The organism is Aggregatibacter sp. oral taxon 513 (assembly GCF_018128305.1).
Classification (GTDB): domain Bacteria; phylum Pseudomonadota; class Gammaproteobacteria; order Enterobacterales; family Pasteurellaceae; genus Aggregatibacter; species Aggregatibacter segnis_A.
This window is the reverse complement of sequence record NZ_CP072381.1, coordinates 1,726,695-1,839,753: the sequence shown is the minus strand read 5'-3', so window position 1 is coordinate 1,839,753 and position 113,059 is coordinate 1,726,695. Positions and strand designations below refer to the sequence as shown.

At 43.8% G+C, this 113,059-nt stretch carries 121 protein-coding genes, 4 tRNA genes and 1 pseudogene (2 of these 126 only partly in view); 68 read left to right on the top strand and 58 right to left on the bottom strand.

What is annotated here, in order from left to right:
- The 23 genes from J5A60_RS08900 to J5A60_RS08790 all read right to left on the bottom strand — a co-directional run.
- A protein-coding gene (locus J5A60_RS08900) for a DUF3486 family protein (RefSeq protein WP_140537428.1) crosses the window boundary here: on the bottom strand, positions 1-303 show its 5' portion. It extends 267 nt beyond the left edge of the window; 303 of the gene's 570 nt are visible here — the first part of the coding sequence; the start codon lies at positions 301-303; the stop codon falls past the left edge of the window.
- Positions 304-325: 22 nt separating this feature from the next.
- Positions 326-628, bottom strand: a complete 303-nt coding sequence (locus tag J5A60_RS08895) for a hypothetical protein (protein WP_204100870.1) — start codon at positions 626-628, stop codon at positions 326-328.
- Positions 628-957 (bottom strand): DUF2730 family protein, encoded by a 330-nt coding sequence (locus tag J5A60_RS08890; protein WP_050693015.1) that lies wholly within the window; start codon positions 955-957, stop codon positions 628-630. The genes J5A60_RS08895 and J5A60_RS08890 overlap by 1 nt, the downstream gene beginning before the upstream one ends.
- Before the next feature lie 120 nt (positions 958-1,077).
- The gene (locus J5A60_RS08885) at positions 1,078-1,329 is read right to left on the bottom strand and encodes a DUF2681 domain-containing protein (RefSeq protein ID WP_212510126.1); all 252 of its coding nucleotides are present in this window, start codon (positions 1,327-1,329) and stop codon (positions 1,078-1,080) included.
- Complete coding sequence (locus J5A60_RS08880) at positions 1,322-1,558, bottom strand: DUF2644 domain-containing protein (RefSeq protein WP_212510125.1); 237 nt, start codon at positions 1,556-1,558, stop codon at positions 1,322-1,324. The genes J5A60_RS08885 and J5A60_RS08880 overlap by 8 nt, the downstream gene beginning before the upstream one ends.
- A complete protein-coding gene (locus tag J5A60_RS08875; RefSeq protein WP_212510124.1) occupies positions 1,530-1,898 on the bottom strand; it encodes a hypothetical protein in 369 nt (122 codons plus the stop codon). Before J5A60_RS08875 ends, J5A60_RS08880 begins: the two co-directional genes overlap by 29 nt.
- Positions 1,898-2,050, bottom strand: coding sequence for a hypothetical protein (locus J5A60_RS08870; protein ID WP_212510769.1), 153 nt, complete (start codon positions 2,048-2,050; stop codon positions 1,898-1,900). The genes J5A60_RS08875 and J5A60_RS08870 overlap by 1 nt, the downstream gene beginning before the upstream one ends.
- A gap of 223 nt (positions 2,051-2,273) precedes the next feature.
- Positions 2,274-2,825: an N-acetylmuramoyl-L-alanine amidase gene (locus J5A60_RS08865; protein ID WP_212510123.1), complete on the bottom strand. Its 552-nt coding sequence runs from the start codon at positions 2,823-2,825 to the stop codon at positions 2,274-2,276.
- A 78-nt stretch (positions 2,826-2,903) separates the two neighbouring features.
- On the bottom strand, positions 2,904-3,341 hold the full coding sequence (locus J5A60_RS08860; protein WP_212510122.1) for a hypothetical protein: 438 nt from the start codon (positions 3,339-3,341) through the stop codon (positions 2,904-2,906).
- 106 nt (positions 3,342-3,447) lie between these two features.
- Positions 3,448-3,825: a Mor transcription activator family protein gene (locus J5A60_RS08855; protein ID WP_102703870.1), complete on the bottom strand. Its 378-nt coding sequence runs from the start codon at positions 3,823-3,825 to the stop codon at positions 3,448-3,450.
- Complete coding sequence (locus J5A60_RS08850) at positions 3,825-4,364, bottom strand: hypothetical protein (protein ID WP_212510121.1); 540 nt, start codon at positions 4,362-4,364, stop codon at positions 3,825-3,827. The genes J5A60_RS08855 and J5A60_RS08850 overlap by 1 nt, the downstream gene beginning before the upstream one ends.
- The gene (locus J5A60_RS08845; protein WP_212510120.1) at positions 4,361-4,822 is read right to left on the bottom strand and encodes a gp16 family protein; all 462 of its coding nucleotides are present in this window, start codon (positions 4,820-4,822) and stop codon (positions 4,361-4,363) included. The genes J5A60_RS08850 and J5A60_RS08845 overlap by 4 nt, the downstream gene beginning before the upstream one ends.
- A gap of 94 nt (positions 4,823-4,916) precedes the next feature.
- Positions 4,917-5,156, bottom strand: a complete 240-nt coding sequence (locus J5A60_RS08840; RefSeq protein WP_212510119.1) for a hypothetical protein — start codon at positions 5,154-5,156, stop codon at positions 4,917-4,919.
- A complete protein-coding gene (locus J5A60_RS08835) occupies positions 5,153-5,851 on the bottom strand; it encodes a DUF2786 domain-containing protein (RefSeq protein ID WP_212510118.1) in 699 nt (232 codons plus the stop codon). The genes J5A60_RS08840 and J5A60_RS08835 overlap by 4 nt, the downstream gene beginning before the upstream one ends.
- Positions 5,852-5,861: 10 nt before the next feature.
- Positions 5,862-6,023, bottom strand: a complete 162-nt coding sequence (locus J5A60_RS08830) for a hypothetical protein (RefSeq protein ID WP_212510117.1) — start codon at positions 6,021-6,023, stop codon at positions 5,862-5,864.
- A gap of 2 nt (positions 6,024-6,025) precedes the next feature.
- Positions 6,026-6,223: an ANR family transcriptional regulator gene (locus J5A60_RS08825; RefSeq protein ID WP_102703865.1), complete on the bottom strand. Its 198-nt coding sequence runs from the start codon at positions 6,221-6,223 to the stop codon at positions 6,026-6,028.
- Positions 6,224-6,299: 76 nt separating this feature from the next.
- Positions 6,300-6,446: a hypothetical protein gene (locus J5A60_RS08820; protein WP_212510116.1), complete on the bottom strand. Its 147-nt coding sequence runs from the start codon at positions 6,444-6,446 to the stop codon at positions 6,300-6,302.
- Entirely contained in the window at positions 6,446-6,967 is a 522-nt protein-coding gene (locus J5A60_RS08815; protein ID WP_212510115.1) for a host-nuclease inhibitor Gam family protein, read from the bottom strand. The genes J5A60_RS08820 and J5A60_RS08815 overlap by 1 nt, the downstream gene beginning before the upstream one ends.
- Positions 6,960-7,235, bottom strand: coding sequence for a hypothetical protein (locus tag J5A60_RS08810; RefSeq protein WP_109103634.1), 276 nt, complete (start codon positions 7,233-7,235; stop codon positions 6,960-6,962). Before J5A60_RS08810 ends, J5A60_RS08815 begins: the two co-directional genes overlap by 8 nt.
- Positions 7,236-7,245: 10 nt before the next feature.
- Positions 7,246-7,575, bottom strand: a complete 330-nt coding sequence (locus J5A60_RS08805) for a hypothetical protein (protein WP_212510114.1) — start codon at positions 7,573-7,575, stop codon at positions 7,246-7,248.
- A complete protein-coding gene (locus tag J5A60_RS08800) occupies positions 7,575-8,492 on the bottom strand; it encodes an AAA family ATPase (RefSeq protein WP_212510113.1) in 918 nt (305 codons plus the stop codon). Before J5A60_RS08800 ends, J5A60_RS08805 begins: the two co-directional genes overlap by 1 nt.
- Before the next feature lie 23 nt (positions 8,493-8,515).
- The gene (locus J5A60_RS08795) at positions 8,516-10,480 is read right to left on the bottom strand and encodes a transposase domain-containing protein (RefSeq protein WP_212510112.1); all 1,965 of its coding nucleotides are present in this window, start codon (positions 10,478-10,480) and stop codon (positions 8,516-8,518) included.
- A gap of 8 nt (positions 10,481-10,488) precedes the next feature.
- Positions 10,489-10,701 (bottom strand): helix-turn-helix domain-containing protein, encoded by a 213-nt coding sequence (locus tag J5A60_RS08790; RefSeq protein WP_061723340.1) that lies wholly within the window; start codon positions 10,699-10,701, stop codon positions 10,489-10,491.
- Positions 10,702-10,905: 204 nt separating this feature from the next.
- On the opposite strand from J5A60_RS08790, the gene J5A60_RS08785 reads away from it, so the two are divergent.
- The 4 genes and pseudogenes from J5A60_RS08785 to J5A60_RS08770 form a co-directional block, all read left to right on the top strand.
- Positions 10,906-11,604 (top strand): S24 family peptidase, encoded by a 699-nt coding sequence (locus J5A60_RS08785; RefSeq protein ID WP_212510111.1) that lies wholly within the window; start codon positions 10,906-10,908, stop codon positions 11,602-11,604.
- A 502-nt stretch (positions 11,605-12,106) separates the two neighbouring features.
- Positions 12,107-12,925: a DUF4189 domain-containing protein gene (locus tag J5A60_RS08780; protein ID WP_239393114.1), complete on the top strand. Its 819-nt coding sequence runs from the start codon at positions 12,107-12,109 to the stop codon at positions 12,923-12,925.
- An 87-nt stretch (positions 12,926-13,012) separates the two neighbouring features.
- On the top strand, positions 13,013-13,387 hold the full coding sequence (locus J5A60_RS08775; protein WP_212510110.1) for a helix-turn-helix domain-containing protein: 375 nt from the start codon (positions 13,013-13,015) through the stop codon (positions 13,385-13,387).
- A 228-nt stretch (positions 13,388-13,615) separates the two neighbouring features.
- Positions 13,616-14,029: pseudogene (locus J5A60_RS08770) on the top strand (transposase); the annotation flags it as partial.
- Between the two features lie 51 nt (positions 14,030-14,080).
- On the opposite strand, the gene J5A60_RS08765 reads toward J5A60_RS08770, so the two are convergent.
- Entirely contained in the window at positions 14,081-14,698 is a 618-nt protein-coding gene (locus J5A60_RS08765; RefSeq protein ID WP_048749193.1) for a MarC family protein, read from the bottom strand.
- A gap of 78 nt (positions 14,699-14,776) precedes the next feature.
- Between J5A60_RS08765 and J5A60_RS08760 the strand changes: the two genes are divergently transcribed.
- From J5A60_RS08760 to J5A60_RS08745, 4 genes are all read left to right on the top strand, one after another.
- Positions 14,777-16,702 carry an ABC transporter ATP-binding protein gene (locus J5A60_RS08760; RefSeq protein ID WP_212510109.1) on the top strand — a complete coding sequence of 642 codons (1,926 nt, stop codon included), beginning with the start codon at positions 14,777-14,779 and terminating at the stop codon, positions 16,700-16,702.
- Between the two features lie 130 nt (positions 16,703-16,832).
- Positions 16,833-17,885 carry a recombinase RecA gene (gene recA, locus J5A60_RS08755; RefSeq protein WP_212510108.1) on the top strand — a complete coding sequence of 351 codons (1,053 nt, stop codon included), beginning with the start codon at positions 16,833-16,835 and terminating at the stop codon, positions 17,883-17,885.
- Between the two features lie 82 nt (positions 17,886-17,967).
- Positions 17,968-18,426, top strand: coding sequence for a recombination regulator RecX (gene recX, locus J5A60_RS08750; protein ID WP_212510107.1), 459 nt, complete (start codon positions 17,968-17,970; stop codon positions 18,424-18,426).
- Positions 18,427-18,501: 75 nt separating this feature from the next.
- The gene (locus J5A60_RS08745; protein ID WP_212510106.1) at positions 18,502-18,891 is read left to right on the top strand and encodes a RidA family protein; all 390 of its coding nucleotides are present in this window, start codon (positions 18,502-18,504) and stop codon (positions 18,889-18,891) included.
- Positions 18,892-18,962: 71 nt separating this feature from the next.
- Here J5A60_RS08745 and lysA read toward each other — a convergent pair whose 3' ends face one another.
- Together lysA and J5A60_RS09570 are read right to left on the bottom strand one after the other, a co-directional pair.
- Positions 18,963-20,213, bottom strand: a complete 1,251-nt coding sequence (gene lysA / locus J5A60_RS08740) for a diaminopimelate decarboxylase (protein ID WP_212510105.1) — start codon at positions 20,211-20,213, stop codon at positions 18,963-18,965.
- Positions 20,214-20,231: 18 nt separating this feature from the next.
- Positions 20,232-20,351 carry a lipoprotein gene (locus tag J5A60_RS09570; RefSeq protein ID WP_249113874.1) on the bottom strand — a complete coding sequence of 40 codons (120 nt, stop codon included), beginning with the start codon at positions 20,349-20,351 and terminating at the stop codon, positions 20,232-20,234.
- A gap of 121 nt (positions 20,352-20,472) precedes the next feature.
- On the opposite strand from J5A60_RS09570, the gene cyaY reads away from it, so the two are divergent.
- From cyaY to gyrB, 3 genes are all read left to right on the top strand, one after another.
- Positions 20,473-20,781, top strand: a complete 309-nt coding sequence (gene cyaY / locus J5A60_RS08735; protein ID WP_021615942.1) for an iron donor protein CyaY — start codon at positions 20,473-20,475, stop codon at positions 20,779-20,781.
- Complete coding sequence (gene recQ, locus J5A60_RS08730) at positions 20,781-22,670, top strand: DNA helicase RecQ (RefSeq protein WP_212510104.1); 1,890 nt, start codon at positions 20,781-20,783, stop codon at positions 22,668-22,670. Before cyaY ends, recQ begins: the two co-directional genes overlap by 1 nt.
- A gap of 96 nt (positions 22,671-22,766) precedes the next feature.
- Positions 22,767-25,187, top strand: coding sequence for a DNA topoisomerase (ATP-hydrolyzing) subunit B (gene gyrB, locus J5A60_RS08725; protein WP_048749205.1), 2,421 nt, complete (start codon positions 22,767-22,769; stop codon positions 25,185-25,187).
- 55 nt (positions 25,188-25,242) lie between these two features.
- Here the strand turns inward: gyrB and coaA are convergent, their stop codons facing one another.
- On the bottom strand, positions 25,243-26,172 hold the full coding sequence (gene coaA, locus J5A60_RS08720) for a type I pantothenate kinase (RefSeq protein ID WP_048749206.1): 930 nt from the start codon (positions 26,170-26,172) through the stop codon (positions 25,243-25,245).
- Between the two features lie 241 nt (positions 26,173-26,413).
- On the opposite strand from coaA, the gene J5A60_RS08715 reads away from it, so the two are divergent.
- From J5A60_RS08715 to tuf, 5 genes are all read left to right on the top strand, one after another.
- A tRNA-Thr gene (locus tag J5A60_RS08715) sits at positions 26,414-26,489 on the top strand.
- A 29-nt stretch (positions 26,490-26,518) separates the two neighbouring features.
- A tRNA-Tyr gene (locus J5A60_RS08710) sits at positions 26,519-26,603 on the top strand.
- A 37-nt stretch (positions 26,604-26,640) separates the two neighbouring features.
- Positions 26,641-26,715, top strand: a tRNA-Gly gene (locus J5A60_RS08705).
- Positions 26,716-26,718: 3 nt separating this feature from the next.
- Positions 26,719-26,794, top strand: a tRNA-Thr gene (locus J5A60_RS08700).
- A gap of 93 nt (positions 26,795-26,887) precedes the next feature.
- On the top strand, positions 26,888-28,072 hold the full coding sequence (gene tuf / locus J5A60_RS08695) for an elongation factor Tu (RefSeq protein ID WP_109092129.1): 1,185 nt from the start codon (positions 26,888-26,890) through the stop codon (positions 28,070-28,072).
- A gap of 144 nt (positions 28,073-28,216) precedes the next feature.
- On the opposite strand, the gene gpt is transcribed toward tuf, so the two are convergent.
- Positions 28,217-28,681, bottom strand: a complete 465-nt coding sequence (gpt, locus tag J5A60_RS08690) for a xanthine phosphoribosyltransferase (protein ID WP_032998038.1) — start codon at positions 28,679-28,681, stop codon at positions 28,217-28,219.
- Positions 28,682-28,794: 113 nt separating this feature from the next.
- Here gpt and J5A60_RS08685 point away from each other — a divergent pair, with 113 nt between their 5' ends.
- Positions 28,795-30,255, top strand: a complete 1,461-nt coding sequence (locus J5A60_RS08685) for an aminoacyl-histidine dipeptidase (RefSeq protein WP_048750785.1) — start codon at positions 28,795-28,797, stop codon at positions 30,253-30,255.
- 70 nt (positions 30,256-30,325) lie between these two features.
- Here J5A60_RS08685 and rpoH read toward each other — a convergent pair whose 3' ends face one another.
- The 5 genes from rpoH to narQ all read right to left on the bottom strand — a co-directional run bounded on the left by rpoH (position 30,326) and on the right by narQ (position 35,333).
- The gene (gene rpoH / locus J5A60_RS08680) at positions 30,326-31,174 is read right to left on the bottom strand and encodes an RNA polymerase sigma factor RpoH (RefSeq protein ID WP_048750786.1); all 849 of its coding nucleotides are present in this window, start codon (positions 31,172-31,174) and stop codon (positions 30,326-30,328) included.
- A gap of 141 nt (positions 31,175-31,315) precedes the next feature.
- Positions 31,316-32,269: a dicarboxylate transporter/tellurite-resistance protein TehA gene (gene tehA, locus J5A60_RS08675; RefSeq protein ID WP_212510103.1), complete on the bottom strand. Its 954-nt coding sequence runs from the start codon at positions 32,267-32,269 to the stop codon at positions 31,316-31,318.
- A complete protein-coding gene (locus J5A60_RS08670; protein ID WP_212510102.1) occupies positions 32,269-32,577 on the bottom strand; it encodes a DUF2322 family protein in 309 nt (102 codons plus the stop codon). The genes tehA and J5A60_RS08670 overlap by 1 nt, the downstream gene beginning before the upstream one ends.
- A 13-nt stretch (positions 32,578-32,590) precedes the next feature.
- Positions 32,591-33,616 carry a UDP-N-acetylmuramate dehydrogenase gene (gene murB, locus J5A60_RS08665; RefSeq protein ID WP_212510101.1) on the bottom strand — a complete coding sequence of 342 codons (1,026 nt, stop codon included), beginning with the start codon at positions 33,614-33,616 and terminating at the stop codon, positions 32,591-32,593.
- Positions 33,617-33,629: 13 nt separating this feature from the next.
- A complete protein-coding gene (gene narQ / locus J5A60_RS08660; protein WP_212510100.1) occupies positions 33,630-35,333 on the bottom strand; it encodes a nitrate/nitrite two-component system sensor histidine kinase NarQ in 1,704 nt (567 codons plus the stop codon).
- A gap of 219 nt (positions 35,334-35,552) precedes the next feature.
- On the opposite strand from narQ, the gene napF reads away from it, so the two are divergent.
- The 7 genes from napF to J5A60_RS08625 are packed head-to-tail and all read left to right on the top strand — an operon-like array spanning position 35,553 to position 41,771.
- On the top strand, positions 35,553-36,083 hold the full coding sequence (gene napF, locus J5A60_RS08655) for a ferredoxin-type protein NapF (RefSeq protein WP_109104117.1): 531 nt from the start codon (positions 35,553-35,555) through the stop codon (positions 36,081-36,083).
- Positions 36,076-36,360 carry a chaperone NapD gene (locus J5A60_RS08650; protein WP_006719794.1) on the top strand — a complete coding sequence of 95 codons (285 nt, stop codon included), beginning with the start codon at positions 36,076-36,078 and terminating at the stop codon, positions 36,358-36,360. Before napF ends, J5A60_RS08650 begins: the two co-directional genes overlap by 8 nt.
- Before the next feature lie 31 nt (positions 36,361-36,391).
- Positions 36,392-38,872: a nitrate reductase catalytic subunit NapA gene (napA, locus tag J5A60_RS08645; RefSeq protein WP_212510099.1), complete on the top strand. Its 2,481-nt coding sequence runs from the start codon at positions 36,392-36,394 to the stop codon at positions 38,870-38,872.
- 49 nt (positions 38,873-38,921) lie between these two features.
- On the top strand, positions 38,922-39,755 hold the full coding sequence (gene napG, locus J5A60_RS08640; protein WP_109104115.1) for a ferredoxin-type protein NapG: 834 nt from the start codon (positions 38,922-38,924) through the stop codon (positions 39,753-39,755).
- Entirely contained in the window at positions 39,755-40,636 is an 882-nt protein-coding gene (gene napH, locus J5A60_RS08635) for a quinol dehydrogenase ferredoxin subunit NapH (protein ID WP_048750794.1), read from the top strand. Before napG ends, napH begins: the two co-directional genes overlap by 1 nt.
- Before the next feature lie 37 nt (positions 40,637-40,673).
- Positions 40,674-41,123: a nitrate reductase cytochrome c-type subunit gene (locus J5A60_RS08630; protein ID WP_109104114.1), complete on the top strand. Its 450-nt coding sequence runs from the start codon at positions 40,674-40,676 to the stop codon at positions 41,121-41,123.
- A 12-nt stretch (positions 41,124-41,135) separates the two neighbouring features.
- Entirely contained in the window at positions 41,136-41,771 is a 636-nt protein-coding gene (locus J5A60_RS08625) for a NapC/NirT family cytochrome c (protein WP_109104113.1), read from the top strand.
- A gap of 84 nt (positions 41,772-41,855) precedes the next feature.
- Here J5A60_RS08625 and gss read toward each other — a convergent pair whose 3' ends face one another.
- The 6 genes from gss to oxyR form a co-directional block, all read right to left on the bottom strand.
- Positions 41,856-43,751: a bifunctional glutathionylspermidine amidase/synthase gene (gene gss, locus J5A60_RS08620; protein ID WP_212510098.1), complete on the bottom strand. Its 1,896-nt coding sequence runs from the start codon at positions 43,749-43,751 to the stop codon at positions 41,856-41,858.
- A 101-nt stretch (positions 43,752-43,852) separates the two neighbouring features.
- Positions 43,853-44,896: a lipopolysaccharide heptosyltransferase II gene (gene waaF, locus J5A60_RS08615; RefSeq protein ID WP_212510097.1), complete on the bottom strand. Its 1,044-nt coding sequence runs from the start codon at positions 44,894-44,896 to the stop codon at positions 43,853-43,855.
- Positions 44,897-44,980: 84 nt separating this feature from the next.
- Positions 44,981-45,904: an ADP-glyceromanno-heptose 6-epimerase gene (gene rfaD / locus J5A60_RS08610; RefSeq protein ID WP_212510096.1), complete on the bottom strand. Its 924-nt coding sequence runs from the start codon at positions 45,902-45,904 to the stop codon at positions 44,981-44,983.
- A 175-nt stretch (positions 45,905-46,079) separates the two neighbouring features.
- Positions 46,080-46,580, bottom strand: coding sequence for a protein disulfide oxidoreductase (locus J5A60_RS08605; protein WP_212510766.1), 501 nt, complete (start codon positions 46,578-46,580; stop codon positions 46,080-46,082).
- The gene (fabR, locus tag J5A60_RS08600) at positions 46,576-47,196 is read right to left on the bottom strand and encodes an HTH-type transcriptional repressor FabR (protein WP_006719775.1); all 621 of its coding nucleotides are present in this window, start codon (positions 47,194-47,196) and stop codon (positions 46,576-46,578) included. Before fabR ends, J5A60_RS08605 begins: the two co-directional genes overlap by 5 nt.
- Positions 47,197-47,208: 12 nt before the next feature.
- Complete coding sequence (gene oxyR, locus J5A60_RS08595; protein WP_109128741.1) at positions 47,209-48,105, bottom strand: DNA-binding transcriptional regulator OxyR; 897 nt, start codon at positions 48,103-48,105, stop codon at positions 47,209-47,211.
- A gap of 154 nt (positions 48,106-48,259) precedes the next feature.
- Here oxyR and pgdx point away from each other — a divergent pair, with 154 nt between their 5' ends.
- On the top strand, positions 48,260-48,988 hold the full coding sequence (pgdx, locus tag J5A60_RS08590; protein ID WP_212510095.1) for a hybrid peroxiredoxin PGdx: 729 nt from the start codon (positions 48,260-48,262) through the stop codon (positions 48,986-48,988).
- 58 nt (positions 48,989-49,046) lie between these two features.
- On the opposite strand, the gene J5A60_RS08585 is transcribed toward pgdx, so the two are convergent.
- Positions 49,047-49,268 (bottom strand): SlyX family protein, encoded by a 222-nt coding sequence (locus J5A60_RS08585; RefSeq protein WP_212510094.1) that lies wholly within the window; start codon positions 49,266-49,268, stop codon positions 49,047-49,049.
- A gap of 89 nt (positions 49,269-49,357) precedes the next feature.
- Between J5A60_RS08585 and J5A60_RS08580 the strand changes: the two genes are divergently transcribed.
- The 5 genes from J5A60_RS08580 to J5A60_RS08560 all read left to right on the top strand — a co-directional run bounded on the left by J5A60_RS08580 (position 49,358) and on the right by J5A60_RS08560 (position 51,861).
- A complete protein-coding gene (locus J5A60_RS08580; RefSeq protein ID WP_212510093.1) occupies positions 49,358-50,086 on the top strand; it encodes an FKBP-type peptidyl-prolyl cis-trans isomerase in 729 nt (242 codons plus the stop codon).
- Positions 50,087-50,163: 77 nt separating this feature from the next.
- Complete coding sequence (locus tag J5A60_RS08575) at positions 50,164-50,832, top strand: transcriptional regulator (protein ID WP_212510092.1); 669 nt, start codon at positions 50,164-50,166, stop codon at positions 50,830-50,832.
- A gap of 2 nt (positions 50,833-50,834) precedes the next feature.
- Positions 50,835-51,212 carry a sulfurtransferase complex subunit TusD gene (tusD, locus tag J5A60_RS08570; RefSeq protein WP_212510091.1) on the top strand — a complete coding sequence of 126 codons (378 nt, stop codon included), beginning with the start codon at positions 50,835-50,837 and terminating at the stop codon, positions 51,210-51,212.
- A complete protein-coding gene (gene tusC, locus J5A60_RS08565; RefSeq protein WP_212510090.1) occupies positions 51,209-51,571 on the top strand; it encodes a sulfurtransferase complex subunit TusC in 363 nt (120 codons plus the stop codon). The genes tusD and tusC overlap by 4 nt, the downstream gene beginning before the upstream one ends.
- Positions 51,572-51,573: 2 nt before the next feature.
- Positions 51,574-51,861, top strand: coding sequence for a DsrH/TusB family sulfur relay protein (locus J5A60_RS08560; RefSeq protein ID WP_212510089.1), 288 nt, complete (start codon positions 51,574-51,576; stop codon positions 51,859-51,861).
- An 8-nt stretch (positions 51,862-51,869) separates the two neighbouring features.
- Here the strand turns inward: J5A60_RS08560 and J5A60_RS08555 are convergent, their stop codons facing one another.
- From J5A60_RS08555 to J5A60_RS08530, 6 genes are all read right to left on the bottom strand, one after another.
- On the bottom strand, positions 51,870-52,637 hold the full coding sequence (locus tag J5A60_RS08555; protein WP_212510088.1) for an amino acid ABC transporter ATP-binding protein: 768 nt from the start codon (positions 52,635-52,637) through the stop codon (positions 51,870-51,872).
- Positions 52,638-52,646: 9 nt separating this feature from the next.
- A complete protein-coding gene (locus tag J5A60_RS08550; protein ID WP_212510087.1) occupies positions 52,647-53,369 on the bottom strand; it encodes an amino acid ABC transporter permease in 723 nt (240 codons plus the stop codon).
- The gene (locus tag J5A60_RS08545; RefSeq protein ID WP_212510086.1) at positions 53,353-54,132 is read right to left on the bottom strand and encodes an amino acid ABC transporter substrate-binding protein; all 780 of its coding nucleotides are present in this window, start codon (positions 54,130-54,132) and stop codon (positions 53,353-53,355) included. Before J5A60_RS08545 ends, J5A60_RS08550 begins: the two co-directional genes overlap by 17 nt.
- Before the next feature lie 131 nt (positions 54,133-54,263).
- The gene (locus tag J5A60_RS08540) at positions 54,264-55,559 is read right to left on the bottom strand and encodes an FAD-binding oxidoreductase (protein WP_212510085.1); all 1,296 of its coding nucleotides are present in this window, start codon (positions 55,557-55,559) and stop codon (positions 54,264-54,266) included.
- A gap of 87 nt (positions 55,560-55,646) precedes the next feature.
- Complete coding sequence (locus tag J5A60_RS08535; protein ID WP_212510084.1) at positions 55,647-56,042, bottom strand: pyrimidine dimer DNA glycosylase/endonuclease V; 396 nt, start codon at positions 56,040-56,042, stop codon at positions 55,647-55,649.
- A 141-nt stretch (positions 56,043-56,183) separates the two neighbouring features.
- On the bottom strand, positions 56,184-57,548 hold the full coding sequence (locus J5A60_RS08530) for a patatin-like phospholipase family protein (RefSeq protein ID WP_212510083.1): 1,365 nt from the start codon (positions 57,546-57,548) through the stop codon (positions 56,184-56,186).
- Positions 57,549-57,865: 317 nt separating this feature from the next.
- Between J5A60_RS08530 and J5A60_RS08525 the strand changes: the two genes are divergently transcribed.
- The 5 genes from J5A60_RS08525 to lptD all read left to right on the top strand — a co-directional run bounded on the left by J5A60_RS08525 (position 57,866) and on the right by lptD (position 65,429).
- Positions 57,866-58,912, top strand: coding sequence for an extracellular solute-binding protein (locus J5A60_RS08525; RefSeq protein ID WP_212510082.1), 1,047 nt, complete (start codon positions 57,866-57,868; stop codon positions 58,910-58,912).
- A 273-nt stretch (positions 58,913-59,185) separates the two neighbouring features.
- Positions 59,186-60,139, top strand: coding sequence for a transaldolase (tal, locus tag J5A60_RS08520; RefSeq protein ID WP_111306001.1), 954 nt, complete (start codon positions 59,186-59,188; stop codon positions 60,137-60,139).
- 129 nt (positions 60,140-60,268) lie between these two features.
- Positions 60,269-62,266 (top strand): transketolase, encoded by a 1,998-nt coding sequence (gene tkt / locus J5A60_RS08515; protein ID WP_212510081.1) that lies wholly within the window; start codon positions 60,269-60,271, stop codon positions 62,264-62,266.
- Between the two features lie 190 nt (positions 62,267-62,456).
- Positions 62,457-63,017, top strand: a complete 561-nt coding sequence (locus J5A60_RS08510) for a DNA-3-methyladenine glycosylase I (protein WP_212510080.1) — start codon at positions 62,457-62,459, stop codon at positions 63,015-63,017.
- A 66-nt stretch (positions 63,018-63,083) separates the two neighbouring features.
- A complete protein-coding gene (lptD, locus tag J5A60_RS08505) occupies positions 63,084-65,429 on the top strand; it encodes an LPS assembly protein LptD (protein ID WP_212510079.1) in 2,346 nt (781 codons plus the stop codon).
- Positions 65,430-65,520: 91 nt separating this feature from the next.
- On the opposite strand, the gene murQ is transcribed toward lptD, so the two are convergent.
- Together murQ and J5A60_RS08495 are read right to left on the bottom strand one after the other, a co-directional pair.
- Positions 65,521-66,435 (bottom strand): N-acetylmuramic acid 6-phosphate etherase, encoded by a 915-nt coding sequence (gene murQ / locus J5A60_RS08500; protein WP_212510078.1) that lies wholly within the window; start codon positions 66,433-66,435, stop codon positions 65,521-65,523.
- Positions 66,432-67,562 carry an anhydro-N-acetylmuramic acid kinase gene (locus tag J5A60_RS08495; RefSeq protein WP_212510077.1) on the bottom strand — a complete coding sequence of 377 codons (1,131 nt, stop codon included), beginning with the start codon at positions 67,560-67,562 and terminating at the stop codon, positions 66,432-66,434. The genes murQ and J5A60_RS08495 overlap by 4 nt, the downstream gene beginning before the upstream one ends.
- Before the next feature lie 82 nt (positions 67,563-67,644).
- On the opposite strand from J5A60_RS08495, the gene glmU reads away from it, so the two are divergent.
- The 4 genes from glmU to J5A60_RS08475 all read left to right on the top strand — a co-directional run bounded on the left by glmU (position 67,645) and on the right by J5A60_RS08475 (position 72,819).
- Positions 67,645-69,012, top strand: a complete 1,368-nt coding sequence (gene glmU / locus J5A60_RS08490; protein WP_212510076.1) for a bifunctional UDP-N-acetylglucosamine diphosphorylase/glucosamine-1-phosphate N-acetyltransferase GlmU — start codon at positions 67,645-67,647, stop codon at positions 69,010-69,012.
- A gap of 429 nt (positions 69,013-69,441) precedes the next feature.
- Complete coding sequence (gene brnQ, locus J5A60_RS08485) at positions 69,442-70,770, top strand: branched-chain amino acid transport system II carrier protein (RefSeq protein ID WP_212510075.1); 1,329 nt, start codon at positions 69,442-69,444, stop codon at positions 70,768-70,770.
- 319 nt (positions 70,771-71,089) lie between these two features.
- Complete coding sequence (locus J5A60_RS08480) at positions 71,090-71,635, top strand: hypothetical protein (RefSeq protein WP_212510765.1); 546 nt, start codon at positions 71,090-71,092, stop codon at positions 71,633-71,635.
- A 2-nt stretch (positions 71,636-71,637) separates the two neighbouring features.
- Complete coding sequence (locus J5A60_RS08475) at positions 71,638-72,819, top strand: glutathionylspermidine synthase family protein (protein WP_212510074.1); 1,182 nt, start codon at positions 71,638-71,640, stop codon at positions 72,817-72,819.
- A gap of 6 nt (positions 72,820-72,825) precedes the next feature.
- Here J5A60_RS08475 and J5A60_RS08470 read toward each other — a convergent pair whose 3' ends face one another.
- The 5 genes from J5A60_RS08470 to J5A60_RS08450 form a co-directional block, all read right to left on the bottom strand.
- Positions 72,826-73,584, bottom strand: coding sequence for a class I SAM-dependent methyltransferase (locus J5A60_RS08470; protein ID WP_212510073.1), 759 nt, complete (start codon positions 73,582-73,584; stop codon positions 72,826-72,828).
- Positions 73,585-73,586: 2 nt separating this feature from the next.
- Positions 73,587-74,684 carry a tRNA (uridine(54)-C5)-methyltransferase TrmA gene (gene trmA / locus J5A60_RS08465; protein ID WP_371817616.1) on the bottom strand — a complete coding sequence of 366 codons (1,098 nt, stop codon included), beginning with the start codon at positions 74,682-74,684 and terminating at the stop codon, positions 73,587-73,589.
- 73 nt (positions 74,685-74,757) lie between these two features.
- A complete protein-coding gene (locus tag J5A60_RS08460) occupies positions 74,758-75,087 on the bottom strand; it encodes a DUF413 domain-containing protein (RefSeq protein WP_212510072.1) in 330 nt (109 codons plus the stop codon).
- Positions 75,088-75,146: 59 nt separating this feature from the next.
- A complete protein-coding gene (locus J5A60_RS08455) occupies positions 75,147-75,764 on the bottom strand; it encodes a DsbA family protein (protein ID WP_048750825.1) in 618 nt (205 codons plus the stop codon).
- Between the two features lie 21 nt (positions 75,765-75,785).
- Entirely contained in the window at positions 75,786-76,052 is a 267-nt protein-coding gene (locus J5A60_RS08450; protein WP_109128764.1) for a YihD family protein, read from the bottom strand.
- Between the two features lie 74 nt (positions 76,053-76,126).
- On the opposite strand from J5A60_RS08450, the gene mobA reads away from it, so the two are divergent.
- From mobA to glmS, 21 genes are all read left to right on the top strand, one after another.
- On the top strand, positions 76,127-76,708 hold the full coding sequence (gene mobA, locus J5A60_RS08445; protein ID WP_212510071.1) for a molybdenum cofactor guanylyltransferase MobA: 582 nt from the start codon (positions 76,127-76,129) through the stop codon (positions 76,706-76,708).
- A gap of 92 nt (positions 76,709-76,800) precedes the next feature.
- Positions 76,801-77,322 (top strand): hypothetical protein, encoded by a 522-nt coding sequence (locus J5A60_RS08440; protein ID WP_212510070.1) that lies wholly within the window; start codon positions 76,801-76,803, stop codon positions 77,320-77,322.
- Positions 77,323-77,434: 112 nt separating this feature from the next.
- Positions 77,435-78,973, top strand: a complete 1,539-nt coding sequence (fruB, locus tag J5A60_RS08435) for a fused PTS fructose transporter subunit IIA/HPr protein (protein ID WP_212510069.1) — start codon at positions 77,435-77,437, stop codon at positions 78,971-78,973.
- Positions 78,974-78,975: 2 nt separating this feature from the next.
- Positions 78,976-79,917, top strand: a complete 942-nt coding sequence (gene fruK, locus J5A60_RS08430; protein WP_212510068.1) for a 1-phosphofructokinase — start codon at positions 78,976-78,978, stop codon at positions 79,915-79,917.
- A gap of 4 nt (positions 79,918-79,921) precedes the next feature.
- Entirely contained in the window at positions 79,922-81,586 is a 1,665-nt protein-coding gene (locus J5A60_RS08425) for a fructose-specific PTS transporter subunit EIIC (RefSeq protein ID WP_212510067.1), read from the top strand.
- A 56-nt stretch (positions 81,587-81,642) separates the two neighbouring features.
- Entirely contained in the window at positions 81,643-81,885 is a 243-nt protein-coding gene (locus J5A60_RS08420) for a recombinase RecA (protein WP_109859793.1), read from the top strand.
- A 45-nt stretch (positions 81,886-81,930) separates the two neighbouring features.
- A complete protein-coding gene (locus J5A60_RS08415; RefSeq protein WP_212510066.1) occupies positions 81,931-82,860 on the top strand; it encodes an AEC family transporter in 930 nt (309 codons plus the stop codon).
- A 163-nt stretch (positions 82,861-83,023) separates the two neighbouring features.
- Positions 83,024-83,434, top strand: coding sequence for a preprotein translocase subunit SecE (secE, locus tag J5A60_RS08410; protein WP_109128772.1), 411 nt, complete (start codon positions 83,024-83,026; stop codon positions 83,432-83,434).
- A 1-nt stretch (position 83,435) separates the two neighbouring features.
- Positions 83,436-83,987, top strand: coding sequence for a transcription termination/antitermination protein NusG (gene nusG, locus J5A60_RS08405; RefSeq protein WP_048750834.1), 552 nt, complete (start codon positions 83,436-83,438; stop codon positions 83,985-83,987).
- Between the two features lie 151 nt (positions 83,988-84,138).
- On the top strand, positions 84,139-84,567 hold the full coding sequence (gene rplK, locus J5A60_RS08400) for a 50S ribosomal protein L11 (protein ID WP_005627653.1): 429 nt from the start codon (positions 84,139-84,141) through the stop codon (positions 84,565-84,567).
- Between the two features lie 4 nt (positions 84,568-84,571).
- Positions 84,572-85,261 (top strand): 50S ribosomal protein L1, encoded by a 690-nt coding sequence (rplA, locus tag J5A60_RS08395; protein ID WP_005703561.1) that lies wholly within the window; start codon positions 84,572-84,574, stop codon positions 85,259-85,261.
- A gap of 356 nt (positions 85,262-85,617) precedes the next feature.
- The gene (gene rplJ, locus J5A60_RS08390; RefSeq protein ID WP_005703558.1) at positions 85,618-86,109 is read left to right on the top strand and encodes a 50S ribosomal protein L10; all 492 of its coding nucleotides are present in this window, start codon (positions 85,618-85,620) and stop codon (positions 86,107-86,109) included.
- A gap of 51 nt (positions 86,110-86,160) precedes the next feature.
- Entirely contained in the window at positions 86,161-86,532 is a 372-nt protein-coding gene (rplL, locus tag J5A60_RS08385) for a 50S ribosomal protein L7/L12 (RefSeq protein ID WP_005558353.1), read from the top strand.
- 269 nt (positions 86,533-86,801) lie between these two features.
- On the top strand, positions 86,802-90,830 hold the full coding sequence (rpoB, locus tag J5A60_RS08380) for a DNA-directed RNA polymerase subunit beta (protein WP_109859791.1): 4,029 nt from the start codon (positions 86,802-86,804) through the stop codon (positions 90,828-90,830).
- Positions 90,831-90,932: 102 nt separating this feature from the next.
- A complete protein-coding gene (rpoC, locus tag J5A60_RS08375; RefSeq protein WP_212510065.1) occupies positions 90,933-95,201 on the top strand; it encodes a DNA-directed RNA polymerase subunit beta' in 4,269 nt (1,422 codons plus the stop codon).
- Positions 95,202-95,366: 165 nt separating this feature from the next.
- A complete protein-coding gene (nudC, locus tag J5A60_RS08370; protein ID WP_212510064.1) occupies positions 95,367-96,152 on the top strand; it encodes an NAD(+) diphosphatase in 786 nt (261 codons plus the stop codon).
- Between the two features lie 6 nt (positions 96,153-96,158).
- Positions 96,159-97,223: a uroporphyrinogen decarboxylase gene (hemE, locus tag J5A60_RS08365; RefSeq protein WP_212510063.1), complete on the top strand. Its 1,065-nt coding sequence runs from the start codon at positions 96,159-96,161 to the stop codon at positions 97,221-97,223.
- Between the two features lie 17 nt (positions 97,224-97,240).
- Positions 97,241-97,831, top strand: coding sequence for a YjaG family protein (locus J5A60_RS08360; protein ID WP_212510763.1), 591 nt, complete (start codon positions 97,241-97,243; stop codon positions 97,829-97,831).
- Between the two features lie 161 nt (positions 97,832-97,992).
- Positions 97,993-98,265: an HU family DNA-binding protein gene (locus J5A60_RS08355; RefSeq protein WP_006719659.1), complete on the top strand. Its 273-nt coding sequence runs from the start codon at positions 97,993-97,995 to the stop codon at positions 98,263-98,265.
- Between the two features lie 136 nt (positions 98,266-98,401).
- Entirely contained in the window at positions 98,402-99,178 is a 777-nt protein-coding gene (locus tag J5A60_RS08350; RefSeq protein ID WP_109859786.1) for a DeoR/GlpR family DNA-binding transcription regulator, read from the top strand.
- A 56-nt stretch (positions 99,179-99,234) separates the two neighbouring features.
- Positions 99,235-101,067 (top strand): glutamine--fructose-6-phosphate transaminase (isomerizing), encoded by a 1,833-nt coding sequence (glmS, locus tag J5A60_RS08345; RefSeq protein WP_212510062.1) that lies wholly within the window; start codon positions 99,235-99,237, stop codon positions 101,065-101,067.
- 79 nt (positions 101,068-101,146) lie between these two features.
- Here glmS and J5A60_RS08340 read toward each other — a convergent pair whose 3' ends face one another.
- Positions 101,147-102,646: a helicase HerA-like C-terminal domain-containing protein gene (locus J5A60_RS08340; RefSeq protein WP_212510061.1), complete on the bottom strand. Its 1,500-nt coding sequence runs from the start codon at positions 102,644-102,646 to the stop codon at positions 101,147-101,149.
- A gap of 143 nt (positions 102,647-102,789) precedes the next feature.
- Here J5A60_RS08340 and J5A60_RS08335 point away from each other — a divergent pair, with 143 nt between their 5' ends.
- From J5A60_RS08335 to gltS, 5 genes are all read left to right on the top strand, one after another.
- Entirely contained in the window at positions 102,790-103,458 is a 669-nt protein-coding gene (locus tag J5A60_RS08335) for an MOSC domain-containing protein (RefSeq protein ID WP_212510060.1), read from the top strand.
- A 2-nt stretch (positions 103,459-103,460) separates the two neighbouring features.
- Positions 103,461-103,934 carry a YchJ family protein gene (locus J5A60_RS08330; RefSeq protein ID WP_212510059.1) on the top strand — a complete coding sequence of 158 codons (474 nt, stop codon included), beginning with the start codon at positions 103,461-103,463 and terminating at the stop codon, positions 103,932-103,934.
- Complete coding sequence (locus J5A60_RS08325) at positions 103,931-104,767, top strand: virulence factor BrkB family protein (RefSeq protein WP_212510058.1); 837 nt, start codon at positions 103,931-103,933, stop codon at positions 104,765-104,767. Before J5A60_RS08330 ends, J5A60_RS08325 begins: the two co-directional genes overlap by 4 nt.
- The gene (dtd, locus tag J5A60_RS08320; protein ID WP_212510057.1) at positions 104,764-105,198 is read left to right on the top strand and encodes a D-aminoacyl-tRNA deacylase; all 435 of its coding nucleotides are present in this window, start codon (positions 104,764-104,766) and stop codon (positions 105,196-105,198) included. The genes J5A60_RS08325 and dtd overlap by 4 nt, the downstream gene beginning before the upstream one ends.
- A 167-nt stretch (positions 105,199-105,365) precedes the next feature.
- Positions 105,366-106,574, top strand: coding sequence for a sodium/glutamate symporter (gltS, locus tag J5A60_RS08315; RefSeq protein WP_212510056.1), 1,209 nt, complete (start codon positions 105,366-105,368; stop codon positions 106,572-106,574).
- Positions 106,575-106,674: 100 nt separating this feature from the next.
- Here gltS and J5A60_RS08310 read toward each other — a convergent pair whose 3' ends face one another.
- The 3 genes from J5A60_RS08310 to yejK all read right to left on the bottom strand — a co-directional run bounded on the left by J5A60_RS08310 (position 106,675) and on the right by yejK (position 108,919).
- Complete coding sequence (locus tag J5A60_RS08310) at positions 106,675-107,373, bottom strand: response regulator (protein ID WP_212510055.1); 699 nt, start codon at positions 107,371-107,373, stop codon at positions 106,675-106,677.
- Positions 107,374-107,421: 48 nt separating this feature from the next.
- Positions 107,422-107,832 carry an outer membrane protein assembly factor BamE gene (gene bamE, locus J5A60_RS08305; RefSeq protein WP_212510054.1) on the bottom strand — a complete coding sequence of 137 codons (411 nt, stop codon included), beginning with the start codon at positions 107,830-107,832 and terminating at the stop codon, positions 107,422-107,424.
- A gap of 64 nt (positions 107,833-107,896) precedes the next feature.
- Positions 107,897-108,919 (bottom strand): nucleoid-associated protein YejK, encoded by a 1,023-nt coding sequence (yejK, locus tag J5A60_RS08300; protein WP_212510053.1) that lies wholly within the window; start codon positions 108,917-108,919, stop codon positions 107,897-107,899.
- Positions 108,920-109,043: 124 nt separating this feature from the next.
- Between yejK and J5A60_RS08295 the strand changes: the two genes are divergently transcribed.
- The 3 genes from J5A60_RS08295 to J5A60_RS08285 all read left to right on the top strand — a co-directional run bounded on the left by J5A60_RS08295 (position 109,044) and on the right by J5A60_RS08285 (position 112,259).
- Positions 109,044-109,265 (top strand): YejL family protein, encoded by a 222-nt coding sequence (locus J5A60_RS08295; RefSeq protein WP_109128789.1) that lies wholly within the window; start codon positions 109,044-109,046, stop codon positions 109,263-109,265.
- Positions 109,266-109,272: 7 nt separating this feature from the next.
- Entirely contained in the window at positions 109,273-111,012 is a 1,740-nt protein-coding gene (locus J5A60_RS08290; RefSeq protein ID WP_212510052.1) for a DUF3413 domain-containing protein, read from the top strand.
- Positions 111,013-111,269: 257 nt separating this feature from the next.
- On the top strand, positions 111,270-112,259 hold the full coding sequence (locus J5A60_RS08285) for an amidohydrolase family protein (protein WP_006719629.1): 990 nt from the start codon (positions 111,270-111,272) through the stop codon (positions 112,257-112,259).
- Positions 112,260-112,319: 60 nt separating this feature from the next.
- Here J5A60_RS08285 and mazG read toward each other — a convergent pair whose 3' ends face one another.
- On the bottom strand, positions 112,320-113,059 hold the 3' portion of the coding sequence (mazG, locus tag J5A60_RS08280; RefSeq protein WP_212510051.1) for a nucleoside triphosphate pyrophosphohydrolase. The gene runs 61 nt beyond the window's last position; only the last 740 of its 801 coding nucleotides appear in the window; its start codon lies off the right edge, out of view; its stop codon occupies positions 112,320-112,322.

Sequence of the window (113,059 nt, the reverse complement as noted above, 5' to 3'; positions counted from 1 at the left end):
AAGTTTGCCGATGTCGCTTTGTGGGGCTTCGCCGAATTGTTTCGTCCAGATTTCGGCGACTTCGCGCGCATTGCGGATTTTGCTCGCCATTTGTTCCATGCGGCTTGCATAACGATTAAGACCTGTGCGGCTTAATTGATAACTGTCATCTAACCCGCAATCGCGGATCAGGTCGTTGATTTCTTCAAGGATTTGCGCTTGGGAAAGGTGCTTGTCGCGCAACATCATCGCCAGTTGGGTTTTGATATTCGGTGGCAATAAGTCCACTTTACTGGCGCGGCCGCGTGTGTTTTTGTCGGTCATTTAAACCTCCTTTAAACCGGGTTTAAATCTTTGGACTTGGCTTTTTTACGCCGTCCACGAAAGCGCGACCTTGCGCCACATCTAAACCACGTTGCGTGATAGTGGCCACATAAAATTCTTTTCCGTTGCTATTGAGTCTAGCGATGGTGATTAAGCCTTGCTCCTCAAGCCATAATAGGTGATTACGCACCAAGTCACGGCTAATATCGTGACCGTACATATCCAAACAATCGTTTAAAATGCTTTCATTGGCATCGTAACCGCACTCTTCAAGAGAGCGCAGAATGACTAATCGTTGATCCTTGGTGAAAATATCTTGGCGCATCATTCCTTATTTACCTCTTTTTCAATTAATAACTTCACTTGATGGTTAAGGCTACCAATGTTGGTATTTAACACGTCGGTTTTACCTTTCATTTCCGTCATTAATAAACGCAAATCGGCCACTTCTTTTGAGGTTGGCAGATGACGCAATTCTCCTTTCACTTCTGACAGGCTTTTTTCATTAGTTTCAATTGCCTTACGTAAATCGGCTACATCGGATTTGCGAGCGTATTTGCTGTCCATCGTCAGCCAAAAATACGTCCACACAGCACCGCCAACCGTCACTACAATCGCCCAGTGCCGCTGAATAAAATCAAGTGCTTCAAGCATTATTTAGGTTCCTTTTTTTGGCAGATTTTTTCATAGGTCAGGTTATGGTTCAGCACCTGCCGCTTAGTTTCTTCGGTGTCTTTACGACTTGGATAAATCAGGCCGAACGCTGAACACCCGCTAGTCTTCACGGAAATAACCTTTTGACTGCAACTGCTCATCAACAGACTTGTCAGACAAAGTGCGGTTAGTTTCAGCAATTTTTTTGGCTGTATTAGCATTTTCCAACTCCTGTGCGACAGCTGCCGCTTCACGTTTCACGAATTCAATTTCTTCTTGCTGTTTGCGAATTTTGGCGGCTTGCAGGCGATTGTGAATAAATCCGCCTACCACAAGAGCAAGCACCGCGCCGATAACATAAAGATTAATCACTGTTTTCTCCTTGTTGTCTGCGATTTTGCATTGCGGTGGCAAAGCCTTTGGTTGCCGCGCCACCACCACAAAAGAGGGCAAATGTCGTGAATAACTCGGGTACGTAGGAGCGATTTAACCATACGCAAAACACCAAAATTCCCGCCATTAAGAGAGCACCAAAGAATTGGATAAAAGCGGTGGTTGAAAGGCGTCCGTTATCATTTGTTATCAGTTCTTTCATCGCCATTTTCTTTTTCCTTACTAAAATAATTTTGTTGTGCGAATACATAGCCCACAAAAGTCAGGATAGTTGCACACCAAAAATAACCGTAGTACGCCAGCATGATGCCAAGTAGAGTGTTGGTTATCATTTCCCAATGGAATTTCGCTTTGGTGTATTGATATTTAGGGACAGGAAAGCCGACTAAAAGCGGCAACACTGACAACGCCGTCATGAAATAGAAGAACCATTCATAGGCTTGAACAAGGTTTTTAATGGCGAATTCATTCGCACCGATAAAGCCACCGAATATCATGGTTTCCCAAATAAAGCTAAAGGCAGTTAAACCGCGAATTTCTCTTTTCATTAGTAACTCCAATACAAGTAAAAACCTTGTGCGGCGGTTGTGCCGCCATTGATTACGCGATTACGCATTGCGTTGTTGCTTGATTTGCAACGCGGGGCTTTGTAATTGCCCCAGCCTTTCGTGGCGGTAGTATTTTTTACGCGCTTGCTCATTTGCCCTCCTGAATTTGTTGGCATTGGTATAGGGTGCTGCCAACACTAAATTTGCCGTATGTTTGGCAAGTGTCTTTAATTGAGAGCATGCTAAAGACAACCACGAGGCAACCTATCGTTAAAACCAGAAATAGCGCAGAAACAATACTGTCAGCTTCATGTATCATTGATGCTGCAAAACACAAGGTAAAAATGAACCCAAGCAATAATGCAATTCCCATGCTTACCCCCTGAACAAATGGTCGAAATTAATCACTTGTTCGGAATCCAACCACGTCCACACATCGAAACACGGGCAGTCCTTAATCCATTCATTTGGTGTAATTGTGCCGTCACCGTTGATGTCCGGACTTAAATCACGATGTCCACAAATGCGTGCGCTGGGATATTCGCTTTCCAGTTTTTGCAATAATTTGTGCAGGGCAATCCATTGTTTTTCAGTGTATTCACCGTAGTTTTTACCGTTTGCGTCAATACCACCCACAAGGCAAATGCCGACCGAATATTGATTATGACCTTTCACATGCGCACCGATTTCGCCGACCATGCGACCGGTTTCGACGGTGCCGTCGGTGTCAATGACGTAGTGATAGCCGAGGTGTTGTAAATGCGGATTGAATTGTTTGGCTAACACGGGGCTACGCTTAAAACCGCGCTGTTTATGCCATTCGTCGATACGTTGCGCGGCGGTTTGTGTTGTCGTGCGTAATGATTTGCCGTTTTTTGTGGCAGAACAGTGGATCACGATTTTGGTGATGGGTAGGGATAAAGACATAAAAAAACTCCTTCTAGTGAACTTAAAAGGAGTTTAAAACGGATGGGGTTTTATTGATTTTAAAGTGATTTAAAGAAGTTATTTGCGCATAAATTCAAATGCTTTCATTACTTCGCCCATATTGATACTTTCCGGCAGAGGCAAACCAAAACTGTCTTTATAGTTGCCTAAAATCGGCTCATATTTTAACTGTCCATCATATAGGCTCATGGCTTTACCATTCAACGCATAAAAGCGTTTAACCGGGTCTTTTACTTTGTCGTAATAGAAAACATATAGCGATGATGGTGCTGTTCCCATAGAAATATAGTTACAGGCGAGATAGTAATGTTCACCAACTTTTCTACTTCGACAACTTGCCGCTTTACCGCTACTTTCCGGAAGTAATTTATAAAGGGCAACTTCCACATCTGAAGTTTCAGTGTACGTTGGTGCATTTGGGTCTTCATCTTCAGAACAAGCGGTCAATGAGGAAGCTAGCACACCAGCAAAAAAGGCACATAGTAGTTTTTTCATGTTTTTTCCTGAAGTTATAAATGGTTCGGCAAAATCATACTCCAATAAATTTTATTTTACTCATTAAAAAAACGCCCTTTCGGACGTTTTTTCTCACTTTTAGCGGTTATTTCTCCCCAAACATATCAAACTGCCGTCGGGCGATTTCTTCTTTTGTGACGCGCTTCACAATTTGGTAAATCCACTGCATGGATACGTTGTATTTGCGTGCCAGTTCGCGGTGGTTTGTGCCGTTGAATTCATTGAAAATCTTGCGGTCACGTTCGCTTAACAACAAAATCAGGTTACGTGGAATGTAAATTACTTCACCGCCCCACATTTGCGCAATATGCCCGGCAACTTCAATACCGATTTGTTTTGCCAGTTCTGCGTTGAATTCAGTGGTTGGCTTCACTTTAGCAAGCAACTGCGTTTCAATGTGTTTGGCTAAATCTGCCAAAATTTCAGGGGCTTTTTCATCAAAAATATCAGTTTCGGTACTCATTATTTCGCTCCTTTTTGCTGTTCTTTCCACTTTTTCCACACTTCGTATCCCGGCAAATGCTCAACGGGTTGCCCTAAACGGGCAAAGTTTTCAATGTATAAAATGGTGTTTTCGATGTCATTTTCCCGTTTGGGTTCTGCTTTCCGTTCTTCATTATCCGGTTTTGATGTCCCCATGCCGACAAATAGTGGCTTGTTAGTTTCTATCACTTGTTTTAAATAGCTGTGATTACTTAACGGGGCGAGATTTTTGCTTTCATGGCGTTTCTTTTGCACCGCACTGACTGTTTCGCTCAAAGAGTGGGCCAAAAGTTGTGATTGCGGGAACTGATCTAATACATCGCGCATAAGTTTCACCGACCTTGTATTGCTCAAGGCAGATTTTTCAGGACGGAACAAAGCAATATAGCTGACTAAAGGGCGTGCTACGCCGTATTTTAATTCTGTGATGATCCTTAATAACTCACGACCGGCATCATCTTCTAGCAGTTGGTCTAGGTTGATGTCTGAATGGCACACCGGGCAACGGCATAATTTCATACACGCCCCCTTGCTTGCCAACGTTTCAGCATTTCCAACACTAATGACGCCATTTGATTATCCAACGCACCTACGTTCAAAATTTGAATATTCTGACCGCGCTTTTGATAAATCGGGTTCACTACACCGCGTACCCACGCGTTTAATGCGCGTTCTGAGCCGTCGCGCAACATGCCTTGTTTGCTCATTTCAATCCAAATGGCACGGATTTTGTGGGCAATCAAGCTATTCACTTTGGCGTTTTCAGTGGTCGGCGAATAATGGCGTTTTGTGGTCTTTTTAAAGCCTTTATTTTCCATGGCTTCTAAAACTTTAATCAATTGCATTATAGTCATTTGCTTGGTGCTGTTTCTGCCGGTTAACTCATTCAGCAACATCCGATAACTTAATTCGTCCATGCGTAGCTGTTGCTTGGCAATGTGAATCAGTTGAATCGCCTTTTCTTTGGTTAATCGCATTCTTTTCTCCTTTAAAACACATTATTCAGCCCACTTAAATTCCCCTCTTTTGCAAAGAGGGGCTAGGGGAGATTTAATGGACTGTAAATGGGTTTTAGTCTTCGTTTACTGTTTCCACATCTTTCCAAACCGGTCTAATCATCTTCGATTGGTTATCAAGATATTCCGTGGTTTCAATAAACTCTTTTTGCAAGACGAGTTCGCCATTTTTACGTTTAAATAATCTAAAGTTTGAACCTTCTTTAATGCTCACAATACTAGGTCTGATTTGATATCCTTGATGGATATGAAAAAACTCCTTATTCAGTTTTATAAATGATGTGTTATTACTCATTCTCTTACTCCTAACTTAACCGTCTCCTTCCCCTTCACACCGTGATTCAGCGTAACTTCTTTGCCTTGTTTATAGCCTTCACTTTGCGCCAAACCGTAGTCTTTAGAGTTTCCTTTCTCTCGTATTTTGGTTTCGCTCCATTTATCTTCCTTAAACGCTTCTGCTTTGTAAGTTTCCATTTTTTGCTTTTCTTCCGGTGTCATTGCAAACTGTTTCACGTTTTGATTCACGCCGACAACCCAGCCTTCACAAAAAGAATCTCCCCGAGCAATCAGCGTGCTACGTTTTAGATGCTTGCTTTCCGTGTCTAAAAACGCTTTACGCGCCCCTTGTAATCGGCGATATAACACATCAAAACAGTAAGATGCGATTTCAGGGCGTTCTTCTGCGCCGTAAAATACAACGTGCATTTTGTTTTCGCCGTAATCGTTGCCTGGGTAAGCGTTAGATAAATAACCTTCAACGCCAAACGCCTTTGTAATCACTGAGATCAGCATGTGTACATATCTGGCGGATTTCATGGCGGTTTTCTGCTTAGCGTGGGCTTGGCTAAATTCAACTTGTGACTGATTAAGCTGATTCTCCGCCATTAGTTTTTGCGCCATAGCCAGCGCGCTTGCTGCTTCATGTGGATTAGTTGATTTGCTCAATGCCAACAATTTTTTGATTTTTCTGAGCAGTTTGTCTTGTTCCATCTCAAAACCTTCATCTCGCCAGCTGCTGTCTCAATTTCGGTAACATCGCTTGTACGTTACCCACAAACACCGCCGCAAAGTGCGGCTGATTTTTTTGCAACTCTCGCAATGCACGGGTGAGTTGACGAACGGCCTGTTCTAGTTGCAATTCTGTTTTCTCTTGGTCTGTCATCATCATTCTCCTGTAAATGGTCTAGTCGCCATTCTTTGGCAAAATTGTGAGCGTGCGTTGCACCAGTTAAATTCGGCAGATTTAGCAGTTAAAAGACTGGCTTTCGTCCAATATCTTGCCGCTTTCTCATAGTCGCCGTTGCGTTCAGCTTCAGCCGCCTTTTCAGCGACTTCTTTGTGCTTTTGTTCTTTTTCGTCCATGTCTTGTCCTCTCGGTTAGTTAAAACATATTATGAACGCCCCTCAAAACAGGATTTAAAGAGCGTTTAAATAGGTTTTAATCCTGCTTATCAAACAGCTTTTTCAATTCGTTAAAAATCCATTCATAAGCATCATTCAAGCAACCGCACGCAATCGCATCTTTATCTTGTTTGGCTTGTTGATAGAAGCGATAAGCCCGTTCAAGCTCTGTTGTATCTTTCATCACGCCACCTCTTGCTCAAACGGCGTAATTACAAAGTCTTCCACGCCTGTTTTAATCGTGATGCCCGCCACCGTTGCCGCTAATTCCGGTTCGTTTAACATGGCTTCTTTGTTCACTTCTTCTTTGGTACGGATAAAGCGCACCAAACCTAATGTGTGCAAACTTTCCAACACGCTGTCTTGTCCACGGATTCCCACAGAAGGTGGGCGTTGACGCCATTGCACCTCACCAGTGTTGAATGTGCCGGTTTTGGTTTTGCCGTTTTGGGTGAGTTCGTCACGGCGACTTTCACACCATGCTTGCACAGCATCCATCATCGGTTTGGTTTTCTCTTTCACTTCATTCATGAGCGGTGCATATTCTTCGGTAATTGCCGCTAATTTGTCGTTTTGTTCAATAGCAAGGCGTTCCAGTTCTCGGTTTAAATCGCCGATCTCCTTGATTGCCGTTTCCACTTCGTCACGAGTTTGGTAGCGCACGACAAATGTATCTGCTTTAATTCGGGTTGCTTTTTTAGCCATTTTTTTCTTCCTTAATGTTGTCAAATAATCCCATTGCACTCGCCATTTTCACCATTGATTCGTAAGTGATCAGGCAGGCGTCTTCTTTGCCTTTTGTTTTGATCTGGATGCCTTGTCCAAGGCTTTCACTAAGGGAAAAACTGAATATTTCCCCTTCAACTTCAGTCTTTCCGTTGGCGATATGCCGCGTAATCGCTAATCCGAGAGGTTCGCATTTCACTCCCAGAACTTGTAATTGCTCACGGCAAAACATTTTTTCTTCACTCATGGTTTTCTCCTTAATGTAAATAACTGCGCCAAATCACTTTTATGCCTTCCACCATCATTTGGTATTCGGCAAAATGTACACCGTCATGGCCTTGCATATAGGCGAGAGCCTGTCCCGTTTTCTCAAATTTCTTGGTGACGGCATTTTGCTCAATGCGCACGCGTGGTTTAATTTTGTCAAACTCAATATTCACCACATGCAAGCCCATTTTGTTGAGTTCGTTTACACATTTCTGCGCTTGTAATAAATACCCCAGCGCGATTTTGTTGCATCCGCCAAACACAGGGTGCGGCTTGGCTTGTTCGCGTAAAGTGCGGTTGATTTTTTCTGAATTTTCCATTAGTTCGCTCCTTTCATTTGTGTCTGGGCGGTTAAAATGAGATCTAGTGTGATCACCGTGCCTTGTCCTTTGGCTGTCATGCCGGCAAGGCGTAAATATTGCGTTAAAGCGCGTAAGCCACCTGCTTTGCCACCGATGTCGTAAAGCACCGTCATCAGGTCTTTATCTGCGACATCTAACCCCCATGCCTGTGCGATAGCTTTAATGTCGCCTTTTGTACTGGCTTTTAAGCCACAGTTGTTACCAATGCGTGACCATAAACGGGCGTATTCATGCGCTTGGTTCACACCGCCTTGAATTCGGGTGTAAACCTTGTCATTACCAATCAAGGCAAAGCCCACTTCCGCTTCTTCTTGAATAATGCGGATTTCTTCGAGTGCCTCGTAAGGCAGGTGGTCGCTTTCGTCGATGATGACTAAACCCTGTGTGCCTTTGAGTTTCTTGGTAATCATGCGCGATAGGCGGTCTTTGCGACGCGGTGCGTCGTTGATGCCCAGTTCAAGGGCTAATTCAAACAAGATACTGCTTAATGTGGCGCGTGCTGGGCTTGCAGTAATCATCCATACGTTTTGGTTGCTTTTCGCATACTCTTGGCAGGCTTTGGTTTTGCCCACACCGCTTGCGCCGTACACGGTCACCATGGTCGGCAGGATTTTTGCCATATCCAACGCGGAAAACACTTTCTTCGCGGTGGGAATCTCAATAAAGTGCGGTGCTTCCACGAACACTTTTGCTTTCTTTTCACGCGTGGCGAGCCAGTTGGCAAGGGCGGTTTCGATGTTGTCGATGTTGCCTGTGTAGGTGCCTTTGAGATACGCACTCAACGCCCCAGCAGATATGCCGGATTGTGCGGCGATATCGCGCTGAAAGTAGGTTCCGCTGTCTAACAATGGTTTGATTTGGTCAATTAAAGTCATGTTTTATGCTCCTTAAATGTGGCTTAAAGCCCCTTTTCCTTTTTCATCATTTCAAGGCCTTTTTGCCAGCCTTGTTCAAACTCGTTTAATTCCTCATCGTCCAGTTCTACGGCCACTTTGCGTATGGTTGTGCCTTCGCGTTGTAACATTTCGATGATTTTCGGTTCCGGTGCGTCTTCTTCCTCGAATTGAGGCTGATAACGTGCCGCTTCTTGCGCATTCATGCTGATTTGCGCTTTAGCTTGGGCTTTCACCGCTTTCACGAATTGCTTGCGTGCTTTGTCGTGTTCGCGTCCTGCGGCTTTGTCGCCGAAGGCTTTCGCACTAGTGCATTCGGCTTCGGCTAAGAACACACCTTCTAAGCTGTACACCCACACTTTGTTGTGTAAGTCTGCTGGGTCAAATTTCACCACTACTTTGCGGTGTTGACTGGCAATCAAATCAAAGGCGGTGTATTCATTAAAGCCGCCGTTGACTTTGCCACCCACTTTCAAACTAAATTTGCCGTCTTTGCTAATGCTTACCGCTTCGCTCATCAACATCAAAAACCGCATTTGTTCGCTACTTGCCTTGCGAATTTGCGCCTTGGCATAATCACGCTCGAACACTTGGCTGAAGCTGTAAATGCCTTGGCAAATCTCCGTTTGTCTGCCTTCGCGTTCGTTAAACGTGCGGATGCCGTCTTCTAACGCCATGATGAAGGTTTCATACGGCACACCGTCTTTCCCGCCGTTATAGTTGTCAGGCTTGTTGTAAACATTCTCGCCAGCATAAAAGCCTGCTAGGCTTGGGTGTTTATCGACTAATTCGCCTAAACCACCATGGGAAAAGGCGCGTTCAATCGGTTTTGCTTGTCCATGCCCTTTGCCGAATTGCACGGATGTCCACAATAATTCGATGCCGAGCAGAGGGATAATCCCTGTCACATCGTCTTCTTTTACCTTAAATCGATAACGATTTTTTACGCCCCCGGTCATCCATTTGTTTGCCGCCGCACGGGTGTTATCAATGGTGCATTTTTTCGGGATGCCATATTTCCAAATCAAATCCATTAAGCTCAAGCGAATGGTGTCGCTGTTTTCGCTCAAATCCACACGGTAAGCTAAGATTTTACGAGTGCGAATGTCTTGCCAAATCCAGGTTTTAGGGCGGACAATCTCTCCGTTATGCCAACGCACGAACACGTTGTGTTGGTAGCCATCGCCGTTGATCCATTCAAGGGCTTCAATTTCCGCCACAGTACGGCGCATGGATGGGTAATACTGCATCACAGCATGGTCGCCTTCGCGTAATTGCACTTGCACCAATTTCGGCACTTCACGTTCAATTTTGCGTTTTACGCCGCTTGCCGATGGAATCGACCATCCATTTTCACGGGCGGCACGTTTTAAGCGTTCGTAGCAACTGCCGAATTGTGGGCGTTCGTTGCGGAAATAGTCTGCTTTAAAGGCTTCCCACGCTTCCGGTGTGAACTCTGCTTCTTTGCCGGCTTTTTTGTTGTTATGTTTATCTAACAACAACGGCAACCAATCAGAGCGTTCAAACGACCGCACTTTGTAATACCAGCGTTTAAGGGAGCCTTTCGCAACCTCAAATTCAAGTGCAACCATGTCTAACGCCATCATTAATGCCACGTTGTGGCGCACTAAATCATCTAACTTGTGCAATGGAATAAGTTTTGCTTTCGCATCTTCCTTTTGTTTTTCGGTCGCTTTATCAAAGGGTTTCCAAATCACTTCGGGAAGGTAATTCAATTCTTTGGTGGTTTCTGAAACGTCAGGAATTTTCACCGCACTTTGTTTTAATAAAAGCTCTGCTTGGGTTTCTTGTGGGAGAGAGGTGAAGGCGTATTCGTAACCGACACCGCGAATGCCTAGAACCTGTCTTTTTTCCCAGTTTCCTGCTCTTGCTTTCTTGTTTACCCCTTGTGGGGAACTAGGCATAGTTTCTAAAACTGCGAGCTGTTGAGCTGAAATCCACATTTCCATACATCCTCCTACTCGTAACGAGCGGGCCATATTTCCTCAGGTTTCATACCGATAAAATCTGCAATAATTCGTTCACCTTTTGGATATTTGCGATCAAGCGCATTACCTAAAGTTCTAGGGTGTAAGCCAGCTTCAATGGATAATTGAGACAAGGTTTTTCCTTTCTCTTGTATCATTGCGATGATGTATGCGCGGTGCATATTTTTTTTACTCTTTTTCATAATGTGCTATCCTTACTCTTTAGATTAAATCTTAGGTGTTATTCTTTAGAAACTATGGAAACTATACATCTAAGTTTTCAGAAACTCAAGTGGTTTCTGAAAAATAATTGATATTTTTTAGAGTCGCTTTTAAAGTGCTTTAATAATCAATAGGTTATATTTTAGAAACTAGGCAGAAACTAGAGTTTCTGAAAGGTGGATTTTATGAGAAACTCCAAAGAGTGGTTTTCAGCAAATGAACTAAAGGACTTAGAAGGACTACCAAATTCACCTCAGGGAATAAACAAGAGGGCTAGAACACAAAACTGGATAAAAAGAGAAAAGGACGGTGTACAAGGCGGTGCGGTTGAATATCACTATTCATCGTTACCCAAGGAAGTTCAAAAGGAGTTGGGCTTTTATCCCACTGAAACACGAATGATCGTCCCGAACATTACAGAAACTGTAGGGCGCTATGTTAAAGAGGCAATAAATAAGGCCACTGAACTTGTTAGCGTGCCATTTTATAATACATTCGCCTCAGCTGGCTTTGGGGCGTTTAATGATGACGTGTATGAACCTGATGATTTTGTGGGGCTTAGTTCGCGATGGTTGCAACAACGTGGCCTTCAAAAGAATAAACTGGCGTTTATTTTAACTTCCGGTGATAGCATGACCCCGACAATACACCATGGTGATATGTTGCTAATCAACCGCGCTATGACTCTGCCGCGTGATGGACAGATTTATGTAATTCGTTCGGGCGATCAGCTTTGGGTTAAACGCGTGCAGGGGATTCCTGGCGGTATTCGCTTGATTAGTGACAATAAGGAAATTTACGCCCCGATTGAATTGATGTTTGAAGACAACGCAAATTTTGAAGTGATGGGGCAGGTGGTGTTTATCGGCCACGACTTAATTTAAAGATTTAAACCTAAATTTAAAGCCATTTAAACTGCGTTTAATGTTTCTCACTTTTAGCGGTTAAATCGGCAAGTTTTGGGAAATTTTTCCCATTTCATTATTTCTATTTTTATACCAATAAAAAAGGGGCTGACACACTGTCAAGCCCAGTTTTATCTATATCCATCCCGCTTATTCCCGAAAAATTCCGCCAAATCCCTATTTGTTTCTCATTTTAAGTGATTGGTTACAGCGATGGCTTATACCGACAAAATTCTGTACAGTACAAGCTACAAAAACCATTAATACACAAAGTGCGGTCAAAATTGACCGCACTTTTTTTATTTAAACCTATGAAAATATTCACTTTATACTGACAATAAAACCTGATAACCTGAGCAAATTACTATATTATTATCACGTATCTTTATCTTTTAATAAGGAAATATATCTCATGTTATCTCATAAGATTAAGCTAGTTTGTCTAGTTGCGTTCACACTCTTTTTAACAAGTTGCTCAACAATGTATAACCCATTAGACACTTTATACTGGCATGGTAAAGAAGACTATGAGTTTTTTGCTCGAAAACGTTTGCCAGATGAATCTTATCAATGCTTTAAAGACAATGAAAGAAGTTATATTCACGCTTATCGACTTGCTCTTTATGATTTACGAACCTATGAAGTTGGCAGAAACTCTAGAACAATCTTTCTAACAACAGAAAAAGTATATACTGGTGGTCATACATGGACTTATGTATTTACGGATGCAAGCCATAAAATCACATCTATTAGAGATGCCACAGGGTTTGGAGACATTGAAAAAGAATTTGGTTGTGGTGAGTATCAAGAAGCAGTAAAAATTGCTACACCAGAAGAACTAAAAAAACGCAAAATTAAACCTAGATTATGGGCTGCAATTGTTCGCACTCCAGAAATAAATCAAATGATGTGGGCTTCTGATGCAGCTTATAGTACTCTTGAGCAAGCCAAACAAGATTCACTAAAACAATGTCAAGAGTATGGTGGCAAAGACTGCCAATTAGTGATTGGTATAAGTAATATGTGTTTAGGGTTAGCTAGTGGTCGAGATAGTAGAGGTATGAGAGATTACTTCGGAAATAGCATTATTCCTGAGCACGCTAAAGAAATGGCGGTTGAAAATTGCCAAGCGAAAGGGGGCTCATCTTGTAAGCCTAGCCCAGCCCCTTCGCTTTGCGCCCTACCGTGTGATATGCTTAGAGATAAAACTTGTAACTTTGATAGTCCTCAAGTCATCATACCAGGAATTAAAGGCGGAAAAGCATTTAACGTAGCATTAGATGGTAATGTACTTAAATAGTAAATAATATTTTCAAAGTGCGGTCAAATCTGACCGCACTTTTGATCTGCACCCCAAAACCTGGACACCTAATTTGAGGTGCAGATTATGTCCTACCCTTATCAATTTCGTTTGAAAATTATCAAACTCGTCACCGAACAGGATTATGGTATCCGTGAGGTGGTTAAACTTCATAACATTCCCCATTCTGCCGTCATCTATTGGCTAAAAGCATTTCGGGAAAGAGGGCTTGATGGCGTAAAATCGCCTCATACAAACCTTCAAACACCGAAAATAGCGAAGCCAAAGATGAAAAAGAAAGACATTGAAATCCCGGAAACTACAGACTTTTCACCTAAAGCGTTTAAAAAGTTACAACGAGAGCTCGCCTTGGCTCGAGCGGAGATTGCTTACCTAAAGGAGTTGGAGGCGCTCGACCGTCAAAAACAACGACAGAAAAAAGAAAAATCATTGAAAGATTGAAGCCAGACCATGCGTTAAATGATTTACTTCATGTGGCTAAAATGCCTCGCTCAAGCTTTTACTATAAAGAGATTAAGCGAAATTATCACGAGGTAAAAGAGACTATCTTATCGCTGTACAAAAAGAACAGAAAACGAGATGGTTATCGCCCCGTGACATTTAAATTACGCCAAATGGGTAACGGATGTAACGGAATTTCATGTTGGGCAAGAAAAGCTTTATTTTTCACCGTTGATGGACTTGGCTAACCGAGAAATTATTGCCTATAACTTTGCAACACGCCCGAAGTTTTCATTGGTGAAAGGTATGCTAGAACAAGGGCTTAGTCGGCTTAAACCGACAGAATGCCCGATTATTCATAGCGACCAAGGCGTATTGTATGGCTCGGCGGAATGGGTAAAGATGTTGGAAGGTAAAGCGGTTCAAAGTATGAGCCACCGAGGAAATTGCTACGACAATGCGGTGATTAAAAGTTTTTTTGCGATACTAAAATCAGAGTGTTTTTATTCACGGAGCTATCATTCAATCGCTGAATTACAGTCTGAAATTGAAGAATATTTGGTGTATTACAATCAAGAACGAATTAAACTTGATTTAAAAGGATTAAGCCCAGTGCAATACCGAGCTCAATATTTAAGTTAACTAACCTGTCCAACTTTTGGGGGGCAGATCACTTTGTAGAAAATAAATCGATTAACTCATTTGCGTAAAGAAATCACGAATCCCTACCAACATATTATTAATGGCAACAGCGGCTAAGATTAATCCCATCACGCGACTAATCACCGCTGCGCCGGTGTTACCAATCCAGCGTTGAATGCGGTTGGCGGCGAGGAATAAAAGATAGGTGATCAACAACACGGACAGCATGATTAAGGTTGTCATGGTTTGATCGAACAGGCTGAAACGATGGTTGTCAGTGAGCAACACAATCGCCATCATGGCGCCGGGCGAGGCAATAGACGGCACGGCTAACGGATACACGGCCAGTTCGTTCAGATTGGATGAGAGTTTAATTTCTTGTTCCGGTTTGCCTTCACCGAAAATCATAGTCAAAGCGAACAGCAATAACACCAAACCACCGGCAATTTGGAAGGCGGTGAGGGGAATTTGCATGGCTTCTAACAAGGCTTGTCCGGCGATGAGGAAGAAAATCAAAATACCGGCGGAAATCATGACCGCTTTTAACGCGATTTTGCGGCGATCTTCCACTGAAAGGCCCACTGTTTTGGTTAAATAAACGGGAATAGAACCGATTGGATCGATGACCGCCCACAGCACCACGAATTGAACGACGAGAGAATCAAACATTGGCAACTCCGAGAAAAAAGTGGAAAATAACGCGTCTTTTTACAAATCAATATCTTATATTAAATTCATTATAAACCAATGCTTTTTTTCACAAATTTAACCCTAAAACGGGGCTTGACTACGCTCCTCGAAAACGCCAATGCCACTATTAATCCGGGACAAAAAGTCGGCCTGGTCGGCAAAAACGGTTGCGGCAAATCTTCCTTATTTGCGTTGCTTAAAAATGAAATGAGCGCCGAAGGTGGCGAGGTGTCTTTCCCGTCAACTTGGGCGTTGGCGTGGGTGAATCAAGAAACGCCCGCACTGGATTGCCGCGCCATTGATTATGTGATTCAGGGCGACCGTGAATACAGCCGCCTGCAACAGGCATTGCAACAAGCGAACGCGGACAATGACGGTAATGCGATTGCCACTTTGCATAATCAACTTGATGCCATTGATGCTTGGACGATTGAAGCTCGCGCCGGCGAATTATTGCACGGTTTGGGGTTTTCTCAGGCGGAATTAGTGCAACCGGTGAAGGCGTTTTCCGGTGGTTGGCGTATGCGGTTAAATTTGGCACAGGCACTGATTTGTCGCTCTGATTTATTGTTGCTTGACGAACCCACTAACCACTTGGATTTGGACGCCGTGATTTGGTTGGAGCGTTGGTTAAAACAATATCCGGGCACACTGATTCTGATCTCGCACGATCGCGACTTTTTAGATCCGATTGTCGGCAAGATTTTGCATATTGAACAACAAAAGCTCAATGAATACACGGGCGATTATTCTTCTTTTGAATTGCAACGGGCAACCAAATTGGCACAACAGAATGCCATGTATCGCCAACAACAGCTGAAAATTGATCACTTACAGCGTTATATTGACCGTTTCAAAGCCAAAGCCACCAAGGCTAAACAGGCGCAAAGCCGTATTAAGGCATTGGAACGCATGGAAAAAATTGCACCGGCATATGTGGATAATCCGTTTCATTTTGAATTCCGCGAACCGCTCTCCCTGCCAAGCCCGTTATTAATGATGGAAAACGCCTCTGCCGGGTATGGTTCGGGTGAAAGTGCGGTGGAAATTTTAAGTAAAATTAAACTGAATCTGGTGCCCGGTTCACGTATCGGTTTGCTCGGTAAAAACGGCGCAGGGAAATCCACCTTAATTAAATTATTGGCAGGCGAAATCGCGCCGACCGGCGGCACGATTCAATTAGCGAAAGGCGTACAGTTAGGTTATTTTGCACAACATCAATTAGATACCTTACGCGCGGATGAAAGCGCCTTGTGGCATTTGCAAAAAATTGCGCCACAGCAAACAGAACAACAATTACGTGATTATTTAGGTGGCTTTGCCTTTCACGGCGACAAAGTCAATCAACCGGTGGCGTCTTTTTCCGGTGGTGAAAAAGCGCGTTTGGTGTTGGCGCTCATTGTGTGGCAACGCCCGAACTTACTGTTGCTGGATGAACCGACAAACCACTTGGATTTAGATATGCGTCAGGCGTTGACCGAAGCGTTGGTGGATTATCAAGGTTCTTTGGTATTGGTGTCGCACGATCGCCATTTATTACGCAATACTGTGGATGAATTCTATTTGGTGTATGACAAGCAAGTGGAAGAATTTAAAGGGGATTTGACGGATTATCAGAAGTGGCTGAACGAGCAGAATGCACAACCGGCAGTGATAAAAGCACAAAATGAGCCCAGTGAAAATGAAAATTCTGCCGCCAATCGTAAAGAACAAAAACGTAAGGAAGCGGAACTTCGCCAACAACTTGCGCCATTACGCAAACAGGCAACGCAGCTGGAAACTCAAATGGAAAAACTGGGTACGCAATTACAGCAGATTGAAACGGATTTGGCGGACCCGAGTTTGTACGACGCAGAAATGAAAGCAAAATTGACCGCACTTTTAGCCGAGCAGGTGGAGGTGAAAAAGCAGCTGGAAGAAGTAGAAGTTGACTGGTTGGCACTCCAAGAAAGCATAGAAGACATCATGTCTCAAGCAGAATAAACCCTAAAAGAATGCAGTTTTGGAAGCCGTGTCACATTATTTTTAAAAAGATCAAAATTTCACTTGATACTGTATATTAATACAGTTATTATAAGCGCAAATTTTGATAATGATTTTCCCGAGGTAAAAAATGGCAACTCAAGAAGAAAAACAAAAAGCGCTCGACGCCGCGTTAGGTCAAATCGAAAAACAATTTGGTAAAGGCGCCATCATGAAATTAGGCGACAGCCAAAAGTTGGATATTGAAGCGATTTCTACCGGCTCCTTCGGTCTTGACTTAGCGTTAGGGATCGGCGGTTTACCAATGGGACGTATCGTTGAAATTTTTGGCCCGGAATCTTCCGGTAAAACCACCTTGACGCTTTCTGTGATCGCTGAAGCGCAAAAAGCAGGTAAAACCTGTGCCTTTATCGATGCGGAGCATGCCTTAGACCCAATTTATGCCTCTAAACTGGGCGTGGATGTGAAAGAGTTGTTGGTTTCTCAACCAGACAACGGTGAGCAAGCGTTAGAAATCTGTGATGCCTTAGTACGTTCCGGTGCCGTGGATGTGATTATTGTTGACTCCGTTGCAGCCTTAACGCCGAAAGCGGAAATCGAAGGCGACATGGGCGATTCTCATGTGGGCTTGCAAGCGCGTCTCATGTCTCAAGCGTTGCGTAAATTGACCGGACAAATTAAAAATGCCAACTGCTTAGTGATTTTCATTAACCAAATTCGTATGAAGATCGGCGTGATGTTTGGTAACCCGGAAACCACCACCGGTGGTAATGCGCTGAAATTTTATGCCTCTGTGCGTTTGGATATTCGCCGTGTTGGCTCAATCAAAGAAGGCGATGAGGTCATTGGTAATGAAACGCGCGTGAAAGTGGTGAAAAACAAAGTTGCGCCGCCATTCCGCCAAGTGGATTTCCAAATCCTGTACGGTGAAGGGATTTCTAAAGAAAGCGAATTGATTGATCTTGGTGTAAAACACAAGCTCATCAGCAAAGCCGGCGCATGGTATGCTTATGAAAACGAGAAAATCGGTCAGGGCAAAACCAATGCGATGAAGTGGTTAAAAGAGAATCCGGAGCAAGCGAAATTAATTGAAAGCACTTTGCGTGATGAATTATTGGCGCATCCGGAAACAGCCATTACCGCTGATGTTGAAGACGAAGCCGGTGAAGCTGACTTCGAATAAGATGGGGGATGTGAAAAAGTGCGGTCATTTTTGACCGCACTTTTTCTATCTGTTCTTTAACCATAATCACAAGTGACACAATATGTCTTCCCTTGCTCTTAATTATGTGATGAATTTACTTTCTCGCCGTGAATACAGTGAATTTGAACTGCGTTGTAAAATGCAGGAAAAAGCCTTTTCTGAGGAAGATATTGATCAGGTCATTGCACATTGCCAGCAAAAAAACTGGCAAAGTGATCAACGTTTTACTGAAAGTTATTTGAATAGCCGTTCTCAACGAGGTTATGGCATTAATCGAATCAAACAAGAATTGCGTCAATTAAAAGGTATTGAAAGCGCAACCATTGAAGCGGTTGTCCGTGAATGCGATATTGATTGGTCGGCATTGGCGTTAAATGTGTTACGCAAAAAGTTTCCTGATTATAAGGAAAAGCAACCGCCGAAAATGCGCCAAAAAATTTGGCAATACATGCTGTCACATGGTTTTAATCAAGAGGATTTTGCGGATTATGTGGGGTCTGACCCGAGCGAGTTTGATTAGTGTTGTATGGTAACTGACATGTTATCGATTTCAACGTAGAATAGCGTTCCACAAAATCATCAGTTAGGAGAAAAAATGACGAAAGTAGTTCATACAGAGAAGGCGCCGGCTGCTATCGGGCCTTATGTACAAGCCGTTGATTTAGGCAATTTAGTGCTGACTTCGGGGCAAATTCCAGTCAATCCGGCAACTGGAGAAGTGCCGAAAGACATTGTGGCACAAGCTCGTCAGTCTTTGGAAAATGTGAAAGCGATCATTGAACAAGCTGGACTAACTGTTGCAGATATTGTGAAAACGATGGTATTCGTGAAAGATTTAAATGATTTTGCGGCAGTCAATGGCGAATATGAGCGTTTCTTCAAAGAAAATCATCACCCGAGTTTCCCTGCACGTTCTTGTGTGGAAGTGGCCCGCCTGCCGAAAGATGTTGGCTTAGAAATTGAGGCCATTGCCGTAAGAGCGTAGTTTTGTTCACCGATGTGTTTATAAAAAATCCCGCAAGTGGGTTTGCGGGATTTTTTATGTTTTACCTTGCGTTACGGCAGTAAGCTTTCTAATTGCCATAATTCGTTTAACGCCTCGCGGCGACGGATGAGATGCGCTTTATCGCCATCCACCATCACTTCCGCTGTTCTTGGGCGAGAGTTATAGTTAGAAGACATACTTGCGCCGTAGGCACCGGCAGATCGTTGGGCTAAATAATCCCCTTCAGCAATAGCCAGTTTGCGTTGTTTGCCGAGGAAATCGGAAGTTTCGCAAATTGGGCCGACCACATCATAGATTTTTTCTTCACGCGCTAAAGTGCGGTCGATTTCGAGAATGTTCATGTAGGCTTGATACAGTGCCGGACGAATCATGTCATTCATACCCGCATCCACAATGGCAAAATTGCGGCTTTCATTGGATTTTAAATACTCTACTTTGGTTACCAAAATCCCCGCGTTGGCGGTAATGGCGCGCCCCGGTTCGACGATGATTTCCAGTTCGCTAAAGGCACTCAATTTTTCCCATAATGCTTTGGCATATTCTGTCGGATGTGGTGGCGTTTCGTCCGTATAAGTCACACCCAAACCGCCGCCTAAGTCCAAGTGTTTTAAAAGAATGCCATCTTGTTTTAATTGCTCCATGAGCACAATTAAGCGATCTACCGCATCTAAAAACGGTTGTAATTCCGTGAGTTGTGAGCCGATGTGGCAATCCATGCCGATGATTTTTATATTCGGTAAGGTGGCGGCTACTTTATAGACTTCTCGAGCCTGTTCTGCGCTCACGCCGAATTTATTTTCTTTTAACCCTGTGGAAATGTAGGGGTGCGTGTGAGCGTCCACGTCCGGATTTACGCGTAATGAAATCGGTGCGATTTTGCCCATTTCACCGGCGATTTGGTTAATGCGCAATAATTCTGCTTCCGATTCCACGTTAAAACAACGAATATTGACTTCTAAGGCACGGGCGATTTCTTGGCGGGATTTTGCAACGCCGGAAAAGACCACCTTGCCGGCGTCACCACCGGCGGCAAGGACTCGCTCTAATTCCCCTTGGGACACAATATCAAAGCCTGATCCTAATTTTGCCATCACGTTTAAAATCGCAATATTTGGGTTGGATTTTACGGCAAAGCACACCAAATGCGGATGCTCGCCGAAAGCGTTATTAAATGCGTGCCAATGGCGTTCAAGGGTGGCTCGGGAATAAACATACAACGGCGTGCCAAATTGTTCGGCCAATTGTTTGACCGGCAGATTTTCCGCCATGAGTTGATTGTTTTTATATTGGAAAAAGTCCATAAGGTCGCCTATAAAAAGTTATTTGGTTGTTTTCTGAGCGCTGTCTTGTTCGGGGAAATACAACGGACCTTTTACGCCGCAGCTGGTACTTAGCGCACACAATATCACGAGTAAAAATACGGAAATAAGTTTTTTCATTGGTTGTTCCTTGTGCTCAAATTTGACTGTTCTTTTTACCACTAAATCCGGCTTTGTGCTATCACAACGCACAGAAAATCTTTATAATTTCCGCCCTACTGTCATTTATTGGAGTGATTTTATGAATATCGTCGAGTTTCATCAGAAAATCGAGCAAATTTGGGATGAAATTGAAGAGCAACTGGAGGCGCAAGATTGTGATGCCGATTGTGAACGCCAAGGCTCCGTGTTCACGATTACGCTTGGCGATCGCAGTCAAATTGTGATCAACAAACAAGAACCGTTGTTGGAATTATGGTTGGCGAGCCATAATGGTGGTTTCCATTTTGCCTATAAAAACGAACGTTGGGTCAGCAACGACGGCTTGGATTTTTGGCAAGCCCTAACCGAAGCGCTTGCTAAACATGGTGAGCAGGTGCAGCTCGGTTAATGAATCACCTTACCCCATCCGAATCTACCAAAAGTGCGGTGGATTTTCTCGATAAATCGTCGGCAAAATCCACCGCACTTTATGCGACGGCAAAGAATGTGTTGCATTCGGTGTTCGGCTATCAAGCTTTCCGCAAAGGGCAAGAGGAAATTATCCAGGCGACGCTGAATGGTCAGGATTGCTTGGTCATTATGGCGACGGGGACGGGAAAATCCTTGTGCTACCAAATTCCTGCGTTGTGTTTTGACGGTATGACTTTGGTGGTATCGCCGTTGATTTCGCTGATGAAAGACCAAGTGGATCAACTGCGTGCTAGCGGCGTAGAAGCGGATTATTTAAACTCCTCGCAAACCTTTGAAGAACAGCAACAGGTGCAAAATAGGGCGATTTCCGGGCAGTTAAAATTATTGTATTTATCCCCGGAAAAAGTCATGACCAACAGCTTTTTCCAATTTATTTCTTTATGTCAGGTGAGCTTTATCGCCATTGATGAGGCGCATTGCATTTCCCAATGGGGGCACGATTTTCGCCCTGAATATACCCAACTTGGCGGCTTAAAAGGCAGTTTCCCGAATGTGCCGATTATGGCGCTGACAGCCACGGCAGACCCCGCAACGCAACAAGATATTCTGCAAAATCTCCGACTAAATCGACCGCACTTTCATGTAGGGAGTTTTGATCGCCCGAATATTCGTTATACCTTGGTGGAAAAATTTAAGCCGATGGAACAGCTGTGTCGTTTCGTGGTGGCACAAAAAGGCAAAAGCGGCATTGTGTATTGCAACAGTCGCAACAAAGTGGAACGCATTGCGGAGACCCTGTGCAACAAAGGTGTGCGGGCAGCGGCTTATCATGCGGGCATGGAAAATAGCTTGCGGGAAAAGGTACAACGGGATTTTCAGCGGGACAACATTCAAGTGGTGGTGGCGACGATCGCCTTCGGTATGGGGATTAATAAATCCAACGTACGCTTTGTGGCGCATTTCGATTTACCGCGTAGCATTGAATCCTACTATCAAGAAACCGGCCGTGCAGGGCGGGATGATTTGCCGGCTGAGGCGGTGTTGTTCTACGATCCGGCGGATTATGTGTGGTTGAATAAAATGTTGATGGAAAAGCCGGAAACGCCACAACGCCAAATTGAACAGCATAAACTGCAAGCCATCGGTGAATTTGCCGAGAGCCAAACCTGTCGCCGTTTGGTCTTATTGAATTATTTCGGCGAACATCGTCAAACCGCCTGTCAAAATTGCGATATTTGTCTTGATCCACCGAAAAAATACGATGGGTTGTTGGACGCGCAAAAAATTATGTCGGCAATTTATCGCACCGGTCAATGTTATGGTGCACATTATGTCATTGCCGTCTTGCGTGGTATGAATAATCAGAAAATTCGCGATCAGCAACACGACCAACTGAGTGTGTATGGCATCGGCAAAGAACACAGCACGGAATATTGGCAGTCAGTATTACGCCAGTTAATTCATTTGGGCTTTGTGCGCCAAATCATCGGCGAGTATGGCAATACGTTACAGCTCACAGAAAACGCCAAGCCGATTTTGCGGGGAGAGATGCCGTTGGAATTGGCAACGCCACGCCTGTCATCTATCGTCACTACGGCCATGATGCACAAAAGTGCGGTCGGTTCTTACGACAAAGATTTATTTGCACGTTTGCGCTTCTTGCGTAAGCAAATTGCCGATAAAGAAAACATTCCCCCGTATATCGTGTTTAACGATGCGACTTTACAAGAAATGGCGCAATACCAACCGGTCAGCAACATTGAGATGTTGCAAATTAACGGTGTCGGTACGATTAAATTGGAACGTTTCGGACAAGCGTTTCTGTCTTTAATCCGCGAACATAAAAATGCCCGCGCAACCGAATAAGTCTAAGTACCGTTTAAGTGCAGTTATGTTTAGCTAATTGCGCAAAATTTTGCTATAATCCCGCCCAATTTTTTACGAATTACACAGAGAAGAATTATGTCAACAACTACTCCAGAAACTTATGGTGCAAACAGTATTAAAGTGCTGAAAGGGCTTGATGCGGTGCGTAAACGTCCCGGCATGTATATCGGTGACACAGACGATGGAACGGGTTTACACCATATGGTTTTTGAGGTGGTGGATAACGCCATTGATGAAGCCTTGGCAGGTTATTGCAGTGACATTATCGTGACTATTCACTCCGACAATTCCGTTTCTGTGCAAGATGACGGGCGCGGTATTCCAGTAGATATTCACCCGGAAGAAGGCGTTTCTGCTGCAGAAGTCATTATGACGGTCTTGCATGCGGGCGGTAAATTTGACGATAACTCCTATAAAGTCTCCGGTGGTTTGCACGGTGTGGGCGTGTCTGTGGTCAATGCGTTGTCCGATAAATTGCAACTGACTATTCGTCGTCAAGGCAAAGTGCATGAGCAATTTTACAGCCTTGGCGATCCACAAGCGCCGTTAGCCGTGATTGGCGAAACCACCCAAACCGGAACCACCGTGCGTTTCTGGCCGAGTTCGACCATCTTCACAAATATTGAATTTGAATACGATATTTTAGCTAAACGCCTAAGGGAGTTATCTTTCTTAAACTCCGGTGTTTCTATCCGTTTAATTGACGAACGTACCGACAAACAAGACCATTTTCACTACGAAGGCGGTATTCAAGCGTTTGTGGAATATATCAATCGTGGTAAAACGCCGATCCACCCGAAACCGTTCTATTTCTCTGCAGAAAAAGACGGCATTGGCGTGGAAATTGCGTTGCAATGGAACGATGGTTATGCAGAAAACATTTACTGCTTTACCAATAACATTCCACAACGCGATGGTGGTACGCACTTGGCAGGTTTCCGTGGCGCGATGACCCGTACGTTGAATAACTACATGGAAAACGAAGGCTACACCAAGAAATCCAAAGTGGCGACTTCCGGTGATGATGCCCGTGAAGGCTTGGTGGCCGTGATTTCCGTGAAGGTACCTGATCCAAAATTCTCTTCTCAAACAAAAGACAAATTGGTTTCCTCCGAAGTGAAAAGTGCGGTGGAATCTTTGATGAACGAGTATTTGCAAACCTATTTGTTGGAAAATCCAAACGATGTGAAAATCATCGTGACCAAAATTATTGATGCGGCACGTGCACGTGAAGCCGCACGCAAAGCCCGTGAAATGACCCGTCGTAAAGGCGCATTAGACTTAGGCGGCTTGCCAGGTAAATTGGCGGATTGTCAGGAGCGTGATCCGGCGTTATCCGAACTTTATATCGTGGAGGGTGACTCTGCGGGCGGTTCGGCAAAACAAGGGCGTAATCGTAAAAACCAAGCGATTCTGCCGTTAAAAGGGAAAATCCTGAACGTGGAAAAAGCCCGCTTTGATAAAATGTTATCTTCTGCGGAAGTGGGTACATTGATTACGGCGCTAGGTTGCGGTATCGGTCGTGACGAATATAACCCGGATAAATTGCGTTATCACAGCATTATTATCATGACCGATGCGGACGTGGATGGTTCACACATTCGTACGTTGTTATTAACCTTCTTCTATCGTCAAATGCCGGAGCTGATTGAACGTGGTTATGTGTATATTGCCCAGCCACCGTTGTATAAAGTGAAAAAAGGTAAACAAGAGCAATACATTAAAGACGATGAAGCCATGGCAGAATTTGAATTGGCGATTGCGTTGGAAAATGCGGCGCTTTATGTGAATGACAACGCGCCGGGTATGCAAGGTGTGGCGTTACAAAATCTCGCTTCCGAATATCTTGCAGTACAAAAAATGACGACCCGCTTGAGCCGTTATTATCCGGAAAGCGTGTTGAAAGAATTGATTTATCAACCGGCGTTGACCACAGCGTTAATGCAACAGGAAAGTGCGGTCAATTCTTGGGCTGATTCTTTGGTTGCTTCTTTAAATAGAAAAGAAACCGACGGCAGACATTATAGCTATCGTTTGCAATTCAATGCTGAACGAAACGTACATGAAGTGGTGTTAACAGTGAGAACACACGGGATTGATACGGATTATTTCTTGAACTTCCAATTTGTGACCGGTAATGAATATGCGCGTTTAATTACGTTGGGTGAAAAATTGGTCGGCTTATTAGAAGAAAATGCCTATGTTATGCGTGGTGAACGTAAAGTTGCAGTCGCTTCTTTTGAACAGGCAATTGAATGGTTGATGAAAGAATCTCGTCGTGGTTTGATGATTCAACGCTATAAAGGGTTAGGTGAAATGAACCCGGAACAGCTTTGGGAAACGACAATGGATCCAAACACTCGCCGCATGTTGAAAGTGTCTATCAAAGATGCGGTGGCGGCAGATCAGTTATTCACCACCTTGATGGGAGATGAAGTTGAGCCTCGCCGTGAGTTCATTGAGAGTAATGCGTTAAGAGCGAATTTGGATATTTAAAATCCATTTAAAAAAAGCACCGCACTTTGAATAATAAAGTGCGGTGCTTTTTTTGTTATTTTCTTAAGGTGACCAATTCGACTTCATGGTTTGCGCCTTTCTTTAGAATTAAATCGGCGCGTTCTCGCGTTGGTAAAATATTTTCCTTCAGGTTCAATCCGTTAATTTCATCCCAAATTTTCCCTGCCGTGGTAACCGCTTCTTGTTCAGAGAGATTCGCATAATGTTTGAAATATGAGTTTGGATCGGTAAAAGCACTTTGGCGGAACTTCAGAAAACGGTGAATATACCATTCTTTTAATAAGTCTTCTTCCGCATCAACATAAATAGAGAAGTCGACAAAATCAGACACAAACAGCTCATTGGCTTGATTTCTGTTAGGTTGCAAGACGTTTAACCCTTCTAAAATCAGAATGTCTGGTTGATTGATGACATTAAATTGATCAGGAATAATGTCATAGGTTAGATGAGAATAAATTGGCGCAGTAACATTTGGCTTGCCGGATTTTATATCTGCTAAAAAACGAATCAGTTTTGGCGTGTTGTAAGAAATCGGAAAGCCTTTTTTATGCAATAAATTGTGTTCTTGAAGATAGGCTAACGGGTGTAGGAAACCATCTGTCGTAATCAAATCGACTTTACGTTGTTGTGGCCAATGGCTTAAGAGCGATTGCAGAATCCGGGCAGAGGTGCTTTTCCCTACCGCTACGCTACCTGCAATACTAATAATGTAGGGCACTTTCGCGTTTTGTCCGCCAAGAAAACGGCGCAACACATTTTGGCGACGAATGTTTTCATCTATATAGTAGTTAATCAAACGGACTAACGGCAAATAGATGGTACGAACTTCGTCAAGGGAAAGTTCTTCATTTATCCCAAGCAGAGGTTTGAGATCCTGTTCGGTTAATGTTAACGGAACCGATTTACGCAATTCTGCCCAACGTTGCCGATCAAATGATAAAAATGGCGTAAGTTGTTCCGACATAGAAGGAGAAACCGAAAAGTCCACGTGCTGAATTACTCTTTTTTAGCCAATGATAGGTTGCAAAATATACCCTATAAATAAGAGATTGAGCAGTAAAATTTTTGCATAATCAGCTAAATTCACCGACGTTAGAGGGTTTTTGCTTGATAATTAAACGAATAACCAAAAAAAACTTTATTTACTAAAAAAAAACTTGTCAGGCATAAAAAAATCCCTATAATACGCCTCACTTGTTTACGACGCCGACTTAGCTCAGTAGGTAGAGCAACTGACTTGTAATCAGTAGGTCATCAGTTCGATTCCGATAGTCGGCACCATTTCTCGTATTCAAGTTCCAACTTAGAGTGGAGGGATTCCCGAGCGGCCAAAGGGAGCAGACTGTAAATCTGCCGGCTCAGCCTTCGAAGGTTCGAATCCTTCTCCCTCCACCATTTCTAAGCGACCGATGGGACAGATGAATTAAGAACGGCGGGCATCGTATAATGGCTATTACCTTAGCCTTCCAAGCTAATGACGCGGGTTCGATTCCCGCTGCCCGCTCCAAGCGCTGATATAGCTCAGTTGGTAGAGCGCACCCTTGGTAAGGGTGAGGTCGGCAGTTCGAATCTGCCTATCAGCACCACTTCTTAATAATCTCTCCATTACAAATTTTAATACTTTGGTTAGTCTGGTAAATTGAACCATCGATAACCGTGTTTGTTTAGAGGGACTCTCAATGTCTAAAGAAAAATTTGAACGTACAAAACCGCACGTTAACGTGGGTACAATCGGCCACGTTGACCATGGTAAAACCACTTTAACTGCAGCTATCACAACCGTATTAGCAAAACACTACGGTGGTGCAGCTCGTGCATTCGACCAAATCGATAACGCGCCAGAAGAAAAAGCGCGTGGTATCACCATCAATACATCCCACGTTGAATACGACACGCCAACACGTCACTACGCACACGTTGACTGTCCGGGACACGCCGACTATGTTAAAAACATGATTACCGGTGCGGCGCAAATGGATGGTGCTATCTTAGTCGTAGCAGCAACTGATGGTCCTATGCCACAAACTCGTGAGCACATCTTATTAGGTCGCCAAGTAGGTGTTCCTTACATCATCGTATTCTTAAACAAATGCGACATGGTAGATGACGAAGAGTTATTAGAATTAGTTGAAATGGAAGTTCGTGAACTTCTTTCTCAATATGACTTCCCGGGTGACGATACACCAATCGTACGTGGTTCTGCATTACAAGCGTTAAACGGCGTAGCAGAATGGGAAGAAAAAATCCTTGAATTAGCAAGCCACTTAGATTCTTACATTCCTGAGCCTGAGCGTGCTATCGACCAACCGTTCCTTCTTCCAATTGAAGACGTGTTCTCAATCTCCGGTCGTGGTACTGTGGTAACTGGTCGTGTGGAGCGTGGTATCATCCGTACCGGTGATGAAGTTGAAATCGTTGGTATCAAACCAACTGCGAAAACAACTGTAACCGGTGTTGAAATGTTCCGTAAATTACTTGACGAAGGTCGTGCAGGTGAAAACATCGGTGCATTATTACGTGGTACTAAACGTGAAGAAATCGAACGTGGTCAAGTATTGGCTAAACCGGGTTCAATCACTCCACACACTGATTTCGAATCTGAAGTGTACGTATTATCCAAAGAAGAAGGTGGTCGTCATACTCCATTCTTCAAAGGTTACCGTCCACAATTCTATTTCCGTACAACTGACGTAACCGGTACTATCGAGTTACCGGAAGGCGTGGAAATGGTTATGCCTGGCGATAACATCAAAATGACCGTATCCTTAATCCACCCAATCGCGATGGACCAAGGTTTACGTTTCGCTATCCGTGAAGGTGGCCGTACAGTAGGTGCTGGCGTGGTAGCTAAAATTATCAAATAATTGATAATAAACCTGATTAGAAAGGCGTATCGAATGATACGCCTTTTTGTTTTCATCATGTTGATAAAACGACTCTGCTGAAAACACAATAAAAAATGACCGCACTTTTACGAAATAAAGTGCGGTCATTTTTTCTATTATTTTTTATTTTCTAGCAAGCGGTGGAACGAAACAAATGCCCATATCCCAAGGTTGTTCGATCCATGTGTTTTGTGGAATATCAACCACATAATCATCAACTAATTCTGCGCCGGCGGGTTTGGCGAAAACAGTAACGAAATGAGCATTCGGGTACATCTCACGAATGGCGCGTGCAGTGTTTCCGGTATCTACTAAATCGTCAATGACGATAAATCCTTCTCCACCGTTTTCTAATTGAGCTGCATGTAAAACCTGCAATTCACCTTGTTTATCGTGGTTATAGCTGGCGATACAAATGGTTTCTACATGACGAATACCTAACTCACGGGCAAGTACTGCGCCAGGAAATAAGCCGCCACGGCTGACTGCGACAATACCCTTCCATTGGGAAGCTGGAAGTAAACGTTCAGATAATTTGCGTGCGTGCATATGGAACATATCCCACGTCACAACATATTTTTCACTCATAAACACACCTTTTAAAAATTTTACGGGCATCGCCCAGGAAATAAAAATTGCGTTAGGATAACCCGAAACGGCATTTTATGCTATTATTTTCCCTAATTTTTTAAGGAGGAACTATGTCAGAAATACAACAATTAAGTCCGAATTTATTATGGAAATGGTTTGATCAAATTTGTGCAATCCCACATCCATCCTACCAAGAAAATGAACTTGCGGAATTCATCATCAACTGGGCAAAAGGGAAAGGTTTTTACGCGGAACGGGATGATGTAGGCAATGTATTAATCCGTAAACCGGCAACAAAAGGCATGGAAAATCGTCAAAAAGTTGCTTTACAGGCGCATTTGGATATGGTGCCGCAAGCGAATGAAGGTAGCTCACATAATTTTGCCACTGATCCTATCCGTCCTTATATTGATGGTGAATGGGTTCGTGCTACAGACACGACCTTGGGGGCAGACAACGGTATTGGGATGGCATCGACGTTAGCCATTTTAGACAGTGATGATATCGCTCATCCTGATTTAGAAGTGTTACTCACCATGACAGAAGAACGTGGCATGGAAGGGGCTATCGGATTGCGTCCAAACTGGCTACAAAGCGACATTATGATTAACACCGACACAGAAGAAAACGCAGAAATTTATGTGGGTTGCGCCGGTGGCGAAAATGCGAATGTGACATTGCCGGTGGAATATCAAGACAACGCTTTCTCTCACAGTTATCAAATTATTCTTAAAGGTTTGCGTGGCGGACATTCCGGTTGCGATATCCATACTGGACGTGCCAATGCGATTAAAGTGCTTGCGCGTTTCTTAGCAAAACTCACCCAAAATCAACCGCACTTTGATTTCCTTTTAAGTGATATTCGCGGGGGTTCTATTCGTAATGCTATTCCGCGTGAAGCGTTTGCAACGTTGAACTTCAACGGTGATGTGGCTCAACTAAAAAGTGCGGTGGAAAATTTTGCTGTTTTATTAAAAGCTGAGCTGGCACTAATTGAACCGAATCTTACTTTTGATTTGCAGCCTGCTGATAAATCTGAGAGAACCTTTACTGCGGCTAGCACACAACGTGTGATTCATTTCTTGAACGTGCTACCTAATGGTGTGATTCGTAATAGTGACGTGTTAGAAAACACCGTGGAAACATCCCTCAGTGTTGGCGTATTAAAAACAGAAGAGAATCAAATTAAAGCCACGATTCTAGTACGCTCGCTCATTGATAGCGGCAAAGAATATGTTGCTGAGATGTTGACATCGCTTGCTTCATTAAGTGGCGCTTGCGCTGAATTCTCCGGTTCTTATCCGGGCTGGGAGCCACAGGCACATTCACCAATTGTTGATTTAACTCATAAAATCTATGCGGACGTCTTGGGCTATGAGCCAACAATCAAAGTGATTCACGCTGGTCTGGAATGTGGTTTATTGAAGAAAATCTATCCAAATATGGATATGGTTTCCATCGGGCCAACAATCAAAAATGCACACTCACCAGATGAGAAAGTTCATATTCCGGCAGTACAAATTTATTGGTCTTTGATCACGAAATTATTAGCAGAAATTCCGGCGAAATAACTTCATTGGAAAAAGAAAAACCCGCTCTCGATGGAGCGGGTTTTCTCTTTTTATACGCTTCAAAAATGCATTAAAAACTGACCGCACTTTTTAGTTTTTTCAGTGCGTTAGTCTCTAGCTGACGAACACGTTCCGCAGAGATGTTGTATTTTTCGGCCAGGTCTTGCAAGGTCGCTTTGGTTTCATCTAACCAACGGGCTTTGATGATGTCTTGGCTACGTGCATCAAGATTATTTAATGCTACTGCAAGTTGATCTGTGGCTTGCGCTTCATAGTTTTCGTTTTCTAACTCGGCAGCAAAATTGGAGCCTTTGTCTTCCAAGTATAACGCCGGTGCATAGGTTTCTTCATCATGATCGTCTGTTGGTAAATCAAAGGCAACATCCGCCCCTGTCATGCGAGATTCCATTTCCACCACATCTTGAGGAGAAACGCCTAACTCATTCGCCACCATGTCCACTTCGTTTTCATTAAACCAACCTAAGCGTTGTTTTGTTTTGCGTAGATTAAAGAACAACTTACGTTGCGCTTTGGTCGTCGCGACTTTCACAATACGCCAGTTACGCAAAACGTATTCGTGAATTTCTGCTTTGATCCAATGCACGGCGAAAGACACTAAGCGAACGCCTACTTCCGGGTTAAAACGCTTAACTGCTTTCATTAAACCGATATTGCCTTCTTGAATTAAATCCGCTTGCGGCAAGCCATAACCGGAATAACCACGGGCAACATGGATAACGAAGCGCAAGTGAGATAACACGAGTTTTTTTGCTGCTTCAATATCTTCGTTGTAATACAAACGTTCCGCGAGTTCCTTTTCCTCTTCCGCCGTTAACATTGGGTATTCATTCGCTGCGCGAATATAGGCTTCTAAGCTTCCTTGGGGAACTAACATCATGGTTTGAGTTTCTTTATCCATCATCTTCCTTCTTATTAAAGTCACCAGGCTTGATTGAGAGAGCCCAGTTATAACACAATTCATGAGAATTTCAATCGGTTTTAGCGATTGGAATTCGTCTTTTCATCGTTTATATGACCAATTTTTTGCCTGAAAGTTCTTTTATTTTACTAAAAAACGACCGCGCATCATGAGGTAAATTGTCCCTAAAATCAATAGGCCAATCATCGTTGAAGCAAACCAAAATAGGGATAGGCCAATAACGCTTAGGATAGGGTCTGATGTACCTTGATAAATATGCAATCCCACGTTTGCCATGGATGCTAGTCCAAACGAGAATGCCCAAAATGAAACCGTGAAACCATTTTGGAATAGCCAAGGCAATAAACGGATTAAGAACAACAGTTGCAATACACCATAACCGACGAATAGCTTCACCAATAAATCCACCTCACCACCATTTAACGTTAAGTAAGTTGAACAACCCACAAATGCCGGTGCAAGTTGAATCCCCATCGCTGGACGGACGGCAGGTGCAATGGGCTCTAAATTGCGTAAGCGCTGCAAAATTGCGGGTTCAAGGCTTAGCCATGAAAACACACCGGCACCAAAAAAGAGCATTCCCAACTCGTTATACCCCAAATAGCCTAATGCTGTGCCGCTGACAAAATTAGTTGCTACGGTTGGTAAATACATAATCGGTGTTGCGGCTTCTGCTTTGTGAATGCCGCGCCATAACCCAGCAACTCGGAAAGTGGCGAAACCTAACTGCCCTATGATCCCTAATGCAATTAATCCTATGGATAATGGGAAGGCATATGGCAAGACAGCCAAGCCAATTAAAATGGTGGTGATGGGAATTAAACTGATAAAACAGCCCAGAATTAAGTGATGTAATTCTTCTTTGGCTTGTTGAGGGAAATGTAACCATTTCACTCCATAAGCCACAATAAATATCAACCAAATGATAGTCGCTAAACCTAGCAAGGTTTCGCTAACAATCGAAGGCAGTCCTACAGTATGCGTGCCATAACGCCAAGCCAAGCCTAACGCGGATAAGCCTAAAACAATACTGAAATAATTGACAGGAATAGGAAATGGTTTTTGCTGTTCCATTAGTGAGCCTCAATGTGATAATACAAGTCTTGTTCAATCACGAGCAGTAATAAATCAATATTCGGATGTTTACCCGGAAATTGACGAGCATCTTCCGTATGCTCAGCGAAGAGTTGCAAGCCTTTCTGTGCAGAAGTGCGGTCTAATTTTCCGTTAAATTCCTCTGCAAGCGCGTTATATACTCGTAATGAACCTAATTTTCCAGGTGCAGCCGGAATTTGGTGAACCTGTTTGCCGTTTTCTAAAATTTTGATTTCATTTAAATGGTCAATTGTGGGCAATGTGGCTAAAATTTCGTTAAATGTCATGGTGTTCCTGTAATTAACTGATGGTTTGTTGGCTATCCACTTCACCGTACTTGCCGATAAAACGTACTTCCGGTTGTAATTGAATGTCGAAGCGAAGTGCTACCAAATGATAAATGTGATGCGCCAATTCAACGACATCAGATGCGGTGGCATTGCCTTTGTTTATAAGAACCAAGGCTTGTTGTTGATGTACCGCTGCGCCGCCGATTTGGTAGCCTTTCAAGTTGCATTGGTCGATAAGCCAGCCTGCGGCTAATTTTATTCTGCCGTCCGCTTGTGGGAAATGCGGAATCGTCGCGTATTCTTGTTGTAGACGCTCAAATTGTTGGGCTGAAACAACAGGATTTTTGAAGAAACTGCCGGCGTTACCAAATTGTTTCGGATCGGGTAATTTACTTTGGCGAACGGCACAAATTTCTGAAAAAATGCCGGCGGAACTGACCGCACTTTTATCTAGGTTTACCAAGTTGCCGTATTTCAATACCGGTTTCCAATCTTTTGCCAGTTTTAATCCGACGGCTGTCACCACATAACCTTTTACATATTTATGTTTGAATACACTTTCCCGATAACCAAATTCACATTCGATATTGGTTAAACGGAATTGCTCGCCGGAGGCTAAGTTTAATACCTCTACATAGTCGCACACATCTTTAAATTCGACGCCATAGGCACCGATATTTTGGATGGGGGCGGAACCGGCGCAACCCGGGATTAAGGCGAGATTTTCCAAGCCGTAAATGCCTTGTTCGATGCTCCATTGCACCAAATCATGCCATACTTCGCCACCATTAACGTGCAGATAATGGAAATGCTGGTCTTCTTTGTGTTGAATGCCGAGTAGGCGGTTAATGAGCACGACACCGGCAAAATCCTCGACAAATAACACATTGCTACCCTGCCCTAAAAACAACACAGGCAGATTTTCTTGTTGGCACTCGTCCCATACCTGTTTCAGTTGAGGAATAGAGGCAATTTCAATGATTTTTTCGGCATGCGCCGGAATAGCAAAGGTATGAAACGATTGTAAATTCTGCATAATTTCCTCTGAATTAAGATGATACGTGCGCCAATGTGACTTTCACTTCTGTGCCGCCACTTGCTTGATTGGTAATGGCGAGCTTGGCGTTGAGTTGCGCGCTACGCTCATGCATGATGTTAAGTCCGTAATGTCCATCCGGTTCTTCTAAACTTGGAATGCCGATGCCGTTATCACGCACAATGAGCTCTTGTTCGCCATCTTCACTGGTACGAGCGATGACTTCAATGAGTGTTGCTTGTGAGTGTTTAATGGCATTGAGTACCGCCTCGCGTACGATTTGCAAGGCATTGACTAATTGTTGTGCATTAAAACTTTGCGAAGGCAAAGAACAATCTACGCTCATTTGAATATCTGTTTGATTGCGTAAGGAATCAATCACTTGTTCTAATGCGAGTTTCAAATTGGCTTCCTGAATGGTTAAGCGGAAAGTAGCCAATAGTTCGCGCAACTGGCTGTAACCATCACTTAAGGCTTGCTCAAACTGTTTAATGATCATCAAACTTTTGTGTTTAGAACCTGGTTCGTCTTTATTTAAGTTATGCTTAAGTAGAGTCAGTTGAATTTGTAAAAATGCCAAAACTTGCGCCAACGAATCATGTAATTCACGCGCAATAATAGAACGTTCCTCCATGAGCAATAGCTGTTCTTGTTGACGTTGTGTGCGTTGGAAATACAAGGAGCGGCTTAGCATTTGCGCTAAGTTTTGCATGGTGCGTAAATCCGGGCAAGGAAGCCCTGCTTGCCAATACAACACCGCCAAGGTTTCTCCTTCAATGGTCACTTCTGTTTGTTGTAATTCCAAGTTGTCATTTTTCTCACCTAAGCAAATGTGCCAATGTGCCATATCCAATACATCTAGCTCCAGATAGCGCAAATGTTCGCTGAGCATGATGTTTTGTAAGACTAACTGCAAAATTTTACTGTCAATTTTATTGGTTGTGACAAGTTGTGAACAGTGATACAGCGTGCTTAAAGAGTGGTTAGTTTGTTGTAATTTTTGGGTTTTTTCATTTACCGTCGCCTCCAAGCCGGAATATAACTTGCTTAAATCCGAAGCCATTTTGGTGAAAGTACGCGCTAAATGACCTAATTCATCTTCTTTTTGAAGATCTAAAGGAATATGATTAAATTGCCCCATTTGTACTTGAATACTGGCGCGAGTCAGTTGCTCCAATGGTGTCACGACGGCTTTGCGAGTATACCAATTTACATAAGACACCATGGCGACGATGAGTAGCATCGAAACAATAATGACGCAGAGTGCCCAAATCCATCTTTCTTCCGCTGAATGTTGTAAGGCGAACACGAACTGATCCACTTGCGCTACATAATTAGCAATGTTTTGTTGATACTCAGAAAAGTTGCCTTCTCGTGCAAGACATTCCATGCCTTCCCAGCGTTTAATCAAATTGCGATAGGCATCTTTTACTTCTTGTGAGGCGAAAGGATGATAATTAATTTCTATCAGGGATTTTGAATGCAAACTGACGCGATATTGACGTAGGCTTGTTTCCACCATTTGGGGATTATGTTCGATTTCATAGAGTAAGCGGTAACTCTGCATCCGTAATGAACCAGACACGTTAATTGCTTCTGCATAGGAACGATTACCTTCCATTAGTGTTAAACTAAATGCGCTGATAATGCCAACAAAGATAATAATTACGATGAGATAGTTGGCTATGCGGGTAGAAACAGAATGCTTGATTTTCACAATAAAAAACCTTGGTGGAAAATGTGCCGCTAGTTTAACAAAAAGTGCGGTCTCTTTTATAAGAGTTTTTTAGGGAGAATGAGAGCAAACCAATAATAGAGTTTGATCTAAAACAAATTGAAGGCAGAAGGCGAGGGAAATACTTATTTATAGTTATGTTAATTGGCTATGAAGGAATTAACATACAGGATCTAAAAATAGATTAATAGGTAAAGACGAATGACAACGCCTGATGTTTCACGGCGCCATTTTTTACGTGGTTCTTTCTTGTCATCGTTACAGACAGAACAACAAAAAATCCAAGGTTTTAATGGTATTCGACCACCTTGGAGCAAAGATAACCAAGTATTTATTCAGCATTGCACCCGTTGTGACGACTGTATTGAAGTGTGTGAAACACATATTTTGATTAAGGGGGAAGGCGGTTTTCCGCAAGTGCAATTTAGCCAAGGTGAATGTACTTTTTGCCATAAATGCGTGGATGTTTGCAAACAACCGATTTTCCGTTTAATAGAAGAGAAACCTTGGGAACATAAAGTAGAAATTACCTCTTTATGCTTAACGCAACAGAAAATCGAGTGTCGTAGCTGTCAAGATAACTGTCCGGTAAATGCCATTCGATTCCGCTTACAAATAGGCGGTGTGGCACAGCCGATGGTAAACGTGGATAACTGTAATGGGTGTGGCGCCTGTTTAAACAGTTGTCCGGTGAATGCAATAAAAATTACATATCCTAACAACAATGAATGAAACTGAAGTTTTAACCATGGAAGAAGCGAAAGACTGGCACGTCGTCGGTTTGGTGGTGCAAGGAAAACCCCAAAAAATACCCGCGATTCGTACCGCACTTTTAGCGATTCCAAACACAGAAGTGCCAACCTTTGACGAAAAGATTGGTAAGATTGTTGCTGTTATGCAATCTCACGATCAGCATATTTTGCTTAACAACATGGAATCTGTGAAAGATATTGACGGTGTTATTACCGTTTCGCTGATTTATCATCAACAAGATGAACAGCCTGAATAACTCAAAAATCATATAGTGGGGGGAAAACACTATGAATTTAAGTCGTAGAGACTTTATGAAAGCCAATGCTGCCATGGCTGCAGCAACGGCTGCCGGATTAGCGATTCCGGTGAAAAATGTAGAAGCTGCCGAATCCGAAATTAAATGGGATAAAGCGGTTTGTCGTTTCTGTGGTACAGGTTGTGCCGTATTGGTAGGAACTAAAGATGGTCGCGTTGTAGCATCACAAGGTGACCCGGATGCAGAAGTAAACCGTGGTTTAAACTGTATTAAAGGTTATTTCTTACCGAAAATCATGTACGGTAAAGACCGCTTAACTCAGCCGATGCTACGTATGAAAGACGGCAAATACGATAAGAACGGCGATTTCACACCAGTTAGTTGGGATGTCGCATTTAAAACCATGGCAGACAAATTCAAAGCTGCTGTGAAAGAATTAGGTCCAAACGGTGTGGGAATGTTCAGTTCCGGTCAAACCACCATCTTTGAAGGTTATGCCAAAGCCAAACTTTGGAAAGCCGGTTTCCGTTCTAACAATATTGACCCGAATGCGCGCCACTGTATGGCGTCCGCAGCGGTTGCGTTTATGCGTACCTTTGGTATGGATGAACCGATGGGTTGTTATAATGATATTGAGAATGCTGAAGCCTTTGTGCTTTGGGGTTCCAACATGGCGGAAATGCACCCAATTTTGTGGTCTCGTATTACCGACCGTCGCTTATCCAACCCAGATGTGAAAGTCGCCGTACTTTCAACCTATGAACACCGTAGTTTTGAATTGGCGGATTACAGCTTAATTTTCAAACCGCAGACCGACTTGGTAATTTTGAACTACATTATTAATTATCTAATCCAAAACGATGCAATTAACTGGGATTTCGTCAATAAGCACACTAAATTTAAACGTGGTGAAACCGATATCGGTTACGGCTTGCGTGATAATCACCCATTGCAAAAAGCGGCAAAAAATCCGAACAGCGGCAAAATGTATGACAGTAACTTTGAGGAATTAAAAGCCCTAGTTGCTGAATACACCTTAGATAAAGCCCACGAAATGTCCGGCGTACCAAAAGATGTGTTGGAAAACCTGGCGAAATTATATGCTGATCCAAAACGTAAAGTGGTTTCTTATTGGACCATGGGTTTCAACCAACACACTCGCGGTGTGTGGGCAAACCACTTAATCTATAACATCCATCTATTAACCGGAAAAATTTCTATTCCGGGTTGTGGACCATTCTCCTTAACCGGTCAACCGTCTGCTTGTGGTACAGCGCGTGAAGTGGGTACATTTATCCATCGTTTACCGGCCGACTTAGTGGTGACTAATCCAAAACACCGTGAAATCGCAGAGAAAATTTGGAAATTGCCTGCTGGACTTATTACGGATGTGTTAGGTTTCCATGCCGTTGCTCAAAGCCGTGCATTAAAAGACGGCAAAATGCGCGTATTGTGGCAAATGTGTACCAATAATATGCAAGGCGGTCCGAATATCAACGAGGAAACCTTCCCGGGCTGGCGTAACCCGGATAACTTTATCGTGGTTTCCGACCCATACCCAACTGTTTCCTGCTTAGCAGCTGACTTAATGCTTCCAACCGCCATGTGGGTAGAAAAAGAAGGCGCTTATGGTAACGCAGAGCGTCGTACCCAATTCTGGCGTCAACAAGTGAAAGCACCGGGTGAAGCGAAGTCTGACGTATGGCAATTAGTGGAGTTCTCTAAATATTTCACCACTGATGAAATGTGGCCGGCAGAAATTTTAGAGAAAAATCCGGAATATAAAGGCAAAACTTTATATGAGGTGTTATATCGCAACGGTAATGTTGATAAATTCCCATTAAGTGATCTTGCTGAAGGTCAATTAAACGATGAATCTCATCATTTTGGTTTCTATTTACATAAAGGCTTGTTTGAAGAATACGCATCATTCGGTCGTGGTCATGGTCATGACTTAGCGCCGTTCGATATGTATCACAAGGCACGTGGTTTGCGTTGGCCGGTTGTGGACGGTAAAGAAACCTTATGGCGTTACCGTGAAGGCTTTGACCCGTATGTGAAAGAAGGTGAAGGCGTGGCGTTCTACGGTTACCCGGATAAAAAAGCGATTATTCTTGCTGTGCCTTATGAACCACCTGCAGAGTCACCGGATGCTGAATACGATTTATGGTTATGTACCGGCCGTGTATTAGAACACTGGCACACAGGCACAATGACCCGTCGTGTACCGGAATTGCATCGTTCCTTCCCGAACAACGTTGTTTGGATGCACCCGAACGATGCGCAAAAACGCGGATTACGTCATGGTGACAAGATCAAAATCGCCTCACGTCGTGGTGAAATGATTTCTTACTTAGATACCCGTGGTCGTAATAAAGTACCGGAAGGCTTGGTTTATACCACTTTCTTTGACGCAGGACAGTTAGCCAATAAATTAACATTGGATGCAACTGACCCGATTTCCAAAGAAACCGACTTCAAGAAATGTGCGGTAAAAGTGGAAAAAGCTTAAAAAAACGGTGAGAAAAAAGACCGCACTTTACCGTGCGGTCACTAAGACAATGAAAAAACCAACAGTAACACCTGAGCGCCGAAAATTCCTCAAAGAAGCAACCCGTACTGCGGGCGGTTTAGTTGGGCTCGGCCTTTTATTAGGTTTACAACAAAAACAAAGCTTAGCCCGTGAAGGTGTGGCGTTACGTCCACCGTTTGCTATTGAGGATGACGAGAAGTTTGCGGCTGCCTGTATTCGTTGTGGTCAATGTGTGCAAGCTTGCCCATATGATATGTTGCATTTGGCATCCTTACTTTCTCCAATGGAAGCCGGTACGCCATACTTTATTGCACGAGATAAACCTTGTGAAATGTGCCCCGATATTCCTTGCGCTCACGCTTGTCCAAGTGGTGCGTTAGATCGCCATGCACAGGATATTAACGAATCCCGCATGGGGCTTTCTGTATTGCTAGACCACGAAACCTGCCTTAACTGGCAAGGTTTGCGTTGTGATGTATGTTATCGTGTTTGTCCTTTAATCGATAAGGCGATTACGTTAGAAAGTCATCGTAACGAACGTACCGGTAAGCATGCTGTGTTTATTCCGACCGTGCATTCTGATGCTTGTACCGGTTGTGGTAAATGTGAGAAAGCTTGCGTATTGGATGAGGCGGCAATCAAAGTATTACCGATGTCTCTTGCTAAAGGTATGTTGGGCAAACATTATCGTTTAGGTTGGGAAGAAAAATCGAAAGCAGGACATTCTCTTGCACCGGACGATTTGATTTCTATGCCGACCCGATTACCGGAGGGAATATCAACACCTGCAGGTGCTATTCCTGCAACAGGTGTTGAACAAATTCCAGAGCCTGTTTTGGCACCGGTATTAGGAGGTAAGTAATGGCTAATGCACCAAAATTTGCCGGACGAGAAGCCAGAGAAAAACTGGGCTGGTGGCATGCTAATCGTTTCCTATTTTGGCGACGTGTAAGTCAGCTAAGTATTTTGTTGATGTTTTTAAGCGGACCTTATTTGGGTGTTTGGATTTTAAAAGGCAATTATAGCGGAAGTATACTTTTCGATATTATTCCGTTTAGTGATCCGTTAATTACCTTAGAAAGTCTGGCTTCCGGCCATTTACCGGGTATTCTGACTCTCAGCGGCGCATTGATTATCTTTATAACCTATGCGTTGTTAGGTAGTAAGGTTTTCTGTGGTTGGGTTTGTCCGTTAAATGTCGTCACCGATTGTGCGGCTTGGATTCGCCGTAAGTTGGGTATTCGTCAAACGGCAAAAATTCCACGCAGTTTACGCTATGCTATCTTAGTCATGATTTTAGCCGGTAGTGCGGTAAGTGGTTTGTTACTATGGGAATGGGTGAACCCGGTTGCTGCATTAGGAAGAGCTTTAATTTATAGCTTTGGTGCAACAGCGTGGTTAATCTTAGTTGTTTTCTTCTTTGATTTATTCATTGTCGAACACGGATGGTGCGGACACCTTTGCCCAATCGGCGCAACCTATGGTGTTATCGGTGCGAAAAGTCTGCTTCGGATCAAAGTGATTGACCGAGCAAGATGCGATAATTGCATGGATTGCTATAATGTTTGTCCGGAACCACAAGTGTTACGTTCTCCATTACACGGTAAAAATAACGAAAGCCTGCTTGTGCTTTCTCAAGATTGTATCAGTTGCGGACGTTGTATCGATGTTTGCGCTGAAAAAGTATTCACCTTTAGCCATAGGTTTAATAACGATATTCCTGTCGTCAATTTAAACCAATAAAAATAAAAAATTTCCATCATTCGGGGGAGTGATTAAAATGACTAGAAAAAACCTCTTTGCTTTTAGCGGTGCTGTATTCGCGGCATTGTTTGCGACTTCTGTCATGGCAGAACAATCAAACAGCGGTGCCGGAGACTTTTTCAATAATTCACCGGAAAGTGTTGCACCGGCATTCCACGATGCACCGAAACAAAGTGAATTACCCGCATTAAATTATGTTAACCAACCACCAATGGTGCCACATAGCGTAAAAAACTATCAAATCACCAAAAATGTTAACCAATGCTTGAACTGTCACAGCGTTGAAGCCTCTCGTGTTACCGGTGCAACTCGTATCAGCCCAACACACTTTGCTGACCGCGATGGCAATATCGGTTCCAGTTCATCTCCACGCCGTTATTTCTGTTTGCAATGTCACGTTTCTCAATCTGATGTTGAGCCAATCGTGCCAAACGAATTCAAACCAATGAAAGGTTACGGTAAGTAATAAGGGGCGATTATGTCAGATAAAAAACCAAATATTCTAATGCGACTTTGGCGTTGGTTTAGGGCGCCTAGCCGTATCGCGGTAGGAACCATTATTGTTCTATCCTTCATCGGCGGAATTTTATCTTGGGTGGGCTTCAACTACGGTTTAGAACAAACTAATACGGAACAATTCTGTTCCGGTTGCCATACAAATGACGCATACCCGGAATACTTACACAGCGTGCACTATCAAACTCGTACAGGCGTAGGCGCTAGTTGCCCGGATTGCCACGTCCCTCATGAATTTGGTCCAAAAATGTGGCGAAAAATGGTCGCAGCTAAAGAGGTTTACGCACATTATATGGGCTTAACCGATACGCTTGAGAAATTTAACGCACGTCGTCCGCACATGGCGGAAAATGAATGGGCGCGTATGAAAGCTAACAATTCTCAAGAATGTCGTAACTGCCATAAAATGGATCGCATGGACTTCTCTCAACAAAAAACCGTGGCGCAAAAAATGCATAAATTTGCGCAAGAAAACGGTAAAACCTGTATTGACTGCCATAAAGGTATTGCACACAACTTACCGGATATGAGTAAAGTTGCTCCGGGTTGGTTGCAAGGTGCTGAGGTTGAGCCGGCTGAGTCAAAGGACAAAAAATAAACCGGTTGAAAACGCTACGTTTTCTCACCGCACTTTAAAATAAAATAGGCACCTTCAAGGTGCCTATTTTGATCTCTCCTAAATCTATTTTACTTTCTGTGCAAATGTCTTATCACTTAAGATGCGTAACGGCTGCATATCGCTGTTACCTACAATGACTCGGGTTGAATCGGAACGCAAACAACTGCCGGCATAATGTCCACCTACGGTGAAAGTACACACCTGCACATACTGCTCTTCGACTTTAGGCAAGCACCATAACTGTTGATAAATGTTCTCTTGTTTACCAAAACGCCCATTTGTACTGTCTAATACGGTTTTACATTCGCCAATAAGTTTCACATTATCACCGCGTCGACCGGCAATTGGTTTTTGTGCATAGCCGTTGGCAATTAATGCTGGCGTGAGCTCAAACTCCGCCTCCAACAAATAACGATGATTAGGAAACAATGACCACAACACCGGTAAAATAGCTTTGTTACTTGGAATAGCCGTCCACAAGGGTTCATAAACCAATACTTCCGGGCGAAGTAATACATCAATTAACCGCACTTTATCTTCCGGATAACCGGTACGAATCGGTGGGGCAACCTCGCGACCCGTGGCATCCTCGCGTAATTGTTCCAACACGGTTTCCCACGCCCAGGTTTTCCATACGCTTTGGACTCTCTGATTTTCATCATCTAATAACTGCCCACGAATATCCCAATGTAGCCCTTCTGTGCCGTGAATAATCTTTGTGTTAAAACCGGCTTGGATTAGTGCATCACGCATAAATAGGGCGTGGTAATCTTCTTCGGCATCGTAGTCCTGCATAATATGTACGAGTGGTGTAGCACGGCTGTGTTTCCAACTGTCCGCTAACGCATTACGTAATCCTTCGCTCGGGTCATGCCCTGCTGTGATGCCAGCTTGTTTTGCCCATTGTGGCAAAATTGCGCCTGCTTCAGCATGACAAGATGCGGAATCGGCATTGTATTCATACACCTTCAAACCGCGCTCATCGAGACAGAAATCTAACCGCCCAGTGATGGTTTGATAACGACGATTTTGCCAAGATAATCGCAGGCGAGGCCAAAGCAGTTTTGGGATGTTGAAATATTGCAATAAGTTATCGTCTTTAAGCACTTTGTCGGTGGCGTGTAAATACATGAGGTGTAATTCATTCGTGGCGCGAATCAGTTCATGCTGTGCACTTTCTGAAAGCACAAAATAACGATATTGATCACCATGATTCACAATATGCCCTTGCATTGCTTTAACGTAAGCTGTCTCTAGTGGTTTTGTTTGATCAAGCCAGTTCGCTGAAAACTGCCCTTGGTTCTCAATGTGTTCCGCATAAATGTTGAGTTTATTCGGTTCCGGCATAGGTTGTGGCAGGCTGAATTCCTCGTTGTCCGTTTGAATCATCCAACCAAGGATTTTTGTATCATCAAAGGTATCATGTAAGCGATAGCCGCTCTCTGTAATCGTCATCGGCAATTCACGGGTCCATTGTTGACCACTCGGTAGGCGGGAGTGAATCACATTTTGTTCCGCGATGCGTACTTTATCTGTCAGCACCTCGGTGATAATAGCCACATGGCCGGTATGTTTGAACTCGCCACCTTCCTGCCAGATTAGCAACGCACCACATTCCGGGGCTCGCTTGCCACCATTGGCAAAGGCTTGTAGTGGTAACAACGCGTCATTAACTACTTGGCGTAGAAAACGCAAAGAAAAAATTTCGTACGCCATGCCAACATCGGTGAACACCATGCCGTAATTGAGATAAAGATAGCGACGGGCGAATTCTACACATTGCCATTTATAGCCCATGTATTCGCCGCCGAGGTAGCTACGAAAGGCCGCATCGTCAGGGTATTCCTGCGCATCTGCTGTGTTGTAGTCTGAAGAGTAAATGGCAACGCCACCGGGTGCATAACCCAACAGGCTGCCGAAGGGATCATGTGTTGCGATATTAGGAGAACGATCCGGCATAACAACTCCGAAAGAGTAGATTAAAGCCGTAGTATAGATCTTTTACTTTTGCCCCCCAACGAATTTATCAAAAAAATCACCGCACTTTGGCGGTGATTTAACTATTTATTCAGTAATGCGGTGAGTTTTTCAAATACGCTTTGTGGCGTAATATCGATCAAACTTTGATGATATCCTTCAGCACTGTCGGTGCTTTTACGCACTTTAATCAAATCGCCTTCAATTAAACGGATGATTTCTGCTTTATCGGATAGTGGAGGCGTGTACGTTGGGCTAGTTGGGCCGTAAAGCGCCACTAACGGGCGATCAGTAGCTGCCGCAATGTGCATTAAACCACTGTCATTACTCACGATCGCCGTACAGTGAGCAATTAAATCTACCGCCTGATTCAGATTGGTTTGTCCCGCTAAATTTAAACAAAACGGTTGCAACTCGGCAGGCAATGCATTGCGAATTTGTTCACCGGCTTCTACGTCTTTCGGCGAACCAAACAATTCTACGGCATAGCCTTTTTCAATCAGCATTTCCGCTAATTTCGCGTAATGATAATGCGGCCAACGTTTTGCCGGGCCAAATTCTGCCCCTGGACAAAAACCAATAATCGGGCGATTGCCTAAAAGTGCGGTCTGTTTTTCAAATGTTTTTAAGGTTTCTGCCTGCTGGGGTGACTCAACGGTTAAGTAAGGTTTTAAGACAGGAATATCTGTTGCCTTCGGCACCGCATTTTTTTCAAACGCCAATGCCACATAACGTTGTACCATCATTGGGTAATCCCGTTTATTGTTACGTAAGTCATTGAGTAAAAAATAACGACTTTCCCCTTTCCAACCACGACGCACGGCAATTTTCGCAAATAAAGGGATAAACGCGGATTTTAAAGAGTTCGGCAAAACAATCGCCATGTCATACTGATGACGTAACGCTTTGCCTAAACGATAACGTTCACATAGCGCAAATTTGCCGTGTCCGAGCGGCATTTCAATGGCGTTACGCACTTCCGGCATGCGTGCCAGCAGCGGTTTACACCAATTCGGTGCCATCACATCAATTTGGCAATTGGGATATTGCCGTTTGAGTTGCTGATACAAACTGTGCGACATCATCATATCGCCGACCCAAGAGGGACCGATAATTAGGATATTCATGTTTTGCCTTATGCTAAAAGTGCGGTTAAAAAACGTCATGAATTTTAACCGCACTTTCTTTTTGTTTTGAATGGGGAGGTGTAATTATTTATTCAACCACGCCATATATTCCGCCACGCCTTCTGCCACGGTTTTAAACGGTTTGTCGTAGCCGGTGGCACGGAGTTTGGTTAAATCCGCTTGGGTGTATTCTTGGTAGCGGGATTTTAAATGTTCCGGGAATGGGATGGTTTCTACTTCGCCTTTGCCGTGGAATTTAATCACCGCTTTCGCTACTTCAGCAAAAGATTCCGCGTTTCCGGTACCACAGTTGAAAATACCGGAAATGCCATTTTGCCAACACCAAATGTTTACGGCAGCAACATCGCCCACATAGACGAAATCACGGCGGAAGTTCTCACTGCCGGCAAATAATTTTGGATTTTCACCTTTCAGGATTTGGTTGTTTAAATGGAAGGCTACGCTTGCCATGGAACCTTTGTGGCCTTCACGTGGACCGTACACGTTGAAATAACGGAAGCCGCACACCGGTGATTGCACTTCAGGTAAAATGGCGCGTACATATTGGTCGAATAAGAATTTGGAATAGCCGTACACGTTCAATGGGCCTTCAAATTCGCGTTCTTCGCGGAATTTGGTTTTGTCGCCGTAAGTGGCGGCACTGGACGCGTAGAGGAACGGGATTTGGCGATCTAAGCAATAATGCAACAACTCTTTGGAGTATTCGTAGTTGTTATGCATGATGTATTTGCCGTCCCATTCGGTGGTCGCAGAACATGCGCCTTCGTGGAAAACGGCATCGATATCGCCTAAATCATCGCCGGCGATAATGGAGGCGATGAAATCCTCTTTGTCACAATAATCGGCGATGTCCAAATCCACCAAATTAATGAATTTTGTACCGTCTTTTAAGTTATCTACCACTAAAATGTCTTTACGGCCCATGTCGTTTAATGCTTTGACGATATTGCTACCAATAAAGCCTGCACCACCGGTTACGATAATCATAGTTCTGTCCTCTTACTAGATATGAAAGTTGTCGCTCATTGTAATTGATTTGCTCACCAAGGTAAAAGCATTCACCATCAAGTTAGGCTTGATTGTTCGCCGATTGATGCTGTTGGCAAAGTCAATATTCAAAAAATGTTGGTTTTTGTGTGATGGGTTTTAAATATGTTTTTTCTTATAAAAACGTCGCCAAAAACAACCGTACTTTTAGTCCCCAATAACTTGTCCAACCGGTCGTCGCCAAATCCATTTTGCCGTGACGCAAAATGATAATAGTGGGGGTAACACCCACATCCCATTGTGTGGCTAATTTTCCTTGCGGATCGTTAACCGTGGTAAAACCATATTGATGTTCCATCAGATAATTCGCCACATCTTGTGCAGAACCTGAACGCAATGCAACGGAAACCACAGGATAGCCTTCTTTTGCCAGATCATTAATTGCCGTTGAGGTGTAACGACAATAACTGCACCAGGTTCCCCAAAAATAAAGTAGCGTTGGCTTGTCTTGATCCAGTTGTGGCAGAAAAAACGGGTTGCCTTGTAAATCGTATAACGCCGTGGCGTTGAGATTATCCGGTACAGTCGGTTTGCGAATAAAATCTAAGATACTGCTCATGATCAGTAAAGTGACCAATAAAGAAACGGCATTTTTCAGTAATTTTTTGATATTAATCGATGTCATGGCGGTCTTTGGCTTCGTGTTTGGTGCCTTTAGCTAACATTCTGAGCTGTAAAATCAACCGCTCTTTTAACTGTTCCCGTTCTGTTTTACTCATGTCTAAGGCGTTAGCGCCGGCAGTAAAGACAATGGTTACCATGCCTTCCGCCTGCACGTAGGCAATGTATTGGGAATAGTTGTTTTTATGAGCGATGTATTCTGCCAGTTCGTCGATGAAATGTTTGATTTCACGGGCGGCTGCGGTACGGAAGGATTGAGATGTACCGGAGCTTTCGCGCAATAACAGGCGGAATACGTTCGGGCTGTTATTGATGAATTCAAAGAAGGTTTCCACCGAAATCACAATGACGCTGCCGCCGTTGGCGATGCGCTTACGTGCCTGTCGCATGAGTTGACGTAGGGTTAGTCCCGCTTCGTCAACCATGGTGAGACCTAATTCGTTCATATCGCGAAAATGTCGATAAAATGAGGTCGGCGCAATGCCGGCTTCGCGAGACACTTCCCGTAGGCTTAAATTGGAAAAACTTTTTTCCGCCGTCAACTGGTTGAACGCGGCATCAATGAGAGCTCGACGAGTTTTTTCTTTTTGTTGTGCGCGAATACCGACCATGCTTTTACTCCATTAATCTAAAAGCGGTTTAATCGAGTTAGAAACCGCTTCGGCAATGCGTTCATAACGTACACGCAATGGGGAACCCGGACGGTAAACTAAAATGACATCACGCGCCGGCTGTGGTGTATGACATGGCAGATATTTCACGCCGCCACGAGCGCCCTCACTAAGAACGGCAAGTTGTGGCATTAAGGTCATGCCGGCATTGGCCGCCACCATGTTACGCAAGGTTTCCAAACTGGTTGCTTGGTAATGTGAATTTTCTTTTGCACCGGCAGTGAAACAATAGCCAAGAGCCTGATTCCGCAAACAGTGCCCATCATCTAACATTAACATTTCACGATCTTTCAGCATGCTCATTGGAATGGTCTCTTCCTTCGCCCAAGGATGGGTTTCGGAAACGGCCAGTAGCATTTTTTCGTTAAATAGTGGCACTTCGATGAACGGTTCGGTTTCACGCACAGAGGCGACAATAGCACAATCGAGCCGGCCGGTTTCTAATTGTTCTAATAATTGATGGGTTTGTGCTTCGTACAAGAATAACTCGAGTTCAGGGAACGCTTGTTGTAACGCTGGAACAATGTGCGGCATTAAATAAGGTCCGATAGTTGGAATGACGCCGACGTGTAATGGCCCGGTCATTTCTTTGCCTTGGTTGCTCGCCATTTCTTTTAATAATTTTACTTCTCGTAAAATGGTTTTGGCTTGATCCACCAGCAATAAACCTGATTGAGTGAATAACACTTTACGACTGGTACGTTCCAATAAAATAATGCCGAGCTCATCTTCTAATTTACGAATTTGACCGCTTAAGGTAGGTTGACTGACATGACAAGAATCTGCCGCACGACGAAAATGCTTGTATTCAGCAAGCGCCACAAGGTATTCTAAATCGCGAATATTCATAGGTCCTCATTATAGAAAGTAGCAATTAAAAGGATAGAATTAATTGATTGTGACTATATCATAATTTTACCTATAATTCATCGTCATTTAGAGACTGTTTAGGTTTTGTACAGCAGTTTCTAATCCGTTCCACATCATTAATAGGAGAAAAATCATGTCCAATATGGAAGGTAAAAAAGTTCCTCAAGTGACATTCCGCACTCGCCAAGGCGACCAATGGGTTGATGTAACTTCATCCGAATTATTTAATAACAAAACTGTTATCGTTTTCTCTCTACCGGGTGCATTTACCCCAACTTGTTCTTCTTCCCACTTACCACGTTATAACGAATTAGCTCCAGTATTCAAAAAATACGGCGTTGATGACATTCTCGTGGTTTCTGTGAACGATACTTTCGTTATGAACGCATGGAAAGAAGACGAAAAAGCCGACAACATCACTTTCGTTCCGGATGGTAATGGCGAATTCACCGAAGGCATGGGTATGTTGGTAGGTAAAGAAGATTTAGGTTTCGGTAAACGTTCATGGCGTTATTCTATGCTTGTGAAAAACGGCGTAGTAGAAAAAATGTTCATCGAGCCAAATGAGCCGGGCGACCCGTTCAAAGTGTCCGATGCCGACACCATGTTGAAATACCTTGCACCACAACACCAAGTTCAAGAATCCATCGCGATCTTTACTAAACCTGGTTGTCCGTACTGTGCAAAAGCAAAACAAATGTTACATGACAAAGGCTTAAGCTTTGAAGAAATCGTATTAGGTCATGATGCTACTATCGTGAGCGTGCGTGCGGTTTCCGGTCGTGCGACTGTGCCACAAGTCTTCATCGGTGGTAAACACATCGGTGGTAGCGATGATTTAGAAGCGTATTTCGCGAAATAATCAGCCTATAGACTGAATAAAAAAGGGCGTCATGTTGACGTCCTTTTTGTTTTTTTAGTTAATAATGCGGTGGCAGGGTTTCTTCCGCTTGGCTGGCGATGTTAGAAGGTTGCATGTCTTTCATTTTATTCACCACATAACGGAGCTGAAGTTGCATTTTGTCTAAAATAAATTGCTGCTCGATTAACGCCTGATTCAATTCTTCAATCACCGTTTCCTGAAAGGTGACTTTCATTTCCAACTCGGCAATTCGCTGTTCTAAATGTTGTTGTATCGACATAATAATTTCCTAAATAAATGTTGTGAATTTGTTGAATCCGTTTTACCCTATCCAACGCATCTGTCACTTATTATAAAGGATTGAACACAATGTTAAAAATTCAAAAAGTCTCCGCTTTAGCGCTCATGTTAAGTGCGGTCATTTCCGGCAACGTTTTAGCAGCTGAACAAAACGATGCTAAATTCAAAGGAGAATCTTCTTATGCCGTCGGTGTGTTGTTTGGTACTGATTTACAAGGCCTTATCAATGCACAAAAAGGCGTTATCGACTATGACAACGCAAAAGTGGTGGCCGGGATTGCCGATGTATTAAACGGCAAAGTTAAGTTGGAAGACAACAAAGACATCGCGACTGCTTTGCAAGGCATTGATGCTAAATTAAAAGCAGAGAGTGAAAAACGTGCCGCTGCAGTGGCACAGAAAGCCGAAGAGGAAGGCAATAAATTTGCCGCAGAATTTGCTAAAAAAGATGGCGTGAAGAAAACCGCTTCCGGTTTGTTATATCGTGTAGAAAAAGCCGGTTCCGGCAATGCGATCAATGCGACAGATGTCGTAAAAGTACACTATACCGGCAAATTACCTGACGGTACGGTGTTTGATAGTTCCGTACAACGTGGTACCCCAGCGGAATTCCCATTGAACCAAGTGATTAAAGGTTGGACGGAAGGTCTGCAATTAGTGAAAAAAGGCGGTAAAATCGAATTGGTGTTACCACCGGATTTAGCTTATGGCAAAGACGGTGCCGGTGCGAGCATTCCACCAAATTCAACACTTTATTTTGACGTCGAAGTCTTAGACGTGACTCCTGCGAAAAAATAACTAAAAAACGACCGCGCTTTTCGGTGTTGAACTGATAAGTGCGGTTATTTGTCTGAATCAACTCAACACGCTCTTTCATGCTCACAGATAAACGCCCTTTTACCGACGAAGATCGCACGATTTTACATTCCTATATTGCCGTGGTTGACGGTGTCAGTGCGCTCATCGGGCAACATTGTGAAATCGTTCTACATTCTTTTGAGGATTTAGAACACTCCGCTATTTACATCGCTAACGGACATAACACCAACCGCCAAGTGGGCTCGCCCATGACGGATCTTGCGTTGCGTTCATTGCACAATATGAAATCGGAAAGCGTCAGCAAACCGTATTTTACCCGCGCTAAGAAAAGCAGTGGTTTGATGAAGTCAGTGACTATCGCGATTCGTAACAGCGCAAAACGTATCATTGGTCTGCTTTGCATCAACATCAATCTAGATGTGCCCATGTCGCAATTCTTGCAAAACTTTATTCCGGCATCGGATCACAGTGAAACCTCTGCGGTGAACTTTGCCAGTTCAGTGGAAGAACTGGTGGTGCAAACCGTCGAAAAAACCATTGAGGAAGTGACTTCCGACCGTATGGTGGCAAATAATAATAAAAACCGCCAAATTGTCGTTTCGTTGTATGAGAAAGGCATTTTTGACATTAAAGATGCCATCAACTTGGTGGCGGAACGCCTCAACATTTCCCGTCATACCGTGTATTTATATATCCGCCAAATCAAACAGGATCAGGACGAGTAATCATGGATTATATATTGGTGGTTAAACAGCCGGTTTATGGGAGCCAAGGCGCTTTTCTTGCGTATCAGTTAGCCCAAGAACTGGTTCACAAACATCACATCCGACAAATCTTTTTCTATCAAGACGGTGTCAGCAATGGCAACGCCTTGGTGTATCCCGCCAATGATGAATTCAATTTAGTCAAAGCATGGCAAGCCTTTTCTCGTCAGTTTAATGTGCCGTTACATTTATGTGTTGCCGCAGCGCAACGCCGTGGCGTGGTGGACAGCGAGTCGGCGGCGGATAAAAGTGCGGTCAGTTTGGCGGACGTTTTTCAACTTGCCGGCTTAGGTGAGTTTAGCCAAGCCTTGCTTCAAGCCGATCGGGTGATAACCGTATGAGTAAACTTGCCTTTATTTTTCGACATGCGCCTTATGGCACGGCCAATACACGGGAAGGGTTAGATGCGCTGCTTGCCGCTACGGCATTTTGTGTGGAAGAAGACATTGCGGTGTTTTTCCTAGATGACGGCGTGTTGAACTTGCAAAAACAGCAACAAGCGGAAGCCGTGTTGCAAAAAGACACGGCAAGTGCATTGAAATTATTGGATTTATACGATATCGAACAGCGCTATGTGTGTGCTGATTCACTGCAACAATTTCAGCTGACATCGTCGGATTTCGTCTTGGATTGTGATGTACTACCGCGTCAACAGTTGTTACAAATCCTACAACAAAGTGAAAAAATTCTGACTTTCTGATTATGCTTTATACTTTTTCTCAAGCCCATTATTCACAAACGGAACTGGAACATTATTTGCTAAATGCCACGGCGCAGGATGCGGTGGTGTTATGGCAGGATGGCGTGTTGCTGGCGTTAAAACAGGCAGATGTGTTGGCGCGTTGTCATGCTCCCTGTTTTGCCTTCGAGAACGATATTTTGGCGAGAAATTTAACCGCACTTCTGCCAAATGATGCAAAAGTGCGGTCCATTTCGTTAGCGGATTTTGTCGCGCTCAGCGAACAGTATTTCCCACAAATTGCCCTATAAAGAACGGGTTAAATTTCATATTCCACGCAAACGGGAATTTTTGCCTGCAACAAGAATTGCTTAGTACGTTCATGTTGTGGATTTTCAAAAAATTCGCGCGCGCTGTTTTGTTCCACCACATTCCCGTCAGCCATCAAAATGACTCGATCCGCCACATCGCGGGCAAATTGCATTTCATGGGTCACGATAATCATCGTCCAGCCTTCTTGTACTAAGAGTTTTAGGGTTTGTAGCACTTCGCCCACTAATTCCGGATCTAACGCCGAGGTGGGTTCGTCCAGTAGAATAATATCCGGTTGAATCGCCAACGCGCGGGCAATGCCTACCCGTTGTTGCTGACCACCGGAAAGTTGTGATGGATACAAGTGCATTTTGTCTTTTAAACCCACTTTGGTGAGCAATTCCACGGCGTGTTGTTCCGCTTCTGCCTTGCTTTTCTTTTGCACCACGACCATCCCTTCCATTACATTTTCCAGTGCGGTGCGATGGGGGAACAAATTGTATTGCTGAAACACCATAGATGAGCGACGACGTAATTTGAGTTCGTCCGCTTTGCTGATTTTCTTGGCAAAATCTAAGAAGAGGCTGCCGTCGGTAAAACGCAGTGTGCCCTGTTCAGCGCGTTCCAATAGGTTTAAACAGCGCAAAAAGGTGGTTTTGCCTGAGCCGGAAGGGCCGAGAATCGCCACGACTTCGCCTTTTTCAATGTGAAAATCGATCCCTTTGAGCACTGGATTGCCATTAAATGTTTTATGGATGTTGTTCACTTCTAACATGTGATTTCCTTAAGCCTTGAGATGACGGGATAGGTGTTGTTCCAAGCGGTCTTGTGCAAAGGATAAAATCAAACAAATGCACCAGTAAATCAGTGCGGCTTCGCTATAAATCATAATAAATTCATAGTTTTCTGCGGTGATGTTTTGTGCCACGCGAAACATTTCCGTCACTAACACTAACGACGCCAAAGAAGTATCTTTCACGTTGCTGATAAAGGTGTTTGCCAATGGCGGCACCGATACGCGTAAGGCTTGTGGCATGATGGTGCGAGTGAAGGTTTGATAATAATTCATGCCAATGGAATAGGAGGCTTCCCACTGTCCTTTCGGAATGGATAAAATCGCCGCGCGAATGGTTTCCGAGGCATAAGCGCCAATATTAATGGAAAAGGCGATAATCGCGGTGGGGAACGGATCGAGCTTAATGCCCACTTCAGGTAGCCCGTAGAAAATAATGAAAATCTGCACTAACATCGGCGTGCCGCGAATGGTGGAAACATAAATACGGCAAAGTATTTGCAATAAACGCATGCCGAGATTTGGCTTTTTCACAATGCGAATCAACGCCACAACTAACGCGATAGCGACTCCGGCAAAGAAAGAAATCACCGCCAGCGGAATGGTTTTATCAATGGCGGCTTCCAACATAGGCCAAAAAGAGCTGATGACCTCATCAGCTCTTTCTGCATTCATAAAGGGAAGTGACGCGAGGAAATTATTGAGTAATGTCATCACCGAACCATTTGATTGAAATTTGTTTCAAGGTGCCGTCTTTTCTTAACTCTTCCAATGCTTGGTTGATTTTTTCGATCAGCGGTTCTTCCCCTTTTAATACGGCGAAGCCGGAAGGCACTTTTTCGTCACGTTTTACGGCAATTTTTAAACCGGCATTTGGTTGCTTTTTGAAGTAATCCAAAACAGCCAAGTGATCGTTCACTGTTGTTTCGGCGCGATCTTGCGCAATTAGTTTCAACGCTTGTGCCAAACCGTCCACCACGATTAATTCTGCCCCGTTAGCTTTGGCGATTTTGCCGTAGTTACTGGTTAAGGATTGTGCCGCTTTTTTGCCTTTTAAATCTTCAAAGGTTTTAATGCTATCGTCACCTTCTTTGGTCACGATAACTGCGGTGGAATAGTTATACGGCGCAGTGTAAAGGTATTTTTTCAAACGTTCCGGGCTTGGGTTGGTTTGGTTGGCGATTAAGTCGAAACGTTTGGCGTTTAAACCTGCGTACATAGAATCCCATTGGGTTTCGTTAAATTGAATGGTTAACCCTAAACGTTGTGCTACGGCTTCAATGACTTCCACATCAAAACCGGTTAATTTGCCACTGTCATCGTGGAAGGTGAAAGGGGCATAAGTGCCTTCGGTGCCCACTAATAAGGTTTTGGTTTTTTCTACACGGTCAGAAATTTCACCCGCCATGGTTTGAGTGGTAATACCCAGTGCCAAACCGGATAACAGTAATACGTTTGCGAAAATGGATTTTTTCATCAGTTATTCCTCTCTTGCAAATTGACTTAATAAGACCAAAAGTGCGGTCAATTATTACAGTAAATTTATGCACGATAAAATAATCATTTTCTCTATCGTATAACCAAAAGAAATAAAATAATGGCGTCAGATTAACGGTATTTATCCAAGAAACGGTAATAGTTCACGCCGATTTTTAATGCCAGGTTCTTCACTAATTTGCCGCCGAATATTGAAGGCACTTTTAATTTAGTGAAGATAGCCAAGCGTTCGTCGTTACCTAAAATGGCTTCTGCGACAACACGTCCCGCCAAACCGGTGAGCGCCACGCCGTGGCCGGAATAGCCGTGGGCAAAATAGATATGCGGCGAAATGCGTCCGAAATGCGGATTGGAATTGATGGTCATGTCGATAGGGCCGCTCCAACCGTAATCAATTTTAACGTTTTCCAACTGTGGGAAAACGTGCAACATATTGTGTCGCATGACCTCAATCATGTTTTTCTCGGAACTGGAATCGCTACCGAACAATAAACGGTTGTCGGCGCTTAGGCGGTAATAATCCAGCAAATAATTGCTGTCGCACACAGACATACCGTTGTTGATCACGGAATCGGCGGTGGCTTGATCAAGCGGTTCGGTGGCGATGATAAAACTTTCTACCGGCAGAATTTTGCGTGCAATCCCGTGGTGAATGCTTTTCGGCAAGGCTGCGATGTAGGCATTGGTTGCCAGCACCACATCTTTGGCGATGACAGCGCTTTGATCGGTTATCACTTCAATTTCTGTCGCCTTTTCACGTAAATCCACCACAGGCGATTGCTCATAAATACGCACGCCCAAATCCAAACAAGCTTTTGCCAAACCTAAGCAATAATTGAGCGGATGCAAATGCCCAGAATTACTGTCATACAACGCACCACAATAAATTTTGCTGCCGAGATGTTGTTCCAGTTTTGCCTTGTCCCATAGCTGCATATTTTGATAGCCGAAAATCTCGTGGCTGGCTTTTTCAATGGCGATTAAATCCTCCATGCGCCGCTCGTTGAGCGCCAACGTTGCATAGCCTTTCTTCCAATCGCACTGAATGCCGTATTTCGCAATGCGTTCATCAATAATATCAATGGCTTCTAAGGACATTTGCCATAGCTTACGGGCAGTTTCTAAGCCTACTTGTTCGATATATTCATCGATGCCGTCTTCAAAACCGTTAATGGCTTGCCCACCACTACGCCCAGATGCGCCAAAGCCAACCCGCGCGCCTTCCAGCACGATTACGCTTTTGCCTTGTTCGGCAAGTTCTAATGCCGTGGATAAGCCGAAAAAGCCTGCACCGACAATGCACACGTCAGCCGATTCTTTTTGATTTAATGGCGGTAACTCGAAATGTTGGTTACGGGTGACAGAATAATAGGATTCAATATGTTCTTGATGTGAAAACGCTAGCATAAATAAACGCCTGTAATGAAAAGTGGGTGCATATTACTACGCAAGGGGGAGAAGTCAATATTTGAACAAACACACGAAAAAGTGCGGTTATTTTTCTACCTGAATTTTATATGGCGTAAATCTCGCCTTTGCCGGCATGCGTTCTTGAATACGTGCGCGGTTGAGCGCGAGGGCTGCTTCTGTGGGTTCGTAATCTTGCCATAACGTGGGATCTTGCGGCAACTCTTCATTCCAAATGTATTGCACGTTAAAGCCGCGCGCTTTGCATTCGGCATGCAGAAGATCGTAGCGTTTTTTCAAAAAAGCCATTTTGTTGAAGAAGAAACGAACGTGGCCTTCGCCGAGTTTGTACTCTGCTGGTTGTCCTTTTAAATGATATTTGCCTTTGGCGACGGCATTGGGAATGCGAGTGAGTTCGCGGTGTTCGGCGAGTAAATGTTGATCGCATAATTCGGCAGGTGGCACTAGGTTGATTCGGGTCATGCTTTTTCTATAAGGTTAAAAATGATGCATCATACTAGAAGAAATCGGCGATATCGTCCAATGACTTTTTTATTGGCATCCATAAAAGTATAAAGTGCGGTCAAAAATGGGTGTATTTTTTGACCGCACTTTGCGTTTTGTTTATTGCAACGCTTTCAATGCCTTGCGATATTCTTTTGATTGTTGCAATAAAATTTTAGCGGCTTCGCGCAGTTTATCCACGTCAGACTCCGGCAAATAGAAAGAGGTACCGATGTTGAGGACGTCATTTTTCAACTGTCCTTCCGGTAGATTTTTCAAACTCAAATTCACAAAATAAATTCTAATTTTTACGTCTTTTTTACGCTTAGCATAAGCGTTCCATTGTTCGGCAAATTTTTGTGAGTATTTCACCGTAGATTCCGTGGTTTTATCAATCGGTACATTAATGACCGTGTTCACCACTTCTTTGATGCCCGGTACGTCGGCAGATTTATCAATGTGGCTGGTGCGCTCGTTTTGTGCGTTGACGTTGACCACCACAATATTGCGTAAATTGTAGTGTTTAAGCTCAGCATATAATTTGCGCATGCTGAGTAAATTCGACACATCCAATAAACTGGCTAGGCCAAGATTGTCTGTTAAGCCGCCGTCAACCAGATGTAAATACGGTCTTTCCGCGCTGTTTTGGTAACGTGCAACACGTTTTTTCATGGCTTCAAAATTACTCAACAACAGACGATTTTTCGGTTGTGTCAGCATCAGCAAGTTTTTTTTGCTTTCCGCATGGCAGGTGCCGCCGTGATTGTTTTGTGTGATTGGCGAGAAAATTAGCGGCACGGCACTGGATGCAGCCACGGCGCGGGCGATTTCAACATCATTGAGATCCAAGCAAAGCCAATCGAAGAAATCTTGTGTAAAGGAAATTTTTTGTTCTGCGGTCATGTCGGTGGCATTAATGACGGCAAAGGGCCCTTTACGTTGTTCAAGGTCGGCAAATTTTTTCCCACCATACAATGCGAGATTGAGCTGCTCCTGTAACAAATCGCTACGTCCGAATTGTGGGGAGGTAAGGCGAGGGACGTTGCTTACAGAAAGGACTTCGTTAATGACTTTTTTCTGGAAATTCTTTTTCAAAAAGGACTCATTAAATTTCGGAATAATGTCTTGTCCTTCTAACGCAAAATACGCTGCCAGCACGGAACCACCTGAGACACCATACACCACGTCAATATTTTGTAATAACGTATCGCCTTTTTCTGTTGGGTGTACGGTTGCATGTTGGAATTGCTCTAACACGCCGTAACCTAAGGAGGCGGCACGTGACCCACCACCGGAAAAGGCGACGATCACTAAATTTTCTTTTTGTAAGGCCTGTTGCATGGCATTTTCTAAGCGATAGCCTTTTTCCGGCTCAATTTGTTCAATGGTTTTGGTGGGGTGATAAATAATGGAATGGCATGCGGTAAGTAAAGCAAGGCTGCCAGCAAGTAAGGTACATTTGAAAGAAATGTGAAGGTGTTTCATAACAATATCCCTTTGCTGTGATTGGATAATTTTTATTCTACAACGCTTATAAGCAAGGGGAAAGGGAGGTTGATCACTCATCATGGATTTTGACCGTTGGTTACGTCATTGAGTCAGTCTAAGTGCGGTAAGAATTTGTAACGTTTTACATAAAAACAACCTGAAAACTCACCGCACTTTATGCGGTAAAAATTCATTGTGTTTGCCCGAAAGCACGGGACAAGCGTTTAAAATCTGTTATACTGCCCGCCGAGTTTTTACTCAGTTCCTTTATGAAAATTAACCACTCGCTATTGTTAGCTTTGGAGGACAATAAATTGAAAAATTTGTTTGCAAAAACGCTTAAATCTCTCGGCTTGACGCTGACTCTCCTTTCCACCACCGCCTTTGCGCAAGAAAGACTCTACGTTTATAACTGGACCGATTACGTCCCTTCCAACCTCGTTGCCGAATTTACCAAAGAAACCGGTATTGAAGTGATTTATTCCACTTTTGAAAGCAACGAAGAAATGTATGCCAAACTCAAACTGATTTCCGATAACGCCGGTTATGACTTGGTGTTTCCGTCCAGCTATTATGTGAACAAAATGGCAAAAGACGGCATGTTGCAAAAGCTCGATCACAGTAAGTTAAGCAATTTCAAACAAATTCCGGACAATTTATTGCATAAAGACTTCGACCCGAACAACGAGTATTCCTTGCCTTATGTTTACGGTTTGACCGGTCTTGCGGTGAATTCGGAAGACATTGACCCGAGTACCATCACCAGCTGGGCGGATTTATGGAAACCGGAATATAAAGGCAAAGTGTTGCTGACTAGTGACGCGCGTGAAGTGTTTCATATTGCGTTGTTGTTAGATGGCAAATCACCGAATACGACTAACGAAGAAGAAATTAAAGCGGCTTATGAGCGCCTTGTGAAAGTGCTGCCGAACGTGGCGGTGTTTAATTCCGACTCGCCGGAAGTACCTTATGTACAAGGCGAAGTGTCATTGGGCATGATTTGGAACGGTTCCGGCTATTTGGCGCATAAAGAAAACGACAAAATTGCTTTTGTGTATCCGAAAGAAGGCGCGATTTTCTGGATGGATAACTACGCGATTCCAAAAAGCGCAAAAAATGTGGAAAATGCCTATAAATTCATCGATTTCCTATTACGTCCTGAAAATGCCAAAGTGGTGTTAGAACGATTGGGCTACTCCATGCCAAACAATGGGGTGAAAGCCTTGTTGGATCCGGCAATGGCGGAAAATCCAACTTTATTCCCACCGGCGGCGGAAGTGGAAAAAGGCATCATTCAAAGCGATGTGGGCGAAGCGGTAGATATTTATGAAAAATATTGGAATCAATTAAAAACCAATTAATTTCTATTCTGCCAATAAATACATGAAAAACGACCCGTACTTTATATGTAAGTGCGGGTCGTTTTTATTTAAGCCATCAAATGATAAAAATCCACCGAATTAACATTTATTTTACAAGGTGAAACCTATTGATTTCATTACGTAAGAACACGTCTTAAAAGTTGCTTTCTGGGCTAAGTGGGGGTATATTCCTAGTACTTTTTGGCTATGCGCAAAGATAGCTATCTTAACGATTCAACTCGTTTTTCCACCCTCCAAATAAAGGAATACATTATGACTAACCAGTTAGATTCTCTTCGCGAACTTACCGTTGTTGTTGCCGATACCGGTGACATTGATGCCATTCGTCAATATAAACCTGAAGATGCCACGACGAATCCATCTTTGATTCTGAGTGCAGCGGCGCTACCACAATATGCGGCGTTGATTGATGAAGCGATTGCTTATGGTAAACAACAAAGTCAAGACAAAGCACAGCAACTTGTTGATGCGGAAGATAAATTGGCGGTCAACATTGGTTTGGAAATCTTAAAATTAGTGCCGGGCCGTGTTTCTACGGAAGTGGATGCGCGTCTTTCTTATGACACCGATGCAACAGTGGCAAAAGCGAGAAAATTGATTGCGTTGTATGAAGCGGCAGGCATTAATAAAAATCGTATTTTGATTAAAATCGCCTCTACATGGCAAGGTATCCGTGCTGCGGAAATCTTAGAAAAAGAAGGCATCAATTGTAACCTGACGTTGTTGTTCTCCGAAGCGCAAGCACGCGCTTGTGCAGAAGCGGGCGTTTATTTGATCTCACCATTTGTGGGCCGTATTTTAGACTGGTACAAAGCTAACACCGATAAAAAAGAATACGCACCGGCAGAAGATCCGGGCGTGATTTCTGTGACCAAAATTTACAATTACTACAAACAATATGGCTACAAAACGGTAGTGATGGGCGCAAGTTTCCGTAATGTAGGCGAAATCATTGAATTAGCCGGTTGCGACCGTTTAACCATCGCTCCGCCGTTGTTAAAAACCTTACATGAAACCCCAAATGCGGTAGTGAGAAAACTGGGTTTCCAAGGCGAAGTACAAGCCAAACCGCAACCATTAACTGAAGCGGAATTCTATTGGCAGCATAACAGCGATGCCATGGCAGTGGAAAAACTGGCCGAGGGTATTCGTAAATTTGCCGTTGACCAAGGCAAATTAGAAGAGATGTTACTGTCTAAATGGTAATGGTTTATTAGTTATGTATTAAGCAAAAGTGCGGTGGAAATTTTCCGTGTTTAAAAACGCCGAAAAATCTGACCGCACTTTTTTATGAGCACACCCTATTTTGTCAATTTATCTCAATCAGGAGGCACAATGTCAACTCGTCAACAACTCGCCAATGCCATTCGTTTTTTAAGTATGGACTCGGTGCAAAAAGCCAAATCCGGTCACCCGGGCGCACCGATGGGCATGGCGGATATCGCAGAAGTATTATGGCGTGATTTTTTACATCACAACCCAACCAACCCACAATGGGCTAACCGCGACCGTTTCGTGCTATCTAACGGCCACGGTTCTATGCTGATTTACAGCTTGTTACATTTAAGCGGTTACGATGTATCTATTGAAGATTTAAAACAATTCCGTCAATTACATTCCAAAACTCCGGGACACCCTGAATTTGGTTACACACCGGGCGTTGAAACCACTACAGGCCCACTAGGTCAAGGCATCACCAACGCAGTCGGTATGGCGATTGCAGAGAAAACGTTGGCAGGTCAATTTAACCGTGAAGGTCATAACATCGTGGATCACCACACCTATGTTTTCTTGGGCGATGGCTGTTTAATGGAAGGGATTTCCCACGAGGCTTGTTCTTTAGCAGGTACCTTGGGCTTAGGTAAATTAATTGCCTTCTACGATGACAATAACATTTCTATCGATGGTCATGTTGACGGTTGGTTTACCGATGATACACAAAAACGCTTTGAAGCTTACGGCTGGCAAGTAATTCCGGCAGTGGATGGTCACAACCCGGCACAAATCATTGAGGCGATCAAACAAGCGCAAGCGGAAACCAATAAACCGACCTTAATTATTTGTAAAACCATTATTGGTTTCGGTTCTCCGAATAAATCCAACTCTCACGATTGCCACGGTGCGCCATTAGGTGATGAAGAAATCGCATTAACCCGTAAAGCACTAAACTGGGATTACGCACCGTTTGAGATCCCGGCTGATATTTATGCACAATGGGATGCAAAAGCGAAAGGCGCAGAGCTAGAAAAAGCATGGCATGAAAAATTTGCTGCTTATGCAAAAGCCTATCCGGAATTAGCTGCTGAATTTACCCGTCGCATGGAGAAAAACCTTCCGGCAGATTGGGCAAAAGAATCTCAAGCGTTCATTGACCATTTACAAGCGAACCCGGCAAGCATTGCAAGCCGCAAAGCATCACAAAATGCTATTGAAGCTTATGCCAAAGTGTTACCGGAATTACTTGGTGGTTCTGCCGACTTGGCAAGCTCCAACCTCACCCTTTGGTCCGGCTCTAAACCAATTCGTGCGACTCAAAACGTAGATGGCAACTACCTCAACTACGGCGTACGCGAGTTCGGTATGGCGGCAATCATGAACGGTATCGCGCTTCATGGAGGTTTCATCCCTTATGGCGCAACGTTCCTCATGTTCATGGAATACGCTCACAACGCGATTCGTATGGCAGCACTAATGAAACAACGCAGCTTGTTCGTGTTCACCCATGATTCCATCGGTTTAGGTGAAGACGGTCCAACCCACCAACCGGTTGAACAAACCTCTGCATTGCGTTTAATCCCGAACTTGAACACATGGCGCCCTTGCGACCAAGTAGAATCTGCCATTGCTTGGAAAGCGGCGATTGAAAGAACCGATGGCCCAAGCGCATTAGTTTTCACCCGTCAAAACTTAGCACAAATGGACCGCACTTCTGAGCAATTAGCTAACGTAGCGCGCGGTGCTTATGTATTAAAAGACTGCGCCGGCACGCCGGATCTGATTTTTATTGCGACCGGTTCTGAAGTGGAATTGGCAGTGAAAGCTGCAGAACAATTAACCGCAGAAGGCAAAAAAATCCGTGTGGTTTCAATGCCAAGCACGAACGTGTTCGACAAACAAGATGAAGCTTATCGCGAAGCCGTATTGCCAAGCGCAGTGACTAAACGCGTTGCTGTTGAAGCAGGCATTGCCGACTTCTGGTACAAATACGTCGGTTTCAACGGTCGTATCGTTGGTATGAACAGCTTCGGTGAATCCGCACCGGCAGACCAATTGTTCAAACTCTTTGGTTTCACGGTGGATAACGTGGTCGCTAAAGCGAAAGAAATTCTTTAATTTCATACCGCACTTTAAACAAAAAACCACCTCTGTATGAGGTGGTTTTTTCTTATAATTCAAATCAATGAAATGAATGACCAGTCGTTTCTTTCAGAATTTTTATTCTAGTCAGGTTTTATGCCTTTAAAAGAATGATTAGGCCTTTTTTGAGAGGTAATATGAGGCAAAAGAAATAAAGGGAGGAGGTATGATAAAACGTTGTGCTTGGTCGGAGGAGTTGCCAATTTATCGAGATTATCACGATAACGAATGGGGCAAGCCGCAATTTGATGAGCAGAAATTATTTGAAAAGCTATGTTTGGAAGGGCAGCAAGCGGGGTTGTCTTGGATTACGATTTTGAAAAAGCGAGAAAATTATCGAAACGCTTTTTTTCAATTTGATCCGGAAAAAGTTGCCCAAATGACGGCTGAAGACATTGATCAATGTATGCAAAATCCGGGATTGATTCGTTACCGAGCAAAGCTAGAAGCCATTGTTAAAAATGCGCAGGCGTTTCTTGCCATGAAAAAGTGCGGTGAGAATTTCAGTGATTTTATTTGGTCTTTTGTGAACTATCAGCCGCAAATGAATGATGTCCCCGAGCTTTCGGTGGTACCGGCACAAACGCCGACGTCTATTGAGATGTCGAACTCCTTAAAAAAACGCGGTTTTGTGTTTGTCGGTCCAACCACCTGCTATGCCTTTATGCAATCCATGGGATTGGTGAATGATCACTGGAATCAATGCCACTGTAAATCGCCGGATTAAACAGTGCGATCCCCCTTATTTTCCCGTATAATCACGCCATTATTTGGCTAGAAAAATGGTTGTCCAATGAAGAAAAATGCTTATACCTTAATTTCACTGTCAATTTTGACCGCACTTTATAGCGCAACAAGTGCCGCCGATTTAGCAAAACAATGTTTATCCGGCGTACCGCACTTTAGCGGTGAGGCGGTGTCCGAAAATCCAAATGATTTGCCGATTTACATCGAGGCGGACAGTGCGGAAATCAACCAATCTAACGGCGGTGTTTATAAAGGCAACGTAGATATCAAGCAAGGCGTTCGCCATTTGCAATCTGCGGAAGTGGAGATTCAACAGACAGGTGAAGGCGATAAGGTACAACGTTATGCGTTTGCGCGTGGCGGTTTTGATTACCGGGACAACCAAATTAATCTTTTGGGTGATGATGCGAAAGTGCATTTAAACAACAAAGATACGGATATTCAAAATGCCAATTATCAATTAGTGGATCGCCAAGGCCGTGGCGCCGCAGAAAGTGTGGAATTACGTGATGACTATCGCGTGATGAAAAATGCCACCTTTACCTCTTGTTTGCCGGACGATAATTCTTGGTCTATTTACGCCAATGAAATGCGCCAACATGTCAAAGAAGAGTATGCGGAAATGTGGCATGCCCGTTTACGTGTACATGGCGTGCCGGTATTTTATACACCGTATTTACAGTTACCAATTGGCGATCGCCGTCGTTCCGGTTTACTTGTGCCGGTTGTGGGACATTCCAGTCGTGACGGTTATTTCTATGCCCAGCCGGTGTATTGGAATATTGCGCCGAATTTTGATGCCACGATTGCGCCAAAATATATGTCTCGCCGTGGTTGGCAAGTTAACGGTGAATTTCGTTATCTTAGTGCCTTGGGTGAAGGGCAAATTGCCGGTGAATATTTGAATGATGACCGCTTAAGTGATTATGTCAGCGACAACCGTAAACGTCATTTATTCCATTGGAAACACAATGCGGCGTTTGCACAGGATTGGCGCTTAGACATTGATTACACCAAAGTGAGTGACAAACGTTATTTTACCGATATTGATTCCAACTATGGTAGCAGCACCGACGGCTATACAAATCAAATCGCGCGTTTAGCCTATTATCAACCGAACTACAATATCGCCCTTTCCGCCAAACAATTCCAAATTTTTGATGAAGTAGATGTTGGGCCTTATCGGGCGTTACCGCAAATTGACTTCAATTATTACCAAAACGGTTTATTTGACGATAAAGTCGATTTTAAACTCTTTTCTCAAGCGGTACGCTTTGATAATGACAGCGCAAGCATGCCAAAAGCGTGGCGTTTCCACCTTGAGCCAAGTTTAAATAGTACGTTGTCGAATCGTTATGGGAGCGCAAATTTTGAAACCAAATTATATGCGACCCATTACCAACAAAAGCCGGGTAAGGGAGCGGATGCAGAGGATGTTGAACGTAGCGTTACTCGTGTAATTCCACAATTTAAAGCGGATTTCCAAACTGTGTTGGCGAGCAACAAGAGTTTCTTAGAGGGCTACACACAAACCCTTGAGCCGCGTGTGCAATATTTGTATCGTCCTTATAAGAACCAAAGCAATATCGGCTCGAAACGAAATTCAGAGTACCTTGGCTTTGGATACGATTCTTCATTATTGCAACAAGATTATTTCTCTTTGTTCCGCGACCGTCGTTACAGCGGTTTAGACCGTATTGCTTCCGCTAACCAAGTGACGGTTGGGGGCACGATGCGCTTCTTTGATGAAAACAAAGAAGAACGTTTCAATGTGGCTGCCGGACAAACCTATTATTTGGAATCTTCACGCATTGACGATGATCCGCGTAATAAAACCTCCGGTTTATCTTCTTCATGGGCGGTTGAGTCCAACTGGAAAATTGACGAACAATGGCACTGGCGTGCGAGTTTTCAATACGACCAACAGTTAGAACAAATTTCTTTGGCAAATACCGGTATCGAATTTAACCCAACGAGCCATAATGTTATTCAGTTAAATTATCGTTATGTGAGTCGAGAATATATCGATCAGAACTTAACGTCTAATGCTCAAGGTTATAACCAAGACATTAATCAGTTAGGGATTCAATTTGGTTGGGAATTAACGGATAACTGGGCAATCGTTGGGCGTTATTACCAAGATCTTTCTTTGCAAAAACCGGTAGAACAATACCTTGGTCTGCAATATAACACGTGTTGTTGGAGTATTGGTGTGGGAGCAAGACGTTATGTCACAAACCGTCAAAATCAAAGAAACGATGATATTTTTTATGATAATGCCATTGGTGTTACCTTTGAATTGCGTGGTTTCGGCAATGATCATCAAAGCGGTATCGAGAATATGATGAGACGCGGCAAATTGCCTTATCTACAAGCGTTCAGCTTATATTAACCGTATGAGATAAATAAAAAACGTGAGCCATAAGCTCACGTTTTTTTATTGTCGAACGCCATTAAAAGTGCGGTTATTTTTCTCGGCGTTTTTACGCTGCCAGGGCGTCCTGTAATCGCCCTTTGTTTTGCTCCAAAACAGCTTCTGCTTGCGCTTTATCTAATCCGCTCAACAGCATCATAATCGCCAATTTTGCATTGCCATTGGTGGTGTGTAAGGTTTGTTCGGCGGTGGTTTGGTCACAATCAGTCGCTTGCATGACGATGCGAATGGCGCGTGCTTTGAGTTTTTGGTTAGTGGCTTGTACATCCACCATCAGGTTTTGATAGCACTTGCCGAGACGAATCATGGCGGCAGTGGTGAGCATATTCAGCACCATTTTTTGCGCTGTGCCGGATTTTAAACGGCTGGAACCGGCGAGCGCTTCAGGACCGACCGCAGTGGTGATGGCAATGTCTGCGATCTCGCTCATGATAGCGTTTGGGTTGCTGACCAAAGAAACCGTGGTGGCGCCGAGCTGTTTGGCATACTGCAATCCGCCGATCACATAAGGCGTGCGACCACTGGCTGCAATCCCGACTAACACATCTTTGCGACTAAAATGAATATGACGTAAATCCTGCTCGCCTGCTTCGTGATTATCCTCCGCCCCTTCCACGGCGTTGCGTAAGGCGGGTTCCCCACCGGCAATTAATCCCACCACCATGCTTGATGGTACGCCAAACGTTGGCGGACATTCGGACGCATCTAGCACACCAAGACGGCCACTGGTGCCGGCACCCATGTAAACCAAACGACCGCCAGCCTGAAATGCCGCCACGATATGTTCGACTGCCTGTGCGATTTGTGGCAGATTTTTCTCCACGGCGAAAGCCACTTGTTTGTCTTCATGATTTAACAGCGTGACAACCTCTAACGGCGACAAAGCATCAATGTGCAAGGTGTTCGGGTTGCGTTGTTCGCTTAACATTTTTTCAAGACTGTTTAATAAATTCTGTTCGCTCATGCCTGTGTCTCCGCAGGAAAAATTGCGCCTAAACTGACCGCACGTTGGGCACCGGTCACACTTGGCAAATTAGACGGTTGGTTGAGTATGCGGCGATAGGCAAGCCAAGCAAAGGCGGCAGCTTCTACATAATCCACATCCAATCCTTCATCATTGGCCGGGAGGTATTGCCATTGTGGTAATAGCGCTTGTAATCGCGTCATCAATAAGCCATTTTTTGCACCGCCGCCACAGACCAATAAACGGCGGGGTAATGGCGTTTCAAGTTGATTTAATGCGAGTGCAATGCTTTGTGCGGTAAATTCCAATAAGGTCGCCTGTATGTCTTGTGGTGGTATCTCACCTAAAAGTGCGGTGGTTTTTTCTAATGTTTTTTCAAGCCATGCCAGATTGAACAATTCGCGCCCGGTGCTTTTCGGTGGTGGCTGTTGGAAATAAGGCTCTTTCAACATTTCCGTCAATAATTCTGCTTGCACGTTGCCGCTACGTGCCCATTGCCCGTCAGCGTCATAAGATTTTCCGAGATGGCGTTCGATCCAACCATCCATCAGTGCATTGCCTGTGCCGGTGTCGTAGCCAATAATCGGTTGATGAGGAAAGAGGACGGAAATATTGCTGATGCCACCGATGTTCAGTACCACCGTTGCCCAATTCTCATCATAAAACCACGCTTGATGAAACGCGGGCACTAACGGGGCGCCTTGTCCACCAAATGCCATATCTTTACGACGGAAATCCCCGACCACATCAATGCCGGTGCGGGCAGCAAGGAGATTCATGTCGCCTAATTGCATAGTGAACGGAAAATTGCCTTGTGGCGCATGCCAAACAGTTTGTCCGTGGCAACCGATGGCGCGAATTTGCTGTGGTTGCAGTTGATGGCTCGTGAGAAAATGGTTGACCGCATCAGCGTATAGCAAGGCTAAGCGCTGATCCAATTCGCCCAGTTGCTGTAATGTAGAACTGCCTTGGGAAATTAATTGCAATAAATCTTGGCGTAATTCTGCGGGCATTGGCGTGAATTGTGCCGCAATAAATTGTGGTTTTTCGCCAAATGCCATTAGCGCAATGTCCACGCCGTCCAAACTGGTGCCGGACATGATGCCGAGATAATATTCTTGTTGCATGGCGGCTTATCCTTAACTTAACTCGAAATGGCAAGAATGATATACTAGCGCGCAATTTTTAGCGAACAAAAGAGACATTTTTATGACAACTCAAGCACTCAGCGTCGTCATTTTGGCGGCCGGCAAAGGCACCCGCATGTATTCCGATTTACCCAAAGTATTACATCCGATTGCGGGCAAACCGATGGTAAAACACGTTATTGATACGGCGAAACAACTTGGCGCGCGCAATATTCATTTGGTTTACGGACACGGTGGCGATTTAATGCAACAGCGTTTGGCGGCTGAACCGGTGAATTGGGTTTTGCAAACAGAACAGCTCGGCACAGGCCATGCGATGCAACAGGCCGCTCCATTTTTTGCTGATGATGAAAATATTGTCATGCTCTATGGTGACGCCCCGTTGATTACCAAAGGCACGTTGGAAAAACTCATTGCTGCGAAACCAGAGAAAGGCATTGCGTTGCTGACCGTGGTGTTGGATAACCCAACCGGTTATGGTCGTATTTTGCGTGAAAACGGCAATGTCGTCGGTATCGTAGAACAAAAAGATGCAAATGCCGAACAGCTTAACATTCAGGAAGTGAACACCGGTGTGATGGTGTCTGACGGCGCGTCTTTCAAAAAATGGCTGACGCAATTGGACAACAATAACGCCCAAGGCGAATATTACATGACCGATGTAATTGCCTTGGCGAATCGCGACGGCTGCCAAGTGGCGGCAGTGCAAGCAGCTGATTTAATGGAAGTGGAAGGGGCCAACAATCGTTTGCAACTTTCTGCGCTTGAGCAATATTTCCAACAAAAACAAGCCGGTGAGTTATTACTTGCCGGCGTCATGTTGCTCGATCCGGCCAGTTTCAAACTGCGAGGCGAGCTTGAACATGGCAAAGACGTGGAAATTGACATGAACGTGATTTTAAACGGCAAAGTGCGGTTGGGAAATCGGGTGAAAATCGGTGCTGGCTGTGTGCTGACGAACTGTGATATCGGCGATGATGTGGAAATCAAACCGTATTCCGTATTGGAAGATGCCACTGTGGGCACCAATGCGGCTATCGGTCCTTTCTCTCGCTTACGCCCGGGCGCAGAATTGGCGGAAAATACCCATGTCGGCAACTTTGTGGAAATTAAAAAAGCACAAATCGGCAAAGGCTCCAAAGTGAACCACTTAACCTATGTGGGCGATGCGGAAATTGGTCAAAATTGTAATATCGGCGCAGGCGTGATTACCTGTAACTACGATGGTGCCAATAAATTTAAAACCACTATTGGTGATAATGTTTTTGTGGGGTCTGACAGCCAACTCATTGCGCCGGTGACGATTGAAAGCGGTGCAACGATTGGTGCGGGTTCTACCATTCGCCGCAATGTGAAACAAGATGAACTGGTGACTACCCGCGTGCCGCAAAAACACGTACAAGGTTGGGAAAGAACGAAGAAGAAATAAGTTAAATTGATTTCATGCTTCAAAGAGCAACATGGCTAGACTGTGTTGCTCTTTTTTATGGCATTGGATAAAAAAAGTGCGGTTAAAAATGTTGACATTTCTAACCGCACTTTACCCTCGGGATGTGACCCATTGCATGAGAGACATTCATCTTCTCATGCACCGCTATTAAAACATTGGCAACCCATTGCTTTAGGCTGTCACCGAAATCCCTAGTAGAGAGTTTGTCGATCCTTCGACACATCTTTAGTGTACAAAAATCAAATTTGAAAACAGGGAAGCCGATCACACTTTTGAATATTAATGTCTAAAAAAACAGCATTAAATGGCTATTTTGTCCCGATTACAGCTCTCTTTTCGTACAAAATTTGACGGTCTTATTTAGGGTGTTATACTCCCGCCACCCTAATTACAGAGAAGAATAAAATTATGATCAAAAAAGCAACGTTGACAGGTTTACTGTTATTTGGAATGTTTTTCGGCGCAGGAAATTTGATTTTTCCGCCAAGCCTAGGCGCCTTGTCCGGAGAGAATTTTTGGCAAGCGATTAGTGGATTTGTGTTGTCCGGGGTGGGCATCGCCATTCTCACCTTGGTGATTGGTGCGCTTAACCCGAAAGGTTATGTGTATGAAATTTCGATAAAAATTGCCCCTTGGTTTGCAACCTTATATTTAGTCGCGCTTTACCTTTCCATCGGGCCGTTCTTTGCGATTCCGCGTACGGCAACGGTGGCCTACGAAGTGGGTGTAGCGCCTATGCTGCCGGCATCGTTTAGCGCCACCGGTTTGGTTATTTTTACGGTGATTTATTTTATTGCAGCCTATTTGATTGCGTTAAATCCGTCCAAAATTCTCGACAGCATCGGCCGTATTTTGACCCCTATTTTTGCCCTACTTATCGTATTGTTAGTCACATTAGGCTTTTTCCAATACGGTGATACGACGCCGTCTTCTGCCCTTGGCGACTATGCGACCTCTGCCTTTGGTACCGGATTTATTGAAGGGTATAACACCCTGGATGCCTTGGCTTCCGTGGCATTTAGCGTGGTGGCGGTACAAACCTTGAAGCAGCTCGGTTTCCGAAACAAACAGGAATACATTTCTACAGTGTGGCTGGTGAGCCTTGTGGTGGCATTGGGCTTTAGCTTGCTGTATATCGGTTTGGCGTATTTGGGTAACCATTTCCCTGTGCCTGCCGATGTGATGGCATCTGACACGAACAAAGGCGTGTACATTCTTTCTCAAGCGACACAAGCGATTTTCGGGACTAACGCGCAAATTTTCTTGGCCGTGATGGTGACCATGACTTGCTTTACGACGACGGCGGGGTTGATTGTTGCGGTATCTGAGTTTTTCCGTGAGCGTTTCCCACAGTTGGGTTACAAAACCTACGCTACGCTGTTTACCTTGATTGGGTTTGGGATTGCGAACTTGGGTTTAGGCGCAATCATCCAATATTCCATTCCGGTGTTGTTGGTGCTCTATCCGATCACGATTGCCATTGTGTTGCTGATTATTGTAAATAAATTCGTTGCGTTATCCAAAATTGGTATGCAACTTACCATTGCATTGGTGACGGCAATTTCTCTTTCTGGGGTCATTGCGGATCACTATCAATTAGCGTGGTTAACGGATTTCCTTCACCATCTGCCGTTTGCTGAGTACTCACTTTCTTGGCTTACTCCGGCTCTGGTTGGTATCGGCTTATCTCTCGTGTTGCCTCAACGACAACGTAGTGAAACTTTTGAAATGGAATAATAGTGACGGCGAATCCAAAAGATTCGCCGTATTTTTCTAAAAAACGTTTTTAAAACAGACCGCACTTTGGGCTATGACTGAAAGTGCGGTCTGTTTTTTCTGTGTTTTTTATTCTGCGTTTACTGCTGCAAATGTTGGGAAACGTTCCGTTTGAACTTCCCAACTGAATTTTCAATGTAGCTAATTTTCCTTCGCACTCATTGCTGCAGTAACTCTGTGCTATGATAGTGCCATTCAAACTCAATGTTTTGATACGACAGAAAACGTCTTTTAGATACGATGAAAAGGGGAAAGTAAACACTTTCTAGTAACGTTTATGATGAAAAAGAAAAATCAAATTTTAGTGACATTATCCGTAGTAGCGCTGTTAGGTGGTTGCTCGGAAGATGAAGTGCAACGTGATGTATACAACAGCTTAGATGATTGCGTTGCTGACTGGATTAGACCGGAATTATGCGAACAGGATAAATCTCAAAGCACAAATACGAGCCCTGTGGCTGGTAGTCATGTGGCAAACAACAGTGGCAACATGGCGAGCAGTGAAAATAACGCGGTTGTCGGCGACAATAGTGCCACGCCAACCACCACCGCCAGTGGTGATGAAGGCCCTTCTATCGGCAGCGCCATTGCCGGTGCGGCGGCAGGTTATATGATCGCTAAAGCCATGAGTGGTTTTCTAGGCCCGAGTTACAATCCCAATAATCGCGCCGTTTCGACACCAACCGGGCAAATTATTCGACCGCAAGGCAACCATTCTGTGGGGAAACCGGTGTTGGTTAAAGGCGGCGCCGGCAGCGCAAACAGCAAACCGATTTCACGCGGTGGGTTTAGTAGCAATAACACCAGTAAAAGTGGCGGTGGTTAATCATGAAGCGTATCACCGGTATTCCAACCCGTCCCGACATGGTGCAACAGCTGCTTGAGGTGGGCTTTGATTATTACAATCTGCCTTCTACCGATGGCTCGCATTATTGGTCAGACAATGTTGCCTACGAATTTACGTTGGCAGAAATCGACAAAATTGAAGATGCCACTAACGAATTGCATGCCATGTGCATGGATTTCGTTGCCAATGAAGTGAAACAAGGCGATTATGAGCACTATCGCTTTACCGATTTACAAAAAAGTCTGATCGAACAATCTTGGCGTGAAAACGCACCGCACTTATATGGCCGTTTTGATTTCGGTTATGACGGCGACAATCTCAAAATGTTTGAATATAACGCCGATACGCCGACCTCTTTATTGGAAGCCGCGGTGGTGCAATGGCAGTGGTTGGAGCAGGTGGAAGGTTTACCGAATCGTGATCAATTTAACTGGATTCATGAAGAATTGATTACCCGTTTTTCCGTGTTGCAACAGCAAAGTGGCAAAACAGGTTTCCATTTTGCTGCGATGGCGGATGCTGGACGGGAAGATTGGGGCAATTTAGATTATCTTGCGGATGTAGCCTATAACGCCGGTTGGCATATTCACCGCTTGACCATTGAAGACATCGGCTACGATAACGACACGCAACAATTTGTCGATCTCAACAATCAACCCATTGAAGCGCTGTTCAAATTGTATCCGTTAGAATGGATGACGACTACTGAATATGCACCACATATGCTAAACAGCACCACACAATTTTTTGAACCGGCATGGAAATTGTTACTGAGCAATAAAGCCCTGCTCGCTAAACTGTGGCAAAAACACCCGAACCATCCGTATTTATTGCCAACCTATTTCAATCGACACGACATTACGGATCGTAAATCTATTTGGGTGAAAAAACCGTTATTAGGCCGTGAAGGTGCCAACGTGTTTTATTATGAAAAAAATAACGGCTTGGAGTTTGCCGCCAAAGGCAGTGAGCATTCAAATTTCTATGCCAATGCCGGCTACATTTATCAGCAGAAATTTGAGTTACCGAATTTTGACGGGATGTATCCGGTCATCGGTTCTTGGGTGGTGGGCGATGTGGCATGCGGCATGGGCTTGCGTGAGGACTTCACCGCTGTCACCGGCAACGACAGCCATTTTATTCCTCATTATTTTGTGGAATAGAACGACTTAGTCGTGCTTCACATACACATCAAAGCGGTGATTTTTGGTTTCGCGTGAAAAGTGCGGTGCTTTTTGCGCGAGAAAATCGGCATAGTCAGGGCGTTTCACCACAACGCGCTGACGAGCCAATTGAAGTGCTGGCGTAAGCAGTTCGTCCGCATCTAAATCGGCACCGACCAAATGTTGAAACACGCGCATTTCTTTTTTCACCAAGGCGCTTTTGGCTTTGTGTGGGTACATCGGGTCGAGATACACCACGTCAGAGAAATCCGTTTCAGGATGCAGTTGATTGATGTGTTGATAAGGCAACAGTTGCATATTTTGTTGCATCCACGGACCGATTTCTTCGTCGGCATAAGCACGTTGCAAGCCATCTTGTAATAACAAACGAACAACCGGGTGGCGTTCAACCAGTTTCACTTGGCAACCGAGCGCCGCTAATACAAAGGCATCACGCCCTAAGCCTGCCGTGGCGTCAATGACTGTCGGCAAATTATCTTGTTTAATGCCAACCGCTTTTGCCACCGCTTCGCCACGCCCGCCGCCAAATTTGCGGCGATGTGCCATGATGCCGCCGACAAAATCCACAAATACCGCGCCTAATTTTGGCTCGTCTAATTTGCGTAATTCCAGGCGTTCCATGCCTTCCGCTTCTGTCCATACTAACGCCAACGGGCTGTTGGGATCATGTGTTAAGCCGGCTTCGGCAAAAAGTGCTGTGGGTTTTTGCGGTGTTTTGGTTTCACAGAGGAGTTGGATATTCATGTTTATCCCTTTATCACCAACCAAACGCCCGCTTCCATGTGTTCCGTGTAAGGAAACTGGTCGAACAAGGCGGCTTTTTCAATACGATGGGTTTGGTTGAGCGTTTGCAGGTTGTCGCACAACGTATGCGGGTTGCAGGAAACATACAAAATGCGCTCATATTGTTGCACCAGTTTAACGGTCTCCGCATCTAAGCCGGCACGTGGCGGATCGACGAAAATGGTGTTGCATTCATAGGCTTTCAAATCAATGCCTTTTAAGCGATTAAATTCGCGCACGCCTTGCATGGCTTGGGTAAATTCTTCGGCAGACATGCGAATAATCTGTAAATTCTCTACCTCGTTGGCGGCAATATTAAATTGTGCCGCAGCCACGGACGGTTTGGCGATTTCTGTGGCCAGCACTTTGCGGAAATTTTGTGCTAATGCAATGGAAAAGTTGCCGTTGCCGCAATAAAGCTCCAATAAATCCCCGTGGCTATTGCGGGTGCAATCTACCGCCCATGCCAACATTTTGCTGTTTACTGCTGCATTTGGTTGTGTGAAGCTGTTTTCCACTTGGCGATAAATGTAGTCTTTACCGTGAACGTTTAAGATTTCATCTACATAATCCTGTTCCAGACAAATTTTTTGTTTGCTGGCACGTCCGACAATTTGCACGTTAAAACCTTGCTGTTGGAGTTGTGAACGCAAGGTTTGCGCCGCAGTTTGCCATTCTTCATCCAAAGTTTTGTGATACAACAAACTGACGATAATCTGTTGACTTTGCGTGCTTAAATAATCGATTTGGAACAATCTGTGGTGTAAGACTTTTTGCTGTTTTAACAACGGCAATAATGCCGTCATCATGCGATTAATCAGTTCGCTGGCGATAGGAAAATTATCCACCCGATAACGTTGTTTGTTCTGTTGGTCAAACATAATGTGGTAGAAATCGTTGCCTTCGTGCCAAATGCGAAATTCTGCCCGCATCCGGAAATGTTGTGTAGGCGAGGCGAACACCTGCAAATCAGGCGCGTCAAATGGCGATAAAAGTGCGGTCAGTTTTTGCTGCTTTTCTGCGAGCAATTCGGCGTAACGATCAACGGGTAAATTAAGCATAGCATTCATGGAATTGGCGGTCGTAAAAACAAAAGGCTCGGAATCCCAAGCCTTCTGATTGTTATTTAAGTGATTAATCTGCCGAGTAGTCGTCCAGATTATCCACGCCAACCACGCCGGATAAGGTGTAAAGGCGTTTGTTGGTGGAAATACGGCTGCGATATTTATTCCACGTTTTCTCGAAGAAAGTTTCCGCTGCACGTTCACCGCGACAGAATGCAACAAAGCTTTTTTCTTCTTTGGTTACCGGCTTACGTTCGCCTGAATCTAATGCGCGGAAAGCTTGTCCGTATTGTTCTAAAGCTTGTGCTTCTTTGATGGTGTAATCACCGTGACGGGCAAAGCCGCGCGGGTAGTTTTTGTCGTCAAAAAAACGACGGGTTACGCTAAAACTCTCAGCCATATAATCCTCTAAAATAGGTATCGAAAATAAAAATCGGCAGGCATTAAACCAATTTTTGTTTATTTTTGCAATAAACCTTTTACGGTTTCGACGTATTCGGTCACAAAAGTGTTTTCATCATGTGCCAAGCCTTCCATGTTCACACGATATTTACCGTTTACATAGAAATCCGGCACGCCACGCACTTGGTATTTTTCGGCTAAACGTTGTTGTTTGGTGACTAAACCGTTGACCGCAAAGCTGTTGATGCCGCCGTCAAATTGTTCGGCAGAGATGCCGTTATCAATAAAGATTTGGCGAATGTCGTTCATCGAACTTAAGGTATTGGCTTGTGCTGCTTTGAATAATGGCAGTTTGACTTTTTCTTCCGCTTTGATGGCAATGGCCAATGCCCAAGCACGCGTGAGATTTTCAGATTGGCGACCTAAAAAATCCACGTGATATTGCTTGAATGGCGTGCCTTCCGGCAGGCTCTCACTAATTTTTTGTGGAATGTGAAATTGTGTTTCAAAGTGATAGCAATGCGGGCAATAAAAAGAGAAAAACTCTAATACTTCCGGTTGTGCGCTCTGTTGTTGCCCTTCTACCACAACATACTGTTTACCTTCCGTTAAGTCAGCCGCTTGAACAGAAACAGATAGCGCTGCTGTCAGCGCTAAAAATAGCCATTTTTTCATTTGTTATCCTTAATAATCGATTTATTTAATAATACCGCGCGCTTTTAATAACGCGGTTTTAAAGTCTTCTTCGTAATCTTTTTTAATGCCGGGAATCGGCTCGAATTTATCTTTGCCGGCCATTTTTAGGTGGTAAATGATGACTTCATCAGATAGTTCTGCGAGAGGTTTATCAAATCCCGTCTCGTCGGCAATTTTTTGCATAATTTGCATTAATGATAAATCGGGGTCTTTAGACCAGTAAGGTTGTAAAAGTTCCAACACTTCATTCAGGCGATGACATTTCATACGCATTTCCTTATTATTGTGAGATAAACGGGCGGGATCATACTTGAATTAACTTCATAAGAAAACAAAGAAGCATGACAATTTCAATTAGCGCAGTCATTTTAGCCGGCGGGCAAGCAAAACGCATGGGCAGTGTCGATAAAGGCTTGCAGCCCCTGCAGGGAAAACCGTTATTTCAATTTATTTATGATCGCCTGCATTCGCAGGTGGAACACATTTCTGTTAACGCCAATCGCAATCAGGCGATTTATGCTGTCGCCGGATTGCCGGTGTTTGGCGATAATATCGAAGGCTTTCAAGGGCCGTTAAGTGGGATTTTGACCGCGCTGGAACGATCTGAGACGGATTTTGTCTTATTTGTGCCTTGTGATAGCCCCTTCTTTCCGGACAATTTACTGGAAAAATTAAAAAGTGCGGTGGATTTTCACGGCGTTTCTATTGCGTATGTGCATGATGGTGAGCGTGAACATCCTACTTTCTGTTTAATGGCGCGTAGCTTAAAAGAGAAACTTGCGGCTTATTTGGCTACCGGTGAACGCAGAATGTTGCATTTTATGCGCCAAAATGAGGCTGTGAGTGTGGATTTTTCAGAAAATAAGGCGGCGTTTACCAATATCAACACATTGGATGAGTTGCAGCAGTTTAACGTGCAATAATCGTGAGCTATTTATTGCATGCTAGAGAAACAGTATAATGAGCGCCACGCTTGAGTTAGTTTGTTTTCTTCCACCGAAATTCAAGGATTTTTATGATTAAGAAACTTTCCATTCTTTTCCTAGCCTCTTTATTGAGCGCTTGTTCCCTTTCCTCGTATGTGCCTTTCATAGGCGACAAAAAAACGGTCATTGACTTAGACGAAGATAAAATTGACCAAAAATCTTACGCCACCGCGTATGAGGCTACGGTCGCAACCTACCAAGGGCGCGTGCACAGCGATTTTAATGTGAATTCTTTCGCCAGTGGCGCCAATGATTGGTATTTAGGTCGAATTCTTGTGCCTGTTGAACAAATCAAAGAAAAATTGTATAGCCCACAAGGACAGGATTCCGATGTTTATGCCTATTACAGCGGCGTTGTACATGCCTCTGCGTTACAAAATAATTTTGGCAAACTGAATACAAAATGCTGGAGTCTTATCGATGCGCCGAGCGTGACCCAAGGTATTTATGACGCCATGTTAGATTTGAAAAAAGACAAAGTGCGGTCTGAAAATGACGAATATATCGTGCAAGGTTCCGAGCAATTACTCAAATTGTGCACCGGAAAATAATTTACAAAACTGTCGGTTTTTACCGGCAGTTTTTTGTATTTTAAATCTTAGCTGAAAGGTTTTTGCATTGTTCAGTACCCAATTTATACCCTCGTAGAAACAAGGAGACAGAATGTTTAATTTACCCGAAAGTAACATTCATTTGGCGGCGAGTGCCGATAATAAGCAGCAAGCCATTACGCTGGCGGCAAACGCACTAGAGCAGGCCGGTTATGTGGAAAGCGGTTATTTACAAGGCATGCTAGGGCGCGAGCAACAAACATCGACCTTTTTAGGCAATGGCATCGCCATTCCGCACGGCACGTTAGAAACCCGTGGCATGGTAAAAAATACCGGCGTGCAGATTTTCCAGTTTCCACAAGGGATTGAATGGGGCGAAGGCAATATTGCTTATGTGGTGATCGGCATTGCGGCGCGTTCTGACGAGCATTTGGCATTATTGCGTCAACTGACTCATGTTCTCGGCGATGAAGACACGGCCGCAAAATTGGCCACGCTCACCGATGTAAAAAAATTCCGCGCCATTTTAATGGGTGAAGCGGATGAATTTAATGTGGTTGATGAAAACATCAGCTTAGATGTGGACACCAGCAGTTTGCTCACCTTAATCGCCATTAACGCCGGCAAATTAGAACAACAAAGTGCGGTCAATCATCAGTACGTTTCGGAAGTCATTGCCAATCCGGCATTGCCGTTGGCGCAAGGTCTATGGGTGACCGATGCCGCCGTAGGAAACCAAAAGAATGGGTTGGCGTTCAGTCGTGCAAAACAGGCGTTTAATTTAAATAATAAAATCGTGCATGGCGTGGTGACGGTGGCTTATGCAAACGAGCAAATTGACGAAACTTTAGCCCGTCTGTTAGATGCCAAGGTACAGCAAATCTTGTTAAACGGCGACAGCGCACAGATTGCTGCAGCATTAAATGGCAAGGCGATTCCGCAAGCTGCGACACAGGCGACATCAACTGCGTCTGCCGTGCCGTCTGTGGCTGCCGGCAGCGTTGTCGGCACCTTTACTATTCGTAACGAGCACGGTTTACACGCCCGTCCAAGCGCCATTTTGGTTAACGAAGTGAAAAAATTCGCGTCTAAAATTACTGTGGAAAACCTCACGCGCGCCAGTGTACCGGTGAGCGCTAAGAGCCTGATGAAAATTGTCGCCTTGGGCGTGACGCAAGGTCATCGTTTACGTTTTGTGGCGGAGGGCGATGACGCACAAGCTTCAGTTGAAGCTATTGGTAAGGTGATTGCGTCAGGGCTTGGTGAAACTATTTCTGCGGTACCACCAAGCGAACCGGACACCATTGAAGTGATAGAGCAAGTTGCGTCGGCAATTTCTGCGCCAAGTGGTGAAAGTGCGGTGGAAAATCCGAGTGAATCCGTGGAAGGCGTTTTTGAAGTAAAAAATGAACACGGATTACACGCCCGTCCGGCGGCAGTGTTAGTGAACGAAGTAAAAAAATATAACGCCAATATCGCCGTACAAAATCTCGATCGCGATACGCCGTTGGTCAGTGCAAAAAGTCTGATGAAAGTGGTGGCGTTAGGTGTAGTGAAAGGCCACCGTTTACGTTTTGTGGCCACCGGGGAGCAAGCACAACAAGCTATTGAGGGTATCGGTGCAGCAATTAACGCAGGATTAGGGGAATAATGATGGCAAACGTCGCAACTATCACTTTAAACGCCGCTTATGACTTGGTCGGGCGTTTAAAACGTATCGAATTGGGCGAAGTCAACACCGTGGAAACCCTCGGGCTTTTTCCTGCGGGTAAAGGCATTAACGTGGCGAAAGTGTTAAAAGATTTGGGCATTGACGTCACTGTGGGCGGTTTTCTCGGCGAAGACAACCAAGGGGATTTTGTCACCTTATTCGACAAACTGGGATTACAAGACAAATTCCAACGCGTGCCGGGCAGAACCCGAATCAACGTGAAAATTACCGAAACCGACGCGGATGTTACTGATCTCAACTTTTTAGGTTATGAAATCAGTGAAAGTGCGTGGCAACAATTTGTGGCGGATTCTCTTGCGTATTGCAAATCCTTCGACATCGTTGCCGTGTGTGGCAGCTTGCCGCGTGGCGTGACGCCGGACTTGTTTGCCGATTGGCTAAAACAACTCCATCAGGCGGGCATAAAAGTCGTGTTAGACAGCAGTAATGCAGCGCTAACTGCGGGCTTGAGCGCACAACCTTGGTTGGTGAAACCGAATCATCGCGAATTAGAAGCATGGATCGGGCATGGATTGCCAACGATGAACGACATCATTGCAGCGGCGAAGCAACTGAAAGCACAGGGCATTGCTCATGTGATTATTTCCATGGGGGCGAATGGTTCTTTATGGTTAAGTGACGAGGCTGTGATCCAAGCACAACCGCCAAAATGCGAAAACGTGGTGAGTACCGTGGGCGCGGGCGATTCTATGGTGGCGGGTTTGATTTACGGTTTAATTAACGACCTTCCGCCAAAAGACACTCTTGCCTTTGCCAGTGCGGTGTCCGCTTTTGCCGTGTCGCAAAGTAACGTGGGCATTTCTGACCGCACTTTGCTTGAACCAATTTTAAACAATGTCAACATTACTGTCATTGAGGGATAATCTTATGCATATTTATTTAACTCCATCCGCTAATTTGGGTAACGCCAAAGCCTTTCTATTGCGTGAAATGCTAAGTAAAACTGCGCAAGTGCAACATCAAATCGTGGACAGTGCCGAGGCGGCGGATTTGATCATCGTTTTGGGGAATGTTTTACCCAATAATGCCGGATTTAATGGCAAAAAAGTGTTTTTGGCAAAAATTGACGAACATTTCAACGCACCCGAAAACTTGTTAGACACGGCCATTCAACAGGCGCAGGATTATGTTCCGCCTGCTGAAAGTGCGGTCGTTTCTAACGGTAAAATGAAAAATATTGTGGCGGTGACTGCTTGCCCGACAGGCGTAGCGCATACGTTCATGTCTGCCGAAGCCATCGAAACTTACGCCAAACAACAAGGCTGGCAGGTGAAAGTGGAAACCCGCGGACAAGTGGGCGCGGGCAATGAAATCACGGCAGAAGAAGTGGTGGCAGCGGATTTGGTGTTTGTGGCGGCGGATATTGACGTGCCGTTGGATAAATTCAAAGGCAAATTAATGTATCGCACCTCTACCGGACTTGCGTTGAAGAAAACTGCGCAAGAATTCGACAAAGCCTTTAAAGAAGCCAAAATTTACGAAGGCGGCGCAACGTCCGCGGCGAAAGCCGAAGAGCGCGGCGAGAAGAAAGGCGTCTATAAGCATCTGATGACAGGCGTATCGCACATGTTGCCGTTGGTGGTGGCAGGCGGTTTGCTTATCGCCATTTCCTTCATGTTCGGTATTGAAGCGTTCAAAGACGAAAATATCGCGGGCGGCTTGCCGAAAGCCTTAATGGATATCGGTGGTGGCGCGGCGTTCCACTTAATGATCGCGGTGTTTGCAGGTTATGTGGCGTTCTCCATCGCCGACCGTCCGGGACTTGCCGTGGGGTTAATCGGCGGGATGTTGGCGACGACCGCAGGTGCGGGGATTTTAGGTGGCATTATCGCCGGCTTCCTTGCAGGTTATGTGGTGAAAGGACTTAATGATGTGATTAAATTACCGCCAAGCCTGATGTCCCTTAAACCGATCTTAATTTTGCCGTTATTGGGGTCTTTTATTGTCGGCTTAGCCATGATTTATCTCATTAACCCGCCTGTCGCGAAAATCATGACGGCGTTGAGTGAATGGCTAAAATCCATGGGCGATGTGAATGCCATGGTGCTTGGTGTGATTATCGGCACCATGATGTGTATCGACATGGGTGGTCCGGTAAACAAAGCGGCTTATACTTTCTCCGTGGGCATGATCGCCTCTCAGGTTTACACCCCAATGGCAGCGGCAATGGCAGCAGGCATGGTGCCGCCAATCGGCATGGCGATTGCCACTTGGTTAGCGCGCAGTAAATTCACCTCCAATCAACGTGATGCGGGTAAAGCCTCTTTCGTGCTTGGTTTCTGTTTTATCTCCGAAGGGGCATTGCCATTTGTGGCGGCCGATCCGCTTCGTGTGATTATCAGTAGTGTGCTAGGTGGTGCGACTGCAGGCGCCATTTCCATGAGTTTAGGCATTGCATTACAAGCGCCGCACGGTGGTTTATTTGTGGTACCGTTTGTTTCTGAGCCGTTGATGTATCTTGCGGCTATCGCCATAGGTTCCGTCGTCACCGGTGTGATTTATGCGGTGATTAAACCAAAGGCGGAAGCATAACGTGGAACAAAGTGCGGTGGATTTTCACCGCATTTTTTATCTTATGAGGACATACTATGCCATTTAGTGAAGATGAAAAACGTAGCCTTTTATCTCAAAAAGGTATCGGTGCAACAATCTTAAAGCGTTTGGAAGAAATGGGATTAGATGACGTCAAAATACTAGCAGTGACCAGTCCTGATTTTATTCTCCAAAGAGGTGCTGAAATCACGGGTTCAACTTGTTGGCGCAATAGCCCACAAGCCCGAAACGCTATTGAAACGGCGGTGAATTGGGCAAAAGTGATGGGTCAAAAATAACTCCATTTTAAACGAGGCGGAGACCTTTTATTGACGAAGTATTCTATGGATATCGCATTTATTCTTGGTAGCAAAATTGTTGAGCTCACGCTTATTGTCTTAATGGGTTATGGGTTGGTAAAAGCCAAATTACTGAAATCAGAAGACAGCAAGCCATTGTCTATTATCGGTTTGTATATCATCAGCCCCGCCGTCATGATTGAGGCCTTTCAGATTTCATATACACCGGAAATTCTAGAGGGATTAATGCTGTCTTTTGGTATGGCAGTGTTTTTACATGGCATGCTGGTGATTATCGGTGCGGTGTTAAAGAGAACGCTGAAATTGGATCCTATCGAGCATGCGGCATCCATTTATGCCAATTCAGGTAATTTGATTATTCCGTTGGTGATGGGATTGTTCGGTAAAGAATGGGTGGTTTACGCCAGTTGTTTTATCATCGTGCAAACGTTTATGTTTTGGACGCACTGTCGCCTGATTATTGCCGGCAAAGGCAATTTAACGCTGAAAATGGTGCTAAAAAATATCAACATTTGGTCGATCATGATGGGTTTAGTAATGTTTGCCTTTCAAATTAAACTGCCAGATACCATCAATGGTACGTTGTCTTCCGTCGGGATGTTTATCGGTCCGAATGCCATGTTGATTGCCGGCATGCTGATTGCCTCTATTCCACTACGGGAGCTTTTTTCGTCTAAACGAATTTATTTGGTGACGTTTCTGCGTTTGTTAGTGATTCCGCTGTTTTTAATGGTTGTCGTTAAACTTTGCGGCTTTTCAGGTTGGGTACAAAACGGTGAAACGATCGCTTTGATTAGTTTCTTGGCAACGACGAGCCCGGCGGCTTCCACGGTCACGCAAATGGCGTTAATTTTTGGGAATAATCCGCAAAAAGCCAGTGCCATTTATGGGGTTACCACCCTCCTTTGTATGTTTAGTATGCCCTTTATTATTGCGTTGTATCAGTTGTGGTAAAAAGTACGGTGGATTTTTGACGATGTTTTAAAAACACGCTGAAAAACGACCGCACTTGTGTAAATGCGCAATTTTTAATTGTGAAACTGGAAAATTAGCTGCTATAATCCTGCGTTCGAAAAAGGATCCCTATTTTTTAAAGTTACATAATGGATAAATTTTTATGGCATTAGAGATTGAGAAAAAGAAAAATGAATCTGAGACTGTGGTTGAAAAGTCTAAAGGATTAAACATTTTTTTATGGTTGTTAGCCGTTGCGATTATTGCTGCGAGTGCATTTGGTAATATCTATTTCCAAGATCAATATTCCACCCCGATTCGCGTTGTCGCGGTTATCGTGTTGTTGTTGATCTCTTTAGGGGTTGCAGCGACAACCAATCAAGGCAGAAAAGCTCTTGGTTTCTTTCAAGATGCCCGTACTGAATTACGTCGAATTGTTTGGCCAAGCCGTCCGGAAGCAACGCAAACCACCTTTATTGTTGTTGGCGTGACCGTATTTGTGTCTTTAATTCTTTGGGGCTTGGATTCAATTATCGTTAGCATCATTACCTTCTTAACCGACTGGAGATTCTAAAATGACCGAAACCGCAAATAAAAAACGTTGGTATGTGTTGCAAGCGTTCTCCGGTTTTGAAGCGCGCGTAGCGACCACATTGCGTGAATACATCAAACTTCACAATATGGAAGAACAGTTCGGTGAAGTGTTAGTACCAACAGAAGAAGTCGTGGAAAATGTGGCAGGTAAACGTCGCAAAAGTGAACGCAAATATTTCCCTGGTTATGTGTTAGTACAAATGGAAATGAACGATGATACTTGGCATCTAGTGCGTAGCGTGCCACGCGTTATGGGTTTCATCGGCGGTACACCGGATAAACCAGCGCCAATTAGCAATCGTGAAGCGGATATCATTTTAAATCGTTTGGAACAAAACAGCGATAAACCGAAACCAAGAACAACCTTCCAACCGGGTGAAGAAGTGCGTGTAACCGAAGGTCCATTCGCAGACTTTAATGGTACAGTTGAAGAAGTGGATTACGAAAAAGGCCGCTTAAAAGTGTCTGTATCTATTTTCGGTCGTGCTACGCCGGTTGAACTTGAGTTCGGTCAAGTAGAAAAGAATAACTAGTAAAATGGTTGAATTTTCCACCGCACTTTTTAAGTGCGGTGCATTTTTCGGCATTTTACTTGAAAAACCGGTTGTGTTTGATTAGAATGCAACCCTTTTTAACAACAGGGGAGCTAGTAATAGCGTTATTACCCATTCAGAGGAAACTAAAATGGCAAAAAAAGTCCAAGCCTACGTTAAGTTGCAAGTTGCAGCTGGTATGGCAAACCCATCACCACCGGTTGGTCCTGCGTTAGGTCAACAAGGTGTGAACATCATGGAATTCTGTAAAGCATTCAACGCTCGTACTGAGAGCTTAGAAAAAGGTTTACCAATTCCGGTTGTTATCACCGTTTATGCAGACCGTTCATTCACTTTCGTTACCAAAACTCCACCAGCAGCAGTATTGTTGAAAAAAGCTGCAGGTATCAAATCTGGTTCCGGTAAACCGAACAAAGATAAAGTGGGTAAAGTAACTTTAGATCAAGTTCGTCAAATCGCTGAAACTAAAGCAGCAGATATGACTGGCGCGTCTATCGAAACCAAAATGAAATCAATTGCTGGTACTGCTCGCTCTATGGGCTTAGTGGTGGAGGAATAATACGATGGCTAAATTGACTAAAAAAATGAAAGCAATCAAAGCTGGCGTAGATTCTACTAAAGCATACGAAATCAACGAAGCGATCGCGGTATTAAAACAATTCGCAACGGCTAAATTCGTTGAAAGTGTTGACGTTGCAGTAAACTTGGGTATCGACCCTCGTAAATCTGACCAAAACGTTCGTGGTGCAACTGTATTACCACATGGTACAGGCCGTGAAGTTCGTGTTGCTGTGTTCACCCAAGGTGCAAACGCAGAAGCAGCTAAAGAAGCTGGTGCTGATTTAGTAGGTATGGAAGATTTAGCTGAGCAAATCAAAAAAGGCGAAATGAACTTTGACGTTGTTATCGCTTCTCCTGATGCAATGCGTGTTGTTGGTCAATTAGGTCAAGTATTAGGCCCACGTGGTTTAATGCCAAACCCTAAAGTGGGTACTGTCACACCAAACGTTGCTGAAGCAGTGAAAAATGCTAAATCCGGTCAGATCCGTTATCGTAACGATAAAAACGGTATCATCCACACCACTATCGGTAAAGCAAACTTCTCTGAAGTACAATTGAAAGAAAACCTTCAAGCGTTGTTAGCGGCTTTAACTAAAGCGAAACCTGCAACATCTAAAGGTATCTTCATTAAGAAAGTAAGTCTTTCTACTACAATGGGTGCCGGTGTAGCTGTTGATCAAGCTTCACTATAATCCGTAGAAATACGATGAAATATGACCGCACTTTTATAAGTGCGGTTATTTTTTCGGACATTTATCATTGTCGAATTGGTGATTTTTTATCATCAGGCATTTACAAATGTTATTTCGACCGTTATAATTTCCGTCCTTTTTAGACCGTATTTTATTTGCGGTTTAGCATTTCTGGTTGGTGCTTGACCTCATTCAAGCCCCGTCCAAGACCGTAGGGGAGCAATCTTAATCATCCTACGTAGATGGTGAACAGAATAAGAATTTTCTTGCTTCTGTGCACCGAATTCGTCCTAATAGTTGTTTTATTAGGTATTTAAATTCCGAGCAATCGGAGTGTATTCAGGAGCTAACAGCCAATGGCATTAAATCTTCAAGACAAACAAGCAATTGTTGCCGAAGTAAATGAAGCAGCCAAAGGTGCCCTTTCTGCTGTGATCGCGGATTCCCGTGGTGTGACAGTAGATAAAATGACCGAATTGCGTAAATCTGCACGCGAAGCGGGTGTTTCTATGCGCGTTGTTCGTAATACTTTATTACGTCGTGCGGTAGAAGGCACTGAATTCGAGTGTTTGAAAGACACATTTACCGGTCCAACACTTATCGCATTCTCTACTGAACATCCAGGTGCTGCAGCACGTTTGTTCAAAGAATTTGCAAAAGCAAACGATAAGTTTGAACTTAAAGGTGCAGCCTTTGAAGGTAAGATCCAAGATGTTGAATTCTTAGCAACATTACCGACTTACGACGAAGCAATTGCACGTTTAATGGGCACAATGAAAGAAGCTGCGGCAGGCAAACTTGTTCGCACTTTTGCGGCATTACGCGACAAATTACAAGAAGCGGCTTAATCAAGCGTTTCTTCATCCAATTAACTTTATTTACTTTAGGAATTGATTGTTATGTCATTAACTAACGAACAAATCATTGAAGCGATTGCTTCTAAATCTGTAACTGAAATCGTTGAATTAATCGCAGCGATGGAAGAAAAATTCGGTGTTTCAGCAGCGGCAGCAGTAGCAGCAGCTCCAGCAGGTGGTGCAGCAGCAGCGGCAGAAGAAAAAACTGAATTCGACGTAGTTCTTGCTGAAGCTGGTGCTAACAAAGTAGCAGTAATCAAAGCAGTACGTGGTGCAACCGGTTTAGGCTTGAAAGAAGCTAAAGACTTAGTTGAATCTGCACCGGCTGTATTGAAAGAAGGCATTGCTAAAGCTGAAGCAGAAGCACTTAAGAAAGAATTAGAAGAAGCTGGCGCGAAAGTAGAAATCAAATAATTTTGATTTTATTTCGTCCTGTTTCTCAGGCTAAATGGCTGGTGGGTGACCATCAGCCATTTTGTGCTATCAAAAACAGAAGTAAATTTGCCGTTTGATTACTTTTGTTTCCTCAAGTTAAACAAAGCATTTTAATTTGAGCTACCCACTAAAGAAGTAAGGTTCATAGTGCGGTCATCTAAAAACGGTATCTAATACATTATCACCAATATTTGTCACAAATATTGCGTGTTGATTGTGGGTCACTGAACAGCAAGCAGAGGAACCCTATGGTTTACTCCTATACCGAGAAAAAACGAATTCGTAAAGACTTCGGCAAACGTCCGCAAGTTTTAAATATTCCCTATTTATTAACAATCCAGCTTGATTCTTTTGAAAAATTTATTCAAAGAGATCCGGATGGTCAACAAGGCTTAGAAGCCGCTTTCCGCTCCGTATTCCCAATTGTTAGTACCAATGGAAATACCGAATTACAATATGTTAGCTATAGGCTAGGCGAGCCGGTGTTTGATGTGCGTGAATGTCAAATCCGTGGTACCACTTATGCGGCACCGTTACGTGTGAAATTACGCTTAGTTAGCTATGATAAAGATGCCGCGCCAGGCACGATCAAAGATATTAAAGAACAAGAAGTTTACATGGGTGAGATCCCATTAATGACCGATAACGGTACTTTCGTTATTAATGGTACTGAGCGTGTTATCGTGTCTCAATTACACCGTAGTCCGGGTGTATTCTTTGATAGTGACAAAGGTAAAACTCACTCTTCAGGTAAAGTGCTGTATAACGCACGTATTATTCCTTACCGTGGTTCATGGTTGGATTTTGAATTTGATCCGAAAGATAACTTATATGCCCGTATCGACCGTCGTCGTAAATTACCATCAACGATTATCTTACGTGCATTGGGTTACACCACTGAACAAATCTTAGATCTTTTCTTTGATAAAGTTGTCTTCGAAATTAAAGATAATAAATTGCTGATGAATTTAATGCCTGAACGTTTACGTGGTGAAACGGCAGCATTTGATATTGAAGCAAATGGCAAAGTGTATGTGGAACGTGGTCGTCGCATTACTGCTCGTCATATTAAAGCATTAGAAAAAGATAATATTAAACAAGTAGACGTACCGACTGAATATATCGTGGGTAAAGTTGCTGCGAAAGACTATGTCAATTTAGATACCGGCGAATTAGTTTGTGCGGCGAATATGGAGCTTTCTCTTGAGGTATTGGCGAAATTAGCACAAGCAGGCTATACCACAGTTGAAACCTTATTCACAAATGACTTGGATTACGGCCCATATATTTCCGAAACATTACGTGTTGATCCGTCTAGCGATCGTTTAAGTGCGTTGGTGGAAATTTATCGTATGATGCGTCCGGGTGAGCCACCGACAAAAGAAGCGGCAGAAGCGTTATTTGAGAATTTATTCTTCTCTTCCGACCGTTATGACTTGTCTGCGGTAGGCCGCATGAAATTCAACCGCTCTTTAGGGATTGAAGAAACCACCGGTAGTGGCACATTAAGTAACGAAGATATCGTGAGTGTCATGAAGAAATTGATCGAAATTCGTAACGGTCGTGGTGAAGTGGATGATATTGACCACTTAGGTAACCGTCGTATTCGTTCTGTGGGTGAAATGGCAGAAAACCAATTCCGTATTGGCTTAGTGCGTGTTGAGCGTGCAGTGAAAGAGCGCTTGTCTTTAGGTGATCTGGAAGCTGTGACACCACAAGATTTAATTAATGCGAAACCAATTTCTGCTGCGGTGAAAGAATTCTTTGGTTCATCTCAATTATCTCAATTCATGGACCAAAACAACCCATTATCAGAAGTTACACACAAACGTCGTATTTCTGCATTGGGACCGGGCGGTTTAACTCGTGAACGTGCCGGCTTTGAAGTGCGTGACGTCCATGCGACTCACTATGGTCGCGTGTGTCCGATTGAAACACCTGAAGGTCCGAACATCGGTTTGATTAACTCTCTTTCCGTTTATGCACGTACCAATGACTATGGTTTCTTAGAAACACCATATCGTAAAGTCGTCAATGGCCAAGTGACTGAAGAAATCGAATACCTTTCTGCGATTGAAGAAGGTAAATACGTTATCGCACAGGCGAACTCAAATCTTGATGAAGAGTTCCGCTTTACCGATGCATTTGTCACCTGTCGTGGTGAACATGGTGAATCAGGTCTTTATAAACCTGAAGAAATTCACTATATGGACGTTTCTACCCAACAAGTAGTTTCTGTGGCGGCAGCATTAATTCCGTTCTTAGAGCATGACGATGCGAACCGTGCCTTGATGGGTGCGAACATGCAACGTCAAGCGGTTCCAACCTTGCGTGCAGATAAACCATTAGTCGGTACCGGTATTGAGAAAGCGGTAGCGCTTGACTCCGGTGTTGCGGTTATTGCAAAACGCGGTGGTACGATTCAATACGTGGACGCTTCCCGTATCGTGGTGAAAGTCAATGAAGACGAAACCGTTGCGGGCGAAGCTGGTATTGATATTTATAACTTAATCAAATATACCCGTTCTAACCAAAACACCTGTATCAACCAAATTCCTTGTGTGGAATTAGGTGAACCGGTTGAGCGTGGTGAAATTTTGGCGGATGGTCCTTCTACCGATTTAGGTGAGTTGGCACTCGGTCAAAATATTCGTGTGGCGTTCATGCCGTGGAACGGTTATAACTTCGAAGACTCCATGTTAGTTTCCGAACGTGTCGTACAACAAGATCGTTTCACCACTATTCACATTCAAGAGCTTTCTTGTGTAGCACGTGATACCAAATTAGGTGCAGAAGAAATTACTGCAGATATTCCTAATGTCGGTGAGGCTGCATTAAGTAAATTGGACGAATCCGGTATCGTGTATATCGGTGCAGAAGTGAAGGGCGGCGATATTCTGGTCGGTAAAGTGACACCAAAAGGTGAAACCCAATTAACCCCGGAAGAAAAATTATTACGCGCGATCTTCGGTGAAAAAGCGTCTGATGTGAAAGACTCTTCGTTACGCGTACCAAACAGCGTTTCCGGTACCGTTATTGACGTACAAGTGTTTACCCGTGATGGCGTAGAAAAAGACAAACGTGCGTTAGAAATCGAAGAAATGCAATTAAAACAAGCGAAAAAAGACTTAAGCGAAGAGTTTGAGATCTTGGAAGCCGGCTTGTTTATGCGTGTCCGCAACCTATTGTTGTCCGGTGGTTTCGATGCGAAATCCTTAGATAAATTAGACCGCACTAAATGGTTGGAACAAACCTTAGATAACGAGGAAAAACAACACCAATTAGAGCAGTTAGCGGAACAACACGAAGAATTACGCAAAGAATTTGAACGTAAATTAGAAGTTCAACGCAACAAGATTATCCAAGGCGACGATTTGGCTCCAGGCGTGTTGAAAGTCGTTAAAGTGTACTTGGCGGTGAAACGTCAAATTCAACCGGGTGATAAAATGGCGGGGCGTCACGGTAACAAAGGGGTTATCTCAAAAATTAACCCTGTGGAAGACATGCCATACGATGAAAACGGTCAACCTGTTGAAATCGTATTGAACCCGCTGGGCGTTCCGTCCCGTATGAATATCGGTCAAATCTTAGAAACTCACTTAGGTTTGGCGGCAAAAGGTATCGGTGATCAAATTAACGCGATGATTAAACAACAACAATCTATCGCGAAATTGCGTGAATACATGCAGAAAGCCTATGACCTTGGCGGTGGTTCACAAAAAGTGGATCTCAGCACCTTTACTGACGAAGAAGTAATGCGTTTAGCGCAAAACTTGCGTAAAGGCTTGCCGATTGCGACACCGGTATTTGACGGTGCTCATGAAAAAGAAATTAAAGGCTTATTAGAGCTTGGTGGTTTACCGACTTCCGGTCAAATTACCCTTTATGATGGTCGTACAGGTGAGAAATTTGAGCGTCCGGTAACGGTAGGTTACATGTATATGCTCAAATTGAACCATTTGGTTGATGACAAAATGCACGCGCGTTCAACCGGTTCTTATAGTCTTGTTACTCAACAACCGTTGGGTGGTAAGGCGCAATTCGGTGGTCAACGTTTCGGTGAGATGGAGGTGTGGGCACTTGAAGCTTATGGTGCGGCTTACACCTTACAAGAAATGTTAACCGTGAAATCCGATGATGTGAACGGTCGTACGAAGATGTATAAAAACATCGTCAGCGGCAACCAACACATGGATCCGGGTACACCGGAATCTTTCAACGTAATTATGAAAGAAATCCGTTCACTTGGTATCAACATCGACTTGGACGAAGAATAAGTCAGGGTATTGACCCCTATTGAGCCCAAGTGCGGTCGATTTTAAAAACGTTTTGAAAAACGACCGCACTTGAATAAGTTTAACTCCGACAGGAGCAAATCTGTGAAAGACTTAGTTAAGTTTTTAAAAGCACAATCAAAAACCGCTGAAGATTTTGATGTGATTAAAATCGGTTTAGCCTCACCTGACATGATCCGTTCTTGGTCATACGGTGAAGTTAAAAAACCTGAAACAATCAACTATCGTACCTTTAAACCGGAACGTGACGGTCTTTTCTGTGCCCGTATCTTCGGACCGGTAAAAGATTACGAATGTTTGTGCGGTAAGTACAAACGCTTAAAACACCGCGGTGTGATTTGTGAAAAATGTGGCGTAGAAGTCACGCAAACTAAAGTTCGTCGTGAACGTATGGGGCATATTGAATTAGCCTCACCGGTGGCCCACATTTGGTTCTTAAAATCCCTGCCGTCCCGTATCGGTTTATTGTTAGATATGCCGTTGCGTGATATTGAACGCGTGCTTTATTTTGAATCTTACATTGTGATCGAACCGGGTATGACCGATCTTGAGCGCGGTCAGTTGTTAACCGAAGAACAATACCTTGACGCGGAAGACCGTTGGCAAGATGAGTTCGATGCTAAAATGGGGGCGGAAGCCATTCAAGCCTTATTGCGCGGCATCGATTTGGAAGCGGAATGCGAAAATTTACGCGAAGAATTACAAGAAACCAATTCCGAAACCAAACGTAAGAAAATCACTAAACGCTTAAAATTATTGGAAGCCTTCTTACAGTCCGGCAATAAACCGGAATGGATGGTGATGACCGTATTACCGGTGCTTCCACCGGATTTACGTCCGTTAGTGCCGTTAGACGGCGGTCGTTTTGCGACTTCCGACTTGAACGATTTATACCGTCGTGTCATCAACCGTAACAACCGTTTAAAACGTTTATTAGATTTAATCGCACCGGATATTATCGTGCGTAACGAAAAACGTATGTTACAAGAGTCCGTTGATGCGTTGTTAGATAACGGTCGTCGCGGTCGTGCAATTACCGGTTCTAACCGTCGTCCGTTAAAATCATTAGCGGATATGATTAAAGGTAAACAAGGCCGTTTCCGTCAAAACTTGTTGGGTAAACGTGTTGACTACTCCGGTCGTTCAGTAATTACCGTGGGTCCATACTTACGTTTACACCAATGTGGTTTGCCGAAGAAAATGGCATTGGAATTATTCCGTCCGTTTATCTATGCGAAATTAGAAAGCCGTGGTTATGCAACGACGATTAAAGCCGCGAAGAAAATGGTAGAGCGTGAAGACGCCATCGTTTGGGATATCTTGGCTGAAGTGATTCGTGAACACCCGATTCTATTGAACCGTGCGCCAACATTGCACCGTTTGGGTATCCAAGCGTTTGAACCGATCTTAATCGAAGGTAAAGCGATTCAATTACACCCACTTGTTTGTGCGGCGTTCAACGCGGACTTCGATGGTGACCAAATGGCGGTACACGTACCGTTAACGTTGGAAGCGCAATTAGAAGCGCGTGCGTTAATGATGTCTACGAACAACATCCTTTCTCCGGCAAACGGTGATCCGATTATTGTTCCGTCACAAGACGTGGTGTTGGGGCTTTACTACATGACCCGCGAAAAAGTGAACGGTAAAGGTGAAGGCATGTTATTGCAAGACCCGCGTGAAGCAGAAAAAGCCTATCGTACCGGTCAAGCAGAATTACATTCTCGCGTGAAAGTTCGTATTACAGAGTATGTGAAAAACGAAGCCGGTGAGTTTGAATCCAAAACGACGTTAACCGATACCACTATCGGCCGTGCGATTTTATGGATGATCGCGCCGAAAGGTATGCCGTTTAGCTTGTTTAACCAAACACTTGGTAAAAAAGCGATTTCTAAATTAATTAATGAAAGCTATCGTCGTTTAGGTTTAAAAGCCAGCGTCATGTTTGCAGACCATATTATGTATACCGGTTTTGCTTATGCTGCACGGTCAGGCTCTTCTGTTGGTATCGATGATATGGTCATTCCAGCGAAGAAATACGAAATTATTTCTGCAGCGGAAGAAGAAGTGGCTGAAATCCAGGAACAATTCCAATCCGGTCTTGTGACTGCCGGCGAACGTTATAACAAAGTGATCGACATTTGGGCTGCCGCCAACGAACGTGTTGCTAAAGCCATGATGGAAAACCTTTCTACGGAAGAAGTCATTAACCGTGAAGGGAAACTGGAAAAACAAGCGTCCTTCAACAGCATCTTCATGATGGCGGATTCCGGTGCGCGTGGTTCTGCGGCTCAGATTCGTCAGTTAGCGGGTATGCGTGGTTTGATGGCGCGTCCGGACGGTTCGATTATCGAAACGCCGATTACGGCAAACTTCCGTGAAGGTTTGAACGTTTTACAATACTTTATTTCCACCCACGGTGCGCGTAAAGGTTTGGCGGATACTGCGTTGAAAACAGCGAACTCCGGTTACTTAACCCGTCGTTTGGTTGACGTAGCGCAAGACCTCGTTATCGTAGAAGATGACTGTGGTACACACGAAGGTATCGTGATGACTCCGTTAATCGAAGGTGGCGATGAAAAAGTACCTCTACGCGAACAAGTTTTAGGCCGTGTCGTTGCTGAAGACATCTTAAAACCTGGCTCAGAAGAAGTGTTAATTCCACGCAATACATTATTAGATGAAAAATTGTGTGATGTGTTAGACGAAAACTCCGTGGACAGCGTGAAAGTACGTTCTGTTGTAACCTGTAATACCGACTTCGGTGTGTGTGCGAAATGTTACGGTCGTGACTTAGCGCGCGGTCACCTGATTAACCAAGGTGAAGCCGTGGGTGTTATTGCGGCACAATCTATCGGTGAGCCGGGAACACAGTTAACGATGCGTACGTTCCACATCGGTGGTGCGGCGTCTGCAGCAGCCAAAGAGTCTAGCGTACAAGTGAAAAACAACGGTACATTGCGTTTGGCCAATGCGAAATTCGTTACCAATAATGAAGGCAAATTAGTGTTAACATCTCGTAATACCGAATTAACCGTTGTGGATACCTTTGGTCGTACGAAAGAACACTATAAAGTGCCTTACGGTGCCATTTTGAACAAAGGCGATCAGCAAGATGTGAATGCCGGTGAAACCATTGCTAACTGGGATCCGCATACTATGCCTGTTATCTCTGAAGTAAGCGGTTTTGTAAAATTCGTGGATATCGTGGACGGTTTAACTGTTACCCGTCAAACCGACGAATTAACCGGTCTTTCTTCTATCGTGGTGCAAGACGTGGGTGAACGTGCGACAGCAGGTAAAGACTTACGTCCAGCGATTAAATTGGTTGATGACAAAGGTAATGATATTGTTATTCCGGGTACTGATGTTGTAGCGCAATACTTCTTACCAAGTAAAGCTATCGTGACCCTAGATGACGGCGCAGAAGTGCATATCGGTGATCCGTTAGCACGTATTCCGCAAGAATCCGTGGGAACGAAAGATATTACCGGTGGTCTTCCACGCGTGGCAGACTTGTTTGAAGCGCGTAAACCGAAAGAGCCTGCGATTTTAGCGGAAATCTCCGGTATCGTGTCCTTCGGTAAAGAAACCAAAGGTAAACGTCGCTTGTTGATTACTCCGGCAGAAGGCGAAGTGTACGAAGAAATGATTCCAAAATGGCGTCAATTGAACGTATTCGAAGGTGAAATGGTAGAACGCGGTGATTTAATCTCCGACGGTGCGGAAACACCACATGACATCTTACGTTTACGCGGTGTACACGCGGTAACCGAATATATCGTTAACGAAGTCCAAGAAGTTTACCGCTTACAAGGGGTAAAAATTAACGATAAACACATCGAAGTTATCGTACGCCAAATGTTGCGTAAAGCGATTGTTACCAAAGCTTACGACTCCGAATTCCTTGAAGGGGAACAAGTGGAAGTAGCTCGCGTGAAAATCGTTAACCGTAAACGTGAAGCGGAAGGCAAACCACCGGTGGAATTTGAACGTGAATTATTGGGTATTACCAAAGCGTCCTTGGCAACCGAGTCCTTCATCTCTGCGGCATCCTTCCAAGAAACCACTCGTGTGTTAACGGAAGCAGCGGTAGCAGGTAAACGCGATGAATTACGCGGTTTGAAAGAAAACGTCATCGTGGGTCGTCTGATCCCGGCGGGTACCGGTTTTGCGTATCACCAAAATCGTCACAAAAACCCAGCGGTTATCGCTGATGAAGATGTGCCGGTAAGACTATCGGCCGTGGATGAAGAAGAAATTGCTTCTGAATTCGTTATGACCTCTGAAGATGCTTCCGCCAGCTTAACTGAAATGTTAAACATGGTAGAAGATGACGAGCACGCGGAATAATATTCCCTCGTATAAAAACCCGAGCTAAACCTCGGGTTTTTTTATGGGCATGATTCGCTAAATGAAAAAATACCTTTTATAATGACCGCACTTTTTTCTTCTCAGAACAACAAAGTGCGGTGGAAAATTTAAGCGTTTTTCACGTATTTAAACGGGTGTTAAAAAATGAAATTAATTCAAGCTGAAGACAAGGGTTTTTGGCTTTTTACACAGGGTTCTACCATACATCTTGTTGATGGCAATCTTCCTTTTGGTTCTGCGGCTGAATTAGGTTTAACAGGGCATCATGCGCTTTTTCTTGGGGAGTGGTCAGCGCAACCGTTATATCTCGTGGAGCATCAACTGAATGATGCGCGTGTGTATTTTTCCTTACGTGATCTGCTGTCATTGCCGCAGGAACAATTTAATCTGCTTGCTCGTGGCGTTGAATTAAATCATTTTTACCAAACGCACCAATTTTGTGGTAAGTGCGGTGGCAAAACCGAACAAAAATCGGATGAGTGGGCAGTACAATGTCAAGTTTGCGGCTTTCGTACTTATCCTGTAATCTGCCCTTGTGTGATTGTTGCCGTTCGGCGAGGTTCGCAAATTTTGTTGGCAAATCATATGCGCCACAAAGGCGGCATGTACACGACGCTGGCAGGTTTTGTAGAAGTGGGTGAAACCTTTGAAGAGGCTGTACACCGTGAAGTTTGGGAAGAAACACAGATTGAAGTGAAAAATTTACGCTATGTTGGCAATCAGCCGTGGGCATTTCCTAATTCGCAAATGGTGGGCTTTTTGGCTGATTACGCAGCAGGAGAAATTCACATCCAACCGGAAGAAATTTACGATGCACAGTGGTTTGATTGTGAACAGCCTTTGCCGGAATTGCCACCACATGGCACTATTGCGCGTAAATTAATTGAAGCAACGCTTGTTTTATGTCAACAAGATAAAAATAAATCATGAGGTTTTATGAGTACATTAAAAAATGACCGTTATTTAAGAGCCCTTTTACGTCAACCTGTGGATATGACGCCGATTTGGATGATGCGCCAAGCGGGGCGTTATTTACCGGAATACAAGGCCACTCGTGCGCAAGCCGGTGATTTTATGTCCTTGTGTCGTAATGCGGATTTGGCCTGTGAGGTGACATTACAACCGTTGCGCCGTTATGCTTTGGATGCCGCGATTTTATTTTCCGATATTTTAACGATTCCTGATGCCATGGGACTCGGCTTAAGCTTTGGCGCCGGTGAAGGGCCGAAATTTGAACGGGTTATTGATAGCAAAAGTGCGGTGGAAAATTTACCTATTCCGGATCCGGAACAAGAACTGCAATATGTGATGAATGCGGTGCGCACGATTCGCCGTGAACTCAATGGTGAAGTGCCACTCATCGGCTTTTCCGGGAGCCCGTGGACATTGGCCACTTATATGGTAGAAGGCGGTTCTTCTAAAGCCTTTACGAAAATTAAAAAAATGCTATATAGCGAACCGCACTTATTACACGCCTTGTTAGATAAACTGGCAGACAGCGTGATTCTTTATTTAAATGCGCAAATTAAAGCCGGCGCCCAGGCGGTCATGGTGTTTGATACGTGGGGCGGCGTGTTGGCGCATCGTGAATATCCGGAGTTTTCCTTGCGTTATATGCACAAAATCGTAGATGGTTTGATTCGCGATCATGAGGGGCGTCGTGTGCCGGTCACCTTATTTACCAAAGGTGGCGGATTATGGTTAGAAGCCATTGCCGATACCGGTTGTGATGCCGTGGGCTTGGATTGGTCGGTGGATATCGCTGAGGCTCGTCGTCGCGTAGGGCATAAAGTGGCGTTGCAAGGCAACATGGATCCAAGCGTATTATATGCGCCTGCCGGCCGAATTGAAGACGAAGTGCGGTCAATTTTAGCGGCGTTTGGTGAAGGGAGTGGTCACGTATTTAATCTTGGGCATGGCATTCATCAGGATGTGCCGGAAGAAAGCCCGAAAGTGTTGGTAGATGCTGTACATCAACTCTCTAAACCTTATCATCGCTAAAGTGCGGAGAAAAAATGATGCGAAATCCAATTCAGAAACGTTTAGAAAATCTCGCCACTTGGCAACACATGACATTTATGGCTTGTTTGTGTGAGCGAATGTATCCCAACTACCATTTATTCTGCCAAATTACAGAACAACCACAAAACGCCAAGGTGTATCACAATATTTTGAATTTGGTGTGGGAATACTTAACGGTTAAAGATGCCAAAATTAATTTTGAAAATCAGTTAGAGAAGTTAGAAAACATTATTCCCGATGTGAATGACTATGATTTTTACGGTGTGGTTCCTGCATTGGATGCTTGTGAAGCATTATGTGAAGTATTACATACGATTATCGCTGGTGATTCATGTATTCAAGCAGTTAAGTTGAGTGAACTTTCTTTGCAAACCGTTGCTGATTTATTGGTCGAGCAAAATGGCCGTGAATTATCCGAAGCAGAACTAAAGGAAACGGAAGAAATTCAGCAGGAATTAGATGTGCAATGGCAGATTTATCGAGCATTGAAAGAGGCTGAAAAACACGACGTTGATTTGATCGCTGATTTAAAAAATGAGTTGCGTGAGGTGGGAATTTCTAATATTTGTATAAAAATTGACCAATAGTGTGATTTTTTACACAAAAATTAAAAATCGTGCTTTGTTTTCAAGGCAACTTAGATTAAGCTTTGCCTGCACTCACTGCAGTGATTCTGGTTTATTGAATAGGGTATCTTAAAATCCTTATTCAGCCACTGTTAAATTTCTTAAAAAGAAGGTACTAATCCATGAACAAAACAGACTTAATTGATGCTATTGCAAGCGCAGCTGAATTAAATAAAAAACAAGCTAAAGCAGCTTTAGAAGCAACTTTAGACGCAATCACCGGTAGTTTGAAAAAAGGTGAAGCTGTACAATTAATCGGTTTCGGTACATTTAAAGTAAACGCGCGTAAAGCTCGTACCGGTCGTAACCCACAAACCGGCGCAGAAATCAAAATTGCGGCTTCTAAAGTGCCAGCATTCGTTTCTGGTAAAGCATTAAAAGATGCTGTTAAATAATTAGTTCTGATATTTAATCTTCAAACCCTGTTTCCCGTAAACAGGGTTTTTTGTTGCCTATCTTTTTATTTACATCCTTTCTAAATGGCTATAAACTTTCGAACCGAAATTTAACTGGAACTATTTTGGTTTGGAAATGACTAAACGACACATTCAGCCTCGCAATACCCAACAACGCCGCCACGGCATCATGCAATTATTACTGGACCGCGGAGAAGTTAGCGTTGATCAGCTTGTCCAATTGTTTGATACATCGGAAGTGACGATTCGTAAAGACTTAACGGTGTTAGAAAACAATGGTTTTTTAGTGCGCCGTTACGGTGGGGCGATATTAATGCCGCAAGAACTCATTGAAGATGAGCAAGAGGATTTTCTTTCGGAACGAAAGTTGTCCATTGCTAAACGCGCAGCAGAACGTATTTTAGATCACAACCGCATTATTATTGATAGTGGTACTACAACGGCGGCATTGATTAAACAGTTGAATAATAAACAGGGATTGGTGGTGATGACCAACTCTATGTATGTGGCTAACGAACTCCGTTCCCTCGAAAATGAGCCCACCTTATTAATGACGGGGGGAACATGGGATAAGGCTTCAGAATCTTTCCAAGGTAAAGTTGCGGAACAAGTATTGCGTTCCTATAACTTTGATCAGTTGTTTATTGGGGCTGATGGGATTGATTTTGATCGAGGAACGACAACGTTTAACGAGTTAGTTGGCTTAAGTCAAGTGATGGCAGAGGTGGCTCGTGAAGTGATTGTGATGGTGGAATCACAAAAAATTGGTCGAAAGATGCCTAACGTTGAATTGGTATGGCAACAAATTGATGTATTGATTACGGACAATTTGTTGTCGGAAGAAAGTAAAAAACGCATAGAGGCACATGGCGTGGAAGTCATTTGTGCTTAAAAGTGCGGTTGTTTTGATGAGTGTTTTTTTAAATTGAATTTAGGAGAGCAAAATTTATGTGTGGAATTGTCGGTGCAGTCGCTCAACGTGATGTTGCAGAAATTTTAATTAACGGATTACATCGTCTTGAGTATCGCGGTTATGACTCTGCCGGTTTAGCCGTGGTGGATGCACAGCACGAATTACGACGTATTCGTTGTCTAGGTAAAGTTAAAGCACTTGATGAGGCGGTAGAAAAATCGCCAATTATTGGGGGCACGGGCATTGCGCATACCCGTTGGGCAACTCATGGCGCCCCTTCGGAAGATAACGCGCACCCGCACGTTTCCGGTAATTTTGCCGTGGTACATAACGGCATTATCGAAAATTATGAAGAATTACGGACATTGCTAAAATCCCGTGGTTATATTTTTACTTCTCAAACCGACACAGAGGTGATTGCGCATTTGGTGGAATGGGAAATGCGCAGTACAGAAAGTTTATTGGTTGCGGTACAAAAAGTCGTGAAGCAACTGGCCGGCGCGTATGGCATGGTCGTGATGGATCGCATGCATCCGGAACATTTAGTGGCGGCTCGTTCCGGTAGCCCATTAGTGATTGGTTTAGGAATCGGTGAAAATTTCCTCGCCTCAGACCAACTTGCATTATTAAGTGTCACTCGTCGTTTTATTTATTTAGAAGAAGGTGATATTGCGGAAATTACTCGCCGTTCTGTGGATATTTACGATCGCGATGGTAATAAAGTGGAACGTTGTATGAATGATTCCAATGCTGAGAATGATGCGGCAGAGAAAGGAAAATTCCGTCACTACATGCAGAAAGAAATTTACGAACAACCGACCGCACTGGTAAACACCATGCAAGGGCGTTTGACGCATGATAATTTAGTCATTGAGTCCATCGGCAATGGGGCGAAAGCGATTTTAGAGAACGTAGAACACATTCAAATTGTGGCCTGTGGCACCTCGTACAATTCCGGTATGGTGGCACGTTATTGGTTTGAAAGCTTGGCCGGTATCAGTTGCGATGTGGAAATTGCCTCCGAATTTCGCTATCGCAAGTTTGTGACCCGCCCGAACAGTTTATTGGTCACCATTTCTCAATCTGGTGAAACCGCTGATACTTTGGCGGCATTACGCTTAGCAAAACAAAAAGGCTATATGGCTGCGATGACCATTTGTAACGTTGCCAGTTCCTCGTTGGTGCGTGAATCGGATCTTGCCTTCATGACCCGTGCCGGTGTGGAAATCGGTGTGGCGTCTACCAAAGCCTTTACCACACAGTTGGCCGCGTTATTAATGTTGGTGGTCGCGGTTGGTAAAGCGAAAGGCACGCTCTCGACTGCGAAGGAACAGGAGATCGTGAAAGCGTTAGAAGCATTACCGGCAGAAATTGAAAAAGCCCTGGCTTTTGATCAACACATTGAGCAGCTCGCGGAAGATTTTGCTGAAAAGAACCATGCGTTATTTTTAGGTCGTGGCGCGTTTTACCCGATAGCCATGGAAGCATCGCTAAAATTAAAAGAAATTTCTTACATTCATGCGGAAGCCTATGCTGCCGGTGAATTAAAACACGGCCCGTTAGCGTTAATTGATGCGGATATGCCGGTGATTGTGGTAGCACCAAACAATGAATTACTGGAGAAAATCAAATCCAATATTGAGGAAGTTCGCGCACGCGGCGGTCAGTTGTATGTCTTTGCGGATAAAGAGGCGGGCTTTAGTGAAGCGGAAGGCATGAAAATTATCACTATGCCGACGGTGAACGATATTACTGCACCGATTTATTACACGGTACCGATGCAGCTGTTAGCCTATCACATTGCGCTCATTAAAGGCACCGATGTGGATCAGCCACGTAATTTAGCGAAAGCCGTCACGGTGGAATAATTCCCCTAAAAACAGCGGAAAAAGAAACCGCACTTTGGTTGTTCAGATCAAAGTGCGGTTATTTTTTTTATGATGAATTTTACTTCTTAAGCGCGCCCAAAATTCCCCGCATAATTTGTTTGGTGATTTGGCTGCGGATATTACGTCCTACGGCTTTTGCCACACCGCTGACCAATTCTTCCGTCACAGTCAGTTGCTCGCCACGTTTTTTCGTACCGAAGATCATGCGGCTGAGACTACCCATAATGCCGTTTTCTTCTTCCTGCTTGGCTTGTTCCGCTTGTTTTTGCGCTACGGCGGATAAATCCGCTTGTTGGCTTAATACCTCAAAAGCAGATTCGTTATCCACATAATCTTTATAGAAGGCATACAGATCGTCGTCTTTCACCCAAGCGGTGCGTTGTTCGGCGGTAATCGGCGCTAATTGGCTTTTCGGTGGGAAAATGTAAGCAATTTCCACCGGTGTCGGCATGCCTTTTTCATCTAAGAATGACACTAATGCCTGGCCCACACCGAGTGTTGAAATGGTTTCAATCACATTAATGTTCGGATTAGCACGGAAGGTTTCTGCGGCTGATTTCACCGCCTTTTGATCGCGTGGCGTAAAGGCGCGCAAGGCGTGTTGCACGCGGTTGCCTAATTGACCGAGTACGGTATCCGGTAAGTCCAACGGGTTTTGGGTCACGAAATAAATACCCACGCCTTTGGAACGAATCAAACGCACAACCTGTTCCACTTTATCCACCAACACACTTGGTGCGCCGTCAAACAACAAATGCGCTTCGTCAAAGAACATCACGAATTTTGGTTTGTCGGGGTCACCCACTTCCGGTAGCTGTTCAAATAATTCCGCCATCAACCAAAGCAAGAACGCGCTGTACATAAGTGGAGAGTTAATTAATTTTTCCGAATTAAGCACATTGATGACGCCGCGGCCGTCACGGGTTTGTAGCCAGTCATCTAAGTTTAGTGCCGGTTCACCGAATAAATTTGCCGCGCCTTCGTTTTCTAAGGTTAATAAGGCACGTTGAATGGCGCCCACACTGGCGGCAGACACGTTGCCATATTCCACTTGGAAGGTTTTGGCATTTTCTGCCACATATTTCAGCATGGCACGCAAGTCTTTTAGGTCGATAAGCAATAAGCCTTTGTCATCCGCCACACGGAACACGAGGTTGAGCAAGCCTTCTTGCGTTGCGTTAAGATTTAATAAACGGGAGAGCAACAATGGCCCCATTTCAGAAATGGTGGTACGGAGCGGAATGCCGGTTTCACCGAACACATCCCAGAAGGAGACTGGGTAGCCGCTCAAATAGCTTTCGCCGCCTAAATTGAATTGTTCGATACGCTCGGCGATTTTGCCTTGCATCGCACCCGGTTGCACTAAGCCGGAAAGGTCGCCTTTCACGTCCACTAAAAACACCGGTACGCCGTCGTCACTAAAGGCTTCCGCCATTTTGCGTAATGTCACGGTTTTACCCGTGCCGGTGGCGCCGGCAATTAAACCGTGGCGGTTCGCCATTTTCGCGGTGATACCAAGTTGTTGGTTTTGGCTGGTTTGGGCGAGTAAATATTGCATATTTTTTGTTCCTAATTGATTGCGTATTAAGCGAGGCATGATATTTAAAAAACAAAGTGCGGTCAAAAAATTCAGTGTTTTTACGTTATAATCAGCCACATTTTATTAGTTTATTGATTTATTCGCGTGATTTGGAGTGAGGTATGTCAAAAGCAGAAGTTTTAATCATAAAAATTGGGGAAGTTGCACAATTGACCTTTGCCGATGGATCGCAATATGAAAGTGCTATTCGCAAGCTACCGGTAGAAGCTGTGAATATTCATTCGCTCGGTGCGGAAGGCAATGATGTGGGATTAAAAGCCCATCACGGCGGCGTGGATAAGGCGCTTTTTTTTATGTCGGCAGATTCTTTCCCTGCGTTAAATGCGTTATTGGATGAAAATTTTTCTTACCAAGGTACGGCGGTTTACGGCGAGAATTTTGTGGTTTCTGAATTGAACGAAGATTCCGTATGTGTGGGAGACCGTTTTCAAATCGGTACTTGTGTGGTGGAAGTGTCGCAGCCGCGTAAACCTTGTGAGCGCTTGTCAAAAAATACCAATAATTCGAATACACAACAAACCGTGTATCGTTCCGGTTGGTCGGGCTGGTATGTACGGGTGGTACAAGCTGGCGTAATTCATAAAGGTGATCAGCTGGTATTGTTGAGCCGTCCGCATCCTGGATTTACCATTCGCCATTTGAACCGTTTATTGTCAGCCCCCGAACACACGGACGAGTTAGAACAAGCCTTGGCGCTTGAGGTGTTGGCACCGGCCTTTAAGCGTTCGTTAAATTCACAACTGATGAAATTACAAGAAAAACAGAGTTAAACATGACCGCACTTTTAGATTCAGCTTGCCCTTGTCAATCGAATAAATCTTACGGGGATTGTTGTGGGCGTTTTCATACACATGCCCAATTCCCTGAAACTGCTGAGCAACTCATGCGTTCTCGCTATGCCGCTTATGTGTTGAAAAATGTGCCTTATATTGTGGACACTACCGTGCCGAACCAACAGGCGCTACTCAACGTACAAGCCATTGAAGCATGGGCGGAGGAAACACAATGGTTGGGATTGCAAATTTTGAACACGGAAAGCTTAACGAAAACCCAAAGTGCGGTGGAATTTCACGCCGTTTTTCAAGGTGAGGAAGGGGAACAGACGCATCATGAGCGGTCGATTTTTGTGAAAATTGACGGGCGTTGGTATTTTGTCGATCCAACGGTGCCACTGCCGACGATGAAACAACCTTGCGTGTGTGGTTCCGGCAAAAAATTTAAGCATTGTTGCGGAGGCTTTTTATGAGTGAGTGGAAAACGTTTGGTGCGGTCTTTTGGCAGCGTTTTAATCAGAATAAATTAGCCCAAGCTGCCGGTTATTTAACGTACAGCACCATGCTTGCCATTGTGCCGTTGATTATGGTGGTGTTTTCTATTTTCTCGGCATTTCCGGTGTTTAATGAAGTAACGGGTGCGTTGAAAGAGTTTATTTTCACCAATTTTGCCCCGTCGGCAAGTGATATGGTGGGTCAGTACATTGATGAATTTGTGAATAATTCCAAAAAAATGAGTGCGGTGGGGATTATCAGCTTGATTGTCGTGGCACTGATGTTGATTAATTCTATCGATCGCACGCTAAACAGCATTTGGCAGGATACCGGCACGCGGCCGATTTTTACGTCTTTTGCGATTTATTGGTTGATTCTGACACTTGGCCCGCTGTTAGTGGGTGTCAGTATCGCTGCCAGCACTTATGTTAAAGCCATGTTTGAGAGCGCAGCCAGCTTTTCTTTTGGACTGAAACTGTTAAGTTTTGTGCCGTTTTTATCCACGTGGTTTATTTTCACGATGATTTATATGGTGGTGCCGAATAAAAAAGTCAGCATCAAACATTCCGCTGCCGGTGCGTTGATTGCCGCGGTGTTTTTCACCTTGGGTAAGCAAGCGTTTGCTTGGTACATCATGACGTTCCCGTCTTATCAATTAATTTATGGTGCGATGGCCACCCTGCCAATTATGTTGCTGTGGATTCAGTTAAGCTGGACGGTCGTGTTGCTCGGCGCGCAATTAGCCGCTGTGTTGGCAGAAGTGCGGTCAAAAAAAATGATGAATTTAGAACAAAGTGAGGAAACAAAATGATCGCATTAATTCAGCGCGTCTCCAGTGCAAAAGTGGAAGTTGACGGTGAAATCGTTGGGCAAATTGGCAAAGGTCTGCTGGTGCTGTTAGGCGTGGAAAAGGATGACGACCGACAAAAGGCAGATAAGTTGGCGGAGAAAGTCCTGAATTATCGTGTTTTCAGCGATGCAGATGACAAGATGAATTTGAACGTGCAACAAGTGGCTGGCGAAGTCTTGGTGGTGTCGCAATTTACCTTGGTGGCGGATACCCAAAAAGGGCTTCGCCCGAGTTTTTCCAAAGGCGCAACACCATCGTTAGCAAACGAACTTTATGAATATTTTACACAAAAGTGCGGTGAAAAAGTGAAAGTGGAATGCGGCCGATTTGCAGCGGATATGCAAGTGAGTCTAGTAAATGAGGGGCCGGTCACATTTTGGCTAAATAGTTAGAACTTGATAAAATCTTTTTGAGTTTTTTGTAGAAGCAATGTTTTTTTTCTGTTAAATTTAAATTCCTTTTGTGATTGATAGAAATTTTTATCCTTCGCATAAATTTATTTTATATCAAATCATTAGTAATGATTTTGTATAAATAATCATCATAAAGAGGTTATTCTATGAATTTTAATACCTATGAAACTCTTGCTTTAGCAGGATTTGTGCTCTTGCTAGGATACTTTTTAGTAAAACGTATCTCCCTATTAAAAAACTACAATATTCCGGAACCTGTTGTTGGCGGCTTTCTTGTCGCGATCATCTTAACGGTATTATATCAAGGTTGGGGTATTTCTTTTACCTTTGATACGGGTTTACAAACATCGATGATGTTAGTCTTTTTCTCTTCTATCGGTTTAAGTGCTAACTTTGCCCGTTTGATTAAAGGTGGAAAACCCTTAATTATTTTTGTGGTTGCCGCAGGGATTTTGATTGCATTACAAAATATAGTCGGTGTTGCCGGTTCTTTGTTGCTTGGGATTGATCCTGCTTACGGTTTGATTGCCGGTTCGGTTACCTTAACCGGTGGTCATGGTACAGGTGCAGCGTGGGCCAAAACCTTTACTGAAACATTTGGCTTACAAGGTGCGACAGAGCTTGCTATGGCCTGTGCGACATTTGGTTTGGTGTCCGGTGGTATTATCGGTGGGCCGGTAGCGCGTCATTTATTGAAAAAAATGCACCGTGATGAAAGCCCGGAAAATGAAGACAATAGCGACATTCAAGAAGCGTTTGAACACCCGACTTTCCAACGTAAAATTAATACCCGTTCATTAATTGAAACCATCACTATGTTGGCGTGTTGTTTACTTATCGGGCAATTCTTAGATGCGCAAACAAAAGGCACCGCACTTGCATTACCTACCTTTGTATGGTGTTTGTTCACCGGGGTAATCATTCGCAACACCTTAACGCACATCTTCAAATTTAATGTGGCGGATGCGGCTGTTGATGTGTTAGGTAACGTTGGGTTGTCTCTGTTCTTGGCTATCGCATTAATGTCTTTGAAATTATGGCAATTGGCCGGCTTGGCATTACCGGTAATGGTAATCTTAGCTGTTCAAGTTGTTTTAATGGCCGCATTTGCAATCTATGTGACTTATCGCATGATGGGCAAAGACTATGATGCGGTTGTGTTAAGTGCAGGTCACTGTGGTTTCGGTCTTGGTGCGACACCAACTGCTGTTGCAAATATGCAAGCAATTACGAGCCGTTTTGGACCATCACACAAAGCATTCTTAATCGTACCAATGGTTGGTGCATTCTTTATTGACCTAGTGAATGCCGCCGTATTGAAAGGCTTTATGGTTGTGGTGACATCCCTGCATTAATTGCTAGGTATTTAGTTATAAAAAAGAACCCTATTGAGAAATCGATAGGGTTCTTTTTTTTGATGGAAACTTTTTAAGTGCGGTCTATTTGAGCGGAATTTTAGTTATTTTTAAGCAGAATATACCCTTTGCCTCTGACGGTTCTAAACCAAGGTAAGCCATTTTCTCGGCTAGGCAATTTTTTGCGTAAATTGGACATATGCATATCTATGGCACGATCAAAAGGCGTTAACAGCTTATTGAGGATCGCCACACTTAATTCTTCACGAGTCATCAATATATTCGGGCGTTTAACGAATTGGAGAAGCAACGCAAATTCAGTATGGGTTAATTCAATTGGGGTGCTACCAAAAAAAAGTTGCTGGGTTTCCGGATGGAGCGTCAATAAATCAAATTTAATTTGTTCTGATGTTGCGGAATGCGGTTCGATAAAGTTGGCTTGTTGCCCACTTCGACGCAAAAGCATTTTTATTCTGATAATGAGTTCATGCGCGTTAAAAGGTTTTACTAAATAGTCATCAGCACCCAGCTCTAAGTACAGGATTCGACTCATCGCATCATTTTGGGCGTTTAAGATGATAAGCGGTGTGGAATAATGTTTCCGGATTTGTTTGAGAGTTGCGATGCCGTTCCATGTGGGAGCAATCACATCTAATAAGATAAGATCGTAAGACAGATCAAGTTGCTGTGCTATTTGATCTGTCTTTGCGATAGTGACCCGGAAACCTTCCAATGTCAGGAAGTTGGCGAGCAATTCAGATAATTCAGTATCATCATCGACAAGTAAGATTTTGGGCATAAAGAAAACCGTGTTTATGTCAATCTATACGATGAAACTTTAAGACTATTACCAGAATTTCCACCAGCTCTTTGAGGGAGCACTTGGTCCGTTGATAATCGTATTATTGACTTCTACTTGGCCGCTATTTGGTAATGGTTTATCTAAATCGACATTAGTCACAATACCACCTTGGTCGAAGTTGACGACCAATGTATGTTGTTCCGGTGTTTCATAAGCTTTTTGTTGTAGGAAAACGTAGTACCAAGTTTGGTTGCTGTATGGATCGATGAGAACCGGTGTACCTAACAAATACTGAACTTGCTGTGCTGTCATACCGGTCTTAACTTGAGCCACAGTTTCTGCTTGCAAGTAGTTGCCTTGCGGCACGTCAATACGATAAACAATTTTGTTAACGCTCGAACAGGCAGTTACGCTGAGTGCCAAAATGAGTGTGGTTAGAACAGATTTGAATTGCATTTTTGCTTTTTATCCTCTGTAAATAGTTGCAATGATCATACTGAAAGTTTAGTGCATTGCCAAATTAATTCAATGCTTTTAACCGGCGCTGTAATTGATCCCGTAAATTCGGTGGAAGCCCTTTGATGGTTAAAGTATCGGCTGCCTCATCCCAAATGATTCGCTGATCAATTAATTCGGCATCAAAGCTAATGGTAACGCCTTTGCCGGAGCCGGAAAATTTGGTCAACGATTTAAGTGCGGTGCGTACCGGCGGAATATTTTCTTCCAGACCGTAGTTTTGTTCTTGGGTAAACGCCATAAAAGGTTGCTGGTTTAGAGTCGGCAGCTTATTGGAAAGTTCCGCTAATTCAATTTCTTCTCCACTGTTTAATTGACCTTTGCAATATTCAAATACTTGTTTTTTCACCGCTTGCGTTTGCTCTCGGTTTAATTCGCCTTGAACACAATAATCATCAACCGCTTGTAATAAGCATTGGTTTTGTACTTGCGGATTTAATCCTTCCTCTGCACCAAGAAAATCCATAAAAAAGTCAGCAATTTTCCGTCCAACGCGACCTTTAATGAAGGTTAAATAGCGGTTTGAGTTTGCATTCAGTTGTAAATCCGTCAAATTAATCCGGGCAGCAATGTCGAATTGGGTAATATCAAGATATTCTGTACGTTGAATTTCTAACTGTTCGTTAACTAGCATACTGATTCGGCTATCTAGCAATGCGATAAATAAATAGTCGGTGGCTAAAAAGTTGTACTGACACAGCACCAATGTACCGTTATCAGCAAAGTTATACTTGCTTAATTCGTTGATGAGTAAATGTGTTGATTCATGACTAAAAGGCAGAAAGTCTAATTCATTTTCCAATAAACGATTCAAACTTTGTGCAAAAATAGATGATTCCTGAAAGATGCCATAGCCTTTGGCTTTATTTTGATAGCCTTGATGAAGTTGTAACATCATTTGTTCCACTTCAGGCGTGATAGCGAGTAGTTGTTCCCGCAAAACAGCGGTTAATTGAGGAGAATTTTCAGCTTCTTCATTAGATTTAACAACTTGATGAAGAATCATTTGTTTAACGGTAATGCTCATAAATTTGCCTCTAAAAAATTTCTGCTATTATAACCGCACTTTTTAACAGAACTAACAAAATATGTTAGGATTAGCGCAATTATCAGTTAATATAAACGGCATTTTAAACCGGTAAATTATCACTATGGCAATCCAATCTAAATATCAAGATAAACAAATTGATGCGATCTTAAATGACATGATTGCAGTGCTTGAGAAACATCAGGCGCCTCTAGACTTATCCTTAATTGTTCTCGGTAACATGACCACAAATTTACTTACCGGTAGCGTGGGCAAACAGCAACAACAAGTCTTAGCGCAAGCATTTTCTGACGCCTTACTCAACTCTATTAAAACGGCAAAATAATTAGCGTATGTGGACATTTAAAAGCAGACAATATCGTGAAGAAACCTCACAGAAAATTTCTTGGGGTCACTGGTTTGCTTTTTTTAATATTCTTTGGGCTGTTTTTATTGGTGCCCGTTATGCGTTTATCATTGATTGGCCGGATACGTTATTCGGCAAAATTTACTTCTTTATCAGCTTACTTGGGCATTTTAGTTTTATTGTTTTCGCCTTTTATTTGCTAGTCATTTTTCCGCTCAGTTTCATTGTTAAAAACCACCGCACTTTTCGTGGACTGACGGTCATTCTTGCAACGATTGGCAACACTTTGTTGTTGGTGGATACCGAAGTATTCTTGCGTTTTAACTTGCACTTGTCGTCATTAGTCTGGAATCTCTTAGTTAACCCGGAGAACGGAGAGTTATCGCGCAACTGGCAAATTTTCTTTGTGCCGATGCCATTGATTTTATTGGTGCAAATGTTGTTTTCCCGCTGGTCTTGGCAAAAACTGCGTAGCTTAGAACGCCAAAAATGGCTAAAAGCAGTGGGCGTCTTTTTTGTTTGCACCTTTAGTGCAACTCACCTAATTTATGCATGGGCAGATGCCTATTTATACCGTCCTATCACCATGCAACGTTCTAATTTTCCTTTGTCTTATCCGATGACAGCACGTTCCTTTTTAGAGAAACACGGTTTCTTAGATAAAGCAGAATATGCACAACGTCTCACACAAGAGGGGCGATTAGATGCCTTAGCCATCGACTATCCGAAAAACCCGTTAGTCTTTGCTGAGCAACAGGAAAATACCAATATCCTCTTAATTACGCTTTCCGGTTTACGACATGATGTGATAGATGCGGAAAAAATGCCGAATTTGGCACAATTTGCAGAGAATTCGACACAATTTATCAATCATTACAGCAGTGGAAATAACGATAATACAGGGCTAGTCGGATTGTTTTATGGCCTCAATGGCAGTTATACCGACAGCTTGCTCAGCAATAAAACCCCTTCTGTGTTAGTGGAACGTTTAACACAACAACAATATGCGCAAGGCGTGTTTTCTTCTAAAAAGATGGATGCGGGTATTTTCCGTCGTGCCATTTATCCAAAAACGAAGCTTGTTGCGGAGAATGGTAATCAGGCCGCGATTCGTTCTTTCACGCGTTGGTTGGATACCGCAAAAACGCAGAATAAACCGTTTTGGGGGCATTTAAGCTTGAATATCGAACCCAATCTTACGCAAGAGAAATATGAGCAGCAGCTGGCAGATATTGATGCGTCATTAGGACAGTTGTTGCCCGAGTTAAATTTGCCAAATACCCTTGTGATTATTACCGCTGAGCATGGCTATACGTTCAAAAAATTATCAGAAAAAGAAGAAACGAATTATTTTTCGCGTGATGAAGTACAAGTGCCAATGATTGTTCACTGGAATGGTTTGGCAACCGGGAAAATCTCCAAGTTAACTTCACATGTGGATTTAGTGCCGGCTTTAATGAAGCATATTTTTAAAGTGAAAAATCCGATTGCTGATTATGCACAAGGGCGAGATTTGTTCGATCTTACTTCTAGTGTGGATTGGGTTTTGGTATCTAATTATCGTTGGAATGTGATCGTTCAACCGGATGGCACGCAATATCATATTGATAATCGTGGAAACTATGAAAAATACGACCGCACTTATCAAAAAATGTCATCTGAAAGACCGCCTTTAGGATTGTTTTTAGACGCCTTTAGTCAGGAGCGTTCTTTTTTAGAAAAATGATGAAATAGTCGCTGACCGATAGCTAAAATCAATTATATTTTTGTAGCAGCGAGTTTTATACTAGCGCGCAATTCCATCAGGACAAATAAGATGTTATTAATTAAAAATCTGAGAATTTTTCATAACATTGTTCGTTATTTCAATGAATTATCATTGAACCTCTTTCTATTTTCAATTAATAAGCCATCCTCTTTCATGAGGATTTTTTTCTATTTGCTCCCTGCCCGTTTCCAAAACTTACTCATTACGGAGTCGTTATGACCAAAAATCACGTTCGTAGTTTTAAAACTTATATTCGGGATGAAATCATCAAAAAAGGGGGCTGGGTAAATGCTCATGCCCACGCGGATCGTGCTTTTACTATGACGCCGGAAAAAATTGGCATTTACCAAAGTTGCAATTTACAACAAAAATGGGACTTGGTGGATGAAGTAAAACGTACGTCTTCCGTGGATGATTACTATGCCCGTTTCTGCCAATCTATTGAATTAATGATTTCTCAAGGGGTAACGGCTTTCGGAACCTTTGTTGATATCGACCCGGTGTGCGAAGACCGCGCGATTATCGCGGCACATAAAGCCCGTGAAGTGTATAAACATGACATCGTATTGAAATTCGCTAACCAAACCTTAAAAGGCGTGATTGAGCCAACAGCACGTAAATGGTTTGATATTGGTTCTGAAATGGTCGATATGATCGGCGGTTTGCCCTATCGCGACGAGCTAGACTATGGTCGCGGTTTGGAAGCGATGGATATTTTGTTGGATAAGGCGAAATCTTTAGGGATTATGTGCCATGTGCATGTGGACCAATTTAACTCGCCAACCGAAATTGAAACCGAACAACTATGTGACAAAACCATTGAACATGGGATGCAAGGACGTGTTGTGGCGATTCACGGGATTTCTATCGGTTCACATTCCAAAGAGTATCGTTATCGTCTCTATGAAAAAATGCGCCAAGCGCAAATGATGATGATTGCTTGCCCGATGGCGTGGATTGATAGTAATCGTAAAGAAGAACTTATGCCTTTCCATAATGCGTTAACACCGGCTGATGAAATGATTCCGGAAGGTATCACGGTAGCGATTGGCACGGATAATATTTGTGATTACATGGTGCCGTTGTGTGAAGGGGATATGTGGCAAGAATTAAGTTTGCTGGCTGCAGGTTGCCGCTTCCCTGATTTAGACGCTATGGTGAATATTGCCAGTATTAATGGTCGTAAAGTTTTGGGATTGGATTAACTCTCTGAGTTCATATCAAAAATACCGAGCAATTGCTCGGTATTTTTGATTAAAGTGCGGTCATTTTTGGCGGAGTTTTTCTTCTTTCTTCACTTCATCCCAAAGCATATCCATTTCCATCAAGCTTGTGTTTTCAAGGCGACGGTTTCGTTGTGTTAACTTTTCTTCGACCTTACGGAAGCGTTGTTCAAACTTTTGGTTGGCTTTGCGCAGGCTTTCTTCTGCTTGGCAGTGTAAATGACGGCTTAGATTTACCGTTGCAAAAAGCAAATCGCCTATCTCTTCTTCAATTTTTGCTTGGTCTTGTGGTTGACGTGCGAGTTCTTGTTTGACCTCTTGTAATTCCTCTTCTACCTTGGAAAAGACCGGTACGATGTTATCCCAATCGAATCCGATTTTTGAGCAGCGTTTTTGTAATTTTTCCGCCCGCATTAAGGCGGGAAAAGACTGTGGAATATTATCTAAAATCGAAGTATGTCCAAGGGTCTTGTGTTCTTCAGCTTTCATCGCATTCCAATTCTGTAAAGCCTCTTGCTCATTTTTAGCCTGTTTATCCCCAAACACATGAGGGTGTCGCCGAACAATTTTCTCGGCTACGTTTTGTACGACGTGGTCAAACGTAAATTTTTTTTCTTCCGTCGCAAGTTGACTCAGAAATACTACCTGAAGTAGTAAATCGCCCAGTTCTTCTTTTAGATTTTCAACATCATTTTTTTCAATCGCCTCAATGACTTCGTAGGTTTCTTCTTTTAAACAAGAAATCATGGAATGATAGTTTTGTTTAATATCCCACGGACAGC

What these genes read in the sequence shown, in the direction of transcription:
- J5A60_RS08895 (WP_204100870.1), bottom strand. Translation starts at nt 628, where the DNA reads ATGCGCCAAGATATTTTCACCAAGGATCAACGATTAGTCATTCTGCGC.
- J5A60_RS08890 (WP_050693015.1), bottom strand. Translation starts at nt 957, where the DNA reads ATGCTTGAAGCACTTGATTTTATTCAGCGGCACTGGGCGATTGTAGTG.
- J5A60_RS08880 (WP_212510125.1), bottom strand. Translation starts at nt 1,558, where the DNA reads ATGGCGATGAAAGAACTGATAACAAATGATAACGGACGCCTTTCAACC.
- J5A60_RS08875 (WP_212510124.1), bottom strand. Translation starts at nt 1,898, where the DNA reads ATGAAAAGAGAAATTCGCGGTTTAACTGCCTTTAGCTTTATTTGGGAA.
- J5A60_RS08870 (WP_212510769.1), bottom strand. Translation starts at nt 2,050, where the DNA reads ATGAGCAAGCGCGTAAAAAATACTACCGCCACGAAAGGCTGGGGCAAT.
- J5A60_RS08865 (WP_212510123.1), bottom strand. Translation starts at nt 2,825, where the DNA reads ATGTCTTTATCCCTACCCATCACCAAAATCGTGATCCACTGTTCTGCC.
- J5A60_RS08860 (WP_212510122.1), bottom strand. Translation starts at nt 3,341, where the DNA reads ATGAAAAAACTACTATGTGCCTTTTTTGCTGGTGTGCTAGCTTCCTCA.
- J5A60_RS08855 (WP_102703870.1), bottom strand. Translation starts at nt 3,825, where the DNA reads ATGAGTACCGAAACTGATATTTTTGATGAAAAAGCCCCTGAAATTTTG.
- J5A60_RS08850 (WP_212510121.1), bottom strand. Translation starts at nt 4,364, where the DNA reads ATGAAATTATGCCGTTGCCCGGTGTGCCATTCAGACATCAACCTAGAC.
- J5A60_RS08845 (WP_212510120.1), bottom strand. Translation starts at nt 4,822, where the DNA reads ATGCGATTAACCAAAGAAAAGGCGATTCAACTGATTCACATTGCCAAG.
- J5A60_RS08840 (WP_212510119.1), bottom strand. Translation starts at nt 5,156, where the DNA reads ATGAGTAATAACACATCATTTATAAAACTGAATAAGGAGTTTTTTCAT.
- J5A60_RS08835 (WP_212510118.1), bottom strand. Translation starts at nt 5,851, where the DNA reads ATGGAACAAGACAAACTGCTCAGAAAAATCAAAAAATTGTTGGCATTG.
- J5A60_RS08830 (WP_212510117.1), bottom strand. Translation starts at nt 6,023, where the DNA reads ATGACAGACCAAGAGAAAACAGAATTGCAACTAGAACAGGCCGTTCGT.
- J5A60_RS08825 (WP_102703865.1), bottom strand. Translation starts at nt 6,223, where the DNA reads ATGGACGAAAAAGAACAAAAGCACAAAGAAGTCGCTGAAAAGGCGGCT.
- J5A60_RS08820 (WP_212510116.1), bottom strand. Translation starts at nt 6,446, where the DNA reads ATGAAAGATACAACAGAGCTTGAACGGGCTTATCGCTTCTATCAACAA.
- J5A60_RS08815 (WP_212510115.1), bottom strand. Translation starts at nt 6,967, where the DNA reads ATGGCTAAAAAAGCAACCCGAATTAAAGCAGATACATTTGTCGTGCGC.
- J5A60_RS08810 (WP_109103634.1), bottom strand. Translation starts at nt 7,235, where the DNA reads ATGAGTGAAGAAAAAATGTTTTGCCGTGAGCAATTACAAGTTCTGGGA.
- J5A60_RS08805 (WP_212510114.1), bottom strand. Translation starts at nt 7,575, where the DNA reads ATGGAAAATTCAGAAAAAATCAACCGCACTTTACGCGAACAAGCCAAG.
- J5A60_RS08800 (WP_212510113.1), bottom strand. Translation starts at nt 8,492, where the DNA reads ATGACTTTAATTGACCAAATCAAACCATTGTTAGACAGCGGAACCTAC.
- J5A60_RS08795 (WP_212510112.1), bottom strand. Translation starts at nt 10,480, where the DNA reads ATGGAAATGTGGATTTCAGCTCAACAGCTCGCAGTTTTAGAAACTATG.
- J5A60_RS08790 (WP_061723340.1), bottom strand. Translation starts at nt 10,701, where the DNA reads ATGAAAAAGAGTAAAAAAAATATGCACCGCGCATACATCATCGCAATG.
- J5A60_RS08785 (WP_212510111.1), top strand. Translation starts at nt 10,906, where the DNA reads ATGAGAAACTCCAAAGAGTGGTTTTCAGCAAATGAACTAAAGGACTTA.
- J5A60_RS08780 (WP_239393114.1), top strand. Translation starts at nt 12,107, where the DNA reads ATGTATAACCCATTAGACACTTTATACTGGCATGGTAAAGAAGACTAT.
- J5A60_RS08775 (WP_212510110.1), top strand. Translation starts at nt 13,013, where the DNA reads ATGTCCTACCCTTATCAATTTCGTTTGAAAATTATCAAACTCGTCACC.
- J5A60_RS08765 (WP_048749193.1), bottom strand. Translation starts at nt 14,698, where the DNA reads ATGTTTGATTCTCTCGTCGTTCAATTCGTGGTGCTGTGGGCGGTCATC.
- J5A60_RS08760 (WP_212510109.1), top strand. Translation starts at nt 14,777, where the DNA reads ATGCTTTTTTTCACAAATTTAACCCTAAAACGGGGCTTGACTACGCTC.
- recA (WP_212510108.1), top strand. Translation starts at nt 16,833, where the DNA reads ATGGCAACTCAAGAAGAAAAACAAAAAGCGCTCGACGCCGCGTTAGGT.
- recX (WP_212510107.1), top strand. Translation starts at nt 17,968, where the DNA reads ATGTCTTCCCTTGCTCTTAATTATGTGATGAATTTACTTTCTCGCCGT.
- J5A60_RS08745 (WP_212510106.1), top strand. Translation starts at nt 18,502, where the DNA reads ATGACGAAAGTAGTTCATACAGAGAAGGCGCCGGCTGCTATCGGGCCT.
- lysA (WP_212510105.1), bottom strand. Translation starts at nt 20,213, where the DNA reads ATGGACTTTTTCCAATATAAAAACAATCAACTCATGGCGGAAAATCTG.
- J5A60_RS09570 (WP_249113874.1), bottom strand. Translation starts at nt 20,351, where the DNA reads ATGAAAAAACTTATTTCCGTATTTTTACTCGTGATATTGTGTGCGCTA.
- cyaY (WP_021615942.1), top strand. Translation starts at nt 20,473, where the DNA reads ATGAATATCGTCGAGTTTCATCAGAAAATCGAGCAAATTTGGGATGAA.
- recQ (WP_212510104.1), top strand. Translation starts at nt 20,781, where the DNA reads ATGAATCACCTTACCCCATCCGAATCTACCAAAAGTGCGGTGGATTTT.
- gyrB (WP_048749205.1), top strand. Translation starts at nt 22,767, where the DNA reads ATGTCAACAACTACTCCAGAAACTTATGGTGCAAACAGTATTAAAGTG.
- coaA (WP_048749206.1), bottom strand. Translation starts at nt 26,172, where the DNA reads ATGTCGGAACAACTTACGCCATTTTTATCATTTGATCGGCAACGTTGG.
- tuf (WP_109092129.1), top strand. Translation starts at nt 26,888, where the DNA reads ATGTCTAAAGAAAAATTTGAACGTACAAAACCGCACGTTAACGTGGGT.
- gpt (WP_032998038.1), bottom strand. Translation starts at nt 28,681, where the DNA reads ATGAGTGAAAAATATGTTGTGACGTGGGATATGTTCCATATGCACGCA.
- J5A60_RS08685 (WP_048750785.1), top strand. Translation starts at nt 28,795, where the DNA reads ATGTCAGAAATACAACAATTAAGTCCGAATTTATTATGGAAATGGTTT.
- rpoH (WP_048750786.1), bottom strand. Translation starts at nt 31,174, where the DNA reads ATGGATAAAGAAACTCAAACCATGATGTTAGTTCCCCAAGGAAGCTTA.
- tehA (WP_212510103.1), bottom strand. Translation starts at nt 32,269, where the DNA reads ATGGAACAGCAAAAACCATTTCCTATTCCTGTCAATTATTTCAGTATT.
- J5A60_RS08670 (WP_212510102.1), bottom strand. Translation starts at nt 32,577, where the DNA reads ATGACATTTAACGAAATTTTAGCCACATTGCCCACAATTGACCATTTA.
- murB (WP_212510101.1), bottom strand. Translation starts at nt 33,616, where the DNA reads ATGCAGAATTTACAATCGTTTCATACCTTTGCTATTCCGGCGCATGCC.
- napF (WP_109104117.1), top strand. Translation starts at nt 35,553, where the DNA reads ATGACAACGCCTGATGTTTCACGGCGCCATTTTTTACGTGGTTCTTTC.
- J5A60_RS08650 (WP_006719794.1), top strand. Translation starts at nt 36,076, where the DNA reads ATGAATGAAACTGAAGTTTTAACCATGGAAGAAGCGAAAGACTGGCAC.
- napA (WP_212510099.1), top strand. Translation starts at nt 36,392, where the DNA reads ATGAATTTAAGTCGTAGAGACTTTATGAAAGCCAATGCTGCCATGGCT.
- napG (WP_109104115.1), top strand. Translation starts at nt 38,922, where the DNA reads ATGAAAAAACCAACAGTAACACCTGAGCGCCGAAAATTCCTCAAAGAA.
- napH (WP_048750794.1), top strand. Translation starts at nt 39,755, where the DNA reads ATGGCTAATGCACCAAAATTTGCCGGACGAGAAGCCAGAGAAAAACTG.
- J5A60_RS08630 (WP_109104114.1), top strand. Translation starts at nt 40,674, where the DNA reads ATGACTAGAAAAAACCTCTTTGCTTTTAGCGGTGCTGTATTCGCGGCA.
- J5A60_RS08625 (WP_109104113.1), top strand. Translation starts at nt 41,136, where the DNA reads ATGTCAGATAAAAAACCAAATATTCTAATGCGACTTTGGCGTTGGTTT.
- gss (WP_212510098.1), bottom strand. Translation starts at nt 43,751, where the DNA reads ATGCCGGATCGTTCTCCTAATATCGCAACACATGATCCCTTCGGCAGC.
- waaF (WP_212510097.1), bottom strand. Translation starts at nt 44,896, where the DNA reads ATGAATATCCTAATTATCGGTCCCTCTTGGGTCGGCGATATGATGATG.
- rfaD (WP_212510096.1), bottom strand. Translation starts at nt 45,904, where the DNA reads ATGATTATCGTAACCGGTGGTGCAGGCTTTATTGGTAGCAATATCGTC.
- fabR (WP_006719775.1), bottom strand. Translation starts at nt 47,196, where the DNA reads ATGGTCGGTATTCGCGCACAACAAAAAGAAAAAACTCGTCGAGCTCTC.
- oxyR (WP_109128741.1), bottom strand. Translation starts at nt 48,105, where the DNA reads ATGAATATTCGCGATTTAGAATACCTTGTGGCGCTTGCTGAATACAAG.
- pgdx (WP_212510095.1), top strand. Translation starts at nt 48,260, where the DNA reads ATGTCCAATATGGAAGGTAAAAAAGTTCCTCAAGTGACATTCCGCACT.
- J5A60_RS08585 (WP_212510094.1), bottom strand. Translation starts at nt 49,268, where the DNA reads ATGTCGATACAACAACATTTAGAACAGCGAATTGCCGAGTTGGAAATG.
- J5A60_RS08580 (WP_212510093.1), top strand. Translation starts at nt 49,358, where the DNA reads ATGTTAAAAATTCAAAAAGTCTCCGCTTTAGCGCTCATGTTAAGTGCG.
- J5A60_RS08575 (WP_212510092.1), top strand. Translation starts at nt 50,164, where the DNA reads ATGCTCACAGATAAACGCCCTTTTACCGACGAAGATCGCACGATTTTA.
- tusD (WP_212510091.1), top strand. Translation starts at nt 50,835, where the DNA reads ATGGATTATATATTGGTGGTTAAACAGCCGGTTTATGGGAGCCAAGGC.
- tusC (WP_212510090.1), top strand. Translation starts at nt 51,209, where the DNA reads ATGAGTAAACTTGCCTTTATTTTTCGACATGCGCCTTATGGCACGGCC.
- J5A60_RS08560 (WP_212510089.1), top strand. Translation starts at nt 51,574, where the DNA reads ATGCTTTATACTTTTTCTCAAGCCCATTATTCACAAACGGAACTGGAA.
- J5A60_RS08555 (WP_212510088.1), bottom strand. Translation starts at nt 52,637, where the DNA reads ATGTTAGAAGTGAACAACATCCATAAAACATTTAATGGCAATCCAGTG.
- J5A60_RS08550 (WP_212510087.1), bottom strand. Translation starts at nt 53,369, where the DNA reads ATGACATTACTCAATAATTTCCTCGCGTCACTTCCCTTTATGAATGCA.
- J5A60_RS08545 (WP_212510086.1), bottom strand. Translation starts at nt 54,132, where the DNA reads ATGAAAAAATCCATTTTCGCAAACGTATTACTGTTATCCGGTTTGGCA.
- J5A60_RS08540 (WP_212510085.1), bottom strand. Translation starts at nt 55,559, where the DNA reads ATGCTAGCGTTTTCACATCAAGAACATATTGAATCCTATTATTCTGTC.
- J5A60_RS08535 (WP_212510084.1), bottom strand. Translation starts at nt 56,042, where the DNA reads ATGACCCGAATCAACCTAGTGCCACCTGCCGAATTATGCGATCAACAT.
- J5A60_RS08530 (WP_212510083.1), bottom strand. Translation starts at nt 57,548, where the DNA reads ATGAAACACCTTCACATTTCTTTCAAATGTACCTTACTTGCTGGCAGC.
- tal (WP_111306001.1), top strand. Translation starts at nt 59,186, where the DNA reads ATGACTAACCAGTTAGATTCTCTTCGCGAACTTACCGTTGTTGTTGCC.
- tkt (WP_212510081.1), top strand. Translation starts at nt 60,269, where the DNA reads ATGTCAACTCGTCAACAACTCGCCAATGCCATTCGTTTTTTAAGTATG.
- J5A60_RS08510 (WP_212510080.1), top strand. Translation starts at nt 62,457, where the DNA reads ATGATAAAACGTTGTGCTTGGTCGGAGGAGTTGCCAATTTATCGAGAT.
- lptD (WP_212510079.1), top strand. Translation starts at nt 63,084, where the DNA reads ATGAAGAAAAATGCTTATACCTTAATTTCACTGTCAATTTTGACCGCA.
- murQ (WP_212510078.1), bottom strand. Translation starts at nt 66,435, where the DNA reads ATGAGCGAACAGAATTTATTAAACAGTCTTGAAAAAATGTTAAGCGAA.
- J5A60_RS08495 (WP_212510077.1), bottom strand. Translation starts at nt 67,562, where the DNA reads ATGCAACAAGAATATTATCTCGGCATCATGTCCGGCACCAGTTTGGAC.
- glmU (WP_212510076.1), top strand. Translation starts at nt 67,645, where the DNA reads ATGACAACTCAAGCACTCAGCGTCGTCATTTTGGCGGCCGGCAAAGGC.
- brnQ (WP_212510075.1), top strand. Translation starts at nt 69,442, where the DNA reads ATGATCAAAAAAGCAACGTTGACAGGTTTACTGTTATTTGGAATGTTT.
- J5A60_RS08480 (WP_212510765.1), top strand. Translation starts at nt 71,090, where the DNA reads ATGAAAAAGAAAAATCAAATTTTAGTGACATTATCCGTAGTAGCGCTG.
- J5A60_RS08475 (WP_212510074.1), top strand. Translation starts at nt 71,638, where the DNA reads ATGAAGCGTATCACCGGTATTCCAACCCGTCCCGACATGGTGCAACAG.
- J5A60_RS08470 (WP_212510073.1), bottom strand. Translation starts at nt 73,584, where the DNA reads ATGAATATCCAACTCCTCTGTGAAACCAAAACACCGCAAAAACCCACA.
- trmA (WP_371817616.1), bottom strand. Translation starts at nt 74,684, where the DNA reads ATGCTTAATTTACCCGTTGATCGTTACGCCGAATTGCTCGCAGAAAAG.
- J5A60_RS08460 (WP_212510072.1), bottom strand. Translation starts at nt 75,087, where the DNA reads ATGGCTGAGAGTTTTAGCGTAACCCGTCGTTTTTTTGACGACAAAAAC.
- J5A60_RS08455 (WP_048750825.1), bottom strand. Translation starts at nt 75,764, where the DNA reads ATGAAAAAATGGCTATTTTTAGCGCTGACAGCAGCGCTATCTGTTTCT.
- J5A60_RS08450 (WP_109128764.1), bottom strand. Translation starts at nt 76,052, where the DNA reads ATGAAATGTCATCGCCTGAATGAAGTGTTGGAACTTTTACAACCTTAC.
- mobA (WP_212510071.1), top strand. Translation starts at nt 76,127, where the DNA reads ATGACAATTTCAATTAGCGCAGTCATTTTAGCCGGCGGGCAAGCAAAA.
- J5A60_RS08440 (WP_212510070.1), top strand. Translation starts at nt 76,801, where the DNA reads ATGATTAAGAAACTTTCCATTCTTTTCCTAGCCTCTTTATTGAGCGCT.
- fruB (WP_212510069.1), top strand. Translation starts at nt 77,435, where the DNA reads ATGTTTAATTTACCCGAAAGTAACATTCATTTGGCGGCGAGTGCCGAT.
- fruK (WP_212510068.1), top strand. Translation starts at nt 78,976, where the DNA reads ATGGCAAACGTCGCAACTATCACTTTAAACGCCGCTTATGACTTGGTC.
- J5A60_RS08425 (WP_212510067.1), top strand. Translation starts at nt 79,922, where the DNA reads ATGCATATTTATTTAACTCCATCCGCTAATTTGGGTAACGCCAAAGCC.
- J5A60_RS08420 (WP_109859793.1), top strand. Translation starts at nt 81,643, where the DNA reads ATGCCATTTAGTGAAGATGAAAAACGTAGCCTTTTATCTCAAAAAGGT.
- J5A60_RS08415 (WP_212510066.1), top strand. Translation starts at nt 81,931, where the DNA reads ATGGATATCGCATTTATTCTTGGTAGCAAAATTGTTGAGCTCACGCTT.
- secE (WP_109128772.1), top strand. Translation starts at nt 83,024, where the DNA reads ATGGCATTAGAGATTGAGAAAAAGAAAAATGAATCTGAGACTGTGGTT.
- nusG (WP_048750834.1), top strand. Translation starts at nt 83,436, where the DNA reads ATGACCGAAACCGCAAATAAAAAACGTTGGTATGTGTTGCAAGCGTTC.
- rplK (WP_005627653.1), top strand. Translation starts at nt 84,139, where the DNA reads ATGGCAAAAAAAGTCCAAGCCTACGTTAAGTTGCAAGTTGCAGCTGGT.
- rplA (WP_005703561.1), top strand. Translation starts at nt 84,572, where the DNA reads ATGGCTAAATTGACTAAAAAAATGAAAGCAATCAAAGCTGGCGTAGAT.
- rplJ (WP_005703558.1), top strand. Translation starts at nt 85,618, where the DNA reads ATGGCATTAAATCTTCAAGACAAACAAGCAATTGTTGCCGAAGTAAAT.
- rplL (WP_005558353.1), top strand. Translation starts at nt 86,161, where the DNA reads ATGTCATTAACTAACGAACAAATCATTGAAGCGATTGCTTCTAAATCT.
- rpoB (WP_109859791.1), top strand. Translation starts at nt 86,802, where the DNA reads ATGGTTTACTCCTATACCGAGAAAAAACGAATTCGTAAAGACTTCGGC.
- nudC (WP_212510064.1), top strand. Translation starts at nt 95,367, where the DNA reads ATGAAATTAATTCAAGCTGAAGACAAGGGTTTTTGGCTTTTTACACAG.
- hemE (WP_212510063.1), top strand. Translation starts at nt 96,159, where the DNA reads ATGAGTACATTAAAAAATGACCGTTATTTAAGAGCCCTTTTACGTCAA.
- J5A60_RS08360 (WP_212510763.1), top strand. Translation starts at nt 97,241, where the DNA reads ATGCGAAATCCAATTCAGAAACGTTTAGAAAATCTCGCCACTTGGCAA.
- J5A60_RS08355 (WP_006719659.1), top strand. Translation starts at nt 97,993, where the DNA reads ATGAACAAAACAGACTTAATTGATGCTATTGCAAGCGCAGCTGAATTA.
- J5A60_RS08350 (WP_109859786.1), top strand. Translation starts at nt 98,402, where the DNA reads ATGACTAAACGACACATTCAGCCTCGCAATACCCAACAACGCCGCCAC.
- glmS (WP_212510062.1), top strand. Translation starts at nt 99,235, where the DNA reads ATGTGTGGAATTGTCGGTGCAGTCGCTCAACGTGATGTTGCAGAAATT.
- J5A60_RS08340 (WP_212510061.1), bottom strand. Translation starts at nt 102,646, where the DNA reads ATGCAATATTTACTCGCCCAAACCAGCCAAAACCAACAACTTGGTATC.
- J5A60_RS08335 (WP_212510060.1), top strand. Translation starts at nt 102,790, where the DNA reads ATGTCAAAAGCAGAAGTTTTAATCATAAAAATTGGGGAAGTTGCACAA.
- J5A60_RS08330 (WP_212510059.1), top strand. Translation starts at nt 103,461, where the DNA reads ATGACCGCACTTTTAGATTCAGCTTGCCCTTGTCAATCGAATAAATCT.
- J5A60_RS08325 (WP_212510058.1), top strand. Translation starts at nt 103,931, where the DNA reads ATGAGTGAGTGGAAAACGTTTGGTGCGGTCTTTTGGCAGCGTTTTAAT.
- dtd (WP_212510057.1), top strand. Translation starts at nt 104,764, where the DNA reads ATGATCGCATTAATTCAGCGCGTCTCCAGTGCAAAAGTGGAAGTTGAC.
- gltS (WP_212510056.1), top strand. Translation starts at nt 105,366, where the DNA reads ATGAATTTTAATACCTATGAAACTCTTGCTTTAGCAGGATTTGTGCTC.
- J5A60_RS08310 (WP_212510055.1), bottom strand. Translation starts at nt 107,373, where the DNA reads ATGCCCAAAATCTTACTTGTCGATGATGATACTGAATTATCTGAATTG.
- bamE (WP_212510054.1), bottom strand. Translation starts at nt 107,832, where the DNA reads ATGCAATTCAAATCTGTTCTAACCACACTCATTTTGGCACTCAGCGTA.
- yejK (WP_212510053.1), bottom strand. Translation starts at nt 108,919, where the DNA reads ATGAGCATTACCGTTAAACAAATGATTCTTCATCAAGTTGTTAAATCT.
- J5A60_RS08295 (WP_109128789.1), top strand. Translation starts at nt 109,044, where the DNA reads ATGGCAATCCAATCTAAATATCAAGATAAACAAATTGATGCGATCTTA.
- J5A60_RS08290 (WP_212510052.1), top strand. Translation starts at nt 109,273, where the DNA reads ATGTGGACATTTAAAAGCAGACAATATCGTGAAGAAACCTCACAGAAA.
- J5A60_RS08285 (WP_006719629.1), top strand. Translation starts at nt 111,270, where the DNA reads ATGACCAAAAATCACGTTCGTAGTTTTAAAACTTATATTCGGGATGAA.